At 71.3% G+C, this 115,343-nt stretch carries 87 protein-coding genes and 1 pseudogene (2 of these 88 running past the window's edge); 48 read left to right on the plus strand and 40 right to left on the minus strand.

What is annotated here, in order from left to right; translation table 11 throughout:
- Positions 1-94 carry the end of a TerB family tellurite resistance protein gene (locus tag IPJ59_RS11220; RefSeq protein ID WP_293271441.1) on the plus strand. It extends 641 nt beyond the left edge of the window, so 94 of the gene's 735 nt are visible here — the last part of the coding sequence; its start codon lies beyond the left edge, outside the window; it ends in the stop codon at positions 92-94.
- 157 nt (positions 95-251) lie between these two features.
- Entirely contained in the window at positions 252-581 is a 330-nt protein-coding gene (locus IPJ59_RS11225; RefSeq protein WP_293271443.1) for a hypothetical protein, read from the plus strand.
- A gap of 58 nt (positions 582-639) precedes the next feature.
- Here the strand turns inward: IPJ59_RS11225 and IPJ59_RS11230 are convergent, their stop codons facing one another.
- On the minus strand, positions 640-1,650 hold the full coding sequence (locus tag IPJ59_RS11230) for an NAD-dependent epimerase/dehydratase family protein (protein ID WP_293271445.1): 1,011 nt from the start codon (positions 1,648-1,650) through the stop codon (positions 640-642).
- Positions 1,651-2,338: 688 nt separating this feature from the next.
- On the opposite strand from IPJ59_RS11230, the gene IPJ59_RS11235 reads away from it, so the two are divergent.
- Both IPJ59_RS11235 and IPJ59_RS11240 read left to right on the plus strand, forming a co-directional pair.
- Positions 2,339-2,710, plus strand: a complete 372-nt coding sequence (locus IPJ59_RS11235) for an energy transducer TonB (RefSeq protein ID WP_293271447.1) — start codon at positions 2,339-2,341, stop codon at positions 2,708-2,710.
- Between the two features lie 83 nt (positions 2,711-2,793).
- Positions 2,794-3,273, plus strand: coding sequence for an AgmX/PglI C-terminal domain-containing protein (locus IPJ59_RS11240; RefSeq protein ID WP_293271449.1), 480 nt, complete (start codon positions 2,794-2,796; stop codon positions 3,271-3,273).
- 57 nt (positions 3,274-3,330) lie between these two features.
- On the opposite strand, the gene IPJ59_RS11245 is transcribed toward IPJ59_RS11240, so the two are convergent.
- The 8 genes from IPJ59_RS11245 to IPJ59_RS11280 form a co-directional block, all read right to left on the minus strand.
- Entirely contained in the window at positions 3,331-4,749 is a 1,419-nt protein-coding gene (locus tag IPJ59_RS11245) for a hypothetical protein (RefSeq protein ID WP_293271451.1), read from the minus strand.
- A gap of 4 nt (positions 4,750-4,753) precedes the next feature.
- Complete coding sequence (locus IPJ59_RS11250; RefSeq protein ID WP_293271452.1) at positions 4,754-5,746, minus strand: AAA family ATPase; 993 nt, start codon at positions 5,744-5,746, stop codon at positions 4,754-4,756.
- A complete protein-coding gene (locus IPJ59_RS11255; RefSeq protein WP_293271454.1) occupies positions 5,734-9,048 on the minus strand; it encodes a hypothetical protein in 3,315 nt (1,104 codons plus the stop codon). The genes IPJ59_RS11250 and IPJ59_RS11255 overlap by 13 nt, the downstream gene beginning before the upstream one ends.
- A 14-nt stretch (positions 9,049-9,062) precedes the next feature.
- Positions 9,063-9,332, minus strand: coding sequence for a hypothetical protein (locus IPJ59_RS11260; RefSeq protein ID WP_293260717.1), 270 nt, complete (start codon positions 9,330-9,332; stop codon positions 9,063-9,065).
- Entirely contained in the window at positions 9,325-11,448 is a 2,124-nt protein-coding gene (locus IPJ59_RS11265; protein WP_293271944.1) for an AAA family ATPase, read from the minus strand. Before IPJ59_RS11265 ends, IPJ59_RS11260 begins: the two co-directional genes overlap by 8 nt.
- 115 nt (positions 11,449-11,563) lie before the next feature.
- Positions 11,564-12,103 carry a hypothetical protein gene (locus tag IPJ59_RS11270; RefSeq protein ID WP_293271456.1) on the minus strand — a complete coding sequence of 180 codons (540 nt, stop codon included), beginning with the start codon at positions 12,101-12,103 and terminating at the stop codon, positions 11,564-11,566.
- A 21-nt stretch (positions 12,104-12,124) separates the two neighbouring features.
- The gene (locus tag IPJ59_RS11275; RefSeq protein WP_293271458.1) at positions 12,125-13,222 is read right to left on the minus strand and encodes a hypothetical protein; all 1,098 of its coding nucleotides are present in this window, start codon (positions 13,220-13,222) and stop codon (positions 12,125-12,127) included.
- Positions 13,223-13,225: 3 nt separating this feature from the next.
- Positions 13,226-13,813, minus strand: coding sequence for a 4Fe-4S single cluster domain-containing protein (locus tag IPJ59_RS11280; RefSeq protein ID WP_293271460.1), 588 nt, complete (start codon positions 13,811-13,813; stop codon positions 13,226-13,228).
- 156 nt (positions 13,814-13,969) lie between these two features.
- Between IPJ59_RS11280 and IPJ59_RS11285 the strand changes: the two genes are divergently transcribed.
- Entirely contained in the window at positions 13,970-16,189 is a 2,220-nt protein-coding gene (locus IPJ59_RS11285) for an SDR family NAD(P)-dependent oxidoreductase (protein WP_293271462.1), read from the plus strand.
- Here the strand turns inward: IPJ59_RS11285 and IPJ59_RS11290 are convergent.
- Positions 16,179-17,492, minus strand: coding sequence for a GTP-binding protein (locus IPJ59_RS11290; protein ID WP_293271463.1), 1,314 nt, complete (start codon positions 17,490-17,492; stop codon positions 16,179-16,181). The two genes, IPJ59_RS11285 and IPJ59_RS11290, sit on opposite strands and share 11 nt — an antisense overlap.
- A gap of 76 nt (positions 17,493-17,568) precedes the next feature.
- Between IPJ59_RS11290 and IPJ59_RS11295 the strand changes: the two genes are divergently transcribed.
- Both IPJ59_RS11295 and IPJ59_RS11300 read left to right on the plus strand, forming a co-directional pair.
- A complete protein-coding gene (locus IPJ59_RS11295) occupies positions 17,569-19,731 on the plus strand; it encodes a WD40/YVTN/BNR-like repeat-containing protein (protein ID WP_293271465.1) in 2,163 nt (720 codons plus the stop codon).
- Positions 19,732-19,900: 169 nt separating this feature from the next.
- Complete coding sequence (locus IPJ59_RS11300) at positions 19,901-20,347, plus strand: spore germination YkwD domain-containing protein (RefSeq protein WP_293260737.1); 447 nt, start codon at positions 19,901-19,903, stop codon at positions 20,345-20,347.
- 9 nt (positions 20,348-20,356) lie between these two features.
- Here the strand turns inward: IPJ59_RS11300 and IPJ59_RS11305 are convergent, their stop codons facing one another.
- Complete coding sequence (locus tag IPJ59_RS11305) at positions 20,357-20,893, minus strand: hypothetical protein (protein ID WP_293260740.1); 537 nt, start codon at positions 20,891-20,893, stop codon at positions 20,357-20,359.
- Positions 20,894-21,009: 116 nt separating this feature from the next.
- On the opposite strand from IPJ59_RS11305, the gene IPJ59_RS11310 reads away from it, so the two are divergent.
- On the plus strand, positions 21,010-21,456 hold the full coding sequence (locus IPJ59_RS11310; protein ID WP_293260743.1) for a universal stress protein: 447 nt from the start codon (positions 21,010-21,012) through the stop codon (positions 21,454-21,456).
- Between the two features lie 66 nt (positions 21,457-21,522).
- Here IPJ59_RS11310 and IPJ59_RS11315 read toward each other — a convergent pair whose 3' ends face one another.
- The 7 genes from IPJ59_RS11315 to IPJ59_RS11345 form a co-directional block, all read right to left on the minus strand.
- Positions 21,523-22,524, minus strand: coding sequence for an ADYC domain-containing protein (locus IPJ59_RS11315; RefSeq protein WP_293260827.1), 1,002 nt, complete (start codon positions 22,522-22,524; stop codon positions 21,523-21,525).
- Positions 22,525-22,679: 155 nt separating this feature from the next.
- Positions 22,680-26,630 (minus strand): nSTAND1 domain-containing NTPase, encoded by a 3,951-nt coding sequence (locus IPJ59_RS11320; RefSeq protein ID WP_293271467.1) that lies wholly within the window; start codon positions 26,628-26,630, stop codon positions 22,680-22,682.
- Between the two features lie 166 nt (positions 26,631-26,796).
- Positions 26,797-28,143 carry an MlaD family protein gene (locus IPJ59_RS11325; protein ID WP_293260749.1) on the minus strand — a complete coding sequence of 449 codons (1,347 nt, stop codon included), beginning with the start codon at positions 28,141-28,143 and terminating at the stop codon, positions 26,797-26,799.
- Between the two features lie 15 nt (positions 28,144-28,158).
- Complete coding sequence (locus IPJ59_RS11330) at positions 28,159-28,920, minus strand: ABC transporter ATP-binding protein (RefSeq protein WP_293260752.1); 762 nt, start codon at positions 28,918-28,920, stop codon at positions 28,159-28,161.
- Positions 28,921-28,924: 4 nt separating this feature from the next.
- Complete coding sequence (locus IPJ59_RS11335) at positions 28,925-29,704, minus strand: MlaE family ABC transporter permease (RefSeq protein ID WP_293260755.1); 780 nt, start codon at positions 29,702-29,704, stop codon at positions 28,925-28,927.
- 6 nt (positions 29,705-29,710) lie between these two features.
- The gene (locus tag IPJ59_RS11340) at positions 29,711-30,250 is read right to left on the minus strand and encodes a hypothetical protein (protein ID WP_293260758.1); all 540 of its coding nucleotides are present in this window, start codon (positions 30,248-30,250) and stop codon (positions 29,711-29,713) included.
- Between the two features lie 91 nt (positions 30,251-30,341).
- Positions 30,342-31,205, minus strand: coding sequence for a ComEC/Rec2 family competence protein (locus IPJ59_RS11345; RefSeq protein WP_293260761.1), 864 nt, complete (start codon positions 31,203-31,205; stop codon positions 30,342-30,344).
- A gap of 96 nt (positions 31,206-31,301) precedes the next feature.
- Between IPJ59_RS11345 and IPJ59_RS11350 the strand changes: the two genes are divergently transcribed.
- From IPJ59_RS11350 to dapF, 8 genes and pseudogenes are all read left to right on the plus strand, one after another.
- Positions 31,302-32,210: a hypothetical protein gene (locus IPJ59_RS11350; protein WP_293271469.1), complete on the plus strand. Its 909-nt coding sequence runs from the start codon at positions 31,302-31,304 to the stop codon at positions 32,208-32,210.
- On the plus strand, positions 32,207-32,821 hold the full coding sequence (locus tag IPJ59_RS11355; RefSeq protein WP_293271471.1) for a hypothetical protein: 615 nt from the start codon (positions 32,207-32,209) through the stop codon (positions 32,819-32,821). Before IPJ59_RS11350 ends, IPJ59_RS11355 begins: the two co-directional genes overlap by 4 nt.
- 62 nt (positions 32,822-32,883) lie before the next feature.
- Positions 32,884-33,243: a PilZ domain-containing protein gene (locus IPJ59_RS11360; RefSeq protein ID WP_293260768.1), complete on the plus strand. Its 360-nt coding sequence runs from the start codon at positions 32,884-32,886 to the stop codon at positions 33,241-33,243.
- A 227-nt stretch (positions 33,244-33,470) separates the two neighbouring features.
- Positions 33,471-33,665, plus strand: coding sequence for a hypothetical protein (locus IPJ59_RS11365; RefSeq protein WP_293260771.1), 195 nt, complete (start codon positions 33,471-33,473; stop codon positions 33,663-33,665).
- A gap of 62 nt (positions 33,666-33,727) precedes the next feature.
- Positions 33,728-34,998, plus strand: a pseudogene (locus IPJ59_RS38680) (phosphoglycerate kinase).
- A gap of 2 nt (positions 34,999-35,000) precedes the next feature.
- A complete protein-coding gene (gene tpiA / locus IPJ59_RS11380) occupies positions 35,001-35,786 on the plus strand; it encodes a triose-phosphate isomerase (protein WP_293271477.1) in 786 nt (261 codons plus the stop codon).
- 3 nt (positions 35,787-35,789) lie between these two features.
- On the plus strand, positions 35,790-36,521 hold the full coding sequence (secG, locus tag IPJ59_RS11385) for a preprotein translocase subunit SecG (RefSeq protein ID WP_293271479.1): 732 nt from the start codon (positions 35,790-35,792) through the stop codon (positions 36,519-36,521).
- A complete protein-coding gene (gene dapF, locus IPJ59_RS11390) occupies positions 36,518-37,411 on the plus strand; it encodes a diaminopimelate epimerase (RefSeq protein WP_293271481.1) in 894 nt (297 codons plus the stop codon). Before secG ends, dapF begins: the two co-directional genes overlap by 4 nt.
- An 11-nt stretch (positions 37,412-37,422) precedes the next feature.
- On the opposite strand, the gene IPJ59_RS11395 is transcribed toward dapF, so the two are convergent.
- The gene (locus tag IPJ59_RS11395; protein ID WP_293271482.1) at positions 37,423-38,214 is read right to left on the minus strand and encodes an SDR family oxidoreductase; all 792 of its coding nucleotides are present in this window, start codon (positions 38,212-38,214) and stop codon (positions 37,423-37,425) included.
- A 102-nt stretch (positions 38,215-38,316) separates the two neighbouring features.
- On the opposite strand from IPJ59_RS11395, the gene IPJ59_RS11400 reads away from it, so the two are divergent.
- Positions 38,317-38,511 carry a hypothetical protein gene (locus IPJ59_RS11400; RefSeq protein ID WP_293271484.1) on the plus strand — a complete coding sequence of 65 codons (195 nt, stop codon included), beginning with the start codon at positions 38,317-38,319 and terminating at the stop codon, positions 38,509-38,511.
- Here the strand turns inward: IPJ59_RS11400 and IPJ59_RS11405 are convergent.
- Both IPJ59_RS11405 and IPJ59_RS11410 read right to left on the minus strand, forming a co-directional pair.
- The gene (locus IPJ59_RS11405; protein WP_293271486.1) at positions 38,501-40,546 is read right to left on the minus strand and encodes an alpha-amylase family glycosyl hydrolase; all 2,046 of its coding nucleotides are present in this window, start codon (positions 40,544-40,546) and stop codon (positions 38,501-38,503) included. The two genes, IPJ59_RS11400 and IPJ59_RS11405, sit on opposite strands and share 11 nt — an antisense overlap.
- A 32-nt stretch (positions 40,547-40,578) precedes the next feature.
- Entirely contained in the window at positions 40,579-42,717 is a 2,139-nt protein-coding gene (locus IPJ59_RS11410; RefSeq protein WP_293271489.1) for an alpha-amylase family glycosyl hydrolase, read from the minus strand.
- A gap of 71 nt (positions 42,718-42,788) precedes the next feature.
- Between IPJ59_RS11410 and IPJ59_RS11415 the strand changes: the two genes are divergently transcribed.
- The 8 genes from IPJ59_RS11415 (at position 42,789) to IPJ59_RS11450 (ending at position 53,975) form a co-directional block, all read left to right on the plus strand.
- Positions 42,789-44,534, plus strand: coding sequence for a carbohydrate porin (locus IPJ59_RS11415; RefSeq protein ID WP_293271491.1), 1,746 nt, complete (start codon positions 42,789-42,791; stop codon positions 44,532-44,534).
- Positions 44,535-44,547: 13 nt separating this feature from the next.
- Positions 44,548-46,476, plus strand: coding sequence for an alpha-amylase family glycosyl hydrolase (locus IPJ59_RS11420; protein ID WP_293271493.1), 1,929 nt, complete (start codon positions 44,548-44,550; stop codon positions 46,474-46,476).
- A 5-nt stretch (positions 46,477-46,481) separates the two neighbouring features.
- Positions 46,482-47,552, plus strand: a complete 1,071-nt coding sequence (locus IPJ59_RS11425; RefSeq protein ID WP_293271495.1) for an ABC transporter ATP-binding protein — start codon at positions 46,482-46,484, stop codon at positions 47,550-47,552.
- A gap of 62 nt (positions 47,553-47,614) precedes the next feature.
- The gene (locus IPJ59_RS11430; protein ID WP_293271497.1) at positions 47,615-49,195 is read left to right on the plus strand and encodes an aryl-sulfate sulfotransferase; all 1,581 of its coding nucleotides are present in this window, start codon (positions 47,615-47,617) and stop codon (positions 49,193-49,195) included.
- A gap of 49 nt (positions 49,196-49,244) precedes the next feature.
- Positions 49,245-49,889 (plus strand): glutathione S-transferase family protein, encoded by a 645-nt coding sequence (locus IPJ59_RS11435; RefSeq protein ID WP_293260805.1) that lies wholly within the window; start codon positions 49,245-49,247, stop codon positions 49,887-49,889.
- A 126-nt stretch (positions 49,890-50,015) separates the two neighbouring features.
- Positions 50,016-52,247 carry an extracellular solute-binding protein gene (locus tag IPJ59_RS11440; RefSeq protein WP_293271499.1) on the plus strand — a complete coding sequence of 744 codons (2,232 nt, stop codon included), beginning with the start codon at positions 50,016-50,018 and terminating at the stop codon, positions 52,245-52,247.
- A gap of 52 nt (positions 52,248-52,299) precedes the next feature.
- On the plus strand, positions 52,300-53,199 hold the full coding sequence (locus IPJ59_RS11445) for a sugar ABC transporter permease (RefSeq protein ID WP_293271501.1): 900 nt from the start codon (positions 52,300-52,302) through the stop codon (positions 53,197-53,199).
- A 41-nt stretch (positions 53,200-53,240) separates the two neighbouring features.
- Entirely contained in the window at positions 53,241-53,975 is a 735-nt protein-coding gene (locus tag IPJ59_RS11450; protein WP_293271503.1) for a hypothetical protein, read from the plus strand.
- A 6-nt stretch (positions 53,976-53,981) separates the two neighbouring features.
- Here the strand turns inward: IPJ59_RS11450 and IPJ59_RS11455 are convergent, their stop codons facing one another.
- Positions 53,982-54,785 carry a hypothetical protein gene (locus IPJ59_RS11455; protein ID WP_293271506.1) on the minus strand — a complete coding sequence of 268 codons (804 nt, stop codon included), beginning with the start codon at positions 54,783-54,785 and terminating at the stop codon, positions 53,982-53,984.
- Positions 54,786-54,899: 114 nt separating this feature from the next.
- Between IPJ59_RS11455 and IPJ59_RS11460 the strand changes: the two genes are divergently transcribed.
- The 3 genes from IPJ59_RS11460 (at position 54,900) to IPJ59_RS11470 (ending at position 61,821) form a co-directional block, all read left to right on the plus strand.
- A complete protein-coding gene (locus IPJ59_RS11460; protein WP_293271508.1) occupies positions 54,900-56,660 on the plus strand; it encodes an FG-GAP repeat domain-containing protein in 1,761 nt (586 codons plus the stop codon).
- Between the two features lie 150 nt (positions 56,661-56,810).
- Positions 56,811-60,605: a serine/threonine-protein kinase gene (locus tag IPJ59_RS11465; protein WP_293271511.1), complete on the plus strand. Its 3,795-nt coding sequence runs from the start codon at positions 56,811-56,813 to the stop codon at positions 60,603-60,605.
- A gap of 58 nt (positions 60,606-60,663) precedes the next feature.
- Positions 60,664-61,821: a hypothetical protein gene (locus tag IPJ59_RS11470; RefSeq protein WP_293271513.1), complete on the plus strand. Its 1,158-nt coding sequence runs from the start codon at positions 60,664-60,666 to the stop codon at positions 61,819-61,821.
- Positions 61,822-61,872: 51 nt separating this feature from the next.
- Here the strand turns inward: IPJ59_RS11470 and IPJ59_RS11475 are convergent, their stop codons facing one another.
- Positions 61,873-63,696, minus strand: coding sequence for a hypothetical protein (locus IPJ59_RS11475; RefSeq protein WP_293271515.1), 1,824 nt, complete (start codon positions 63,694-63,696; stop codon positions 61,873-61,875).
- Between the two features lie 263 nt (positions 63,697-63,959).
- Between IPJ59_RS11475 and IPJ59_RS11480 the strand changes: the two genes are divergently transcribed.
- The 5 genes from IPJ59_RS11480 to IPJ59_RS11500 all read left to right on the plus strand — a co-directional run bounded on the left by IPJ59_RS11480 (position 63,960) and on the right by IPJ59_RS11500 (position 70,851).
- Positions 63,960-64,706: a serine/threonine-protein kinase gene (locus IPJ59_RS11480; protein ID WP_293271517.1), complete on the plus strand. Its 747-nt coding sequence runs from the start codon at positions 63,960-63,962 to the stop codon at positions 64,704-64,706.
- Positions 64,655-67,618: an AAA family ATPase gene (locus tag IPJ59_RS11485; protein WP_293271519.1), complete on the plus strand. Its 2,964-nt coding sequence runs from the start codon at positions 64,655-64,657 to the stop codon at positions 67,616-67,618. The genes IPJ59_RS11480 and IPJ59_RS11485 overlap by 52 nt, the downstream gene beginning before the upstream one ends.
- Before the next feature lie 138 nt (positions 67,619-67,756).
- Positions 67,757-68,413, plus strand: a complete 657-nt coding sequence (locus tag IPJ59_RS11490) for an RNA polymerase sigma factor (protein ID WP_293256103.1) — start codon at positions 67,757-67,759, stop codon at positions 68,411-68,413.
- Positions 68,410-70,248, plus strand: a complete 1,839-nt coding sequence (gene sppA / locus IPJ59_RS11495; protein WP_293271521.1) for a signal peptide peptidase SppA — start codon at positions 68,410-68,412, stop codon at positions 70,246-70,248. The genes IPJ59_RS11490 and sppA overlap by 4 nt, the downstream gene beginning before the upstream one ends.
- A gap of 12 nt (positions 70,249-70,260) precedes the next feature.
- Positions 70,261-70,851 carry a Uma2 family endonuclease gene (locus IPJ59_RS11500; RefSeq protein ID WP_293256097.1) on the plus strand — a complete coding sequence of 197 codons (591 nt, stop codon included), beginning with the start codon at positions 70,261-70,263 and terminating at the stop codon, positions 70,849-70,851.
- 69 nt (positions 70,852-70,920) lie between these two features.
- Here IPJ59_RS11500 and IPJ59_RS11505 read toward each other — a convergent pair whose 3' ends face one another.
- From IPJ59_RS11505 to IPJ59_RS11515, 3 genes are all read right to left on the minus strand, one after another.
- Complete coding sequence (locus IPJ59_RS11505; RefSeq protein WP_293271523.1) at positions 70,921-71,481, minus strand: hypothetical protein; 561 nt, start codon at positions 71,479-71,481, stop codon at positions 70,921-70,923.
- A 430-nt stretch (positions 71,482-71,911) separates the two neighbouring features.
- Positions 71,912-72,175, minus strand: coding sequence for a hypothetical protein (locus IPJ59_RS11510; protein WP_293256085.1), 264 nt, complete (start codon positions 72,173-72,175; stop codon positions 71,912-71,914).
- A 68-nt stretch (positions 72,176-72,243) separates the two neighbouring features.
- Positions 72,244-75,009, minus strand: a complete 2,766-nt coding sequence (locus IPJ59_RS11515; protein WP_293271525.1) for an aminotransferase class V-fold PLP-dependent enzyme — start codon at positions 75,007-75,009, stop codon at positions 72,244-72,246.
- Positions 75,010-75,189: 180 nt separating this feature from the next.
- Here IPJ59_RS11515 and IPJ59_RS11520 point away from each other — a divergent pair, with 180 nt between their 5' ends.
- Positions 75,190-76,644, plus strand: a complete 1,455-nt coding sequence (locus IPJ59_RS11520; RefSeq protein ID WP_293271527.1) for a hypothetical protein — start codon at positions 75,190-75,192, stop codon at positions 76,642-76,644.
- Positions 76,641-77,777 (plus strand): ARPP-2 domain-containing protein, encoded by a 1,137-nt coding sequence (locus IPJ59_RS11525; protein ID WP_293271528.1) that lies wholly within the window; start codon positions 76,641-76,643, stop codon positions 77,775-77,777. The genes IPJ59_RS11520 and IPJ59_RS11525 overlap by 4 nt, the downstream gene beginning before the upstream one ends.
- 83 nt (positions 77,778-77,860) lie before the next feature.
- Here IPJ59_RS11525 and IPJ59_RS11530 read toward each other — a convergent pair whose 3' ends face one another.
- Positions 77,861-79,363 carry a lyase gene (locus tag IPJ59_RS11530; RefSeq protein ID WP_293256073.1) on the minus strand — a complete coding sequence of 501 codons (1,503 nt, stop codon included), beginning with the start codon at positions 79,361-79,363 and terminating at the stop codon, positions 77,861-77,863.
- A 189-nt stretch (positions 79,364-79,552) separates the two neighbouring features.
- A complete protein-coding gene (locus tag IPJ59_RS11535) occupies positions 79,553-81,097 on the minus strand; it encodes a lyase (RefSeq protein WP_293256070.1) in 1,545 nt (514 codons plus the stop codon).
- 251 nt (positions 81,098-81,348) lie between these two features.
- On the opposite strand from IPJ59_RS11535, the gene IPJ59_RS11540 reads away from it, so the two are divergent.
- The 4 genes from IPJ59_RS11540 to IPJ59_RS11555 are packed head-to-tail and all read left to right on the plus strand — an operon-like array spanning position 81,349 to position 85,334.
- Positions 81,349-82,248 carry an alpha/beta fold hydrolase gene (locus IPJ59_RS11540; RefSeq protein WP_293256067.1) on the plus strand — a complete coding sequence of 300 codons (900 nt, stop codon included), beginning with the start codon at positions 81,349-81,351 and terminating at the stop codon, positions 82,246-82,248.
- Complete coding sequence (locus IPJ59_RS11545; protein WP_293271530.1) at positions 82,245-83,633, plus strand: alpha/beta hydrolase family protein; 1,389 nt, start codon at positions 82,245-82,247, stop codon at positions 83,631-83,633. The genes IPJ59_RS11540 and IPJ59_RS11545 overlap by 4 nt, the downstream gene beginning before the upstream one ends.
- 13 nt (positions 83,634-83,646) lie before the next feature.
- Positions 83,647-84,477: an alpha/beta hydrolase gene (locus IPJ59_RS11550; RefSeq protein ID WP_293271532.1), complete on the plus strand. Its 831-nt coding sequence runs from the start codon at positions 83,647-83,649 to the stop codon at positions 84,475-84,477.
- Positions 84,474-85,334, plus strand: a complete 861-nt coding sequence (locus IPJ59_RS11555) for a M48 family metallopeptidase (protein ID WP_293271534.1) — start codon at positions 84,474-84,476, stop codon at positions 85,332-85,334. The genes IPJ59_RS11550 and IPJ59_RS11555 overlap by 4 nt, the downstream gene beginning before the upstream one ends.
- A 4-nt stretch (positions 85,335-85,338) precedes the next feature.
- On the opposite strand, the gene IPJ59_RS11560 is transcribed toward IPJ59_RS11555, so the two are convergent.
- From IPJ59_RS11560 to IPJ59_RS11585, 6 genes are all read right to left on the minus strand, one after another.
- The gene (locus IPJ59_RS11560; RefSeq protein ID WP_293271536.1) at positions 85,339-85,932 is read right to left on the minus strand and encodes a Uma2 family endonuclease; all 594 of its coding nucleotides are present in this window, start codon (positions 85,930-85,932) and stop codon (positions 85,339-85,341) included.
- A 42-nt stretch (positions 85,933-85,974) separates the two neighbouring features.
- Entirely contained in the window at positions 85,975-86,655 is a 681-nt protein-coding gene (locus IPJ59_RS11565; protein WP_293271539.1) for a hypothetical protein, read from the minus strand.
- Positions 86,656-86,687: 32 nt separating this feature from the next.
- Positions 86,688-89,849 carry an efflux RND transporter permease subunit gene (locus IPJ59_RS11570; RefSeq protein ID WP_293271541.1) on the minus strand — a complete coding sequence of 1,054 codons (3,162 nt, stop codon included), beginning with the start codon at positions 89,847-89,849 and terminating at the stop codon, positions 86,688-86,690.
- Between the two features lie 14 nt (positions 89,850-89,863).
- Positions 89,864-93,553, minus strand: coding sequence for an efflux RND transporter permease subunit (locus IPJ59_RS11575; RefSeq protein WP_293271543.1), 3,690 nt, complete (start codon positions 93,551-93,553; stop codon positions 89,864-89,866).
- A complete protein-coding gene (locus IPJ59_RS11580) occupies positions 93,553-94,773 on the minus strand; it encodes an efflux RND transporter periplasmic adaptor subunit (RefSeq protein ID WP_293271544.1) in 1,221 nt (406 codons plus the stop codon). Before IPJ59_RS11580 ends, IPJ59_RS11575 begins: the two co-directional genes overlap by 1 nt.
- 150 nt (positions 94,774-94,923) lie before the next feature.
- Positions 94,924-95,706: an HAD family hydrolase gene (locus IPJ59_RS11585; protein ID WP_293271546.1), complete on the minus strand. Its 783-nt coding sequence runs from the start codon at positions 95,704-95,706 to the stop codon at positions 94,924-94,926.
- A gap of 81 nt (positions 95,707-95,787) precedes the next feature.
- On the opposite strand from IPJ59_RS11585, the gene IPJ59_RS11590 reads away from it, so the two are divergent.
- From IPJ59_RS11590 to IPJ59_RS11610, 5 genes are all read left to right on the plus strand, one after another.
- A complete protein-coding gene (locus tag IPJ59_RS11590) occupies positions 95,788-96,996 on the plus strand; it encodes an FHA domain-containing serine/threonine-protein kinase (RefSeq protein WP_293271548.1) in 1,209 nt (402 codons plus the stop codon).
- A gap of 85 nt (positions 96,997-97,081) precedes the next feature.
- Positions 97,082-97,978: an ABC transporter ATP-binding protein gene (locus IPJ59_RS11595; RefSeq protein WP_293271550.1), complete on the plus strand. Its 897-nt coding sequence runs from the start codon at positions 97,082-97,084 to the stop codon at positions 97,976-97,978.
- A complete protein-coding gene (locus IPJ59_RS11600) occupies positions 97,975-101,541 on the plus strand; it encodes a M1 family aminopeptidase (protein ID WP_293271552.1) in 3,567 nt (1,188 codons plus the stop codon). Before IPJ59_RS11595 ends, IPJ59_RS11600 begins: the two co-directional genes overlap by 4 nt.
- 131 nt (positions 101,542-101,672) lie before the next feature.
- On the plus strand, positions 101,673-102,500 hold the full coding sequence (locus IPJ59_RS11605; protein ID WP_293271950.1) for a hypothetical protein: 828 nt from the start codon (positions 101,673-101,675) through the stop codon (positions 102,498-102,500).
- Positions 102,501-103,282: 782 nt separating this feature from the next.
- A complete protein-coding gene (locus IPJ59_RS11610; protein ID WP_293256035.1) occupies positions 103,283-104,083 on the plus strand; it encodes a hypothetical protein in 801 nt (266 codons plus the stop codon).
- 64 nt (positions 104,084-104,147) lie between these two features.
- Here IPJ59_RS11610 and IPJ59_RS11615 read toward each other — a convergent pair whose 3' ends face one another.
- The 6 genes from IPJ59_RS11615 to IPJ59_RS11640 all read right to left on the minus strand — a co-directional run bounded on the left by IPJ59_RS11615 (position 104,148) and on the right by IPJ59_RS11640 (position 109,825).
- Positions 104,148-104,963: a DUF4198 domain-containing protein gene (locus tag IPJ59_RS11615; protein WP_293271554.1), complete on the minus strand. Its 816-nt coding sequence runs from the start codon at positions 104,961-104,963 to the stop codon at positions 104,148-104,150.
- A gap of 191 nt (positions 104,964-105,154) precedes the next feature.
- Positions 105,155-106,246, minus strand: a complete 1,092-nt coding sequence (locus IPJ59_RS11620; protein WP_293271556.1) for a hypothetical protein — start codon at positions 106,244-106,246, stop codon at positions 105,155-105,157.
- A 14-nt stretch (positions 106,247-106,260) separates the two neighbouring features.
- Positions 106,261-106,896 (minus strand): bifunctional nicotinamidase/pyrazinamidase, encoded by a 636-nt coding sequence (gene pncA / locus IPJ59_RS11625; protein ID WP_293256027.1) that lies wholly within the window; start codon positions 106,894-106,896, stop codon positions 106,261-106,263.
- An 11-nt stretch (positions 106,897-106,907) separates the two neighbouring features.
- A complete protein-coding gene (locus tag IPJ59_RS11630) occupies positions 106,908-107,597 on the minus strand; it encodes an NUDIX hydrolase (protein ID WP_293256025.1) in 690 nt (229 codons plus the stop codon).
- The gene (locus IPJ59_RS11635; RefSeq protein ID WP_293256023.1) at positions 107,594-109,039 is read right to left on the minus strand and encodes a nicotinate phosphoribosyltransferase; all 1,446 of its coding nucleotides are present in this window, start codon (positions 109,037-109,039) and stop codon (positions 107,594-107,596) included. Before IPJ59_RS11635 ends, IPJ59_RS11630 begins: the two co-directional genes overlap by 4 nt.
- Positions 109,040-109,096: 57 nt before the next feature.
- Positions 109,097-109,825 (minus strand): matrixin family metalloprotease, encoded by a 729-nt coding sequence (locus tag IPJ59_RS11640; protein ID WP_293271558.1) that lies wholly within the window; start codon positions 109,823-109,825, stop codon positions 109,097-109,099.
- Positions 109,826-109,924: 99 nt separating this feature from the next.
- Between IPJ59_RS11640 and IPJ59_RS11645 the strand changes: the two genes are divergently transcribed.
- The 4 genes from IPJ59_RS11645 to IPJ59_RS11660 form a co-directional block, all read left to right on the plus strand.
- Positions 109,925-111,139, plus strand: a complete 1,215-nt coding sequence (locus tag IPJ59_RS11645; RefSeq protein ID WP_293271560.1) for a hypothetical protein — start codon at positions 109,925-109,927, stop codon at positions 111,137-111,139.
- 100 nt (positions 111,140-111,239) lie between these two features.
- On the plus strand, positions 111,240-112,070 hold the full coding sequence (locus IPJ59_RS11650; protein ID WP_293271562.1) for a DUF434 domain-containing protein: 831 nt from the start codon (positions 111,240-111,242) through the stop codon (positions 112,068-112,070).
- The gene (locus IPJ59_RS11655) at positions 112,070-113,284 is read left to right on the plus strand and encodes a calcium-binding EGF-like domain-containing protein (protein ID WP_293256014.1); all 1,215 of its coding nucleotides are present in this window, start codon (positions 112,070-112,072) and stop codon (positions 113,282-113,284) included. Before IPJ59_RS11650 ends, IPJ59_RS11655 begins: the two co-directional genes overlap by 1 nt.
- A gap of 380 nt (positions 113,285-113,664) precedes the next feature.
- On the plus strand, positions 113,665-115,343 hold the 5' portion of the coding sequence (locus IPJ59_RS11660; RefSeq protein ID WP_293256011.1) for a hypothetical protein. Its footprint extends 622 nt past the window's final position; only the first 1,679 of its 2,301 coding nucleotides appear in the window; the start codon lies at positions 113,665-113,667; its stop codon lies off the right edge, out of view.

Consider the following 115,343-nt stretch of genomic DNA (forward strand, 5'->3'; position numbering starts at 1 on the left):
CGGCCGCGCCTTCTTCCTCGACCTCGCCCGCACCGCCGCGATCCCCGTCGAGCAGGCGGTGGCGATCCTCGCCAGCCCGCTCGCCACCGCCTGATCTCGCGCCACCGCGTCGCGCTTGCGCCGCTGCGCCTGAGCTTTCACCGCTGCGCCGCGCTTGCGCGCTGCGCCTGAGCTTGCGCCGCTGCGCCTGAGCCTGCGCCGCTGCGCCTGAGCTTGCGCCGCTGCGCCGCGCTTGCGACACTGGCAGCCGCATGCCCGCGCCGCACCGCAACGCAGCTGTGGCCCTCGTCCTCGCCACCGTCCCCGCCCTGATCATCACCGGCGTCATGGCCGTGGTCCTGCTCGCCGCGAAGACCGCCTCCCCGTGGCCGCTCTACGCCCTCGCCCTGCTCGCCAACCTCGGCCTGTGGTTCGGCTTCGCCCCGGCCTACCTGGTCGGCTGGGTCGACTTCTGGGACCCGGGCGCCCGCGCCCGCGTCGGTCGCCTCGGCGTCATCGCCCTCGCCGGGGTCCTGTGGTTCTACAACCTCTTCCTCTACGCGCTCTCCGGCACCGCCCTCGGCGCCCTCCTGCGCGGCTGATCACGACGGCCAGGCCGCGTCCGCCAACACGCTCCTGGGCGCCCTCCTGCGCAGTTGATCACGCCGCCGACCCGCGCGCGCGCCAGGCCGCCAGCGCCCGCGCCTCGAGCTCCGGCGTGATCGAGAAGCCCGGCTTCTCGCGCCGCTCCGTCGGCACCGACTGCCACCATTGCAGCGTGTCGCGCACCGTCATCTCCAGCGGCCGAAACCCGAGCCCCGCCGCCACGGCCCGCCCGTTGCGCGCCGACATGTGCCCCATATCATTCCCCTTGAGCATCACCCAGGGCACCGAATCGGTGATCTCCTGCGCGCTCAAGAACTCATAATCCTCGATCCACGTGAAGCTCCCCGTCCCCCCGACCGCCGCCTGCGCCCCGGCGAGGAAGCCCGCCATCGTCAGCGGCCGCGCCGGCCCGACCACATTGAAGATCCCCGGCCGATCGTCCTCCACCAGCTTCACCATGAACTCCGCCAGATCGCGGACATCGATCAGCTGCACAGCATCGTCACGCCGCCCCGGCGCCAGCACCTCGCCGCCCCGCGCCAGCCGCTGCGGCCAGTACGGGAACCGGTCCGTCGTGTCGCCCGGCCCCACGATATACGTCGGTCGCACCACCGTGCCGCGCGCCCCGAAGGTCTGCATCACCTCGCGCTCGCACTGCGCCTTGGCCACCCCGTACGCCTCCGACCCGTCCTCGGGGTCCGTCGCCTCCACCCGCACCGGCGTCGATTCGTCGACCCCGTTCGTCAAATATGGGTAGTATACCCCGGTCGACGAAGTAAACAGATAACGCCCCACGCTGCCCTTCAACAATTGCGTGGACATTTGCACCCACGCCGGCCGCGTCGCCGAATCGTCGATCACCGCGTCGAAGCGCCGACCCTCCAGCGCCCCCAGCTTGCCGTCGCGATCTCCGATCAGCCGCGTCACTCCCGCGGGCAGCTCCGCCTCGCGCCGCCCCCGCGTGAAGATCGTGACCCGGTGCCCGCGCGCCACCGCGTGCCGCACCAGATGCGGCCCGATGAAGCCCGTCCCGCCGAGCACCAGCAGCTCGCGCGGGGCCGGCACCGATCGCGGCGTCGTCGTCGACCGCCCGCGCCCGCAGCCGAGCGAAAACCCGAGCGCAACGCTACCCTGGAGGAATCTTCGTCGGTTCGGCATTCGTACGCGCTCGCACAGCGTACAGCGTACACTGCCCCATCCCGATCCAGGTTTCGCCGCGCCCCCGGATCTTCGTGCCCCTCCGCCGCGTTGCCAGCCTGTCCGGTCCGCATGCCCCACAACCCACGCCCCACGCACGCCCTGCTCGCTCCGCTCACCGCGATCGGCCGCGAGCTCGCCACGCTCCTGCACAACCGCAGCGCCGTCGCGGGCGGCCTGCTCGGCTCGGCCCTGTCCTGCGCCCTCGCGGCCGGCCTGGTCCTGCTCAGCGCGGGTCCCAGCCACGGCCGCTCGCCCGACGAGTCCGACGATCTCGACATGCAGTTCCTGCCCGGCGAGCTGGTGCGCCGCGGCGAGCGGCCAGACCCGCAGGCCATCCCCGTGAAGACCGTCGTGCGCGAGACCCAGGCCGCCGAGCTCCCCGTCAGCCCCACCGTCACCCTCGACGACCACACCCGCACCCGCCCCCGATCCCGCGCCCGCCGACCCCACACCACACATCACGCCCCACGAAAAGCCCGACCCACACCGCACGGGCGCCCCGAAGTCCGATCACAACCAGGCCAGCAATACCCCTTACGACGATCCCCCGACCGTGGACCGCCCGCCCGGCGACCCATTCGCCTCCCCCGACGGCTGGTCCGATCTCGCCAAGGACGGCGACCCCTGGGCCACCGCCGTGCTCGCCGCGCTCAATGGCATGACCGTCGGCTCCTACGCCGGCCTCGGTCAGGAGGCCTCCTTCAAGTTCCAGCTCATCGTCTGCGCCGACGGATCGATCGCCGAGGTCCGCACCCGCCTGTCCACCGGCAGGCCCGACTTCGACGGCCAGATCCGCAACGCCCTCACCGCCCTCAAGCTGCCGAAAGCTCCGCCCGCGATCGCCGCCCAGCTCGGCAGCAAATGCAAGAAGATCCCCTACGAGTTCACCTGGCGCGGCGCCAGCCAGCGCGGCTCCGTGCATTAGCAGCCCTGGTGGAAGTCGGCGCGCCGCGTCGACTTGTGAGCCGCCCTGGTGCCCCCACGGTCACTCATGATAGTGCTCGTGCCATGATACTTCGCCCGGGCCGTGGTCTCGCGTGCACATTCGCATTGTCGGCGCTGCTCGCCTGCAACAAGAAGCCCGACACCGACGCCCCCGAGCCCGCCACCACCGTCGCCGACAAGCCCCCCGCCGACGGTGAGGGCGAGCTCGAGGACCCCGAGGAGTCGCCCTACCTCGACTCCTCCAACTTCAACGACGCCGTCGAGACCCACCTCCCCGAGATCGTCGCCTGCTACAAGGACACCGTCGGCAAGGCCGCGGACGCCCCCACCGGCCGCGTCCGCGTCACCGTCGTCGTCGAGTCGCAGGGCACCGTCAAGGACGTCAGCTTCGACGCCCAGCGCAGCACCCTCAAGGACGACAAGCTCCAGGCCTGCATCACCGAGCGCGTCAAGACCTGGCGCTTCAACATCAGCCTCACCGGCGCCGACACGCCGATGCCCTACACCTTCGACCTCAGCGCCAGCGGCCTGCTCAAGGGCTGACACGCCCGCACGCCCTCACGCGCGAGCGACCCAGCCCGCCCCAGAGCTGACACGCCGTCACGCGAACAGCCGCGCCAGGATCGCGTCGAGCAGCGCCCGCAGCCCGCCCGCCTCGCCGACCGCGAAGCCCTCGTCCCCGAGCCACCAGCGCGGCTGCCCGACCCGCACCCACGCCCGCGCCCCGAGCCGCGGGTCCTCGTGCTGCGCCGCGAACACCACCAGCCCGCGCTCGCCCGCCGGCCACTCCTCGATCGTCGCCAGCGTCACCCGCCGGTGCGCCAGGTCGTCGGCCAGCGTCAGCGCCATCAGCCGCGCCTCCTCCTCCGCCGCCTCGCGGTCGCCCGCGCCGACCACCCGCCAGCAAAGCTGCAGCTCCGCCCCATTCGGCCCGAACACCTGCAACATGTCGGCCTGCAGCCGCAGCGCCGCCGCGTCGACAAGCACGAGCGTCTGCGCCGCCAGCTCCGGGTGCTTGTGGCGCAGCTCGAGCGGCCGATCGATCACCACCGTCACGCGCCGCCGCTGATCAAACAGCGGGCTCTCGTCGCGGGTGTAGAACAGCAGCTCGCCCTGCGCGAAGCGGACGTCGAACAGGTCGATCGTCCCCAGCAGATCGCGGCCCTCATCCACGTACGCGACCTCGCTGCGCACCAGATTCTCGAAGCGACCGCGGGTGCTGAGCGCGTCGAAGCCCCCCGCCGGATAGTGGCTCGCGTCCGGCTCGTCGACCGCGACCTCCTGCGCCCGCCGCCGCACCAGCATCGCCACCCCCGGACCCACCCCGCCGATCGCCCCCGCCGCGGCGTGCAGCTCGCGCAAGGCCAGCCGCGTCGACTCGCTCGGCAGCTCGGACAAATGCGCCAGCTCCCACAGATCCTCCGGCGAGAACAGCCGCCCCTCGCCCAGCTGGGCGAGCAAGGCGCCCCGCTGCGCCAGCGCCCAGTCGCGCCAGCCGGGCTCCTGCGACTCGCCCCCCTCACCCTCGCGCCGCCGCCACCCGCCGAGCAGCCCCTGCGCCTCGCGCCAGCACGAGCGCAAGATCGCCGGGTTGCCCGCGTCCAGCCCGGCCCGCCGCGAAGCTGTCCCAAGGGCCAGGCCGACCGCATGCGCCACCGCCCGCGCCCGCAGCTCGCCGGCCAGCCCCGAGATCGCCACGTGCGCGTCGCCGACGCTCGCGTCCATCACCCAGCGCCCGAGCACCCGATCCTCGTACGCCAGCCGCGACGCTCGCTCCTCCTCCGACCACGCCGCCAGATCCTGACCCGACGCGAAGCGAAACCCCCGACCCTCGAGCAGCAGCGTCCCCAGGTCGTGCACGAGGTCCAGCGGCAGCGCGTCGTCCCCCGCCTCCCACAGCGCCCGCAACCACCCGAGCGCCGTCGGCAGCGTCTCCGCCAGCGCCCCGCCGTGGCCGCACAGGTCGGCCCAGGCCCGCAGCGCCGGCAGCAGCTCCTCGCGCTGGAGGCGACGTCCCATCGTCCTAGCCGCCTGCGCCCAGCCCGAGCAGCGCCTTCACCTTGCTCGCCACCACCGGCAGCTCGTCGCGGCGATTGCCCACATACGCCAACAACCCCAGGTCCGCGTGCTGCACCGCCCCCCCGTGATTGAGGAACGCCTGCGTGCGGATCACCTTGTACAGCTTGACCAGCTTGCGGTCGCTGACCATCACCTTGTCCTCCGTCTCGAGCGCGCGGACGATGCGGCGCATCTCCGCGAACACCGGCCGCGGAAACCACATCTCGCGGTCCCGGCCCGGCTCGCGCGAGGCCCCGAAGCTCAGGTCCATGAAGCGCTTGAACTTGAGGAAATCACTCAGGGTCGCCGCCCCGCGGGCCCACGGCTTCTGCCCGGCCGCCCGGTACGCCTCGTTCATCACCCCCGCGTCGATGAGCTCCGCGAAGTGGCGGTCCTTCACCGGCCGCGTCTCGATCTTGAGGATGAAGCGGTCCGCCATCGCCTCCAGCTCGGTCTGGTCCGGGATGTCGTTGGTCGCCGCGAACAGCATCACCAGCCCCACCGGCGTCGGCTGCCCGTCCTGATAGAACTTGCGCTCATTCAAGATCGTCAGCAGCGTGTTCAGGATCGCCGAGTTCGACTTGAAGATCTCGTCGAGGAACGCCACCTTGCAGTCCGGCAGCATCCCGCGGGTGCGCCGCACATAGCGGCCCTCCTTGAGCAGCTGGATGTCGATCGGCCCGAGGATCTCGCTCGGCTCCGTGAACTTGGTCAGCATGTATTCGAAGTAGTCGCTGGTCTCCAGCCCCAGGCTCTCGGTCAGCTTGACCACCAGGTCGCTCTTCGCCGTCCCCGGCGGCCCGACCAGCAGCAGCGGCTCCTGGGCGCACGCGCACAGGATCGCCAGGTCGATCTCCTCGTCGCGGGCCACGAAGTACTCCTTGAGGCCGCGCCGGTGCTGCACGATGCGCGCGCGGATATCATCGATCTCGGGCTCCAGCTGCTCTAACGTCCACATAGTTCTCCCCAGTCGCGGACGATCCGCCGGCGCAGCGCGTGCTCCTCGTGATCGAGGAAGCCCTGCACCCGGTCGCTGTGCCGGGTCTTGCTGTCCGCCAGGCTGTCGACGACAGCCTCGAGGATCAAGATCCGGTGCGTCTCGTAATAGCGACCCGCCGTGAACGTATCGCGGAACACGTCGAGCCCCGCGAGGAAGCGACGGAAGCGCTCGATGCGGGCCACGTTCGGCCAGTGCCGCAGCGCCCCCGCCACCGCCATCCCCGCCTGCGCCCGCGTCACGTAGTCGAAGCCCCCCGCCAGCACCTCGTCGCACAGCTGATCGAGCAGCGCGTCCGCGCTGCGATCCTCCCCGAGCTGCACGAAGCCGCTGGCCACCGTCGCCAGCAGACGAACGCGGTCGCTCGCCGTCTGCGCGTGCACCCCCGCCAGCGCCTCCAGCAGGCCCCGCGCTGGCTCGATCCCGCCGAAGCGCCGCAGCGCCACCAGCCCCCGCTCCACCGCCCGCGTCAGCTCCTGCGCCGAGGCCAGCTGCGGGCTGCGGACGATCGCCACCAGCCCGTCCAGCAGTCGACCGAGCAGCGCGTCGTCGCCGAGGCACGCCGCCCCGTGGATGCACGCCGCGATCGCCTCGGCCCGGTGACTCAAGATCTGGATCCCCTCGAGCCCCGGCTCCGCGCTCGCCAGCACCTCCGCCACCACCGCCTCGCTGCCGCTGGCCAGCGCCCGCCGCAGACACAGGTCGACCGCCTCCGCGAGGATGAAGTCGAAGTTGCCGCTGCCCGGCGCCAGCTCGCGCGCCAGCTGCTCCGCCAGCCCGCCGACGTCGAGCCCCTGCGGCAGCTCGTAGCGGGTGGGCCGACCCACCAGCGCCTCGTCGGCCTCGACCCGCAGCCACAGCGAGCGCCGCTGCAACCACTGCACCGCCGCGCGATGCTTCGCCTCCCGCTGCCCCGCCAGCGCCCGCGCCACCTCCTCGGCCCACACCTCCGACGTCCCGCCCGACCCCTCGTGGGCCAGCCGCGCCATGTACAGCCGGAACAGCGCCCGGTTCGGAACCTCGTGCACATCGAGCTCGAGCTCGATCGGCGCCACCAGCTCCTGCGCCAGCGACCGCGCCCCCAGGCGAGCAAATCCCACCGCGAAGATCAGGCGCAGATAGTTGGCCCGCGCGTCGAGGTCCGGCAGCCCGGCCGCGTACACGTCGTGCCACAGCGCCTCGAGCGCGAGCAGCTGCCCCTGCTGCAACCGATCGCCGCGCGCCTCGGCGGCCTCCGTCTCCGCCTCCTCGCCCTCCCGCGTCAGCGCATAACGGACAAAGCGCGGCAGGTCGTGCAGCTCGCTGAGCCCGCGCACATTGATCCCCCCGAGCAGCGCCTCCTTCGCCCGCGTCACCCCGAGTCGGTCGCGCGCGTGATGATGCCAGCCCGCCAGCACCGTCCACGCCAGCCGCCGCGGCACCGGCAACCGCGGGTCGAGGAACACCGGCAGCGCCAGCTGCATCACCTCATCTGGCGGCGGACGACCGGCGGCCAGCCGCGCCACCAGCATCGCCGCCAGCCGCCCCGAGTCCGCCGGTGTCCGCCGGTCCGCGACCACCAGCTCGATCAATGCATCATCACTGATCCCCGCCCCTGCCCCCGCCCCGCGCATTGCCAGCACCAGCCGCTCCGCGTCGACCAGCGCGTAGGGCGGCCCGCCGTGCAGCAGCGCGAGCTGCCAGCAATCCGCCGCCTCGTCCTCCTCCCCGAGCGCCAGCTTCACCTCGCCGAGCTCGCGCCACACCGCGATATCCTCACACCCGCCCGCGATCACCACCCGCTCGAGCTCTCTCGCCCGCTCCCGCAGCGCCCGCAGCTGCGCCGCCTGCTCCGCGTCCACGCTCAGCTCCGCCGTCACCACCTCGATCCGCGCCGGCGGCTTGGTCAGCACCTTCGCCGCCCTCGCCTCCCGCGGCGCCCGCTCGGGCGCCGCCCGCTGCAGCTCCGGCCACGCGATCGACACCTCCGGGAACTCGAACACGCTGCGCTCGAGCAGCCGGTCCAGCTCGAGCCGCCGGTCGGTCGCCACATAGTCGATCCAGCGCTGCAGCGGCGCCTCGTCCACCTCCGCGATCGTCACCACCTTCGGCCCGTCGCGGTCCTCCGTGATCACCACCGTGTGCGCCCGCTCGAGCCCCAGCAGCGCCCGCAGGTCATCGCGCCGCAATAGCGGCACCAGCCGCCGCCCGCTCGGAATGTATAGATTGTCGGCCCCCGCCACCTGCGCATATCCTGGGACCCCGAGCGTATCGCTGACCCGCACCGCCATCCGCGCCGCACCCGGCCGGACCCGCTCGCGCAGCAAATACACCGTCCCACAGTCCCCCGTCAGCCGCCCCACCGTCAGCCGTCCCAGCTCGTCCGCGGTGCACGCGTCGATCAGCGGCTCCAGCTCGAGCAATTGCCCCGGGCTCAATAACCACAGCTCGGCGTCGCAGATCGGCCCTGGCGCCAGCCGCAGGCGCACGCGAAAGCGCAGATCGGGCTCCACCGAGCGCAGCGCCACCGCGCCCGCGACCAGCTCCGGCGCCACCGCGTCGTGGATCCCCCGCACCCGCCACTGCGCGTCCGTCCGCAGCCACGCCCCCTCGCCGTCGCACAGCGCCACCTGCCCCACCCGCCCCAGCGCCGCCGCGGCCGCCCCCGCCAGCGGATGCTCGTACGACCACGCCACCCACAACGGCGACCCACCCGCCCGCGCATACACGGCGATATCATCCTCCCCGTCGCGCGCCGCCATCAGCAGATACATCGGCGGCGCCTTCACCCGCACCGCGAAGCACCCGTGCTCCGCCGCGTCGACCCCCACGAAACTACACACCTGCGCGTCCCCTCGCTCGAGCAGCAACAATCGCTCGAGCAATCGCCGCGGCCCCGGCGAATCGGGCCGCATGACGAACAACGCCTCCTCCGCCAGCGGCTCGCCCGCGATCCGCCGCGGACGCAGCGCCTCGAGCAGCCGCGGCGCCGCCCGCCAGCGCCAGCGCCCCCAACGCAGCCCCGCGTGCCCGTCACGCAGCGGCGCCCCCACCAGCGCCCCGTCGACCTCCGTCAAGGTCACCACATCGAGCCCGCGCAGCGCCAGCGGCTCGGCCCACGCCGCTGGCATCTCCGGCGACACCAGCACGCTGCCCGCCCCATCGATCTCGATCGCCAGCGACCACGGCGACTCCGCCAGCGCCGACCCGATCGACGACTCCATCAGCACGGCCAGCGCCGCGCCGTCGGCCGCCGTCCCCGCGAGCTGCACGCCGAACACCACGCCGTCGACGCCTCTTATCCCTTCACCTTCTCCGCCGCCGGCGCCGTCCCGGCCTCCTCGGCCGCGCGCTCGCCCGCCCGTGGCCCCCGCTCGACCACCACCCGATCGACCGCGATCCCCCCGAGCAGCTCCGCGAGCGGCTGCCCCAGCAGCGCCTCCGCCAGCGCCCGGTGGTCGCGCTCGTGCTCGTGCGGCAGCGCGTCGCTCTCGGACTCGTAATGAATCACCACCTCGCGCTCCCCCGTGCGTGGATTGTGGCGCAGACGGATCGTGACTTCAGCCATGAGCTCCTCCTCCATCGGTCAAGGCCCGCAGCTCGGCGCGGTCGAGCACCTTGCGGACCAGCAGCAACTCCACCAGCGCCTCGACCAGCCCGCGATTCGTCGCCAGCAGCTCGCTCGCCCGCGCCAGCTCCTTCTCGAGGATCCCCGCCACCTCGGCGTCCACCCGCGCCCGCAGCCCCTCCGAGCGCCCGTGATCGTGCCGCTGCTCCTCCTCGAGCCGCACCAGCACCCCCGTGCTCACCCCCATCCCGTAGCTCTCCACCATCGCCCGGGCGATGCGATTGACCTGCTGCAGATCCGTGTGCGCCCCGATCGAGACCTCGCCGAGCAGCATCCGCTCCGCGCACAGCCCCCCGAGCCCCACGCAGATATCGGCCCGCATGTCCGCCGCCGTGATCGCGTAGGGCCGGGCCCGCGCCGCCCGCAGCACATAGCCCAGCGCCCCCTCCATGTCCGCCGCGATCGAGATCCGCTCCGGCGGCGTCGCGTGCTCGATCACCATCGCCAGCAACGCGTGCCCGGCCTCGTGGATCGCCACCACCCGCTCCTCCTGCGGGCTCAGCACCACCGTCGCCCGCGTCTTTCGTTGCAGCGCCCGGTCGATGTCCTCCGGCGTGAACTCGGCCTTCCCCGTGCGGATCACCTGTCGCTTCAGCGCCCGGCAAACTGCGTAGATATGGTCCCCCGTGAACGGCAGCCCGCGCTCGCGCTCCGCCAACCCCTCCGTGCGCCGCACCAGGTGCTCCTGCAGCGCCGTCGACAGCCCGAGCCCCAGCTTGCGATCATAGATCGCCACGATCTCCCGCCGGTCCTGCACCCCCGGCGCCGGGATCTCGATCAAGAATTCGAAGCGCCCCGGCCGCAGCAGCGCCCCGTCCAGGCTCTCGAGGAAATTCGTCGTACCGACCACGAACACGCTCTCGCTGCCGCGAAACCCGTCCATCTCGGTTAACAGCTGATTGACCATCGAGTGCTCCACCCCCGAGCCCTGGTAGGTCCCACGCGCGTGCGCGAATGCATCGATCTCATCAAACACCACCACCGCCGGGGCCGCCCGCCGCGCCTGGCGAAACACCCGCCGCAGGTTCTCCTCGCTCTCCCCGACCCACTTCGACTTCAGCTCCGGCCCCGACACGATGATCACCGTCGCGTCCATCGCCGTCGCCATCGCCTTCGCAAAATAGGTCTTCCCGGTCCCCGGCGGCCCGTGAAAGATGATCCCCCGCGGCAGCAATCCCTCCAGCGCCTGGATCTCCCCCTCGCTGCCCAGGCTGTCCTTGCGCGCCAGCAGGTCCAGCAGCTCCTCGCGCAGCCGCAGCTTCACCTCCGGATAGCCGCCGATGTCCTGCTCGAGGTCGACGTTCGGCAGCTCGATGTCCTCGCTGACCGTCTGGCGCCGCAGCTCGCGATACACCGCCGTCGCCTGCGAGCGCCCCGGCAGCGCCTGCCGCCGCAGCCCGATCGCCGCCATCAATCGCCGCAGCCGCACCGGGTTCTGCCCCGACACATACTTATATAAAGCAAAGGGATCGAAGCTCTCGGCGTCGAGCGCCTGCGCCTCCCGCTGCGTCACGATCTTTCCTAACGACTCGCGCGGCACCCCCACGATCTCCCGCCGCACCGCGAACACGCCCTCGATCACCCGCGGCAGCGAAAAGCTCGGATCACGAAATCCCAGCAGCACCGCCTCCGGATTCTCATACAGCAGCGGGATCGCCTCGCGCGCCTCCATCGTCAAGCTCGTGTGCGTCGTCGTCAGCACGTCGAGGTGCAAGATCACGATGATCGTCCGCTCCACGCTCCCGCGGATCGCCGTCGTCAGCTGCGTCAGCATTCTCGCCAGCGTCCCCCGCCCCTCCTCCTCGCCCTCGCGCGGCCGCCCGTCCACGATCACGATCTGCGGCGCCCGCTCCTTGCTCCCCGCCGAACGCCGCAGCCGCCCGCGCACCGCCAGATACACGTGCAGCGCCAGCTCCTTGTCGCACTCCACCAGCACGCTCATCCCCCGCCGCAGCCGCTCCTCGATGAACGTGACGTCCTCCGCGCACGCCATCTCGACCGCGTCCTCGACCCGCACCTCCACCGGCAACGCCGCGATCGGCAAGCTCCGCTTCATCGCCACGCCGCCCCCGCCTCCGCCGTCGAAAACTGCTTCGCCGCCCCGCTCACGACCCCCGCACCTCGATTGACAGCTCGAGCTCGCCGCCCGCGTGCACGCTCTCGACCGCGGCTCATGGCACCCGAACCTTGATCGTCAGCTCGATCTCGCCGTCCGCGCCGCGGCCCTCGTGCACGCTCTCGACCTGCCCCATCGCCGCCGCCTTGCGCTGCAGCGCCTCGACATACACCTTCTGCAGCGCCGCCTGCAGCGTCGCCCGGATCTCGCCCTCCGCCGCGCCGAGCCGCTCCGCCGCCGCCCGCGACAGCTCGCTCTCCGCCGACTTCGCCGCCCGCGCCAGCTTCGCGTTCGCCTCCGCCTCGCTGGTCCCCCGCACCTTCACCTCTTTGCCCGCGGTCGCCCGCGCCGTCACCGTGCGCCCGTCCGGCGCCAGCTCGACGCTCACCTCGCCGAAGCTCCGCGTCATCGACCCGTCCGCCTCGCGCGACCACCCGTCCTCCGCCAGCCGATCGCGCAGCAGCGCCGCCATCTCGGCCTCCGACAGGATCGCCAGCAGCCCCACGTCCAGCGCCAGCGCGTCGCTCCGCTCGACCCGCGTCGTGGTGTTTCGCCAGGTCGGCACCGGCAGTCGTACGCGGTATCCTCGGCTCATCGGAACGCTCCCCCGGGCCGGTCATCCTATCCGACCCGTCAGACGATTGACCAGCGCGGCCAGCGGGCGCAGCTGCGGCCGCAACAACTCCTCGTGCAGCTCGAGGACCAGCTGCGCCTCCTCGTAGCGCGGGTCGCCGAAGCCCTCGCGCGCCAGCTGCTCGCGCGCCGCCGCCATCCGCTCACCCACCCGCAGCACCCGCGCCAGCGCCCGCAGCAGCGCGTCCCGCTGCGCCCGCTGGATCAGGCTCGCGCCCGCCAGCACCCGCTGCGCCACCTCCTCCGGCTCACCCGCCCACGCCCCCGCGAACAGGCGCGCGAACGCGAGGGCGAGCGAGCGGCACAGATCGAGGCGCCCGTGCGCGTCGAGGCGATCGACCCACACCTCGAACACCCGCCCGATCGCCTCGAGTCGATCGATCCGCCGCTCCCCCGGCGTCACCCGCATCGCCGCCGTCACCTGCTCCGCCCACTGCGCCGCCAGCAGATCGTCGAGGCACTCGACCAGCACCACCGCCGACGGATCGATCAGGCGATCGAGCTGCTCCGCCAGCGTCAGCTCGCTCTCCACCACCCGATCCTCGAGCGCGAACAGCGTCGCCAGCGGCGAGCCCAGGCTCAGCCGCCGACCGAGCTCCTCGCGGATCTCCGGCGGCATGTCGACCCGCCCGAGGTGCCGCACCGCCAGCGCGTACAGCAGCCAGTCGCCCGTGTCCGTCTCCGCGATCTTGATGATGCGACGGATCTGCCGCCGCACCCGCTTCGAGCCGCCCTCGCCGGCCACCACCTCCGACTCGCGCGTCACCTCGGCCAGCCGCTGCGTCGTCTGCACCCACAGCTCGAAGCTCGCCGCCGTGAAGCGCAGGCGAAACCCCGCGCTGCGGGCCGCGTCCCAGATCCTCCCGCGCACCCGTCGACCCGCGCGCAGCACCACCCGCTCGCGCCGCCCCGACAGCGCCAGCGCCCGCATGCAGCTCGCCGCGATCCGCCGCCCCGCCAGCTCGACGAGCTCCGTCCGCGGCTCCGCCACCGGCTGCCCCGGCACGATGCGCACCGCCCGACCGCGGCACAGCATGTCGAGCACCTCGAGCGCGTGCCCCTCGTCGACGCTGACCCGCACGCCTCACCCCACCCGCGTGCGCGGCCCCAGCAGCGGCCAGCCGTTGATCGTGATCTCGCCGCCGCGCAGGCGCAGCTCGAGGTGGTTGCTCCCGTGCAGCCGCGGATCGTCCGCCGCGTAGCGATCACTGAGGAAGTGCAGCCCCTGGTTGTCCGAGCCGATGAAGCGCCGCCTCTGGCTGCGCAGCCGCGCCTCGAAGCGCCCGTCGACCAGCAGGTCCGTCGCCGCCAGCAGCCGCGCCGCCGCCTCTCCTTGCGCGTGCAACTCCGCCAGCGTGTAGCCCGAATACACCATCACCGACAGACCCCGCGCCCGCACCCCCTCGGCCAGCAGCGCCAGCGGCCCCGCCTGCGCGAACGGCTCGCCGCCCAGCAACGACACCCCCTCGACCCCCGCCGCGCAGGCCTCCGCCACCAGCGAATCCACCGCCCGACGATCGGCGGCCCGGATCTCGAGCATCTCCGGGTTGCAGCAGCCCGCGCAGCGCAGCGGACAGCCCTGCACCCACACCGCGAAGCGCAGCCCCGGACCCTCGGCCTCGGTCCGCGCCACGATCATCGCCACCTCGATCGCCGCCACAGCCGCCGCCATCGCCCCGCAGTGTATCATCGCCGCCGCGCGTGATGCCGCGCCGCCACCACCTCGAGCACGCCCGACCGGCGCCGCTCCACAAGCACCGAGCACGCCCTCGCTCCGCGAGCACCCGAGCTCCCCGAGCACCCGAGCACCACAGCCCCGCCCCCGATCATGCCGCCCGCCGATCGCCCCGATCACGCCGAGATCCTCGCCGCCCTGCGCGACCCCGGCGACCTCCGACCCCGCCAGCTCGGCCCCGGCGACGCCGCGATCCTCCCCCACGCGCACCTCGACCTCTCCAGCCTCGCCGACCCCACGCTGCTCGCCGCGATCCCCCGCGAATGGCCCCTGCGCGGCCTCTGGCTGGGCAACAGCGCCCTCGGCCCCGACGCCATCCCGGCCCTCATCGAGCTCCTCGCCCGACACCCGAGCCTCGAGCACCTCGAGCTCTCCGGCAACAGCCTCGGCCCCCGCGGCCTCGCGCTCCTGACCCCCGCCCTCGCCGCCCACCCCGGCCTGCGCTCCCTCGGCCTCGCCGACAACGACCTCGACGGCCCCACCCTCGATCGCCTCGGTCAGCGGCTCGCCGACCACCCGCTCCAACACCTCCGCCTCGCCCAACCTGTCCCTTCGACCACCCAACCTGTCCCTTCGACCACCCGCCCCAACCTCGCCCAACCTGTCCCTTCGACCACCCAACCTGTCCCTTCGACCACCCGCCCCAACCGCCCCGGCGACCCCGCCGTGTGGGCCGCCCTGCTGCGCCGCAACCACTCGTGGCGCAGCCTCAGCCTCCCCGCCTGCCCCGATCCCACCCCGCTGCTCGCCGCCCTCAGCCACACCACTGTCCTGCGTCGCCTCGAGCTCGGCGACCCGCTCCCGCCCGCCGCCCTCGCGCAGCTGTGCAGCAACGCCAACCGCGACCGCGAGCACCACCCCGCCCCCGAGCTCGCCCGCCTGCGCCGCTCGCTCCCCGCCATCACCGCCGCGATCCCCGAGCTCCCGCCCGCGACCCTCGACCCCGCCGACCTCGCCGCCACCCTGCGCCTGCTCGCTACCCTCAACGAGCGCCCCGAGCTCCTCCACCTCGATCACCCAACGGTGCACGACCTCCGTCGCGCCCTGCTCGCGACCCAGCGCCGCGATCGCAGCGACGAGCGCCGCCTCGCCCGCACCCGTCGCGCCGCCAGCCGTCGCGCCGAACGCGAGGCCGCCGCCCGCACCCGCATCGACGAGGCCCAGATCCGCCGCCGCAACGCCGGCGTCGCCGCGACCACCACCACCGCGCAGCTCCCCCCCGAGCACACGATCCACCGCCTCGATCCCCCGCGCCCCTGCTACGTCTGCAAGCGACCCTACGACCGCCTGCACTTCTTCTACGACCGCCTGTGCCCGATCTGCGCCGGCGAGAGCTACACCCGCCGCGGCGACCAGCTCGACCTGCGCGGCCGCTTCGCCCTCGTCACCGGCGGTCGCGTCAAGATCGGCCACCACGTCGCCCTCCGCCTGCTCGCCTGGGGCGCCCACGTGATCGTCACCTCCCGCTTCGCCCGCGACACCGTCCGCCGCTTCGCCGCCCACCCCGACTTCGCCAGCTTCCGCGATCGCCTCCACGTCTTCCCCCTCGACCTCCGCGCCATCCCCCACGTCGAGGCCTTCACCGCCCACCTCATCCGCAGCTACCCGCGCCTCGACATCCTCATCAACAACGCCGCCCAGACCATCCACCGCCCGCCCGCCTACTACGCCGCCCTGCTCGCCGACGAGGCCGCCCCGCTCGCCCTCCCCGCCGGCCTGGACCAGCTCCTCCCGGCCCTCCCCCTCGCCTCGACCACACCCCTGCCCGCCGAGTCCCCGCTGTTCCCCCAGACCAGCGACGACGGCTTCGGCCGCCCCCTCGACCTCCGCGAGCGCAACAGCTGGCGCCTGCGCCTCGACGAGGTCGGCACCGTCGAGATGCTCGAGGTCTCGCTCATCAACACCGTCGCCCCCTTCGTCCTCAACGCCCGGCTCCGTCAGCACATGTCCCGAAGGACAGGCGCCGCCTTCATCGTCAACGTCTCCGCCCCCGAGGGCCGCTTCGACCGCGACTACAAGGCCCCCTTCCACCCGCACACCAACATGGCCAAGGCCGCGCTCAACATGATGACGCGCACCAGCGCCGACGACTACGCCGACGACGCCATCTACATGACCAGCGTCGACACCGGCTGGGCCTCGAACGAGAACCCGGCCCCGATCGCCGCGGCGATGGACGCCCGCGGCTTCATGCCACCCCTCGACCTCGTCGACGCCGCGACCCGCGTCTGCGACCCGATCGTCCGCGGCCTCCGCGACGGCGAGCTGCTGCGCGGCGTCTTCCTCAAGGACTTCCGCCCGATCACCTGGTGATCGGCGTGACCCCGACGAGCTCGCCGCGCCCCGCCGTCCCGCCCCACAGCGCCGGAGCCCCGCGCGGCCCCACCGGCCCCTGATTGCCGTCGCGCACCAGGAAGCGCATCCCCGCCTCGACGTACACCGGCGCGACCAGATCGATCCCCAGCTCCGCCGCGCCGCCCGGCCAGAGCTGCGCCTGCGCCCCCAGCCGCAGCCGACCACTCACCACCGTCGCGCCGAACAACAATGACACCAGATGCCCGTCGCGCACCGCCGTGCGCCGCCCGCCCTCCGTCGTCGGCAACAGCTCGACCCGCGCCCGCAGCAGCTCGGTCGCCCGCGTCGTCGGCTCGACCAGCGCCTGACCCGAGCGCAGATCCCTCGGCCGCAGCGGCGCGCCCGAGCGGGTCAGCAGCACCCCCGCGAACTCCCCCGCGCCGACCTGCGTCACCTTGCGCCGCTGCGTCTCGAGGTCCGCCACCACCACCCGCGAGCTCTCACCGAAGCCGACGATCCACAGCGCGTCGCCGCGGCGCAGCTGCCCGCGCCGGACCCGGCCGTCGACGATCACCCCCTCGAGCCCAGGCCTGCGGCTGAACGCCCGCTCGATGTACAGCAGCGGCGCCCCCTCGCCGCGCAGCTGCGGCACCGTCAGCTCCGTCTCGAGCGCCTCGATCAGATCGGCGATGCTCGCCTCCCACGGCGACGGGCCCGCGCACACCGGCAGCGCCGCCCCGCGGATGATGCGAGTCGCGTCGCCGTCGAAGCCGCAGCGCGACAGCAGCTCGCGCACGTCGTGCTCGACCAGGTCGAGCCACTCGCCGTCCTGCACGAGGTCACACTTGCCGAGGAACACCACCAGCTGACGCAGCCCCAGCGCCTGCGCGAGCAGCAGGTGCTCGTGCGTCTGCGCCTGCACCCCGTCCGGCGCCGACACCACCAGGATCAGCGCGTCGACGAGGCCCTGGGCCCGCGCCGCGTTCTTCAGCCACGGCCGCCGCCCCGGGCTGTCGATGTGCACATAGGACCGCTGCGCCGTCGCGTAGCGCAGCTCGCTCGGCGCCGTCGTCAGGCTCTCCGTGCCCGGCTCCGGCAGCTCATCCGGGAGTCCCGCCCGCACCACACGCCCCGACGGCAGCGCCACCGCCTGCCGACCGCTGCGCGCGTCGAGCTGCGCCACCGTCACCGCCCGCACCTCGTCCGGTCGACGCCGCGCCAGCACCCGCGAGATGGCGGAGCAGAGCGTGGTCTTGCCGTGACGGTGGTGGCCGATCGTGGCCACCGCGAGCGTCGGACGATGCTGACGTATCTCGGACATGCAGCCCGCGAGCCTATCACGCGACCCCGCGGCCGCGCGCGACCCACCGATCCCGCGTGATACCCTCGCGGTGCCCGTGCTCGCATTCGCCTCCCGCCCGCGCCTGCTGCTCGGCGCGCTGCTCGTCGCCTGTACAACGAGCGGCGAGCTCCCAGCCATCGGCCCCGACGCAGCGACACCCGCCGAGTCGCCGACCCCCGAGCCGCCGCCCACCCCCCTCGGCGCAGCGACACCCAGCGCAGCTTCACCGCCCAACCTCGACGCGGCGACACCCAGCGCAGCGACGCCGCCAACCACACCGGCGCTCGCCGCCGTCGCCCCGCAGCGCCTGCATCCGGCCACCAGCACGGCCGAGCTGTTCGGCATCACCGGCGACGACGCCGGCCTCGTCCTCGCCGTCGGCGTCCACGGCACGATCCTCCGCTCCGACGATCACGGCCAGAGCTGGCGCGAGGTCGCAAGCCCCAGCGCGAGCCACCTCGCCGCCGCCTGGCGCAGCCCGCAAGGCAGCCTGTTCGCGGCCGGCAGCGACGGAACGATCCTCCGCTCCCGCGACCGCGGTCTCACCTGGCACGCGCGCACGAGCGGCACCCCGCACTGGCTCCGTCACCTCGCCGGCAACCCGCACGAGATCCTCGCCGCCGGCGACCACGGCACGATCCTCCGCTCCCGCGACGACGGCGACACCTGGACCAGCGTCGCCATGCCCACCCTCGCCGAGCCCTCGCGCAAGCCCTCGCGCGACCGCCTCCCACCCGGCGCACGACCACCGCCGCCCGGCCCTGACGACATCGTGCGCAGCATGTACCGACCCGACGAGGACGTGCGAGGCCTCGCCGCCCCGCGCCCCGGCGAGCTGTGGATCGCCCTGCGCCAGCTCGTGTGGCAGCGCCCCGACGATGCCGGCGCCTGGCGAGTCCTCGCCCGCACCGCGCCCCCGCGCGACAGCTTCGCCAACCTCTGGGTCGGCGACACCCACTGGGTCGTCAGTGGTCGCAACCGCGGCAGCGAGCGCCCCTCCTACTTCGTCGGCACCGGCACCGCCGGCACCGCCCCGATCCTCTCCGGCTGGTCCCAGATCGACAGCCGCCTCATCTCCCCCCCGATCGTCACCGGCGCCCCGACCGGCGCCCCGCCGATCCTCTACCTCGCGGGCGACGGCTACGCCGTGCACTGGTCCGAGGACGGCGGCCTGCGCTGGGCCGACTCGGAGCAGAGCGCCGTCATGCAGTCGCCCTACCCGCTGGCCAAGCGCGCCATGTGGGTCGCCCCCGACGGCATCGTCCACGCCGCTGGCACGGCCGGCGCCGTGATGCGCTCGACCGATCACGCTCGCACCTGGACCGTGCAAAACGGCGGCGCACGTGAGCCTCTCTTCGGCGGCGCGCTCGCCCGCGACGGCAGCATCTACACCGCCGTGGCCTTCGCCGTGCTGCGCGGCCGCGCCGATCACTGGCAACTCCTCTCACCGACCTCGACGCTCCCGGTCGGCGGCCACACCGAGGCCCCGACCTCCCGCGGCCTGGTCCGCTGCTGCACTGATGTCTGGGTCGCCCCCGACGGCACGATCCTCGCCGCCGGCAACGGCCTCGTCTGGCGCTCGCGCGACGACGGCCGCAGCTGGAAGAAGACCCACGACAGCGACCCGCGCTGGGACTGCTGCTGGTCCCTGTGGGGCGACGATCGCGGCGTCCACGGAATCGACCGCGACGTCATCCTCAGCTCGATCGATCACGGCAAGACCTGGACCCGCAGCTCGATCGCCCACCTGCTCACCCGCGACGACGGCAACCGCCTCGACATCAGCGGCAGCGACGACCACCTGCTCGTCGTCGGCGGCCCCGGACTCATCCTCCACAGCAGCGACCGCGGCCGCACCTGGGCCCGTCGCACCAGCCCCACCCGCGAGCCGCTCCACGCCGGCTTCGTCGCGACCACCGCCACCGGCCTCATCGCCCTCGCGGCCGGCGAACACGGCACCCTCCTGCGCTCCACCGACGCCATCCACTGGCAGCAGATCGCCCTGCCCACGACCATGCGCCTGCTCGGCATCCACGGCGACGAAGCGCGCGGCGAGCTCTACCTCGCCGGCGAGTCCGGCCTGCTGCGCTCACGCGACGACGGCCTCACATGGGCCCTCGACCCCACCGTCCGCGAGCCCCTGCGAAGCGTCTTCGGCGACGACCGCGGCCAGGTCCTCGTCGCCGGCGAACGCGGCCTGGTCCTGCGCCTCCCCTGAGTCGTCGACCCGCAACGACATCGTGCCATCCGCTCCACCCGGTCACGAGCGTCCGCGTCTTGCCATCCGCGCCGCCGATGCCGAGCGTCCGCGCGCCCCCAGACCGCTTGCCCCGCGCGCACGAAGCCGCCACGATCGCCGCCGGGCCGCGCCGCGCCCGGAGGTCACCATGTCCCTGCGCCCCACGCTCGCCGCCCTGCTCCTCGCCCTCGCCGCCTGCCACGACGAGTCCGGGTCCGAGTACGACGCCGCCGCCAGCCAGTGCGTCGACACCATCAACATGTACCGCGCCACCCTCGGCCTCCCCGCCTACGAGCGCTGGACCGACGCCGAGGGCTGCAGCGACGATGAGGCCGCCAGCGACGGCAAGACCAACACGGCCCACGGCGCCTTCACGCAGTGCGGCGAGATGGCCCAGAACGAGTGCCCCGGCTGGCCCGCCCCCGCCGAGTCGATGATCGATGGCTGCCTCGAGCTCATGTGGAACGAGGGCCCGGGCGCCGACTTCTCGGCCCACGGCCACTACATCAACATGAGCAGCACCCAGTACACAAAGGTCGCCTGCGGCTTCGCCGAGGTGAACGGATCGATCTGGGCCGTGCAGAATTTCCAGTGACGACCCGCCTCAAAATGGCCGCCGCTTGAGCTTCTGCTCCGCCGAGCGCGACAGCTGCCCGACTGGTTGCAACGGCGGCGCGGTCACGCTGAGCGGCGCAGTCACCCGCGTACCCGGCATCGGCGCCACATCACCGAGGTGCCGCGTACTCGTCAGGCGGATGATCGAGCTCGCGTCCGCCTCGCCGACCTCCGTCGTCAGCGCGCCAGACCCGTTCGCCGCGACCCGCAGCGCCCGCCCCCCCGGCGCCTGGACCCCGAAGGCAAAGCTCGGCTGATCGCTGCGCGTGATCAGGGAATTGGTGAAGCCAGTCGCCCCCGACTCCGCCACGTCGGCCAGCAGCAGCCCGCTCGGCCCGACCCGCACCCACGCCTGCACGTCCTCGGCGCACAGCCGCAGCTCACCGCTGTCGCTGACCACCGCGTAGAAGCTCCCGGCGCCCGCCGCATCCGCAAGCGACGGCCACAGCGTGCGCGCCGTGACGTCAACCCGCAGCCAGCGCCCGTCGAAGCTCTGGATCCCGTACCGCCCGCGAACCTCGCTCATGCCACGACGAGACCATGTCCGCCGGCCGCCACGCAACCCGGCAGCGCCGGGCGTGATCGCGGCACGGCCATTTTTGCGCCCACCTCGGCCCGCCACCCAACTACCATGACGGACGCATGTACAAGCAGATCCTCGTTGCCCTCGACGACTCCCCCCGCGCCCCGGAGGTCCTCCGCCACGCCGCCGGTCTCGCCGCGCACACCGGCGCTCGCCTGCACCTGTGCCACGCGGTCAACGTCCCCCTCGGCCTGCCCACCGACGCCTGGATGCTCACCTTCGACGAGCTCCAGGCGCGCCTGCTCGATCACGCCAAGCAGAGCCTCGCCCAGCTCGTCGTGCACTTGCACCCGCACGCCACGCCGATCCAGTGGGGCGAGCACCTGACCCGCCTCGGCCGCCCCGCCCAGGTCATCGTCGAGCTCGCCACCGAGCTCGCCGTCGACCTCATCGTGATCGGCAGCCACGGCTATGGGCCGATCGATCGCCTGCTCGGCACCACCGCCGCGAAGGTGGTCAACGGCGCCGAGATCAGCGTCCTCGTCGTCCGGCCACCGCGAGGTTAAACAGCAGAGCCCGCGCCGCGTGGACTCGCGGGCGCGGGCGCTCGGGCAGCGCGGCAAGGATCACTTCTAGTGGCAGTTGTCGCCGTCTTCGTGGCCAAACCCGCTCATGAGCAGCGAATCATCATCGACCTTCTTCTTGCAGGGATCGGTCGCCTTGCCCTTGTTGTTGAAGAAGCACGACGGCAGGCCGAGCTCGGGGTGGCGCACGAAGCTGACACAGCTCGCGCCCTCGGGCGTCCACTCCGCCTCGACCGGCCAGTCCGTGAACCGGGTCTGGATATCGAGGCTGTCCCAGACATCGATCTGGGTGCCGTCCACGGTGTGGGGCGTACCGTCGCCGCAGAAGTCAGCGCGGGCCATCCGCGTGCAGGCCTGGTGGTGGTCCGTCAGCGAGACTTCCGTACACTTCTTCTTCTTGCCCTTGCCCTCGCACTGGGTCTCGGTCGCCCACGGCCGGTAGCCCCACAGCGCACACTTGGCGACCACCGCGTTGGTGCAGGCGAAGGTGACGGCCTTGTCATTGTCGATCCGGTCGCCGGTCAGGACATCCCAGGAGTTCTTCATCGGGATGGCCTTGACCCCGTCGCTCCCGCAGTACGGCAGCCACTGGTTCTTGTCCTTCTCGCGATAGCTCAGGGAGTAGAGGAGGATGTCGTCCTGCTCGACGGACTGCTCGATATTGTTGATGCGCAGAACCACGTCCTGCGTCTTCACAACGTCGCCATCTTGCCAGCGCAGCCGCAGATCCATCTCCGCGCCGATGAAGTCAAGGCCCGACACCTGATACGTGATGCCGTCCTTCTCCAGGGTCGCCGAGAACGACGTGCCCTGCAGCAGCAGACCCGGGCCCTGGAGCAGCAAACCCGGTCCCTGGAGCAGCAGCCCGGGTCCGTTGAAGTCGATGCCCTGGAGGAGAAGCCCGGGTCCTTGGAGAAGTAGACCCGGCCCCTGGAGAAGCAGCCCCGGCCCTTGAAGCAGCAAGCCGGGCCCCTGAAGCAGCAAGCCGGGCCCCTGAAGCAGCAAGCCGGGCCCCTGAAGTTGGGTGTCATTGCCCTGGAGGTCTCGCATCGACACCTGCTCAAGATCCTCAGAGTGCTCGGCACACGCAGAGCTCAGCACCAACATTGAACTGACGACCAAAAGATTGCGCATCGACCCGTCCCCCACAACTACGATAGTGACCGCAGCCACTCGATCGGATCAAGAAAAAATACAACGATTGTCTATTTTGTGGCGACAGGAGGAGGCCATGTCGCACACACACGCAAACCGAGGGTCGTGTCGCGTAGGCTCGCAGGGACTTCAAAGCGCGCGGTGGTGCGCGCCTGAATCGCCGAATAGAAATATGCCCCGCCACGAACCATCAGCACATCCTCACGGTGCGACGACACTGCGGGTTCATATACGTTCCCGTCCGTGTCGAACAGCCCAAACGGACTGACTACGTGTGGGTAGGAGCCTACCGGGTCCGGGCCAAAGGCGTTGGCGACCTTTCCATACGTATCATCGATATTCGCGTCTGTCGGATACAACACGTCCCCACTGGCGAAGAGGCGTTCGTCAGCGCCACGTGCGGCACGCTCCCACTCGTGCTCATTGCAATACCGCGCCCCAGGAACCCGCCCCGAGCGATCGAGCCAGGCCAAGTACGCCCGCGCCTCCGCACCGTCGATCCCCGAAACTGGTAGGCGCTCCCATGCGACGCGGGCCCGTTGCTTGCGGCCCTCGTAGCTGAGCGGGGAGCCGCTGTCGAGCGTGTACACCTGGGCGCCAACTGTAAGTATCAGCCGCCACCCACCTTCAGGTCGCTCCTGCAACTGCGCCGGGCTGGCGGCGGCTGCCTTGAGGAGCGCCGCTCGCTGCTCGGGCGACTGCGCAGCCAAGTACTCGATGTACTGGGCGTAGGTCACCTCGTGGCGGGCAATGAGATACGGACCCGTCGTTACCGTGTGAGCCGGTTCCGCGCGGAGGAAGCCACGAATCGATTCGATCTCGCGAGACCCGTACACAAACCGCCCCACCGGGACGTAGATAAATCCATCAGGCACCGAATCAGTAGGCGGCAATGCGACAGTGACCGCCAACGATTCGCCGCGGCCGATTGTGACTGGATATCCTACCGTCACCTTCCCTGGCATCTCGAGGCGCAACCGGTACGACCCACGAGCCAGTGTCTGTATCGGCAGCGGAGTGCTCCCGAGCGTCCCGACCGAATCAGCCCGCCAGTGGCCGCCATCGGCGACGTAGCGCTCGAGCGTGACACGGGCGCCGGGCGGCTCGCTGGTCACGCTGAGCGCCCCAGGCGTCTCCCACTGCGCCATGCGTTCGCCGCTTTGATCGTAGAGCTTGATGCGCTCGAGATGGTCCTCCATGGCGAGCTCGTCCCTGCCCGCCTCCTCGGCCCGGATGGCTCGTTTCCACAGCACGTCGAGCAACTGGGCCCGGACGTCGTCGCGCCGAATATCGAGGCTCAGGGCAATCTCCAACTGCTGCGCCGCCCGAGCCAGACCGCGCTCGATCCCCGGGACGGCGGCGACGTAGCGACCCCACACAGCCTCGCCCTTCGCGCTCTCTCCCGCGTCGAAGGCCGCGATCGCCTGCGATCGCAGCACCTCGGCCTCGACCGAGATCGCCTCAGCAGTCGCATTCTCCTCGCTCGCCACGGCGGCGTGAGCGTCGATCCGGGCGCGCAGATCGAGCTGTCCCTTGAACCAGATCCCACCGTAGGTCAGCAGCGCCACGAGCGGCACCGCGACCGCAGCGACGCGACGAAGCAGGCGCGACCGCGCGGCCGCGCCGCGGCACGCGGCGATGAACTCGTGCTCGCGCGGCCGCAGGGTAGCGACCTCGAGGGCGAGGACCTCCTGCAACGGCGCGCCCGACAGCAGGCCATCCCGCCCGCGGCCGAGGCGCTCCCAGTCGAGCACGGCGAGCTCGAGGCGATGACGGACCGCCCGGCTCTCGCGCTCCTCCTCGAGCCAGCTCGAGAGGGTGGCCCAGCCCCCGAGCAGCGCCTCGTGGGCGATCTCGTAGACGGCCTGATCGGCGACCTCGCGGGCGACCACCAGGCGCGACCGGACCAGCGCCTTGAGTGCGGCCCCGGCTGCGGCCGAGCCTGCCACCAGCTCCTCCTCCGTGCGTACGGCGCGGGTGTCGTCGACGGAGACGAGGCGCATCAGCACCCGGCGAGCGGCGACCCGCTGCTCCGGGATCAGCTCCGCGAGCGCAGCGTCGCCGTGGCGCGCGAGGGCCCCGCTCACTCCGCCGATCTTCTTCAGCTCCGCGGCGGAGATCATGTTGGTGGCCGGATCGCGGATCTCCCACAACTCGGCGAGGGCGAACTGCAGCAGCGGGAGGCTGCCATGCGAGCCGGCCTGGATCAGCTCCTGGACGAGCTCCTCAGATTCGAAGCTGACGCCCTTCACCCGCGCCGGGCCGACGATCGCCTCCCGGGCACCCTCCGGCGTCAGCGGCCGAAGGATGTAGATCGCCCGGGTGAGCTCGTCGCCCACGCCGGGGAGCTGAGCGACCCGGGTGAGAAAGTCGCCGCGCACCGTCGCCAGCACGCGCAAACCCGGCAGCCCCGACGCGAGGTGGGCGAGGAGCGGACCGACGACGGCGACCTCCGCGGGGTCGGCGAGGGTCGTCAGCTCCTCGAACTGGTCGATCATCAGGAGGCGCCCGCGTGCCTCGCCCAGCTGCTTGCGAAACGCGCGGACCAGCTCGTCCGCGCCGGCCTTCACGAGCTCATGCACGGTGTCCTCGGCGAGGTCGAGCAGCCGCGCCAGGGCGTCGACCAGCGTCGGCAGCGGGTAACGCCCCGGCGTGATGCTGATGCTGGTCCACTGGCGATTCAGGTCGAGCTGGCCCTCCTCGACCAGCGGGGCGACGCCCGCCTTGCACAGCGAGGACTTGCCGACGCCAGAGTCACCCGCGACGACCACGAGGGCGTCGGCACGCAGGCGCTCGAGCACCGCGCGGATCTCGAAGGAGCGGCCGAAGAACAGCGCCCGGTGCTGCGACTCGAAGGCTCGCAGACCGCGGTAGGGGTTGCCATCGGGGATCGCCTGATCGCGGCTGGTCGGCGACAACGACTCGAGCGCGGCGAGCAGCTCCTCGCCCGACGCGTAGCGCTCGAACGGATCGCGCCGGATACAGCGATCGATGATCGCAGCCAACCGGGCATCGCAGCGCGCCGCCTTCTCGAGCAGCGGCCGCGGCTCTCGCTCCTGGATCTTCGTGGCCAGCTCGACCGTGCTGGTCGCCTCGGTCGGCGGTCCGCCGCACGCGAGGATGTAGAGAAGGACCCCGAGCGCGTAGACATCGGAGCGGCGCGTCGCCCCCTCGGCGCGCCACAACTCCGGCGCCATGTAGTTCGGCGTACCGAGCAGCGTGCCGACCTGCGTCAGCTCTGAGGGCCGTTCGCCCCCGGGCGCGATGGTCCCCGTGGGCGGGGCGGACAGGGTGTCCGACGACGCGCCCCAAGACCCGGAGATCGTCGCTCCCTGCATCCGCTGCGAGCTGGTCAGCGCGCTCATCACGTCGCTGTCGCTGGCCGCAGGGTGGCTGCCGCTGCGGCGCGCCTGCTCGGCCGTGTAGCGCTCGACCGCCGAGATCGCAGCATCCACCGCCGCCGCGGGCGCGGGCTGTGGCCGCGGCTGCGACGAGTCGGCGTGGGTCACGTCGAGCAGCTTGGCGAGGCTAAAGTCCAGCAGCTTGACCTCGCCGGTCTCGGTGAGCAGCGCATTCGCCAGCTTGATGTCGCGATGCAGGACGCCGTGGCGGTGCGCCGCTGCCAGCCCGCGAGCGAGTCCGACGCCGAGCTCTTGCACCCTCCGCCACGACACCGGCAGCACCAGCTCGCTCAGGCTCTTGCCGCGGATGTACTCCGTGATCAGGTACGGGTAGCCAGCGAGCTCGCCGACGCGGTGGAGCGTGACGACGTTGGGGTGCTGCAGCCGGGCGACGGCGCGGGCCTCGACGATGAAGCGCTCGCGATCCTCGGCGTCGGCGACCCGATTGATGAACTTGACCGCCACGGCCCGGTCGAGCACCGTGTCGTGGGCGAGGTAGACGCGGCCCATCGTCCCCTGCCCGAGCAGGCGGACGATGCGGTATTCGTCGAATTCCTGCGGTGGCGCCCAGGTGTCACTGGGCGCGGGCTCCGGCGTCATCTCGCCCAGGGTGACACGAGCCGCGCCGCGCCGACAAGGCCAGCCCCCACCTTGCCCGACGATGTAGGCACACCCATTTCACCGCGCCCCTGCGCCTCTGCGGCCGCTTCGCCCTGACACCGAGCGGACACCGAGCGGACACCGAGCGACCGGCGCAACCGCCCGCTCACGGCGTTCTGGCGGTCGGCGCGGCCGAGCTGGCGGCCTCGTCCTTTTCGACCACGAAGCGAACCAGCCGCTTGATCGTGTTGTTGCGCTCGATGTTGCCGAGGATCTTCACCAGATCGTCGTAGGCCTTGGGGTCCTTCAGCAGCTTGCCGAGGGTGCCGTCGCCCTTCTCGATCGTGGCGATCACCTTCTCGACGTTGGCCAGGGTCTCCTCGAGGTCCTTCACCATCGTGCCCTTGTCGTCGTAGAGCAGCTTCGACACCAGGCTCTTGTTGTTCGGATCCTTGACGTCCTTGAGCACCGTCGAGATGTCGCTCATCACCTTGCGGCCGTCGTCGACCAGCGGCTGCAGGTTGTCGTCGATCTTCGTCATGCTGCTGCGCGCCTTGGTCACGAAGCCGTTGAGCCCCGAGGCCGTGTCACGGACGCTGCGCAGCGTCGATCCGAAGTCCTTGACGTAGCTCTCGTCGTTGAGCAGCGCGCCGACCAGTCCCTTGCCCTCGGCGATCTGGCGCGAGACCTCGTTGACGTTGGCGAGCAGGCCTTGCACGTTGCGCACGGTCTTCTCGTCGCCCATCGCGGTCGCCAGCTCGGCGATGCCGCCGATGGTTTCCTCGACCTTGGCGAACACGCCGTCGAGGCGCTCCTTCACGTTGTCGAGCTCCTCGAGCAGCGCCGGCGTGGTCTGGATGCGGCCGCCCGGCTCGATCTGCGCCCCGCGCCCGACCGAGATCTGGACCAACTGGTCGCCCAAAAGGCCGTTCTGCGAGACCGTCGCGCGGCTGTCGTCGCGGATGTGCACGAGGCTGTCCATGAACACCGACAGCGTCACGCGGATGCGCTTGTGGTTGGTGGTGTAGCCGTCGCACACGCCGGTGTTGCCCGTCCAGCTGACGCGCCGATACCGGCGCCGGAAGTCTGCAGTGACACAAACCTCGTCCTCGCGGCACTGCGCGTCCTCCTCACACGGTGGGTGGAGGTCCTTGTTGAAGGAGTAGGCCTCGAGCTCGGCGCACTTGCCCTCGGGCGCGCAGAACATGGTGCGGTCGCAGTCGTCGCTGCGCCCCTGACCGAAGCGCCCGCGGTCCTCGGTGAGCGCGTTGCAGGGGTACTCGATCTCGACGAACTCACGGTCCTGCACCACGCCGATCTCGATGCCCTCGAGCTGAACGGGGCTGCCCTTCTTGAGGCCGGAGACCTGGCGGAAGTCGGCCGCGATCGTGGCCTTCTCCTTCCACGTGCCCTTGCCCTGGCCGATCACGAAGATCGATACCACCAGCAGCGCGCCCATGCCGAGCACGAACGACCCGACGATCAGATTGAGGCGGGCTTCATTCTTGCGCATGGTGGTCTCCTCGGATCAATCGTCCTTGTCCTCGCGGAAGATGCCCTGGACGAACTCGCGGACCTCGGGCACCTCGCTGTGTTCGATCTCTTCGGCGCTGCCGATGAACGGGAACTTCTTGTCCCACAGCATGGCGACGCGGTCGGAGCAGCCGAAGGCGATCGGCATGTCGTGGGTCACGACGATGCTGGTCACGTGGAGCTCTCGCTGTAACTTCTTGATCATCTCGCCGATGCGCTTGCTGTTCGCGGGGTCGAGGCCGGTGGTCGGCTCGTCGTACAGGATAACCTCGGGCTTGATGGCGATCGATCGAGCCAGCGCCGCGCGCTTGCGCATGCCCCCGCTCAGGCCGGCCGGGAAGCGATACATGATGTCCGGGTCGTAGCCGAGGCCGACCATGTCGAGGCACTCCTTGGCGCGCTCGAGCATCTCCTGGTCTGACATCTTGGTGTGCTCGCGCAGCGCGTAGGTCACGTTCTCGAACACGTTCATGGAGTCAAACAACGCGCCGCCCTGAAACACCATCGACACGTGCCGCCGAAGCTCCCGCAGCTGCTCGCGGTTCATGTCGCCGACCTCCTGGCCCTTGAACAGGATGTGCCCCTTCTCGTAGGGCAGCAGCCCGATCATCAGCTTGAGACACACGCTCTTGCCCATGCCGCTGCCGCCGATGATCGTGAACGTCTCGCCCTGCTCCACCTCGAGGTTCATGTCCTCGTAGATGACGTTGGCCCCGAAGGCCTTGAACAGGTTCCTGAGCTCGAACACTGCGGTCATGCGACTAGCCCACCGGGAGAAAGATCATGGTGAGGACAAAGTCCATGATGATGATCGTGACCGAGGTCGCGACCACCGTGTTGGTCGTCGAGATGCCTACCGCCTCGGTGCCGAACTTGGTCTGGAAGCCCTGGTAGCAGCCGATGATGCCCGTCAGCATGCCGAAGGTCGTCGCCTTCACCAGGCCCGAGATGTAGTCCATCGGGTACAGCTCGTCGACGTAGGTCTCGTAGAAGTACCCGGCCGGGACATCAAAGACGGTGTCCGCGATCAAGGCGCCGCCGCCGAGCGCCAGCACGTTGCCGTACACGCACAGCAGCGGCAGGGCGACCGTCGCCGCGGCCAGACGCGGCCAGATCAGCTTCTTGACCGGATCGGCGCCTAGCGACGCGATCGCGTCGATCTGCTCCGACACCTTCATCGAGCCGAGCTCGGCGGTCATGCCGGTCGCGATCTTGGCGCCCACCGTGAGCGCCATGATCGTCGGCACCAACTCGCGCACCAGGGCCAGCGCGGCCGCCGACCCGACCGCGTTCTTGGCCCCGAAGCCCATCAGCGCCTCGCCGAACTGCCATGTCAGCGCCATGCCGACGAAGATCCCCATCAAGGTCGCCAGCGGGATGCTGCGGATGCCGAGCGCGACGATCTGATAGAAGATGTCGTAGATGCCCAGCGGGCGGCGCATGCCCGACAGCACCGCCTGAACGAACATCACCGTCATGCCGCCGGCCCAGGCGAGCCCGTCGTTCACCGCCTTGCCGATGGACTCGAGGATGGCTCGCACGGCGGCCTAGCCTCGCACCGGGAACTCGAAGCCGGCGACGACCCGGGCGAAGGCCGCCCGACCGCGCTCGAAGCTGGCCGGTGGCGCGATGTACTCGAGGTCGAAGAGACAGCCGTTCTTCTTGGTCAGGTAGAGCTCGAGCTGCGTCTGCGCGCCGCCGTCGATCGACGCGAGCACGATCGTGTGCAGCCCGTCGCGCCCGACCATCGGCACCCGCTCCTGCGACTTGACCTCCCAGTCACGGAAGTCGATGCGCAGGTGATCCGCGAACTGCTCGAGCGCGCTGTCACCGTGCGACTCGCACTGACTGTCCAGCAAGATCACCGCGTCGAGCTCCGAGTTCCACCACGCGACCTGCGTGCCCTTCTGCGCCAGCGGGCTCCAGCCGTCACCAGGCATCCCGAAGCGATAGGTCGCCTGATGCTTGATCGGGCCCCGCTCCCAGCGCTGGTAGTAGGTGTTCCCGTGGCCCTTCCACCCGCCGCAGGCGGACAACCCGACGAGGAGCGCGAGGCCGAGGAGAGCGCGTGAGCAGAGGGGCCGCACTGGCGCCGCAGTGTAACAGTGTCCGCGGATCCGGCCACCCTGGGGGCAAGGCGACCCCAACGAAAACTCGTCCCCGCCGCAGCACACCCCCTCAGGGCGTCGCGGGGAGCCACAGATCGCCCGCCAGCAGGCGATGCTCCGGCCCAAACGACGTTGCCAGACCGGGGCACGCGCCCAAGGGGCCACCGCCAGCGAGGCCCGAGATCCACACGGCCCGCCCGTGCAGCCGCGCCAGCGTGACCGCAGCGGGGTGACAGTAGGGGTTGTCGCGCCCCGCCGAGATCACGACGAGCGCGGGATCGGCCGCGGAGAGCACCGCCTCGGAGGTCGCCCCGGCGCTGCCATGGTGCGCCGCCCACAGGACATCGACCGGCCCGCACGCAGCCGCCGCCACTGCCACCTGGTCCGCCGGCAGATCGCCCGGCGCGAGCAGGCGCAGCCCGCCGATCTCCACGCACAGCGCCAGCCCGCGGGCGTTCTCCGCCGCGAGGCCCAGCGGCGCCCCGGTCTCAACCGCGTACACCGACAGCCCCGGCGCCGTGAAGCGATCGCCCGCCACCGCAGTGCGTCGGCGATCGCCCGCCACCGCGAGGTACGCCGCGACCGCCTCGGTCTCCGGCGCCCCGTCGAGACCCCGGTCCCACAGCGCCGCGACCTCGACGTCATCCTCGCTGCCCGCGATCCCGTCCGCCCCCGCGATCGCCCGCGCCACCCCGCCGACATGGTCCGCGTCGAAATGGCTGTGGATCCACAGATCGACGCGCAGCAGCGCATGCTCGTCGAGCGCGTGGATCACCACCTCCGCGGCCGCCGGCGGTCCCGAGTCGATCACCACGACCTGACCCTCGGGACCGACCAGCAACAACGCGTTGCCCTGACCGACATCCAAGAAGTGAAGCCCGGGCCCGGCCGGGCCGAGCACGACCCCCGCGAGCAGTACGAAAGAGAGATCCATGCCCGCTGCTCGACCCCTCCCTCGAGCTCGTTGCACACGCAGCGAAAAAACCTCGCCCCCTGCAACGCCGGACCCGATGCGAGCGAACACGCCGCCATGGCCCCCGCCCTCGCCTCGTTGCTCGTCGCCCTCACAGCGGCCCGTGATCTGCCCACCACGCCCGCTGCCAGCTCCTCCCTCACCAAATCACCAAATCACTCCAACGACCCGACGTCCCTGCCCACCGAGTCGCCGGTCCCCGGCAGCAGCGAGGAGCTCATGGCCCTCGCCTCCGGGCCCGACGAACTCATGCCGAGCGCCGCCGAGCGCGAGCTCCCGCTCGTTCACGGCGGCTTCGCGGCGCCCACGGCATGGCTCGCCCTGTGGCGCGGCGACGCCTGGATCTGCTGGGACGCCGAGCTTCCCACCTGCTGGCAGCGGCTCGAGCTCACCGGCATCGTCGATCTCTCCTCGCTGCGCGCCGAGTTCGTCGACCGCAGCACGCTTGTCCTCGGGGACAGGTCCGAAGCGACATGGCAGGTCGTGCGCGGCGACCCCGGGCCGCGCCCCGTGGCCTGGTCCACGACGCCCCGCCAGAGCCCGCGCGCCCTCGCCTGCGGCCCCGCCGGCGCCCTGCCGATCGCCGATGACGGTGGCCTTCGCTTCATCGCCCGGCCCTGCCCCGAGGCCCGCGACGGCGGCGACACCTGCGTGCACCCCGGTCGCTCGCTGCGTCTGCATCGCCCTCAACCACTGCGCCTGCGCCTCGGCCTCGAGCTGCGCGGCCTCGCCGACTGGCGCCTGCACCCCGGCCTCGGCACCACCACCACTGGTGTCCAGCTGCTCGCCCTCCTCGCCATCGGACTCGACCCCGCCGCCTGGATCCAGCAGCGCCGTGAGCGAGCCGATCTCCATGCGCAGGCGCGACCCGGCCTGCGCGCCCTGCCCCCGCCGCGAAGCCGCGGCCCGCTCGTCGCCGCGGAACGCGAGGCCCTGCGCACTGCAGTCTGCGGAGTTGCCCGATGATCGCCCAAGTCACCCTCGCTCTCCTCTACTCCCTGCTCGCCCCGCCGCCGCCCGCCCCGGTACCTGACCCGGCCGTGCTGGCGCGCGCGCTCGCCGAGCTACCGACCCGGCCGAGTGTCACCGAGGTGCAGGAGGCCGCCCTGCGCCGCGCGACCCTGTCCCCAAAGACAACTCGCAACTGGCTCCGCCGCGCCCGCGCTGCGGCCATCTTGCCGGGCATCACCGGCGAGTATGGCCTGCGCAGCGACCAGGGCTGGCAGCTCGACCAGGCCGTCGGCGACGGTGACGAGCTGTCCCAGGACCTCGGGGCCGGCCGCGTCATCCAGCTGCGGGCCAGCTGGGATCTCGACCGACTCATCTTCAACGCCGACGAGTTGCGGGCTGCCCGGGCCTCGCTCGACCTCGCCGAGCTCCGCGAGCGCCTGCTGGTCCGCGTCACTCAGCTCTACTTCGAGCGCCAGCAGCTCCTGCTCGAGATCGCCAGCCTGCCTGCGCGTGACGGTCACGAGGCGATCAGCCGCCACGTGCGGCTCGCCGAGGTGGAGGCCGTCCTCACCGGGCTCACCGGACTGCGCCTGCCGCGAGCCGCACCAGCGCGCCCGCCCCCGTGATCGGCGAAACTGCGCGCTGCATCCCTCGGTGGCGCCGCCGCGGAGTTTGGTACCCTCGCCGCGTGACAGCCCGACGCGCTCCGCAAGACCGCTTCGTGTGTGACCTCGACGTCGAGCTCGACTCGGGTCGACTCCACGTCACCGGTCGTGCCCGCGATCTCAGCGAGAGCGCCGTCTGTCTCACGGCCCGCGATCCCATCGAGCCTGGCACCGCGGTCAACGTGCAGCTGCGCCTCGTCCTCGAGTGGGGCGCCAGCGAGGCGCTCGCGCTGCCGGGGCAGGTCGCCTGGCTGACCGCCAGCGAGGGCGCCCAGCAGATCGGCGTCGTGTTCACGGCGATGGGCCCCGAGGTCCGTCAGCGGTTGCAAGTGCTGCTGAAGGTGCTGCTCGGCCAGATCTCCCTCTCGACCCCGACCGCCTGACCGGCCCGTCGATTGTTCGGGTCAAGGCCGTCGCATGTGCATCGATCTGCGCGCCATGTGGGTGATCGTGCGCGCATTGCTGTGCACATACTGGTGCAAAAGGGGCCTTCCGCCCCCGGCCAGTTCCGCACTAAACCATCAAGATTGTTGATCTTACTTCCAACGCGTGGGATATGGAGCCCCGCGCCTGTGGCTTGCATAGTCGCGGGCCGCAAGAGGGACCGACCATGACGCCCACCGCCGAAACCCGGGACACCAGCCGACGCGCACTCAGCATCCTTGCTCGCTCGCTGTTCCGCCAGATGCGTGAGCAGGGCTACTCGCCGGAGCAGGTCATCGCTCTCTCGTCCGAGCTCATCGAGCTCGTCAGCCATGACCTGCGGCAGGAGCGGGCGATGGACGCTCGCTGGGCCGCTGAATAGCCGTCGAAAGCTCACGACCCCCGGCGTGGACTTGCCTGACGCCGGTCGGTATTGCTTGCGCCATGCCGTCGGCCGCCGACAGCCCCTTGTCCCTGCCCGCGCTGGATGACCTCGACGTCGAGAACCGTCGGGTCTTCGTCCGGGTCGACTTCAACGTTCCGCTCAAGGACGGCGAGGTCCGCGACGACACCCGGATCCAGGCCTCGCTGCCCACGATCCGGCGCCTGCGAGAGCGCGGCGCCCGGGTGATCCTCGCGTCCCACCTCGGCCGCCCCGACGGCGCCCCCGATCCCAAGTACTCGATGGAGCCGGTCGGCTCCCGCCTGGCGGAGCTGCTCGGCTGCGAGGTCCGCCTGCCCGACGAGGTCGTCGGCGACGGCGTCACCAAGCTGGTCCTCGACACCCGCGCCCAGCACGTCGTCTTGCTCGAGAACCTCCGCTTCCACCCCGGCGAGACCAAGAACGACCCGGCCTTCGCGGCCAGGCCCTCGCCAAGCTGTGCGAGGCCTACGTGAACGACGCCTTCGGCGCCTCGCACCGCGCCCACGCCTCGGTGGTCGGCGTGCCCCGACTGGTCCGCGCTCGCGCGGCCGGCCTCCTGCTGGCCGCCGAGACCACCGCCCTCGGTCGCCTGGTCCACCACCCCGAGCACCCCTTCGTCACCCTCATCGGCGGCGCCAAGGTCTCCGACAAGCTCCCGGTGCTCATCGCCACCCTCGAGCGCCTCAAGGCCGGCGACTCGATCCTCATCGGCGGGGCGATGGCCAACACCTTCCTGGCGGCCCGCGGCGCCCAGCTCGGCGCCTCACTGCAGGAGTCCGAGCGCCTGGCCGACTGCCGCAACCTCCTCACCCGCGCGTCCGCCCGCAACATCCGCGTGCTGCTCCCGACCGACCTGCGCATCGGCGACGGTCTCAAGGCCACCAGCGCGAGGATCGTCCGCGTCGACACGCTCGCCGCCACACTCGCTGGTGGGGGCCTCGGCGCCAGCGAGATGGCCCTCGACATCGGCCCCGACACCGAGCTCCGCTTCGCCGCCGCGGTCCAGTCGGCCAAGATGCTGTTCTGGAACGGCCCGATGGGCCTGTTCGAGAGCCCGGCCTTCGCCAGCGGCACCCTCGCCATGGCCAAGGCCGTCGCTGCCTGCCCCGGCTTCACCCTGGTCGGCGGCGGAGACAGCGTCGCCGCGCTCCAGGAGTCCGGCCTCGCCGACCGCATCGACCACATCTCCACCGGCGGCGGCGCCTCCCTCGAGATGCTCGAGGGCAAGGTCCTGCCGGGCGTCGAGGCCCTGCTCGGGTCTTCGTCCGGGTCGGGCAAGGAGAGCGCCTGACCGTGCTGCGTACCCGCTGGACGATCGGCAACTGGAAGCAGAACCTCCTGCGCGGCGCCGCGGAAGACCTGGCCACCGCCGTGGTCGGCGACTTGCCGGAACCGGTCGCCGAAGGCGGCAAGCAGGTGCGCGTCGGCATCGCCCCGAGCTACGTCGCCCTCGACGCCGTGCGCCCGTGGGTCCGCCCGCAGGGCCCGCTCTTCCTGTTCGCCCAGGACGTCGCGGCCCAGGACGAGGGCGCCTTCACTGGTGAAGTCGGACCCGCGATGCTCAGCGACGTCGGCGCCCATGGGGCGATCGTCGGGCACTCCGAGCGACGCATCCACTTCGGCGAGACCGACGCGACCGTCGCCCGCAAGGTCCACGTCGCCCTCGAGGCCGGCCTCCGGGTCGTCCTGTGCGTCGGCGAGGGACTCGAGATCCGCGAAGCCGGCCAGCACGAAAGTCATGTCATTTCGCAGCTTTCGGCCGCGCTCTCTCAACTACCGGCCGAGCTCGTCAGCGAGCGCCTGATCGTCGCCTACGAGCCGGTCTGGGCGATCGGCACCGGCAAGACCGCGACCCCTCGCGACGCCGCAGCCATGCACCACCGCCTGCGCGCCTGGCTGGAGCAGCACTTCGGCCCCGCCGGCGCCGACAGATCGATCCTCTACGGTGGTAGTGTCAAGCCCAACAACGCTGCGGCCCTCATGGCCGCCGGCGACGTCGACGGCTTCCTCGTCGGCGGCGCCTCGCTCGAAGCTGAAGCCTTCCTGCAGATCGTCCGCCTCGTCGTCAGTGCGGCCTAAGCCATGTTCGATATCCTCGTCACCCTCGTCACCGTCTTCTACGTGATCATCTGCATCCTGATGATCCTCATCATCTTGCTGCAAGCCGGTCGCGGTGGCATGGGCACGGCGCTGGGTGGCGGAGCCAGCCAGAGCGTCTTCGGTGGGGGTGGAAGCTCCGATCTTCTCGCAAAGATCACGCAGAGTTGCGCTGCAGGCTTCATGATCTTCGCCATGTTCCTGGCCTACGCCAGCGCCCACAGCGGCTCGGCCAACTTGAAGGCCAAGAGCGACGAGAACACTGTCGAGGAGCGCGCGGCCGGCGAGGACGACGTCGTCGACTACGAGAAGATCGGCCCGAACCCACTCCGCCTCCCCCCGCGTCGCGACCCCAACGCCGCCACCCCGACGCCGACAGACCTCAACGCTCCGCCGGCCGACGCTCCCGCCGACGCTCCCGCCGACGCTCCCGCCGACGTCCCGGCCGACGTCCCGGCCGCTCCGGCCGATGTGCCGGCCGTTCCCCCGACCGACGCTGCCGATGCTCCCGCGGCCGACGCCGCTGCAACCGGCGCCCCGGTCCCCGCCCCCGCCGAGATCCCCGCGGTCACGGAGACCAAGCCCGTCAAGAAGGCCGAGCCCAAGAAGCCACTGCGCAAGAAGCCGGCCCCGGCCGATGCCCCGCCCCCCGACGCCGCCGAGATGGCCCCCGAGATGGCCCCCGAGATGGCCCCCGCCGAGGCCCCCGCGCCGTGACCAGCCAGCCTGTCCCTCCGGCCAGGCTCCCTGCTCCGCACAGCCCGACCGCCCGCGATCTCCCCTTCGTCAAGGTCGAGGGTCTCGGCAACGACTTCCTCCTGATCGACCTCCTGCGCCCAGCCGCGGGCCCACGCTCGCCAGGTCGCCCCCTGCCGATCCCCAAGCCGGACCAGGAAGCCCTCGATCACTGGCTCGTCGAGCTGCAGCGCCGGGCCCCTTCACTCTGTGATCGCCGCACCGGCGTCGGCGGCGACGGCCTCCTCCTCGTCGCTCCGCCCCGCCTCCCGGACTCCGGCGCGACGATGCTGGTCATCAACCACGACGGCTCCCGCCCCGAGATGTGCGGCAACGGCCTGCGCTGCGTGGCCCGCTACCTCGCCGACGACCCCACGACCCTGCAGATCGACACCGACGCCGGCCCCCGCCGCTGCAGCGTCCACGGCGACCAGGTCGAGGTCGACATGGGCCCCGCCGAGTCCCTCGGGCTCCGCGAGGTCGCCGGCCGCCGCTTCGTCACCTACTCGCTCGGCAACCCCCACGCGGTCGCCTTCGTCGCGCCCGGCGAGGACCCCGAACAACTCGCCCGCAGCCTCGGCCCCATCGTCGAACAGGACCCCCAGTTCCCCGGCCGCACCAACGTCGAGTTCGCCCGCCGCGAGCCCGACGGCAGCCTCACCCTGTGGGTGTGGGAACGCGGCTGCGGCATCACGGCCGCCTGCGGCACCGGTGCCTGCGCCACCCTCGCGGCCGCCGTCGCCGCCGGCCTCGCGCCCACCGGCCTCCCGGTCCAGGTCCGCCTCCCCGGCGGCCCCCTCACCGTCCGCCTCGCCGAAACCCGCGTGTGGATGACCGGCCCCGCCCGCCTGGTCTTCCACGGCCAGGTCTGAGCCGCGCCAGCCTACCCGAACAGCCCGACGAAGTTGGTCCCCGTCAGCCACTGCCCGCCGTCGACCACCACCACGGCGCCCGTCATGTACGCGCTCGCCGGGCTGACCATGAACAGCACCGCCTCGGCGATCTCCGCGATCGTGCCGAAGCGCCGCAGAGGGATCTGCGCCGTCATGCGCTCGCGGACCGCCCCGGGCGCCAGCCGCTCCATCCCCTCCGTCCCGGCGATCGGCCCCGGCGCGATCGCGTTGACCCGGATCTGCAGCGGCCCCCACTCGACCGCCAGCGTCCGCGTCAGCGCGTCGATCCCGGCCTTCGCGCTGGCCGCGTGCACCTGCAAGGGCGTGCCCGCGTAGTGCAGCGTCGCCGAGATATTGATGACCACCCCGCCGCGTCGCTCGAGCAGCGGCAGCGCCGCCTTGCAGGCGTTGAAGGTCCCTTTGAGGTCGATGTCGACGACCGTGCCGAAGCCGTTGGCCGACAGCGCCGCCGCCGGCGCGAGGAAGTTCCCGGCCGCCCCGTTCACCAGCACGTCGAGCTGACCCCAGCGCGCCTCGATCGCCGCCGTCACCGCCGCGAGCGCCTCGGGCCTGCGCACGTCGGCCGCCAGCGCGAGGCACTCGCCCCCCGCCGCCACGATGCCGTCCGCGACCGCGTCGAGCTTCGCCTGCGTGCGACCGCAGATCGCCACCCGCGCCCCGTGGCCCGCCAGCGCCGCTGCGATCCCCGCACCGATGCCCGAACCTCCGCCCGTCACCAGCGCCACCTGTCCCCGCAGGAGATCCTCGCGAAAGCTGCTCATCCCCGACGACTACCACGGAGCCGCAACGCCTGCGCCCCTCTCCATCCCACCACCCGCGAAGCACCCTTGCACCCTCATCCACCCGACGCCATAAGCCAGCGCATGCCCACCCCCCCATCGCCCGAGATCCAGCCCCCGAGCACACGCCCCGAGATCCAGCAGCCGGACACCTCGACCCCCGACATCCCCACCCCGTCCGACCCCAACACCCAGCCCCGCACGCCCGAGCTCCCGGGCCCCGACCGCAGCCCCGAGATCCCTCCGGGGAGCATCGAGACCAGCGCCCTCACGGCTTGACCAGGATCCGCGCCGAGCGGGCCGGCACGCTGACGTCGCCGCCGCCGTCGATCATCCCGCCGCCGAGCTCAAGCTCATCCTTATAGCTGCCCGCCGGCACCCCGGACACGCCCGCCTGCGCGTCGCCGCGGTTGATCACCACGTACACCGTCTCCATCGCGTCCTTCATCTCGTACGCGAAGGTGTCCGCGCCGGCGCTCAGCGTCTTGCGGGCCCCGCGACGCAGCGCCGAGTGGGCCGCCCGGATCGCCCCCAGGTCTTTGAGGTGCTGCAGCAAGAACTCCTGCCCCGCCGAGTAGCCGCTCCACTGCATCGGCCTGCGATTGTCCGGATCGCCCGCGCCCGGCATCCCGACCTCATCCCCGTAATACACCAGCGGCGCCCCCTTCGTGGTGAACAGGATCGTGAAGGCCAGCCCCATCCGCTCGAACGCCGAGGTCCCGGCCGGCAGCCCCGGCTTGCCGTTCCACGCCTTGTCCTTGCCGTCGCTCCACTGATCGCCCCACACCGGCGAATCCTCCGCGAGGTGGATCGCCCGCGGGATGTCGTGATTACCGATGAAGGTGCTCATGATCCCGCTGCCGTAATAACTGTCGTTCTGGTCCATGAAGCCGGCCAGCGCCTGCATCGTGTCCTTGCGGATCAGCACGCTCGCCGCCATCTGCATGCGCAGCGGGAAGTCGAACTGCCCGTCGAGCATGTCCGGGCGCACATAATATTTGATGGTCGCCTGCTGCCCCGTGAAGGTCTCGCCGACCATGTAGAAGTGCTCCATCGTCGTCGGCTCGATCTCCGCCTTCACCCGCGCGCGGATGTCGAACAGCCAGCTGTCGGCGATGTGCTTCACCGCGTCGAGGCGGAAGCCGTCGACCCCGGTGTCCTTGATCCACTGCACCGCGTTGTCGATCGAGAACTTGCGCGCCGCCGCGTTATCGAAGTTGAAGTCGGGCAGATAGTCCGTGAACCAGCAGCGCTTGTTCAGCACGTTATCGTCCCACGAGCAGCCCATCCCACACACGCAGTCGCCGCCCTTGCCGTTGTCGTTCGGCCAGAACCAATCCTTGTGGTCCGCGTACACTGGCGAGCTGTCGTGCACATGGTTCATCGCATAATCGAGGATCACCTTCAGGTCGTGGTCGTGCGCCGCCGTCACCAGATCCTTCAAATCCTGCAGCGTCCCGAAGTGCTCCTCCGGCTGGTCGAGGTTCTGCGGCCAGTAACCATGGTACGCGCTGTAAAAGTGCCCGTCGGTGCCGATCCCCTTGGCGCTCGTATTGTCCATCGGCACCGTCAACCACAGCGTATTGACCCCGAGCTCATTAAAATACCCCGCCTCGATCTTGCTGGTCACGCCGGCCCAGTCGCCGCCCGACCAGTCCGCCGGTCCCTCAACCCCGATCATCTTATCATTGCCCTTATTACCGTTCTCGAAGCGATCGACGAACACGAAGTAGATCACCGCGTCGCGCCAGTCGAAGCTGCCGATCAGCGCCGAATCGCAGGTGAACTCCTCGCAGGTCATCGCCGCCAGCAGCGAGTTCTTGCCCCCGAAGCCGTCGTCCACCGTGTCCGGATTCGCCGGATCGACCACCCATGCATCCGAACCATCGACGCGAAACTTGTACTGCACCGCCGTGTCCCACGGCACCGGCACCGTCGCCGTCCACTTGCTCCCGTCGCTCATCATCGGCGCGCCCACGGTCCACCCGTCCGCCGCGAAGTTGCCCATCACGTCGACCGACTTCTCGCCCCCGTCGGGGTAGCTGAACACGTGATCGCAGCGCTTCTCCGCGTCGTCGCACATCGGCGGCGGCTCGCCCGTCGTGCCATCGTCCGTCGTCGTCGGCGTCTCCCCGGTCTCGCCGGCCGTCCCCGTGGTCGAGTAGGTCCCGACGCTCCCGCCCTGCGACGGATCGTAGGGCGTCGTGTCCGGCGGCGTCGTCATCGACCCCTGCGACTCGGATTGCAGCGGCGCATCGCCGCAGGCGGCGAGCAAGAGGAACATCGGCGGCACGAGCAAGCGCGAGCGGAGCATCCCCTCCACGCTCGCCGCAGCCCCGCCCGCGGTCAAGCCCCGGCGCAACCCGAGCCCGCGCGCACCAGCACCCGCGGCTGCCGCGGCCCCAGCGACACCGCGGTGCCCACCGCCTCCACCGCGATCGCCTCCCCGCTGATCACGTCCACGTACGCCCCGGCCCGCCGCAGCACCACCGACTCCGAGGTCGGCGAACGCGACAGCAGCACCACCGCCTCGCCCTCGCCGCGCTCGAAGGCATAGACCTCCTCCTCGACCACCAAGGCCCGCCGCGAGCCCGTGCCCAGCGCCGGCAGACACCCGCGCAGCGGCCCCAGACGCCGCACCAGCGCCAGCGTCACCTGCTGCTCCGGGCCCAGCGTCGCCGGCCCCGGCATCACCCGCCGGTTGTCCGGATCGTTGCCGCCGGCCAGCCCGATCTCGTCCCCGTAGTACAGCACCGGCAGACCCGGCAGCGTCAGCAGCAGGGTCAACGCGCTGCGCTGCCGCGCGAACGCCACTGCATCGTCCGCCTGTGCCGCCGGCTCGGCCCACGGATCTCCGCCGGCGTCGCCGTGCGCCTCCGAGAAGAAGCGCGGCACGTCATGGTTGCCGAGGATCTGCCCGAGCACCGCCCCCGAGCCCGCCGTCGCCACCTCGATCTCCACCAGCATGTCCTCGATCGCGGCGAAGCCGGCCGACTCATGCGCCAGCACGTCGCGGATCGCCCACATCAGCGGAAAGTCGAACACGCTGTCGAGCCCGTCCGGCCCGAGGTAGTAGCGGATCACGTCGACCCCCCAGGTCCCCGCTCCCGTATAGACCTCGCCGATGAGAAACGGTGCCTCGCCCGCGACCGCCGCCCGCAGCTCGTGCGCCATCCGCCGAGTCGCCGCCCGCGGCATCATCGGCACCGCGTCGACCCGCACCCCGTCGACATCGAAGCGATCCTGCCACCACAGCAGATCCTCATACGCCGCCCGCAGCGCCGCCGCCTCCTGCATGCGCAGGTCCGGCAAATACTCGGTGAACCAGCAGCTCTGAATGTGCGTGCCCCAGTCGCAGCTCCCGAGCCCGCACACACAGGTCGGATCGCTGCGGCTAAACCACTCCGGGTGCGCCGCGTAGCGCGGGTTGTCCTCGTAGACATGGTTCGGCACCGCGTCGAGCAGCACGCGCAACCCCGCCGCGTGGGCCGTCGCCACCAGGCGATCGAGCGCCGCCTCGCCGCCGATCCTCGGATCCACCGCCCGCGACGCCAGCGGCCAGTACCCGTGGTAGCCCTCGTACATGTGCCCGTCCCCGCGACCCTCGCGGGCCTCCGTCGGGTTCGTGTACACCGGCGAGATCCACAGCCCCGTCACCCCCATCGCCGCGAAGCTGCCCGCCTCGATCTCCGCCGTGATCCCGTCCAGCGTCCCGCCTGCGCGCCCGCCCGGGCTCACGGGCGCCGCCAGGCTCGCCCCGCCGTCGCCGCGGAAGCGGTCCGTCACCACCTGATACAGCAGACCGTCCGCCCAGCTGGCCGAGGCCGGCTGGACAAACCCCGACGCCCGCGCCTGGGCCGTGCGCCCCGCCTCGTCGGTCACCGTCAGCGTCAGCGAGTGCTTGCCCCGCGCCAGCCCCGTGATCGTCGCCTCGACCGTCCCACGCTCCGGATCCAGCGCCCCCACGGCGGTCGGCGCCGTCGGCGTCGTCGTCAGCGTCGCCGCGGCGGCCCCGTCCGCCGCCGCCGCGAAGCTGGCCGTCACCCGCATCGCCTGCCCCTCCACCTTCAGCTCCGTCACCGTCAACTCGGGCAGCGAGCAGTCCGGCACCTGCAGCAGCGACACCTCGAGGTCCCCCTGCTCGGCCCAGAAGGTCGTCAACGGGTTGTGCTCGTCGAGGCGGTGCTCGCCGTCCTCGAGGATCAGGTACCCATACTCCCCTGGCGCCACCTCGCCGTCGACGCGGGCCGCCAGCCAGCCCGGCGTCTCGGCCTCGGTCAGCACGATCCCCGGCACCAGCCACCCGTCCCAGCTCCCGATCACCTCCACCCGCGACCCCGCGTGCAGCGGCTGGGCCCACACCCGCGTCGCACAGTCGCGGCGCGGCGGCCCCTCGCCGCAGCCCGTCGCCGCCGCGAGCACGACCGTCATGGCCGCCACCCACGACCACAGCAAGCGACCACCGCAGGCCCGAACCACGCGCACGGTCGCAGACCATAACAAAGATCGCTGTCGACAAGCGCGCGCCGATCTGGTCAAACCTTGCCTGTACACCCGTGCGACGCGACCCCCGAAGAGTCCCGGCGGCCAGCAACGTCCTCGTCGTCGGCGCCCTCGCCAGCGGCCTCGGCCTCGCCGCTCCCGCCCTCGCCGCCTCCTCCTCTCCGACCACGGTCCCGCGGGCCGCCCTCGCCGGACCCGCGGTCCCAGCCGCCGCGCCCGCTCCCTCGCCGCTGCCACCCCCGCCGAGCTCGCAGCCCACCGCCTCGCAGCCGCCGATCACGGACCCCTCCGCCGACCCTGGCGACTCTGGCGACGCCTCGGCCCCCGCGCCCAGCGAAACCCCTGCGCCGACCTCCGCGATCCCCAGCACCGCCGCCGTCGCCGTCCCGCGCGCGACCGACGAGTCCGCGAAGCCAGCGGGCGCCACCGCCGATCCCCCGCCGCCGCCCAGCGACCCGCACGACCCCAACCAGCCGCCCGGCTACGCCAACGGCTTTCACTTCGGCTCCTACGGCCGCGTCATCGCGGCCGGCGACGCCGCCGGTCGCCCCGGGCGCGACGCCGACATCGTCAGCCGCGGCTCACGCCTCGACGAGTCCAACTACGCCGAGCTCGAGCTGCGCCGCGAGGACTACTGGAAGAAGACCGGCGCCTATACCCGCATCGTCGCGACCACCGCCTTCGCCAACCCCGTCTTCCACTATAACGGCCAGTTCGCGGCCAGCATCGCCCTGCGCAACCTCTACCTCGAGGAGACCGGCCTCGGCGCCAAGGGCCTCAGCGTGTGGGCCGGCTCCCGCATGTACCGCGGCGACGACATCTACCTGCTCAACTTCTGGCCGCTCGACAACCTCAACACCATCGGCGGCGGCCTCGGCTACGCGTTCGGCGAGGCCCGCCGCACCAGCCTCAAATTCCACGCTGGCCTGAACCAGCCGACCGACCCCTATTATCGCCAGACCGTCCTGCGCGCCCCGCCCCAGAACCAATTCGGCGAGACCGAGGTCGCCATCCTCGATCGCCAGAAGCTCATCAGCAGCCTCAAGCTCACCCACACCTGGCCGCTCGGCGAGGCCGGCGGCGTCAAGGGCATCCTCTACGGCGAGTTCCACTACGTCCCCGACGGCCAGCGCGAGGTCGAATCCAAGGTCTACGAGGCGCTGCCCAAGGACTTCGGCTTCGTCGCCGGCGGCCAGGTCACCGCCTTCACCGGCAAGCGCAGCACTTACCTCACCGTGACCGGCCGCTTCGCCCAGGGCCTCGCCGCCTACGGCGAGCTCAACGCGCCGACCCAGCTCCGGCCCAACCGCCGCACCACCGGCGCCCACGAGCTCATCGTCACCCTCAGCGGCAACTGGGAGAAGGGCCCAGTCGGCGTGATGTTCGGCGGCTACTACCGCCAGTTTCGCAACGCCAGCAAGCAGCTCGACTTCGACGACGTGAATGAGGGCATCGTCATCGCCCGCCCCACCGTATGGTTCGGCCAGCTCGCCGGCCTCTCGCTCGAGGGCTCGTATCAGATGCAGCAGCGCGGCGTGCTGCAGGAGATCGACACCAACACGTTCAAGCCCGTCATCGCCGGCCTCGGCCGCGTCGGTATCATCCCCTTCATCACCCCCGGCGGCGCCGGCGGCTTCCAGCGCCCGCACATCCGCTTCATCTACGCCCTCACCGTCCGCGACGCCGGCGCCCGCTCGTTCTACGCCGCCGACGACGTGTTCTCCCGCCGCAGCGTCGACCACTTCATCGGCATGGGCGCCGAATGGTGGTTCGGCTCGACCAGCTACTTCCGCGACTAAGAGGAGGACCGCCATGCTCCGCACCACGCTCTTCTCCCTGTTCGCGCTCGGCCTCACGGCCTGCATGCACTTCGACACCCTCGAGGACACGCTGGTGATGCAGACCCACGCCCGCGACTGGCGCGACGAGGTCATCTATCAGGTCCTGATCGACCGCTTCAGCGACGGCGACGACGGCAACAATTACCTGCTAGACCGCGAGAACATGGCCCGCTACCACGGCGGCGACTGGGTCGGCCTCGAGCAGCGCCTCGATTACATCGAGGATCTCGGCGTCACCACCCTGTGGATCTCGCCCGTCATCAAGAACATCGAGACCGACGCCAATGTCGACGGTTATCACGGCTACTGGGCCGTCGACCTCACCAAACCAAACCTCCACTTCGGCGACCTCAACGCCCTGCGCTCTTTGGTCGCCGCGGCCCACGACCGCGACATGCTGGTGGTGATCGACATCGTCACCAACCACATGGGCCAGCTGTTCTTCTACGACATGAATTTGAACGGCGTCCCCGACATCCAGCTCTCGGGCACCGGCATGCGCCCGCAGGGCTCGCCCGTGCCCGACGGCTTCGACCAGTCGGGCTTCACCCACCTCACCGAATACGACCCCGACTTCAACCCCGACGGCATCCAGGCCTTCACCTCGCTGGGCCCCGCCGGCATCGCCCCGATCATCTTCCCCTACAACCCAAAGACCGGCCACGTCACGCCGATGCCGGAGATCTTCGCCAGGCCGGATACCTACAACCGCAAGGGTCGCACCTTCAATTACGACGACCCCCAGCAGCTGCTCACCGGCGACTTCCCCGGCGGCCTCAAGGACGTCAACACCACCCGCTACGACGTCAAGGTCGCGATGGTCGACGCCTACGCCCGCTGGATCGAGCTCAGCGACGCCGACGGCTTTCGCATCGACACCGTCAAGCACGTCGAGCGCGAGTTCTGGCGCTACTTCACCCAGCGCGTCCGCCAGCGCCTCGCCAAGCAGGGCAAGACCAAGTTCTTCATGTTCGGCGAGGCCTTCGACGGCGACGACGTCCTGGTCGGCCAGTTCACCAAGAACGACCCGCCGTCCGCCGAAGAGCTCAAACAATACGCGGACAACAAGGACCCGGGCCCCACCATCACCGGCGACCAGCTCGACTCCGCCTTCTACTTCCCGCAGCACTACCGGGGCTTTCGCAACGTCATGCTCGACGCTGGATCGACCCAGGAGCTCGCCGACCTGTGGGCCCAGAAGACCACCAACTATGGCACCACCCCGCCCGCCCAGTCGGCCGGCATCGCGCCCTACAAGGTCCTCGTCAACTTCATCGACAACCACGACGTCGCCCGCTTCCTCTACTGGGCCAGCCAGAACAAAGTCGACAAGTCCCCCGCCCGCCAGCGCGCCCTCCTGCACAACGCCCTGCTCCTCCTGTTCACCGCCGAGGGCATCCCCTGCCTCTACTACGGCACCGAGCAAGAGTTCCGCGGCGGCAACGACCCCAGCAACCGCGAAGATATGTGGCGCCCCCTGCCCTACCTCGGCCAGACCAGCGCACCCCGCCCCTACGACACCGGCGGCCCCACCTTCCAGTGGGTCCAGCGCCTCACCGGCCTGCGCGCGGCCTACCCCGCGCTCCGCCGCGGCGACGCGAAGGTCGTGTACAGCACGGCCCACACCGCCGACGAGCCCGACGCCGGCATCTTCGCCTTCGAGCGCACCGGCGGCGACACCCCGACCTACGCGCTCGTCGTCCTCAACACCAACCAAACCCACGCCTCGAGCACCAAGTTCGAGGATATGACGATGAAGGTCAGCGCCCCCAAGGGCGCCGTCCTGGTCGACGTCCTCGGCGACAAGCAGAAGTTCACCGTCGCCGGCGACGGCACGCTCGAGCTCAGCCTCGCGCCGGTCACCGGCATGGTGCTGGTGCCCCAGCAGGACGTGAAGTAGCGCCGATGGTCGCGGTCACCTGCCGCCAGGTCGTCAAGAGCTTCGGCGCCACCCAGGTGCTGCGCGGCGTCGACATCGCGATCCCCGACGGCAGCTTCGCCGTGCTCGTCGGCCCCAGCGGCTGCGGCAAGAGCACCCTCCTGCGCCTGCTCGCCGGCCTCGAGGAGATCACCAGCGGAACGATCGAGTTCGGCGACCGCGACGTCACCCGCAGCGAGCCGCGCGACCGCGACATCGCCATGGTGTTCCAGTCCTACGCGCTCTACCCCCACCTCAGCGTCCGCGACAACCTCGCCTTCGGCCTCAAGCTGCGCAAGACCGACCCCGCCCTGATCGCCACCCGCGTCACCGAGGTCGCCGCCATGCTGGGCCTCGAACCACTGCTCGACCGCCTGCCCCGCGCCCTCTCCGGCGGCCAGCGCCAGCGCGTCGCCATGGGCCGCGCGATCGTCCGCCGCCCGCAGCTGTTCCTGTTCGACGAGCCGCTCTCCAACCTCGACGCCGCCCTGCGCTCCCAGGTCCGCGTCGACATCCGCAAGCAGCACGACCAGCTCGGCGCCACCAGCATCTACGTCACCCACGACCAGGTCGAGGCCATGACCCTCGCCGACCTCATGTTCGTGCTCAACAAGGGTCAGGTCGAGCAGTCCGGCACCCCCCGCGAGGTCTACGACCACCCCCGCAGCCGCTTCGTCGCCGGCTTCCTCGGCAGCCCCGCCATGAACTTCCTGCCCGCCACCGCCGACAACAGCGGGGCCCGTTTGGCGGATGGCAGCCGCGTCGAGCTCGATCCGCGCGCCTTCCCCGATCTGCGCGACGGCCAGGCGCTCACCCTCGGCGTGCGCCCCCACGACCTGTCCCTCGCGCCAGGTGATGACAAATCGGCCCTCGCCCTGCGCGCCGACCTGGTCGAGCTCCTCGGCCCGGAGCTGCAGATCCACGGCGCCCTCGCCGGCACCCCGGTCACCCTCTGTTTGGAGACCGCGACCGGCGTGAAGAAGGGCGACACCCTGCGCCTGCGCCCGCGCAGCGTCCACGTGTTCGCCGCCGACACCGGCGCGTCGCTGCGCGTCTGAGTACCGCCGCAGCGGCGCCAGACGTCCTCGACGAGGCCGTCAAAGTGTGCGACGCCAGGATCATGACCCGCGTCGGTACCCGGCGAAATCTCCTCGCGCCTTGCCTCCTCGCGTGCCTCGTCGCCTGCGGCAACAGTGGCGAGCCCGCCAGCGACGCGAGCAGCACCACCAACGATGACACGACAACCGCTGTTACCACCGACCTGCCGACCACCACCGACGCCACAACAACCACCACAACAACCACCACCGACACCACCACCGGCAGCGTCGAGCTCATCGTCACCACCGAGGTCCTCCGCTACGAGGCCCAGCCGATGGTCGTCGACGTCATCCTCACGACCAGCGCCCCCGCGACCTCCGTCGTCCTCAGCCACACCAGCGACCCCGGCGTCGTCATCACGTCCTTCGCCGTCGACGGCCTCGCCACCACCTACCGCGTCCGTGGCCTCGCCCCCGCCACCGACCACGAGCTCGCCTACGACGTCGACGGCACCCAGAGCGCAGTCCAGTTCACCACCCACGCCCCGCTCCCGGGCTTTCTCCCGAGCTTTCCGAGCACCGGCGGCCCCGTCGATCCCGCGGTCCCGTATCGCATGTTCGACCTGATCGCCGTCCCCGCCTTCGACATCGCCAGCGTGTTCATGGTCGACGCCGACGGCACCACCCGCTGGCAGTTCAGCAGCCCGAGCACCGGCGTCGCCGGCCCCGAGGGCGTCTATTCCGCCGTCCGCCTGCGCGCCGACGGCTCGCTCATGTATCTCCACAATCACACGATGTGGATCCGCGACGAGCTCGGCGAGACTGTGCTCGAGCTCCACGACGAGGCCGTCGGCGTGCTCGGCCTCCACCACGAGGTCATCGAGCTCCCGTCCGGTAACTTCGTCGCCCTCTCCTTCGCCTTCCAGGAGGTCGACTACGGCAAGAACGGCGTGCGCCTGACGGCCGGCGACCGCATCGTCGAGTTCACCCCCGCGGGCGAGCTGGTGTGGAGCTGGAACAGCTTCGATCACCTCGATCCCCAGCGGGTGCTCGCGCCCTTCGACGCGGCCGTCATCCACCCCGAGACCCTCGCCAACACCTACGACTGGACCCACGGCAACGCCATCGTCCACGACCCGAAGACGGACACCTTCCTGCTGTCCCTGCGCCACCAGGACTGGATCCTCTTGATCGACCACAAGACCGGCGAGCTCCTGTGGAAGCTCGGCAACGACGGCGACTTCACCCTCACCGGCGCCCCGTCCTTCTTCCACCACCAGCACGCCCCCGAGTGGCAGAGCGACGGCTCCCTGCTGCTCTACGACAACGGCATCGGCGACCCCGACATCCCCCCCGGCACCGACCACGCCCGCGCCCGCCGCTACGCGCTCGACCAGGGCAAGCTCGCCGCCAAGCTGGTGTGGACCGACGACGGCGAGCCGATCCAGGTCCCGATCGCCGGCAACGCCGACACCCTGCCCAGCGGACGGATCCTCGTCACCGACTCGTCCATCTTCACCGTCACCAACGTCATGGCCCAACTCCGCGAGCTCGACCCCCTCGCCTCACCGATGCTCCAATGGTCGCTGCAGACCCCCGACGGAACCTTCGCCTACCGCGGCAGCGCCCACGACCGCCTTATCGGTCAGACGGCACCGTAGGGGCACTGCCCCCTGTCAGCCCGCCTCCACCCGGGTGTATCCCTCCCCCATGTCGCTCACCCTCTACTACGGCTCCGGCTCCCCCTACGCGTGGAAGGTCTGGCTCGCGCTCGAGCACAAGCAGCTCCCCTACGAGCTGAAGCTCCTCAGCTTTGATCGCAACGAGCACCGCACGCCCGAGTTCCTCGCCATCAATCCGCGAGGCAAGGTCCCCGCGTTGATCGACGGCGACCTCGCCCTGTGGGAATCCACCGTCATCCTCGAGTACCTCGAGGAGCGTTACCCCGAGCGCCCGCTGCTCCCGCGGGACCCGCAGGCCCGCGCCCGCGTCCGCCGCATCGCCGCCGAGGCCGACACCTACCTGTCCCCGCTGGTCCGCCCGGTCCTCGCCGCGATCCTCTACAAGCCCCCCGCCGAGCGCGACCCCACCGCCATCGCCGCCGCCCACGACGCCCTGCTCGCGGAGATCGGCCGCTTCGCCGGCTACCTCCGCGGCGACTGGTTCGGCGACGATCACCTCTCCCTCGCCGACCTCACGCTCTACCCGCACCTGCGTCTGGTCCAGCGCGCCGAGGAGCGGGTCCCCGAATATCCACTGGTCCACCGCTTCCCCCCGGGCATCACCGCGTTCATGCGCCGCTTCGCCGCCCTCCCGTACCACGACCACACGCTCCCGCCGCACTGGAAGGCCTGAAGCCGACGACCCCGCCGCAGCGCCGGCCCGCCCGCCGCACCGGAAGGCCCGCGACGACGACCCGATCGCTACCCGGCCTCGTGATCACCGCCCCGGCGGCGCGCGACTTCGTTATCCTCCAGGCCCGTGCCGCCGCGCCCTCTGCTCGCCGAGCCCGAGCCACGCCGCCTGGTGGCTCGCCTCGCGTGCGCGCTGTTCCTGCTGCTCGCCGCGCTCACGCCCGGCCTCGCCCGCGCCGACGACCCGCTGCGCCTGTGGCACGCCTACCGCGACGCCGAGCTCACCACTCTGGTCACGATCGTCGAGCAATACAGCGAGGCCGGCGGCGGCAAGGTCGAGCTCCTGCAGGTCGCGCACGAGAGCTTCGGCAGCAAGCTCGCCGCCGCGATCCCGCTGGGTGACGGCCCCGACCTGTTCATCGACTCGCACGAGCGCATCGGCGACTACCGCCAGCGCGACCTGCTCGGCCCCGCCGACGCCGCGATCGAGTCCGACGCCGTGTTCGCCAGCAACGCCCTCGCAGCGGTGCGCCAGGACGGCGTCACCTGGGCCGTCCCGCTGTCCCTCAAGTCGGTCGCCCTCTACGTCAACACCGACCTCATCCCCGTCGATCGCGTCCCCGCCGACCTCGAGGCGATCGCCGCTCTCGGCCCGGGCCTCCCCGCCGGCGTCTACCCGCTCGCCTACGAGGCCCAGAACGCCTACGGCCACCTCCCGATCCTGCTCGCCCTCGGCGGCACGCTGCTCAGCGACGATCAACAGTTCGGCCTCGTCGGCCCCGCCGCCGAGCGCTCCCTCGCGATCGCAAAGGACCTCGTCGACCGCGGCGTCGTCCCCGGCGACGCCGACGGCGCCCTCGTGCAGAACCTCTTTCGCAGCGGTCGCGCCGCGTTTGTCATCTCCGGCCCCTGGCTCGCCAGCAACCTCACCGGCGACGACGTCCACTACACCGTCGTCCCCCTGCCCCGCGTCGACGGCCAGCTCATGCGCCCGCCGCTCGCCGTCGAGAGCGTCATGCTCTCACCCGCCGGCGCCAACAAACCCGCCGCCATCGCCCTCGCCCGCCACCTCGCCGGACCCGCCGCCGCCGACCTGCGCCAGCAGGGCACCGGCTCCCTGTCTGCCCGTTCGGACATGTCCCTTCCGCCAGGCAACACCCTGCTCCCCGGCTTCGCCGCGCAGGCCCGCGTCGCCGTGCCCATGCCCGCCACCTCGGCCATGCGCAGCGCCTGGGTCCCCGCCAACCAGGCGCTCCGCAAGGTCCTGCGCGGCCAGGCCAGCCCGGCCGACGCCTGCGCCGAGGCCAAGTTCCGCTTCGACGACGTCCGCCGCCCCCCGCCCGCGCCCGCCAGCACCACCCCGGCCCTGCTCCTGCTCGGCCTGCTGCTCCTGCTCGGCGCCCTGCGCCTGGTCCAGCGCGCCCGCGACCCCCAGCTGCGCCAGGCCGTGCGCCGCTCGCTGCCCGCCTACCGCTACGTCGCCCACAGCGTCGTCGCCGTCGGCCTGCTCGTGATCCTCCCGCTCGTCATCGGCGCCCTCACCTCGCTCTACGCCGGCAGCCCCGGCGCCGGCTACTACGTCGGCCTCACCAACTTCATCGAGATCCTGAGCGCCCGCGGCGGCCCCCTGCTCATCAGCGGATCGTTCTACTTCGTCCTCCTCGTCACGATCGCCTGGACCCTCCTCAACGTCGGCTTCCACCTGCTCATCGGCCTGAGCCTCGGCCTGGTCCTCTCGCGCCCGACCCTGCGCCTGCGCGGCCTCTACCGCGTGCTCCTCATCATCCCCTGGGCGGTCCCCAGCTACGTCACCGCCCTGGCGTGGAAGGGCATGTTCAACAAACAATTCGGCGCCGTCACCGGCCTCATCCACGGCATCAACGACCTCTTCGGCACCGACCTCAAGCCGATCGCCTGGTTCGCCGACTTCAGCACCGCCTTCGCCGCCAACGTGGCCACCAACGTCTGGCTCGGCTTCCCCTTCATGATGGTCGTCACCCTCGGCGCCCTCACGGCCGTACCGCAGGACGTGCTCGAGGCCGCCGAGGTCGACGGCGCCTCCCGCTGGCAACGCCTGCGACTCGTCACCCTCCCGCTCATCCGCCCCGCCCTCGCGCCCGCCGTCACCCTCGGCGCGATCTGGACCTTCAACATGTTCAACGTCGTCTTCCTCGTCTCGGGCGGCGACCCCGACGGCACCACCGATATCCTCGTCTCCGAGGCCTACCGCTGGGCCTTCACCCGCGAGGCCCAGTACGGCTACGCCGCCGCCTACGCGGTCCTCATCTTCCTGCTCCTGTTCTTCGGCACCCGCATCCCCGCCGCCCTCGCCAGCCTGCGCCGCCGGAGCAACTCATGACAAATTCCCAGCGCCCGCAATCGTCGCACTCGCCCGGCCTGCGGAGCGACCCATGACAAAGTCCAGCCGCCCCGAATCATTGCACTCCGCCGGCCGCAAGGTCCGCCTCCACGAGTCCATCGCCGCCCACCTGCTGCTCGTCGTCGCCGTCGCCTTCGCGCTCTACCCGATCCTCTGGGTCATCGCCCTCGCGTTCTCCGGCGCCGCCGACCTCGAGCCGCGCGTCCTCCCGCTGCCGATCGAGCCCACCCTCGAGCACCTGCGCGGCGTCGTCGGCAGCACCCTCAAGGCCCCCGGCGAGCCCGAGCGCTGGCTGTTCGGCATCCAGCTGCTCAACTCGATCGTCGTCTCCCTCGCCACCGCCGCGGTCGGCATCCTCATCGCCGTGCCCACCGCCTACGCCCTCGCCCGCTTCGAATTCGTCGGCAAGGACGCCGGCCTGCGCACCCTCCTCGCGACCCAGATGTTCCCCGCGGTCGCCAGCGCGATCCCCCTCTACCTCATCCTCGACGCCCTCGGCCTGCTCGGCAGCCGCTCCGGCCTGGTCCTCTGCTACGCGACCACCTCCGTCCCCTTCGCCATCTTCCAGCTGCGCGGCGCCTTCGAGACCATCCCCCGCGACCTCGAGGAGGCCGCCATGGTCGACGGCGCCACCCGCTTCGCCGCCTTCATCAAGGTCGTCCTCCCCGCCGCCCGCCCCGCGATCGCCGTCACCGCACTGTTCGCGTTCATGAGCGCCTACAACGAGTTCGTCCTCGCCCACACCATGCTCGGCCACGAGGAGCTCTACACCCTCCCTGTCGTGCTCCAGCGCTACATCTCCGAGTTCAGCGCCGACTGGCCCAAATTCGCCGCCGGCTCCCTGCTCGTGTCGCTTCCCGTCATGCTGCTCTTCTACATCGCCCAGCGCCACCTCGTCGCCGGTCTCACCGCCGGCGGCGTCAAGGGCTAATCGCTCGGCTGGACACCTCGAACCCTCCCCACGATCGTCCCATGCATTATCTACACACCTTCCTCCTCTGCACCGCCGGCGTGTGTCTCGCGTGTCCTGCCACCAAGGACGGCACCACCGAGGACCCGACCGACACCAGCACCGCGACCACCACCGCAACCAGCGGGGCAACCAGCGGGGCAACCACCGGAGCGACCACCGGACCCGCGCCCACCACCGACGCGCCCACCACCGACGCGCCCACCACCGGCAACACCACCGGCCCAGGCGGCGAGCTGTGCCCCGAGCACCCGACGACCGACGCCTGCTGCTGCTTCGAGACGGACAGCGGCTACACCGCGAACGTGTGCCCGGCGACCGCCCTGTGCGGCCACATCGTCGTCACCTGCAGCGACGAGCCTCTCCCCAGCTGCCCGGTCGAGCTCCTCACCACCACGAGCGACACGGCGATCGACTGCGCATTGCAGGCGCTCATCGACGGCAAGGTCGGCAGGATCGAGTGGACCGTCGAGGACGGCCTCTTGCCGGGTTTCACCGGCCACGAGGTCGTCCTGATGCCCGTGGGCGACGGCACCGCGTTCCGCACAGGTTATTACTATCAGGACCTGGGCGCCGACGTCGAGGCCGTCCAGCACTCGCCGCTGCAGACCAAGGCCTACTTCATGGATTGCCTCGCCAAGCCCAGCGCGGCCGAGCGCTTCGTCTGCCTGCGCACGCCCCAGACCGCCGAGTCGCTCGAAGTCTGCATCGAGGCCCACTACGCCGATTACTTCTGACGCCGATCAATCCGGCGGAAACTGGAAGAACGCCGCGAGGTCGAAGTAATCGCCGCTCGTATCCTCGCTGTTGCACATCTTCAGGTCGTCGAGGCGAAGCGCGTAGATCACCTTCACCAGATACGATCCGAACGAGGCCGCGACGGTCGCGGACATGCCCGATGCGATCGTCGCCCCCGCCCCCCCGTCGGCCTGGGCGTCGACGAGCTTCGGCGTGGTCCCGTAGCAGCCCTCCGCGTCGATCGTCTGCGGGCACGAATCCGCCTCGGCGAGGACGATCGGGGCGAAGAACCCGGCCACCGGCGCCTGCAAGCTGGTGGCGTGCAGGGCCAGGAAGTGGAGATCGATCGCGCCCGACTGCCCGCGGATCGCCAGCCAGCTCTGCGTCTCCGCCATGACCTCCTCGAGCTCGAGAAAGTCGATCACCACAGAATCCCCGGCCACCAGCTGAAGGTGCGGGTTCGGCTGGACCGCGACGTCCTGCTGCACGCCGCCGCCGTCCTCGCACAGCAGCTGGAGATCCGCGTCCGCCAGCGGGTCGCCAGCCACCATGCAGGGCCCCGAGACCTTGCGCGTGAAGCTGCCCAGGTCCCCGGTCCACGTCGCCGCCAGCACCGTGTACGAGGTGGCCCCGGACCACACGAGCTCTCCGTCGCACAGCGCGTTGCCCCCATCGGTCACGCTGCCGGTCTCGCTGGCGCTGTCACCGGTGGCGCTGCCGCCCGTGTCGCTGCCGCTGTCGCTGTCGCCCTTCGTCGGCGAGCAGCCCCAGAGGAGAGCACAGAGGAGGCAAGCTATGTGTCGCGTCATGGCACAAGGATGCCGTCGACCAGCCCGGCGTCACCACATCTATTTTCGCCAGGCCGCCGGCCCCCCGCACATCCTCGCTTGCCAGGACGCCCGCACCTCGGCTGTAGTGCCCGCATGCTCCTGGCTTACCCTCGCTCCGCCACCGCCCTCACCGCCACCTTCCTGCTCGCCGCCTGCGGTGACAACAGCGGCGGCAGCAACAGCGACGCCTCCACTGGCGCCGCCTCGCTGACGATGACCACCGTCCCGACCAGCGACCCGAGCGACGCCACCAGCAACGTCACGGGTACCGCCTCCGTGGCCACGACCGTCACGGACAGCGGCGCGACCGACAGCGCCAGCTCGCAGGTCGACCCGACCGCCGGCGACACCGGCATCAAGTTCGACCTCGCCGGCGACAACACCGGCACCGGCGACACCAGCACCGACACTGGCCCGCCGGTGAACCAGTGCAAGGTCCAGGACAACATGGACGCGGTCGGCGACTGCGACGAGAAGGCCCCACCCGACAGCTTCTCGCCGGTGCTGCAGTGGAGCTTCGGCGCCGACGAGCAGAGCATGGTCACCCCGCTCGCCGGCAACTTCACCGACGACAACGCCGACGGCGCGATCGATCTCTGCGACATCCCCGACGTGCTGCTCGTCTCCGGCCCCTCGATCGGCTACGGCATGATCTGCCCGATCCACGTGCTCGACGGCGCCACCGGCACGGAGCACTTCCAGATCCCCCCGAGCGAGTCCATCTCCTGCTTCGCCACCCCGGCCTTCGGCGACATCGACAACGACGGCCTGCCGGAGATCGTCGCCGTCTACAACGCCGGCGGCGTCTACCGCATCAAGGCCTTCGAGCACGACGGCACGCTCAAGTGGGCCAACGCCACCGACGGCGGCAACGCCCAGCAGTTCTCGCGCGAGAGCGGCTCGATCGCCCTCCACGACCTCGACGCCGACGGCGACGTCGAGATCGTCTTCAACCACGAGGTCTACGACCACAACGGCGTGCTGCTGTGGGAGAAGGTCAACCCCACCCCCGGCGAGCTCGAGGCCACGACCGCCGCCGACCTCGACGGCGACGGCAAGCTCGAGGTCATCACCGGCCACTCCGCCTACCGCTGGGACGGCACCGTCTACTTCGAGAACTACCCGACGATCACCAGCCAGTCGATCCCCCAGGTCGCCAACCTCGACGACGACCCCGAGCCCGAGATCTTCGTCACCTCCGGCCAGGGCCTGTGGATGGTCGAGCACACCGGCGCGATCAAGTGGGGCCCCGCCACGCCCACCGGCATCCCAGCCAACGCCTACCTCGTGTGGCAGCGCCCCGGCACCGTCCACGACTTCGACGGCGACGGCAAGCCCGAGTGGGCCAGCAGCTCGCAGCAGTTCTACGCCGTCTACGAGGGCCCCAACATGGCGGATGTACTCTGGCAGGTCGTCGTCCAGGACTCCTCGGGCGCCGCCGGCGGCACCGCCTTCGACTTCCTCGGCGACGGCGTCGCCGAGGCCATGTACGCCGACGAGACCGCCTTCCGCATCTACGACGGCAAGACCGGCGCCGTCGTGCTCGACCAGCCGCGCGTCAGCTACACGCTCAGCGAGTACCCCACCGTCGTCGACGTCGACAACGACGGCTCCGCCGAGATCCTCATCGTCTCGCTCAGCGGTCAGCCCGCGCTGCAGGTCCTCCGCGACGCCGACGACCGCTGGATCCAGGCCCGCCGCATCTGGAATCAGCACGCCTATTACGTGACCAACGTCCGCGAGGACAGCACCATCCCGCAGACCCCCGTCAACAACTGGGACGTCTTCAATACCTTCCGCACCAACGCCCAGATCGAGGGCGGCGCGCTGTGCATGCCGCCGATCCCGCAGTGATCCACATCCCGGGCGGCGCCCTCTGCATGCCCCCGATCTCGCAGTGATCCGTCCGCGGTCGCATCCGCCCCGACGGCGCGAGCCCACTGTCGCAGCCCCGCCCGAGCCGCCCCGCACCAGCCCGCCGGACCGCGGTACACTCGCGCCCCGATGATCGCCTCCGCACCCGGCCCGGAGTTCGGCGGCAACGCCCGCTTCGAGCTGCGCCGCCGCCTCGGCGCCGGCGGCTACGGCGTCGTGTTCGAGGCCCTCGACCGCGAACGCAGCGTCATCGTCGCCCTCAAGACCCTCCGCGAGCTCCAGCCCGAGGCCCTCTACCGCTTCAAGCGGGAGTTTCGCGCCCTCGCCGATGTCCGCCACGAGAACCTCGTCCGCCTCCACGAGCTCGTCTCCGAGGGCGACCAGTGGTTCTTCACCATGGAGCTCGTCGAGGGTCGCGACTTCCTCGCCGCCCTCGGCAGCGAGCCCACGACCACCGCCCCGCGCAGCAGCATCGACGGCCTCAGTCACACCGTCCGCCTCGCCCCCGCCGAGCTCGCCAGGCTCAGCAACCCGAGCACCGGCGCCGCCCCGCCCCGCAGCTCGGCCCGCGCCCCGGTCGACCCCGACCGCCTGCGCCCGCTGCTGCGCCAGCTCGCGGCCGGCGTCGCCGCGCTGCACCGCCGCGGCATGCAGCACCGCGACCTCAAACCATCGAACGTGCTCATCACCCCCGCCGGCCGCGTCGTCATCCTCGACTTCGGCCTCGTCGCCGAGCGCCACGGTCGCCGCAGCGACGCCGCGCAGATCGTCGGCACCGTCGAGTACATGGCCCCCGAGCAGGCCGCCGGCCTGCCCACCTCCCCCGCCTCCGACTGGTACAGCGTCGGCGTCATGCTGTTCGAGGCCCTCACCGGCGAGCTCCCGTTCTCCGGCACCCTCCTCGAGATGCTCACCCACCGCATCGAACAGGACGCCCCCTCGGTCCGCGCCCGCAACCCCGAGGTCCCCTCCGACCTCGCGGCGCTGTGCATGGCCCTCCTCGCCCGCGACCCCGAGCACCGCCCGAGCGACGCCGAGGTGCTCGCCCTCCTCGGCAGCGACCCCGCCGCCAGCAGCACCACCCTGAGCCTCGACGCCGCCCGCTCCGGCGCCCACGTCTCCGCCACCCTGCTCGGCCGCGGCGACGAGCTCGCCCGCCTCGCCGAGGCGCTCACCGACGCCAGGGCCGGCCGCACCAGCCTCGTCCGCCTGCGCGGCGCCCCCGGCCTCGGCCGCAGCGCCCTGCTCGAGCACTTCGTCGCCGCGCTCGAGCACGACAGCAGCACCACCGTCGTCCTCAGCGCCCGCTGCAGCGAACGCGAGAGCGTGCCCTACAAGGGCGTCGACGGCCTGATCGACGCCCTCGCCCGCGAGCTCTACAGCCGCGAGGATGCCGTCGTGGCCCGCCTGCTCCCGCCGCACCTGGCCACCCTCGCCCGCCTGTTCCCGGTGCTCCGCCGCGTCCCCGCGATCGCCCGCGCCACCGCCCAGCTTGCCGCCCAGCAGGATGACGACTCGCTCGCCCCCCACGAGCTGCGCCAGCGCGCCTTCGCGGCCCTGCGCGCCCTCCTCGGCAACCTCGTCACCGGTCTACTCGCCAGCACCGCCACCCTCGTGCTCGCCATCGACGACCTCCACTGGGGCGACCGCGACAGCGCCGCCCTGCTGCGCGAGCTGCTCGCCGCGCCGGACCCACCGCCGCTGCTCCTCATCGCCAGCCACCGCAGCGACGCCGGCCCCGGCCCCTGCGTGCAGGCCCTCCTCGACCTGCCGCCGCAGCCCCGCCTGGTCCGCCGCGAGCTCGAGCTCGGCCCGCTCCCGCTCGCCGCCGCCAGCGAGCTCGCGCGGGCCCTGCTGATCGGCTCACCGCGCCGCAGCGACGCCGAGGCCCTCGCCCTCGAGGCCGGCGGCAACCCGCTGTTCCTCGCCGAGCTGTGCCGCTTCGTCGGCGACCGCGGCGACGCGCAGGGAGACCCCGAGCTCGCCGACTTCGATGACCTCCTGCGCCGCCGCGTCGCCGGCCTCGACCTCGCCAGCCGCGCCCTCCTCGAGGTCGTCGCCATCGCCGCGGACCCGATCGACCCCGCCATCGTCGCCGCCGTCGCCCGCCACCAGAGCGACCCGCAGCCGATCTTCGCCGCCCTGCGGCGCGAGCACCTCCTGCGCAGCCACCGTGCCGACGGCCAGACCACCATCGAACCCTTCCACGACCGCGTCTCCGCGGCCGTCCTCGCCGACCTCGACCCCGCCCGCACCCGCCAGATCCACCGCGACCTCGCCGACGCCCTCGAGCGCGCCGCCAACCCGGACATCGAGCGCCTGCGCGTCCACCTCGCGGCCGCCGGCGAGACCCAGCGCGCCACCGCCTACACCCTGCAGGCCGCGGCCCGGGCCAGCGCCGCCCTCGCGTTCGAGCGCGCCGCGGCCCTCTACCGCGCCGCCATCGCCCACGCGCCCGCCAGCGAACGCCCGCGCCTCGAGGTCCTGCTCGGCGAGGCCCTCGCCAGCGACGGCCGCGGCATCGAGGCCGCCGAGGCCTTCCTCCGCGCCGCCGCGGCCAACGCCGGTGAGCCCGCCCTCGATCTCCTGCGCCGCGCCGGCTTCGAGCGCCTGCGCGGCGGCCAGATCGACGAGGGCATCACGGTGCTGCGCCAGGTCCTCGCCAGCGTCGGCATGCAGCTCGCGGCCAGCCGCACCGGCGCCCTGCTCGCGCTGATCGGCCACCGCATCGCCCTCGCGCTCCGCGGCCTGCGCTTCCGCGAGCGCCCGGAGTCCGCGATCCCCCGCGCCCTGCTCCGCCGCGCCGACGTCGCCTGGTCGGTCGGCGCCTCCGGCCTCGGCATGGTCGACGACATCGCCGCCGGCCAGTTCCAGAGCCTCGCGCTGCGCCTGGCCCTTCGGGCAGGTGAGCCCCTGCGGATCTGCCGGACCCTCGCCGGCGAGGTCGCCTTCTCCGCCGTCGGTGGCACCCGCAGCCTGCGTCGCACCGCCCGCCTGTTGCACACCGCCCGCACCCTGGCCGAGCGCCTCGACCAGCCGCATCTCCGCGGCACCGTGGCGATGACCGCGGGCATCGCCGCCTACCTCGGCGGCCGCTTCCGCGAGGCCCACGAGGCCAGCAGCGCCGCCGAGGCGATCCTCCGCCGCTGCCCCGAGGGCGCGTGGGACCTCGTCAACGCCCAGATCTTCGGCCTCGCCGCCCTCGTCTACCGCGGCGAACTCGCGGCCGTCGGCCAGCGCGTCGCCCCGCTGCTCCGCGAGGCCGACAGCCGCGGCAACCTCTACTTGCTCGCCAGCCTGCGCGGCGGCCCGACCCACCTCCACACCCTCGCCCGCGGCGCCGTCGACGAGGCCGCCACCAGCGTCGACGAGGCCGAGCGCCGCTGGTCCGCCCGCGGCGTCCAGCTCTACTGGCAGCTGCACACCCGCTGCAACATCGACCTCTACCGCGGCGACCCGGTCCGGGCCCTCGCCCGCCTCGAGCGCGCCTGGGGCTCTCTCGGCACCCTCCTGCGGATCCAGCTGGTCCGCGTCGAGGCCCTCCACCTGCGCGGCCGCTGCCTGCTCGCCAGCCTCGGCCCCGAGCGCCGCATCCTCGCCGACGCCCGTGCCATCGAGGCGGAGCAGACCGCGTGGGGCGACGCCCTCGCCCAGCTGCTGCGCGCCGGCGCGGCCGCCCGGGCCGGCCAGATCGAAGGCGCCATCCACCACCTCGCCGACGCCGCCGCCGGCTGCGAGGCCGCCGACATGGCCCTCCTCGCCGCCGCCGCCCGCCGCCGCCGCGGCGAGCTCCAGCCCGGCCCCGACGGCCAGCGCTGGCGCAGCAGCGCCGACGCCTGGCTGCAAGCCCAGGAGGTCGCCGACATCCCGCGCCTGCTCGCCACCCTGGTCCCCGGCTTCCCCACCCGCGCCCTCCCGCCGTGAGCCCGCCGCGCGTCCCTGCGCCGGAATCCCGGCCCCACGCACCCGCGTTGCTGCGCCGATGCCCCGCAGCAAGCTCGACACCCTGATCTACGCGACGATCCTCCTGACCCCGATGGCGGTCGCGACCGGTTACCTCGCCTTCGCACCGACGCCCGCGCCGATCGTCATCGTCGAGCCCGCGCCCGCGTCGGTCTGTCCCGCGCCCGCGCCCGTCGCCCCGACCACCGAACCCAGCGAGCCCGCCGAGCCCAGCGAGCCCGTCGCGGTCGAACCAGTCGCCACCGACCCGCCGTCCCCGATCGACCCGTCCATCGCGCTCGCCGGCGCCGGCATGCTCATGTACGACGGCCAGCTGGTCATCAGCACCGCCCCCGATCTCAGCTGGTCCAAGGGACAGCTTCGCAACCACCCGCGCGCCTGGGCCGTCGAGGTCAGCAAGCGGGTCGACGCGGCCCGCCTCCCCGACCCGCTGCGCGCCCTCGCCGACGCCCGCATCATCGTCCACGCCGCCGACGGCAGCACCTGCACCGCGACCACTCGCCCGGACAGCCTCACGATCTTCGGCCGCCAGGACGGCGAGCTCGCCTACCCCGAGGATGACAACGACGAGCTCACCCCCGCCCAGCGCCTCGCCGTCCGCGAGCAGGTGTTCGCCGAGGCCCAGCTGCTGCGCGCTCGCCTCCACCGCGACGAGGGCCGCTGCGAGGGCGTGTGGGCCCGCGCCGCCGCGCTCCCGGCCCCCGCCGTGTTCGCCGCCCGCGAACAGGACGAGCAAGACCCGGCCCTGCGCGCCAAGCTGCTCGCCCAGCTCGCCGGCATGCCGCAGATCGAGGCCCTCGCCCGCGCCTACCGCCAGCACAACGCCGAGTCCGGCGAGGACCAGCCGGCCTGGTCCGTGTACCTCAAGGACACCCTGCAGGTGACCCGCTGGGACGAGCTCAGCGGCACCCGCAGCTACCTCAACGTCGTCATCGGCGACGGCGGCGAGGCCTGCAGCGGCCTGTTCTCCGACCAGGTCGCCGTGCTGTTTCGCCTCGACAGCGGCGAGCCCGTCGCGCAGGACGACCCCGGCTTCCTGCACCCGCTCGCCGTCATGGACCTCGAGCGCGACGGCCACCTCGAGGCCGTCACCGAGGGCGGCCTCCAGCTCGAGAGCCGCGGCCCCACGAGCACGCTCCAGCGCTTCAACATCCCGTACCACGGCTGCCCCTGCTGAGCGCAGTCGCCGTGCATCGGGCCCACCCAGCGCGCACGCACGCCCGCGCGATCAGCCGCCCGGATCGTCCTTCTCGAGCGCCCAGAACCCGCGCATGTTGAGCGTGGTGACATCCTGCCCCGGCATCCAGAACGGCGGGTGCGACGGGTCGACCCCCGGCATCGGGTTCTCGTCGATCGCCATCATCCACAGCTGCTTGACCTCGTCCTTGGTCCCGACGCTGCGGTTGCCGAAGGTCCGGCGCGAGGTGAACACCACCCACGCGTAGCCGCCCGAGTTGCGCGGCGCGAAGGTCGGCTCGTAGTTCCAGCCGCGGTCGCGGTCGCCGGCGACGAACGGGTACACGTCGCCGTTCGCGTTGGCCAGCCGGATCTCCGCGCCTGGCATCGAGCTGCTGGCGAGGTACAGGAAGCCCTGACTCAGCCGCGTGTCGAGCGAGTTGGGGTACGCGCCGCGGTGGTAGGTGATCCACGAGCCGTCGGGCATCACGCTCGGGAAGGTGATTCCGTTGAGCGCCGGGTCGTTGCCCGGCGTCACCAGCTCGAGCGGGTTGGTCACCTGCTTCAGCGCCTCGTCGAAGTCGTAGACCGACAGCGCGTGGCTGTTGTGATCGACGAAGGCCAGCTTCTTGTTGTTGGCCGAGAACGCCGGCATGTTGAGCAGGACCCCGTCCAGCCCCGTGTTGGCCAGCTTGGTCCCCGTCAGCGCGTCCCACATGCCGTCGTGACCGCCCGGCGGCCCGGGCAGCGAGGTCTCGCCGTTCTCGACCACCACCGCGCCGTCGGCCGAGACCCCCGCCATCGCCCAGTCGCGGATCGGCTTGCCCACCCCGGTGATGTCGAGCTTGCTCGCGTTACTCGCCAGGTCCCAGTTCGACACCGAGATGTCGCCGCCCAGGATCAGCGTGCGCCCGTTGGCCGACACCGAGTGGCAGGTGCTGCAGCCGTTCTGGCCGCCCGCCGCCAGGAAGTCCTCGGGCGCGTTGGCCCCCGGGTTGATGCGCAGCACCCGGCCGAGGCTGTTGGCCCAGTAGTACACCGAGCCGATCAGCGGCTCCGCCGAGATCGTCCACGCGTCATCGCTGATCACCGTGGCGCTCGGCTGACCGAGCACGAGGCGATGGATCCTCAGCTTGAGCTCGCCGCCCGCGACCGTCTTCGCCATCGCGTCCCAGATCGCCTGGTCGATGAGATAGCGCGAGGGCGGCTCGGCCGTGGTGTAGATCTTCACGTCGAGCAGCTCGTGCGTGTAATGCACGAGGTACTTGTCGCCCGCCGTGGTCCCGTTCCACATCAGCTCCGGCGCCGGCAGCCCGGTCGGGAACACCATCCCGTCGTACGGGTAGGCCAGCTGCGCCGTCGGGTCCTGATCGACCGCGCCGTCCAGCAGCTGCTTGTCGGCGTCGGTGATGTCGCCGATCACCAGCTCGTGCTTGAGGAACACCTCGACGTCCGCGTCGGCCTTGAGACTGTCGTAGCTGGCCTCGACCCCGAAGTGCCCGCCGAAGCCGCCCGACGCCGTGACCACCCCGTTGTCGTCGACCTTGCCGAGGAAGGTCGCCTCGCTGCTCCACGTCGCCTTCACCGGCGCCCCGTCGAGCTTCGCCGTCAGCTGCACCGCCGGCGCCGCGCCGTTGTCGATCACGATCATCACCGCCGCCGGATCGATCACCAGCACGCCCTCGGGACCGCCGCCGCCAGAGCTCGGGTCGACCGTCGTCGGCGTGCTCGTCGGCGCGCCGGTCGTCGGCGGCGACTCGCCCGTGCTCGCCTCGCTCGCGCCGCCGGTCTGCGTCAGCGAGCCGCCGCTCATGGTCACGCTGGCCGACGCCGCGGTGCCGTCACCGCGGCTGCCATCATCGCTACAGCCGAACATCAGCGCAGCGAAGGCCGGCCACGCGAGCGCCGTAATACCCCGAGAGAGACCGGATCGAGATCGCATGAACACCTCGCAGCCCCTCGCCTACCACGCCTCGTCGCCCGCGTGCAGCCGCAGATCCACCCGCACCGCGACCTCCCGCGAACGCGGCCCCCAGGCGTGGTCCGTCGGGCCCCGCCGTGACACACCGTCGTGACACCGTGGCCTCGACGTGAGGACCGTCCGAACACAGGCCCGGGCGTGTTACGCTGCCGGCCGCCGTGCAGGACCTCGAAGCGGACAGACTGCGCGCGCTGATGCGGGCGACGGTGTTCGGCCAGCCGCGCCAGCCCGTCACCATCGACCGCTATGAGATCGTCCGCCTGCTCGGGTCGGGGGCGATGGGCCTCGTCTACGAGGTCTTCGACCCCAAGCGCGGCGAGCAGGTCGCCCTCAAGACCCTCCGCGGCCACAGCCCCCGCGCCCTCACCCTGTTCAAGCGCGAGTTCCGGGCCCTCTCCCGCATCACCCACCCGAACCTCGTCGGCCTCTACGAGCTCGGCCGCGACCAGCACCAGTACTTCTTCACCATGGAGCTGGTCCGCGGCGTCCCGCTCCTGCGCTACCTGTGGGGCGCCGAACCCGAGAGCCCCGACGAGGCCGAACTCCCGCTCACGCCGGTGGCCGACTTCCCGCGCCTGCGCGCCGTGTTCGCCCAGCTCGCCGAGGGCGTCCAGGCCCTCCACCACGCCCACAAGCTCCACCGCGACATCAAGCCCACCAACGTCATGGTCACCCACCAGGGCCGCGTCGTCCTCATGGACTTCGGCTTCGTCGGCGACGAGTCCGTCGGCACCCTCGAGTCGACCGCCGGCAGCATGGTCGTCGGCACCCCCGCGTACATGGCCCCCGAGCAGGCCCTGGGCGGCCCGCGCACCCCCCGAGCGACTGGTACGCCTTCGGCGCGACCCTCTACATGGCGCTCACCGGCCAGGTCCCGTTCCACGGCGAGAACATCGCCACCTTGATGGAGCGCAAGCAGAGCGACCACCCCACGCCCCCGCGCTCGCTCGCCGCCGGCATCCCCGAGGACCTCGAGCAGCTCTGCATGCAGCTGCTCCAGCCCCTCCCCGAACACCGCCCCACCGGCGCCGACCTGCTCGAGCGGCTGCACCAGGGCTCCGAGGTCAGCCACACCCGCGGCTTCGCCTACCTCTCGCCCGCCGCCACCCACGTCGGCGCCCGCCGCTTCATCGGCCGCGGCCCCGAGGCCCTGCGCCTGCGCGGCGCCTACGCCTCCGTCTGCACCGACGGCCGCCCCGCCGTGGTGCTCCTGTGCAGCCGCGCCGGCCTCGGCAAGTCGGCCCTCATCCGCCACGTCACCGACGAGCTGCGCCGCTCCGCCGTGGTCCTGCGCGCCCGCTGCTACGAACGCGACGGCGTCCCCTTCAAGGCCCTCGACAGCCTCGTCGACGCCCTCGCCCGCCACCTGCGCCAGCAGCCGCGCCCCGAGCTCGCGCCCGCCGTCGCCGCCCTCGCCCCGCTGTTCCCGGTCCTGCAGACCGCCGCCGCCGGAGCCGAGCCGCCGAGCCGCCCCGCCGACCACCTGCTCGGCCCCGACGCCTTCGCCGCCCTGCGCCACCTCCTCGCCCGCCTCACCGCCCCGCGCCCGCTCACGCTGTGGATCGACGACCTGCAGTGGGGCGACGAGGGCAGCGTGCGCGCCCTCCAGGCCCTGCTCGCCCCGCCCGACCCGCCGCCCGTGCTCCTGATCGCCAGCTACCGCAGCGAGGACCGCGACACCAGCCCCGCCCTGCGTGTCCTTCAGGACATGTCCCTCGCGCCAGGCCTCTCGGTGCAGGCGATCGAGCTCGGCCCGCTCGACCCCGAGGAGACCCTCGCCCTCGCCTCCGCCGTGCTCGGCGCCGACACGGCCCCCGCCCGCCTCGCCAAGCTCGCCGCCGAGGCCCAGGGCAGCCCGCAGTTCGTCCACGACCTCGCCCGCTTCGTCGCCCACGGCCGCGGCGCCGCCCCCGAGGTCACCCTCGACGAGCTGCTCGAGATCCGCATCGCCCGCCTCAGCGAGCCCCAGCGCCGCCTCCTCGATCTCATCGCCGTCGCCGGCGGCCCGGTCCACGCCGCCACCGCCCTGCGCGCCGCCGAGGTCGCCAAGGACGCCCGCGTCGTCGTCCACGAGCTGCTCGGCCTCGGCCTCCTGCGCAGCCTCTCCGCCGCCGACGGCGAGCGCCTCGACGCCTACCACGAGCGCACCCGCGAGGTCGTGCTCGCCCACCTCGACGGCACCGCCCTGCGCGCCCTGCATGCCACCCTCGCCGCTGCCCTCGCCGCCGCCCTCGCCGCCCAACCCGACGACCACGCCGACCACGAACTCCTGAGCCGCCTGTACCGCGGCGCCGGCGACGTGCCCCGCGCCCGCCACCACGCCGGCCTGGCCGCCCGCGCCGCCGCCACCGCCCGCGACTTCGATCGCGCCGCCGCGATCCTCCTGCGCACCAGCGAGTGGAGCCCCGCCGAAGCCCCGGCCCTCCACATCCAGCGCGCCGAGGCCCTCGCCCGCGCCGGCCGCAGCCGCGCCGCCGCCGACGCCTACCTGGCCGCAAGGACAGGCGTCGACCGCGAGACCCAGATCGAGTGCAGCGCCCACGCGGCCCTCCATCTCCTCAGCGCCGGCCACCTCGAGGACGGCCGCAAGGCCCTCGCCGACGGCTTCACCACCGCCGGACTCGCCCTCCCCGCCGCCAGCGTCCGCGGCCGCCTCGCCGCGCTCTGGCGCCGCGGTCGCATGGCCGTCCGCGGCCTGCAGTGGAGCGAGCGCCCCGCCAGCGAGGTCCCGCGCGCCGCCCTGGCCCGCGTCGACCTCCTGCGCGCCGCGACGGTCGGCGCCCTCGTCGTCGACCCCGGCAGCGCCGCCGACATCCAGGCCCAGCATCTCTTGCTGTCCCTCGAGACAGGTGAACCATCCCACATCGGCCGCGCGATCGCCCTCGAGGCCACCCTGGCCGCCCAGCTCGGCCCCGCCGGCCGGCCCCGCTGCCTCGCCATGCTCGCCGAGGCCCGCGCCCTCGCCCAGCGCCTGAACGACCGCGAGACCACCTACCTCGTCGAGATGGTCCTGCTCCTCGACGCCGCCCAGACCGGCGACTTCGCGGCCGTCCTCGCCCGCGCCGAGGCCCTCACCGCCAACGCCGACCTCGCCCTGCCCCACGCCCGCAACCTCGTCGACGGCCACGGCCTGCTCGCCCTGCTTCAACTCGGCCGCCTACCCCTGCTCGCCGAACGCCTGCCCCCCCGCCTCCACGCCGCCGCGGAGCACGACGACCGCTGCGCCCAGGTCACCCTCCACGGCCTCGACCTCTGGCTCCGCCTCGCCCGCGACGACCTCCCCGCCGCCCACGCGGCCCTCGCCGCCGCCGAGCGAGCCTGGCCCCACCCGCCCGCGCTGGGCTACCACAACCAGCACCTCCAGCTCACCCACGCCCGCGTCGTCCTCCACCTCTACACCGGCCACCCCGCGCGCGCCGTCGCCGTCCTGCAGGACGACGCCCCCGCTCTGGCCCGCGCCGGCGTCGCCCAGACCCACGCCGCCAGCGTCCTCATGGCCGAGCTGGGCGCCCGCGTGCACGTCGCCGCGTGGCGCCAACAACCCGCCGACACGACCCTGCGCCGCGCGGCCGCCCGCGCCGTCGACGACCTCCACGCCCACGGCGCCCACGCCTCCGCGGCCCTCCTGCGCGCCAGCCTCCACCCCGAGTCCGCCGCCTCGCTGCTGCGCGCCGCCGCCGACGAGTTCGCCGCCAGCGGCCGCGCGATCCACCACGCCACCGCCCTCCTGCGCCTGCACGACCCGGCCGGCGCCGCGGCCCTCGGCGCCCTCGGCGTCGTCGACCCCGACCGCCTCGCCGGCGTGCTCGCCCCCTGACGCCCTCGCTGTCGTCGACCCCAACGCATCGGTCCCCGGTGACCCGCCGCGCGGCCCGTGGCCCAACGTCGACTCACGGCCAGCCAGGGTCCAGAGCCCCCGCCACGGCTCCCGGCGCCCGTGTTAGCCTGCCAGACAATGGTCGACGATTTCGCCCTCCTCGACGCCTGGCGTGCCGGCGACTTGCAAGCCGGCAGCCAGCTCTTCGATCGCCACTTCGAGAGCATCCATCGCTTCTTGCGCAACAAGGTCGGCGACGACACCGACGAGGTCATGCAGCGCACCCTGCTGGCCTGCGTCGAGACCCGCGACCGCTTCCGCGGCGCCTCGAGCTTCCGCACCTACCTGTTCGGCGTGGCCCGCCTCGAGCTGCTCGCCCACTACCGCCGCAAGCGCAAGATGGACAGCCATATCGAGCTCGAGTCGCGGTCCTTCTTCGACCTCGACCCCTCGCCCAGCACCATCGTCGCCCGCCACATGGAGCAGCAGATCCTCCACGAGGCCCTGCGCCGGCTCCCGATCGACCTCCAGATCGCCCTCGAGCTGCACTACTGGGAGGCGATGTCCGCCACCGAAGTCGCCACCGTCCTCGAGATCCCCGCCGGCACCGTCAAGAGCCGCCTGCGCCGCGCCAAGGAGATGCTGCGCGACACCATGGCCGGCCTGGCCCTGTCCAAGCCCGCCCTCGAGAGCACCCTCGGCGACCTCGCGGGCTGGGCCAAGTCGCTCGGCGAAACCCTGCGCGAGGGCGCCGCGGTCTCACGCAAGCCGGTGGTGGAGCCGGGCACCCCATGACCACTCCCGCAGCGACCCACCAGACCCCCGCGACTCCCGCGACCCCCGCACCCCGGCGCCGACGCCTCGTCAGCTTCCTCGCCGTCATCGGCGGCATCACCACCACGCTGTTCCTCCTGGTCGTCGGCTTCGCCGCCCTGCGCTGCAGCTTCGGCGGCGGCCCCGGGGTGCCGCGCCGCACCGTGCTGGAGATCGACTTCGAACGCGGCTTCGTCGAGCAGAAGGGCAGCGACCCGCTCTCCCGCATCCTCGGCGGCGGCGATGCCAGCGTCGCCGACACCGTCGCCGCCCTCGAGCGCGCCAGCAAGGACGACCGCGTCGTCGGCCTCGTCGGCCACCTCGGGGCCGGCGGCTACGGCATGGGCGTCACCCAGGAGCTGCGCGACGCGGTCCAGGCCTTCCGCGCCTCCGGCAAGTTCGCCCTCGCCTTCTCCGAGTCCTTCGGCGAGTTCGGCCCCGGCAACCAGGGCTACTACCTCGCCACCGCCTTCGAGGAGGTCTGGCTGCAACCCTCCGGCGACGTCGGCCTCAACGGCCTGTCCGCCGCGACCATGTTCCTCCGCGGCGTGTTCGACAAGTTAGAGCTCGGCGTCCGCATGGACCAGCGCCACGAGTACAAGAACGCGATGAACATGTACACGGAGCGGGACTACACCCCCGCCCACCGTGAGGCCCTCGGCGCCGTCCTCGGCAGCATGCACGGCCAGCTGGTCGCCGGCGTCGCCGCCGGCCGCGGCCTCGACGCCAACGCCGTCACCGCCCTCATCGAGCGCGGCCCCTTCCTCGGCCCCGAGGCCCTCGAGGCCAGGCTCGTCGACCACCTCGGCTACCGCGACGAGTTCATGGCCCGCGTGCAGGAAAAGGCGGGCGACAAGGCCGAGCTGCTGTTCCACGACAAGTACCTCGCCCGCGCCGGCAAGCCGCACCAGAAGGGCGCCCGCATCGCCGTCGTGTACGGCGTCGGCCCGGTCATGCGCGGCAGCAACAGCTTCGACCCGCTGTTCGGCGGCGGCCCGACCATGGGCTCCAAGACCGTCGCCGGGGCCCTGCGCCAGGCGATCGACGACCCCGAGGTCAAGGCGATCGTGTTCCGCGTCGACAGCCCCGGCGGCTCCTACGTCGCCAGCGACACCATCTGGCGCGAGACGGTCCGCGCCAAGCAAGCCGGCAAGCCCGTCATCGTCAGCATGGGCAACGTCGCCGGCTCCGGCGGCTACTTCGTCGCCATGGACGCCGCCAAGATCGTCGCCCAGCCCGGCACCATCACCGGCTCGATCGGCGTCCTCGGCGGCAAGATCCTCACCCGCAAGCTCTTCGAGCGCCTGGGCGTCACCTACGGCGGCCTCAAGACCGCCGCCAACGCCGACATGTTCAGCGAGCTCGACGACTACAGCGCCCACGGCTGGCAGCGCTTCCAGGCCTGGCTCGACCGCGTCTACGCCGACTTCACCGCCAAGGTCGCCGCCGGCCGCGGCCTCCCGCTGGCGAAGGTCCAGGAGATCGCGAAGGGCCGCATCTGGTCCGGCCAGGACGCCAAGGCCATCGGCCTGGTCGACGAGCTCGGCGGCTGGCCCGTCGCCCTCCGCCTCGCCCGCGAAGCCGCCGGCCTGGCCGCCGACGCAGATATCGAACTGCGCACATATCCCGCCGAGAAGTCGCTATTCGAGCAGCTGCTCGCCGACGGCCCCGAGAACAGCGACGCCCCCGTCTCGATCCAGGCCCAGATCGCCCTGATCGAGCAGCTACGCCCCGTCTCCGCCGAGCTCCGCGCCCTCGGCCTCGGCCCCGGCAACCCCGGCGCCCTCGCCATGCCAGGCCTCGAGCTGGCGCCCTGAAAGCACGGTCCCATGGCGCCCAACGGGTACAAGCTGATCCCCGAGGCGCCGCCGGATCCGATCACCGACGACCAGATCGCGGACGACTGCGAGCTGGTCGACGGCGTGCTCGTCGAGAAGGAGACCTCCGGCGAGCACGGCCTGGCCCAGAGCCTCCTCGTCGCCAAGCTCGTGAATCCCTTCTCTCGCCGCCCCGGCGGGCGCCACCCCGGCGGCTGGTGGTTCGCCACCGAGGTGCTGATCGACTTCGGCCCGCGCCAACGCCTGCGCCCCGACATCGCCGGCTGGCGCCGGGAGAAGTCACCCGCGCCGCCCAGCGGCGCGCTCGTCCACGCGATCCCCGACTGGATCTGCGAGGTCCTCTCGGCCTCGAATGTCAACAATGACACGGTCAAGAAGCGCCGTATCTACCACCAACACAATGTCAGCCATTACTGGATCGTGGACCCCCTCGCCGGCCGCCTCGAGGTCTATCGCTGGCACGCGGACGGATACCTCCAGGTGTTGACGGCCGAGCGCGGCGAACGCGTGCGCGCCGAGCCCTTCGCCGCCATCGAGCTCAGCGTGGGCGTGCTGTTCGGCGACGACGACGACAGCGATTGAGCGCTTGCCGTACCACGGCCCTGCAACCCGGACGAGATCACGGCGATAGTCCGAGTCGTAAGCAACCCATCACGCCCAGCTGGGGACGCGCATTCGCCGGGCGCTGACGTCGTGCCAGCGGAAGGTGGTCGCGCACGGCACGAACCCGATCGCCGGGTGCGCCGCGAGGTTGTGGACCAGCCACCAGAAGCGCCGCTCGATCCGCGGCGCGGGCGAGGGCCCTTGCGATTCGTCGCGGTTGAGGCGGCGGCTGGTCCAGTCGTGCAGCGCGATGGTCCAGCGGATCGCCGCGAGCGCGAGCAGCGGGTGCGCGACCAGGTTGTGGAACAACCACCAGCTGCGGTGCGCGAGCCGTCCCGACAGGCGGGCGACGCTCCCGTCGCGGTCGATCCACCGCGCGAGGCGCTGATGATACCGGCTCTCGGCAGTCGACGATTCGCCGGTCCGCACGGGCTTTGTGGGCAGCCCGGACGAATGTATGGCGTATGCCGCGGCGAGGCTCTCCGAGGTCACCGATCCGTCGTTTGGCAGACCGAGCGCCTCGGCGGCCCACAGCGGCCAGGCTCGCTTCGGGTCCTGACGCACCCAGCGGCACGGGTTGATGCCCGGCGCGAAGGGCAGCATCCGCACGGTGTCACGCGTGAGATCGTGGGAATGCCACCAGCCGCCGACCATGAGGTCCCTGGCTCGCGGCTGGAGCACGACGACGCCGTTGAAGCGCCCGGAGTTCCAGCGGAACTGCGCGAAGAACTGTCCGCGGTGAAATTCCCAGTGCGAGTACCGACCGGTGAACTCGTCGTCGCCGCCGGCGGCAGTACACGGTCGACGCGCCGTCCCGGCCGGCGTGGATGCAGATCGTCGACCCTCTGACCTCGTCGCACCACAGCCCGTGCAGGAACGCCAGCGGGCCGTTCCGGCACCAGCGCCGGGTCGTCGTCATCGTCGTCGAAGATCTGCACGGGTCGATCCTACGACGCCATGGGCGCGTCCTGGAAGCCCGAATCGCCGCGGACGCGGGCGACCTACGCCGGCACCGCGCCGCCTTTCCCGGGCGTGGACCTCAGCGCGCCGCGAACTTCGCGATCTCGCTGCGAAACCACACGTCCGCCTCATCCGTGAACTTGTAGTTCGCGCGGATGTACTCCATCGTGTCCTTCTCCGTATCGGTGTACTTGCCGCCGTCGGTCACCGCCGCGATCAGCTGCTTCGCGTCTGCCATGGAGATCCGGCCGTCGCCCTTGCCGGCCGTCGTCGCCTCGGCGATCTCCAGCATCTGCTTGTCGTAGCGCTTGCCATCAATGACTTTGTAGTAGGTCTCGGACATGGCGCGCACCATACCGCGGCCCCAGCGCCGTCTGCACCTGTAATTATCGAGGCGCAAATGCGCGCACCTCAGGACCTGAGCCTGCGCTGGGCCTCGCCGGGCAGCGGGAACCAGCGCAGCGACGCCGCGGCCTCCGGCAGGCTCGGGTCGACGATCGGCTCGGGGCACAGGGCTGCGGCCCGCGCCAGGATCTCCTCCGCCTGGCGCAGATACCCCGCCAGCGTCGCCTCCGGCTCGCTCTGCCGCAGCGACGAGAACTCGAGCTCACCGCCCGCGTACCGCAATTCATGCAACGACAGCGGCGGACGCGGACGCCCCCGCACGTGCGTCCACACGGCCGTCGCCGGGTCGAAGCGATACATCGGCAGCAGCTTCCAGCCCTCGCGCGCGACCAGGTCGATCGCCGCGACCATGTACTGAAACACCGACTCGCTGATGAAATAGTTAAAGTTGATGCGAAACCATCCTGGCCGCATCCCCCCGCAGCCGGCGCCGATGAGCTGGTCATAGGCCATCGATTGCGCCTCGTCGATCTGAAACAGACTGTGGAGATACGGCCCCGCGCACGAGCACCCGCCGCGGGCCTGGATCCCGAACAGGTCGTTGAGCAGGGCCACCACGTAGTTCCAGTGCAGGTGCCCCGATCCGTGGCGGATCACCAGCGATACGATCGACAGGCGGTCGAGCCCGAGGTTGCCGAGCACCCACAGCGCCTCGTTGCGGCGCCACACCGCGATCGCCTGGCGCACGAACTCGGACTCGCGCGCCCGGATCGCCGCCGCCCCCACCGCCTCCTTCAGCTGAAACACCAGGCCCGCCCGGATCGACTCGATGATCGCCGGCGTGCCCGCCTCCTCGCGTCGCACCGCGTCGCGCTGGAACGTCACCTCGGTCGGGCTCACCCACGACACCGTCCCGCCGCCCGGCACCGTCGGCACGCTGTTCTTCAGCAGCGCCCGCTTGACCACCAGCACCCCCGGCGTCCCCGGCCCGCCGATGAACTTGTGCGGCGAGATGAACACCGCGTCCTTCGCCGCGCCCGCCGGGTTCATGTCGATCGGCAGGTACGGGCCCGCCGCGGCGTAGTCCCACAGCGACAGCGCCCCGTGCTGGTGCAGCAGCCGCGTGATCGCGACATCGTCGGAGATGATGCCCGTCACGTTCGACGCCGCCGAGAAGCTCCCGATCTTCAGCGGCCTGGCCGCGTAGCGCAGCAGCTCCCGCTCGAGCTGGACCAGGTCGATGCGGCCATCGTCGTCCTCGTCGATCATCACGCAGTCCGCGATCGACAGCCGCCACTGCAGATCGTTCGAGTGGTGCTCGTAAGGCCCGATGAAGACCACCGGCCGCTGCCCCTCCGGGATCTGGGCCGCGAACCCGTACTGCGCGTCGAGGTCGCCCGGGATGTGCAGACCCAGCACGTCGATCAGCTTGGCGATCGCCGCGGTCGCCCCCGAGCCGCAGAACAGCACGACGTCGTCCGCACCGCCGTTCACCGCCGCGTGGATGATCGCCCGCGCGTCGCTGCGCAGCCGCGAGGTCTGGGCCCCCGTCCCCGAGGATTCGGTGTGCGTGTTGGCGTAGAGCGGCATCACCTCGTTGCGGATGAAGTCCTCGATGAAGCTCAGCGAGCGGCCCGACGCCGTGTAGTCGGCGTAGACCAGGCGACGCGGCCCGAAGGGCCCGTCGATCACCACGTCGTCGCCGATCACCGAGCGCCGGATCTTCGCGATCAACGCCTCGCGCTCGAACAGCTCGCGGGCCGCCACCGCCTCGGCCGCGTCCGTCTCCGGCTCGCTGGCATCGAACTCCCGCGGCGCCCCCCCCACATAGTGCGCCGCCTGGGTCTGCGCCGCGTGCCGGGCCGCGTCGTGCCCCGGCGCGTCCACCTGCGACAGCCGCACGACCTCGCGATTCGCGTGCCGCTGCGACGCGATCAAGTTGCGGTTGATCCGGTCGATCAGACGAAACGCCAGCGGCCCACCAGCGGCCATGATCGCCGCGAAGTCCGGCGCCCGCAGCTCGAGCAGCACCGCGTCCTCGCGCACCGTGCAGGTCGTGCGCCGCGGCCCGCCGTCGACCAGCGCGACCATCCCGAACAGCTTGCCCGGTCCGACCACCGCGAGCTGCTGCCGCCGGTCCCCGCGTTTCACCTCGATCTCGATCGCCCCGCTGGCGATCACACACGCCGAGCTGCCCGCGCTGCCCGCCGTCGTCACCCGCCGCCCGCGTGGGATCTGCCAGCGCCGCAAGACCCCGCGCAGCAGCGCCAGCTCGGCATCCGCAAAGTCGCGGAAGAACTCGAGCACCCGCAGCTCCGCCAGCGCGACCGGCTCCACCGGCCCCGGACCGTCGAACAGCTCCGGACCGACGTCGACCGGCGCCTCGGCCACCCCCGTGATCCCCTGCGTGCGCTGCCGCAGGCGCGCGCACAGCAGCCGAGCCAGCCGCAGCAGCACCTTGAGCGCCCCCGGGGCCTGCGCCGCCCGCAGCACCGCGAAGTCGTCCGCCAGCAGCACCCACCCGCCAGTCGCCTCGCGCGCAGTGATGGTCGCCAGGCGCAGCATCGCGTGGTTGAGCGCCATCTCCCCGAGGTGCTCCCCCGGCCCCACCGAAGACAGCAGCTCGCGCGCCCCGTCGACCTCCGCCACGTGCGCGTCGAGCCGCCCCGTCTCGACCAAGAACAGCCGATCCGCGGGTCCGCCCTGAGCCGCCACGAGCTCCCCCGCAGCCGCCGTGAACGGCTGCAACCGCTCCGCCAGCTGCTGCGCCTCCGCCTCGTCGAGGTCCGCGAGCAACTCCCACTTCGCCAGCAACGCACGCGCGCCAGTCATCGCCACCCCGGGATGGTATCAGCGCCCGCTCACGCCGCACACGCGGGCCAACGCACGCGCGTGATACCTTTGGCCGCCGTCCGCGGGACTTCAGCGCGACTTCCGAACCCAGCCTTTGCAGCTTGTCCAAGCCGTCGCGCCCATTCTCCCCGGGCGGCACCCTGTGGAGAGCCGACGCCCGTGTCCTCGCCCACCCCCATCCAGCAGGCCGCCGCGCGGGTCGCCCACGAGGATCTGGTCGTCTTCCTCAACGCCTGCTTCGCCTGCTCCGGCCAGCGCGAGTTCTACAGCGACGGCCACCAGCAGACCGTCTCGATCGCCTTCCTGCACGACTACATCCGCGGCAACTACCGCCGCCTCTACGCCCGCTCGCTCGCCGCCGGCGTCAACCACTTCAACCAGGGCCGCATCGTCCTCGAGCTCCTGAGCCACAGCCGCGACCTCGATCCCGAGACCCGCCGCGAGGAGGGCCAGCTGTGCCGCGCCGTCCTGCGCGAGCTCCCGCCGCAGCGGGCCTACCGCGTGCTGCTCGGCCTGCGTGAGCGCGGCGTCAACAACCGCCGCACCCGCGCGATCGTCCGCGAGTTCCTGGCCCAACGCCGTGACCTCGCCTTCGACGCCCTCAAGTACCGCAGCAAACTGCACGGCCTGGTCCGCCACGCCCACCCGCCGCTGCCCGGCGAGCTCGGCCCCTTCCTCGCCCGCAGCTGGCAGGCCCGCCGCTACAGCACGCCGCTGCTCGAACAGTTCCGCAAGGCCCACTACGCCGCCGAGGCCGTCTACGAGCTGCCCTTCACCGTCGCCGAGGGCCTCGCCGTCAAGCACAAGATCCCCCGCGCCCTGTTCCTCCAGCGCATCGCCCCGCGCCTCACCGCCCACGAGCGCCTGCGCCTGCAAACCGCGGCCGCCCGCGCCGACGTCGACCTCGACTTCGACCTCGAGCGCGCCCCGCTGACCCGCCTCGCCCTCCACATCCTCGCCCTCCCGCCCGACGATCGCCGGGCCCGCAGCGAGGCCCTGCACGCCGCCCTCGCCGCCAGCGCCCGCCGCACCCTGCAGGCCGCCCCGCTCCCGCTCGGCAAGGTCGCCGCCGTGCTCGACCGCTCTTACTCCACCGCCGGCTCGCGCGACAAGCCGCGTCGCCCCCTGGCGATCGCCCTCGCGGTCGACCAGCTGCTCGCCGCGGCCGCCCGCGAGTACATGTCCTTCTGGACAGGTCCGCCGCCCGCCGACCCGCTGCTGCTGGAGCCCCGCGGCCAGACCGACCTCGCGACCCCGCTGCTCGACGCCCTGGCCTGGCAGCCCGACCTCGTCGTCATCGTCTCCGACGGCTTCGACAACGACCCGCCACGCGGTGCCGGCGAGGTGTGCCGGGTGTTCCGCAGCCGCCTCGACCCCGCCCGCCGCACCACCATCGTCCACGTCAACCCCGTGTTCGACGCCCCCCACCTCGGCCCCAAACCACTCGACCGCTCGGTCCCCACCGTCGGCCTGCGCGACGCCGAGGACCTCGCCACCGTCCTCGCCTTCGCCCGCTTCGCCGACGGCGGCACCAGCCTCGCCGAGCTCGAGGACTACCTCGCCGCCCGCGCCAACGCCCTCCTGTCCCGCCACGCCCCCGGAGCCGCGCCGTGACCCGGGCCCGCGACACCACCACCCCCGGCATCGCCCTCGCCGGCCTGCGCCCCGCGCCCGCGCAGCAGTGGGGCGGCGTGCGCATGATCCCCCTGATCCGCGAGCACGTCCGCCACGACCTCCGCATCACCCGGCGCAAGCTCGACGCCCACGTCGTCACGGTCGGCGACGGCACCGCCTACTGCTCCTTCATGCCGCACGCCTTCGTGCTCGACTGGAGCGACGACGGCCACCCGCTCGCCGCCACAGGCGGCCAGCTCCACGGCCCCGGGAGCCAAACCGCCAAGCCCCGCCAGACCGCCCTCGTCCACCGCATGGCCAAACGCGAGGACCGCAACGCGCTGCGCTTCGTCCCCCTGCACCTCGCCATGGAGGGCTTCCTCGCCCTGCACTTCGGCGGCCCCGACGTCGCCTGGACCGAGTACTCGCGCGAGGCCATGAGCCGCGGCCTCAGCCCCCGCCGCGAGCGCAGCGTCGCCGGCATGTGGATCGACGGCCTCGCCGAGGCCCTGCGTGTGTTCGAGATCCACGACACCCAGGTCGGCGTCCTCATCCTCGTCGCCGACGCCCTCGCCAGCGCCTTCGTGCTCCCGCGCCCCGAGGACTACCGCGAGCTCCACCGCAGCCTGCTCTCCGACTTCTACGGCGAGCTGCTCTACCAGTACGGCCTGCTCCACCCCGAGCTCGCCCGCATCGACCTCGAGCTCGACGCGACCCAGATCCGCGACCTCGCCGAACTGCGCGCCGCGGTCGCCACCGGCCGCCGCGAATGGCACGAGCACACCCTCCTCTTCAGCCACGGCCTGCTCGCCCGCACGACCCACTGGCAGTCCGTCTACCGCGCCGGCCCCTTCCACCTGCGCCGCTTCATCGGCGAGCTGAACCCCGAGCACGAGGGCCACATCGGCGAGGCCATCCACCGCGACGACGGCTCCCTCGAGTACCTCAAGACCTACCGCCTCTCGGCCGCGCAGGTCCGCCGCGCCTACCTGCTGCAACAGCTGGCCAACCACGACTGGCACCTGGGAGCCTGCGCCGAGGCCCTCGGCGACACCGTCAAAGGCCTGATGCTCCGCCTCAAGAACGCCGGCTTCGCCTACCTGCTGAAGCCGCACCTGCTGCGCGGGCTGTGACTCGCATCGCCGGGACCGAAAGCAGCGAGCGCCCCGACCCGCCAATTCCGGGGCGCGGGGCGCGAGCTCTCACCGCTCCGCGATCACTGCGGTAGCACGCTGTTGAGCTGCCCGCCGGTCATGTCCGAGTAGACATAGTGCTGCCCGAGCACATCGACCTTCATCATCCCGCCGACGTTCTCCGGGTCGAACTTCCAGGCCCAGCCGCCCTGGTCGACCAGCCACACGAACTTCTCGGCGTCGATGCTGAAGCCGATCGCCGTGCTGCACGGGTTGGTGTTCCAGTTCTTGATCAGCGTGCGCGTCGCACGGTCGATCTGAGCGAAGCCGCAGGGGCTGTTGTTGGCGACCCAGACGTACTTCTCGTCGGCCGCGACCCCGCGCCAGCATCCGTTGAGGCCCGGCACATTGACGTACTGCTGGGTCTTGGTGTCGAACACCGTCACCGGCCCGCAGTTGCCGCCGAACCACGGGTTGCCGTCCTTGTCGACGGTGAAGCCGTACGACTGCACGTTGCCTGGCGGGGTGTAGCGGGTGATCGTGATCGGGTTCTGGTCGGTGTTGACGCGCACGAACTCGCCGCGCAGCGACGAGAACCACGGCCGGAACGCGGGGTCGAGCGCCGCGCCGTAGGGCGCGAAGCCGGAGCCGTTCCAGCCCGGCACCGGGATCGTCTGCTCGATCACGCCGGTCTCGCCGTCGACGCGGATCAGGTGCACCGTCTCGCCGCCCGCGTTCGACATGTAGCCGATCCACACCTTCGGCTCGACGTACTTGCACTGGTCGTAGTCCCAGTGACCGGCGGTCCAGGTCACGCCGCGCGGGCCGTCGTCCCACGCGCCGAGGAAGGGCAGCGTGATCGACCAGCGCACACACTCGTCGGCGCCGAAGGCCAGCAGGTTGTTCTTGTTCTGCGAGCTGTCGAGCATCCCGTTCCCGTTCTTGTCCGGGCAGTCCTCCGCGTTGGCCGCGATCATCGTCGAGCGCCCGGTCTGGCGGTTGTTGACCACCACGAAGCGACCGTCGGCGCTGACCGCCGTGCGCGACGGGCTCTCGTTGCCGCTTGGGCCGGTCCGGTAGCGGGCCAGCTCCGTCATCGTCTTGGTGTCCACCTTCGACACGTCGCTGGTGTTCTGGCTGGCGATCCAGATGTAGCTCTTCTCGACCATGCCCATGCCCATGCCATCACCCGGCTCGCAGGGCGGCGCCTCGCCCGTCGACGACGACGACGACGACGCGCCCGAGCTGCTATCGGGCCCGACGCTGGTGCTCGTGGTATCCGGCAGCACCCCCGAGGTCGTCCCGGCGCTCGTCCCCGTCGCCGTCGGGTCGCTCGTCCCCGTCGCCGACGGATCGACCGTCGTGCTCGTCGGCCCCGCCGTCGTCGGGCCGTCGGTCGTCGTCATCCCGTTCGACTCGGAGTTCCCGCTGGTCGGCGTCGTCGTCGGCCCGTCGCTGCTCCCCGTCGCCGGCGAGTCCGTCGCGCTCCCGACGCTCGCGCCGGTCGACCCCTGGGTCGCGCCCGCACTGGCGTCGGTCGTGCCCGTCGAGTCGCCGCAGCCCGCGAGCCCCAGCGTCCAAGCCACAGCACCACACCCCATCCATACCCGGCTATTCATGCCGCCCATCTTGACCGAGGCCCGGGGGCCGCACAACGGTTTTCACGGGGATGTACCTGCCGCGACGGGCTCCACCCGCCGCTCACTCATCATATGCGCGCAAGCAAGCGCTCACGCGCGCCCGAGCTCCGCATCCCTGCGGAGCTCCCCCGGGCCTCACTGCGGCAGCACGCTCAGCAGCTGCCCGCCCGTCATGTCGGAGTAGACGTAGTGGCTGCCCGCCACGACGACCTTCTGCATCGCGGGCACATTCTCGGGGTCGAACTTCCAGGCGAAGCCGCCCTGGTCGACCAGCCACACGTTCTTCTCCACGTCGATGCTGAGCCCGATCGCCGTGCTGCACGGGTTGGTGTTGTGGAACTTGATCAGCGTGCGATTCTCCCGGTCGATCTGGACCAGCCCGCAGGGGCCGTTGGACGCCACCCACACGTACTTCGCGTCGGCCGTGACGCCGCGGTGGCACGCCTGCGTCCCGACGATGGTCGTGAAGTTCTGGTTCTTCTGGTCGTACACCGTGACCGGCCCGCTGCAGCCGCCGAACCACGGGTTGCCATCCTCATCGATCGTAAAGCCGTACGACTGCACGTTGTTCGGCGGGGTGATGCGGGTCAACGTGGCCGGGTTCTCATCGGTGTTCACGCGCACGAACTCGCCGCGCAGCGACGAGAACCACGGACGAAACTGCGGGTCGAGGGCCGCGCCGTAGGGCGCGTAGCTGCTGCCCTTCCAGCCGGCCGCGATCAGCGTCTGCTCGACCATACCGGTGATCCCGTCGACGCGCACGAAGTGGGCGTTGTTGCCGGCCGCCAGGTAGCCGATCCACACCTTCGGGTTGACGTACTTGCACTCGTCGTAGCTCCACTCGCCCGGCGTCCAGGTCACGCCGCGCGGCCCGCTCGCCGTCCCGCCGGCCACCGGGTGGACGATCGACCAGCGCACGCACTCGTCGGCGTCCCAATTCAGCAGATTGTTCTTGTTCTGCGAGGTGTCGATCATCCCGTTGTTGTTCTTGTCGATGCAATCGGCCTCGTTCGCCGCGATCATCGTCGAACGCCCGGTGTTGCGGTTGTTGACCACGACGAAGCGGCCGTCAGCGCTGACCGCCGTGCGCGACGGGTTCTCGCCGGCCGGACCGGTGCGGTAGCGGGCCAGCTCCGTCATCGTCAGCGTGTCGACCTTGGAGATGTCGTTGGTGTTGTAGCTGGCGATCCAGATGAAGCTCTTCTCGACCATGCCCATGCCCATGCCGTCGCCCGGCTCGCACGGCGGCGCCTCCCCGGTCGAGCCCCCCGTGCTGCCCGCGCTCGGATCGACCGCCCCCGTCGAGCCCGTGCTGGTATCTGGCACCACCCCGGAGCTCGTCTGCGGGTCGCCGGTGTCGGTCATGCCGGGCCCCGTCGTCGCCGTCGTCCCCGGCCCCGTCGTCAGCGTCGTCGCCGTCGTCCCGTCCGACACGTCCGTCGTCGGCACCGTCGTCGCCATCGTCGCGCTGTTCGAGTCGGAGCCCACGGTCGCCTCGACGGTCCCGCCGCTCGGGTCGCTGGTGCTCGTCGGGTTCGTGCCCGCCGACGTCTCAGCGCCCGTGCTCTGCCCGCCCGACGCGCTGGCGGTCTCCGTCGCCGTGCCCGAGTCTCCACACGCCAGCACCAGCAAAGCCGGCGCCGCCAACCATCCACCCTTCATCCAAGTCCAGGTACCCATGCCCACCACGATGGGCAGATCCACGGCAAACTTTCAATAGCACTGCGGTTCTCCCCCCATCACTCGACCACCGCGCAGCCGCGCAGCGCGAAGCAGCGCACCCCCTTCGCATGTGCCAGCGCGACCGCCTCCGGCTCGGCCTCCGCGCCCACGAGCCACACCTGCTCCGGAGCCCAGTTGCTGTCGACTCGTGCGCGTGACGCCTCGACCCCCGCCAGCGTCTTGGCCGCCGCCCGCGATCTGCGGTATCGATGAGGGCCTTGCTCGCCAACGATCGCAGCCTCGTCGGCCCCGACGGCGGCCTCCTCGCTTACCGCGTCGAGGGCCGCGGCCCCGCCCTGCTGCTGACCAACGGGATCACGACCTCCAACTTCTTCTGGTCCTACCTCCACCGCCGCTGGGCCCCGCGTCACACCGTGATCAACTGGGACCTCAAGGGCCACGGCCGCTCCGCCCCCGCGCGCAGCCCCGAGGCCGCCTCGATCGACGCCCTCGCCGACGACCTCCTGCGTGTCCTCGACGCCGCCGGCCAGCGCCGCGCCACCCTCGTCGGCTTCTCGATGGGCTGTCAGGTCAGCCTCGAGGCCTACCGCCGCGCCCCCGAGCGCGTCGCGGCGCTGGTGCTCCTGCTCGGCCCCGCCGGCCGCGTCTTCGACAACGCCCTCGGCCCGCTCGGCAAGCTGCTCCACCTCGGCATCGAGCACATGTCTCCGCGGGTCTTCAACCTCGGCCTGCGCGGCGTGCAGCGGGTGGTCGGCTCGCCGATCGCCTACCGCCTCGGCCGCAGCCTCCGCCTCGTCGGGCCCGCGGCCACCCGCGCCGACGTCCAGCGCTTCGTCGATCACTTCGTGCGAGACATCGACCCCGCGACCCTCGGCGCGATGGCCCTCGCTGCCCAGGCCCACTCCGCACACGACCTCCTGCCCCAGATCCGCGTGCCCACCCTGATCGTCGCCGGCGACAGCGACGTGTTCGCCCCCGGCGCCCGCGTCGGCGCCTTGATGCAGCGCCAGATCCCCGGCGCCGAGCTGCTGCGCCTGCCCTACGGCACCCACACCAGCCTGTTCGAGCACCACGCCGAGATCGGCGCCGCGATCGACGACTTCCTGGCCCGGCGCGTGCCCGAAGATCCCCAGCGTCGCAAGCCGTGACGCCGCTCCGGTACCTGACCTTCGGGACAGGTACCCCGGACCCGCGGGCCCTTCCCAGCCGCGCGCCGATCTGCCTATATGGCGGCATGCTCCGCCGCGCCCGCGCCCTCGCCCTCCGGCTCGCCGCCTGCAGCGGCGACACCAACACCAGCGACTCCGCGAGCAGCGGCGCCGGTACCGGCGGCAGCAGCGGCGGCGCTCCGACCACCGACAACCCGGGCACCACCACCGCCGGCCCGGGCACCACCGCCGAGCTCCCCACGACCGACCCCGGCACCACCGCCGCGACCGCGACCACCGGCGACGCCAGCACCGGCGAGCCCGCGATCGACTACACCCAACCCGGCCCGCACCCGGTCGGCAACGCCCGCTTCGTCGTCCCCAACGGCGATCGCGATCTGCTGGTCGAGCTGTGGTACCCCGCCGACGCCACCGCGGCCGACGCCGCCGCCGCGGGCCACCCGATCGCCGACTTCGTGCCCGCCGGCCCCGACCGCGACGCCTTCGACGGGCTGCTCGCCGCGCTCTCACCCGCAGGCAAGATCGGCACCCGCCTGCAGACCCGCTCCGCCCTCGACGCCAAGCCCGCGGCCGGCGGCCCGTGGCCGACCCTCGCCTTCTCGCACTGCTTCAACTGCGTCCGCTTCTCCACCTTCAGCGTCGCCGAGCGCCTCGCCTCGCACGGCTTCCTCATCGCCGCCCCCGACCACACCGGCGGCACCCTCTTCGACGACCTCAAGGGCGAGGGCGCCCCGATCGGCGAGGACTTCCTGAAGGTCCGCACCAGCGACATCTCCACCGTCCTCGACGCCGTCCTCGATCCCAACAGCACCCTCGTCCCGGCCCCGCTGCGCGGCCTCGCCGACCCCGCACACGTCGGCGTCTACGGCCACAGCTACGGCGCCGCCACCAGCGGCCGCGTCGCCCAGGACGACCCCCGCGTGCGCGCGGCCCTGCCGATCGCCGCCCCCGTCGAGAACCCGCTGTTCCCGGGCACCCACGTCGCCGACATCCACGTCCCGATGCTCGTGATCCTCGCCGAGGAGGACAACAGCATCGGCAAGCTCGGCAACAACCTCATCGAGCTCAACTTCGCCAACCAAAATCCACCCGCCCGCCTGGTCCGTGTCACCGACGCCGGCCACTGGGGCTTCACTGACATCTGCGGCCTGACCATGGGCTTCTCCGCCGGCTGCGGTGAGGGCCTGCGCCAGTCCGTCCCCGGCGAGCCCTTCACCTACCTCGACATCGAGATCGGTCGCGGCATCGCCAGCGCCTACACCCTCGCCTTCTTCGACCTCTACCTCCGCGACAACCAGGACGCCGCCGCCTACGTCGACGCCGCCGACCCGCCCGCCTTCGTCGCCGTCGAGACCCGCCTGTAGAGGGGGACCGCCGATGCTCCGCCCCTCCGCATCCACGCGCCGCTCGCTGGTCACGCTGCTGCTCCTCGGCAGCCTCGCCTGCGAGCCCCGAATCGAGCCCCAGGCCGCCGCCAGCGCCCCGCGCCAGGAGCCCGCGCCCGCGCCCGCACCCGCGCCCGCGCCCGCGCCCACCACCGATCTCGAGTACCTCGAGTTCATCCACACCCCACGCGGCACCCCGGCCACGAGCGTACCTGGCCCCGAGGCCAGGTTGCCGATGCTGGTCCTGATCCACGGCCTCGGCGATCGCCCGGAGAACTTCAAGCACCTCATCGACGACCTCCCCGTCACCGCCCGGATCATCGTCCCCCGCGGCCTCGATCCGGTCGACGACGACGGCTACTCATGGTTCCCGATCCGCGCCCGCAGCAGCGACGTCGCCGGCCTCTCGCGCGGCATCGCCGGCGCCGCCGACCGCGTCGCCGGCCTGCTCCGCGAGCTGCAGCGCACCCGCCCGACCACCCGCCGCGTCGTCACCGGCTTCTCGCAAGGCGGCATGCTGAGCTTCGCCCTCGCGGTCTACCACCCGAAGCTGCTCGACCTCGCCGTCCCGGTCGGCGGCTGGCTGCCGCCGCCGCTGTGGCCCTCGGCCCTGCCCGCAGACCCGCCGAAGATCGTCGCCCTGCACGGCGAGATCGACAACGCCGTCAAGCTCGCCCCGACCCGCGAGGCCATCGAGCACCTCGAGAAGCTCGGCTGGCCGGCCACCCTCAAGCCCTACCCCGAGGTCGGTCACGCCATCCCGCCCGTCGTCCGCCGCGAGCTGTACCTGCAGCTGCAACGCGGCCTGGAGCCCGCCCCATGAGCGACACCGTCAAGAAGCAGCGCAAGCTGCGGACCTACCCCGACCTCGAGCGCGCCGCCTTCATGCACCCGTGGGACATCAAGGCCACCGCGGCCCTGCACAAGGTCCCCGGCTTCGACCGCCTCATCGCCAAGGTGATGGAGTACGGCCTCGAGCGCGTGCTCTTCCTGCAGAACATCGCCGACAACGTCCGCGTGACCGACAAGATGTTCCCCCGCCTCCACCGCTACCTGCAGTGGAGCTGCAAGGTGCTCGCCGTCCCCGAGCCCGAGTTCTACATCTCCATGGACCCGGTCCCCAACGCCTACACCTACGGCCACACCCGCCCCTTCATCGTCATGACCTCCGGCCTCATCGAGCTGCTCGGCGAGGAGGAGCAGTTCTACGCCGTCGCCCACGAGGTCGGCCACATCAAGTGCGAGCACGTCCTCTACACCGCCGTGGCCATGAACATCGCGACCCTCGTCGAGATCCTCGGCCAGGCCACTCTCGGCCTCGGCTCGCTGCTCGGCAAGGGCCTCGAGCTGCCGCTCTACGACTGGTGGCGCAAGTCAGAGCTCTCGGCCGACCGCGCCGCCCTGCTCTGCGTGCAGGACCGCCAGGTCGCCATGCGCAGCTTCATGAAGCTCGCCGGCGGCGCCAACAAGCTGTTCCACGAGATGGACGAGGGCGAGTTCATGCGCCAGATCCGGGCCTACGAGGAGGCCGACGAGTCCAACCTCAACAAGATCTACAAGTTCTTCATCACCGCCTTCCGCACCCACCCCTTCCCGATCATGCGGGCCAAGCACCTCGACGAGTGGATCACCAGCGGCGAGTTCTACCGCATCTCCGGCCTCGACCCGAACGACGCGTGAAGGCTCAGGGAGCTGGCCCCGGCTCCGGCTCGGGCTCGGGCGCGGGCCACCACTCCGCCAGGTCGATCTCCACCGCCTCGAAGGGCTCGGCCCGCACGCGGTCACTGTCGCTATATACACCGAGCTCGAGCCAGTGCCCCTCGTGCAAGCGACTCACCGTCAGCGTGCGCGCGTCGGGATCGATGTACCAGAGGTGCTGCACGCCGACCTCCGCGTAGAACCGGCGCTTGATCGTCAGATCGTAGGTGCGGTTGCTCGGCGAGAGCACCTCGCAGATCCAGTCCGGCACGATGCGAATGCGACCCTTCGGACCGCCCGGCATCCGGGCCCGCCGCCAGCCCGCGACATCCGGCGAAAACTCCGCCGCACGCGGCAATTCGATGCCGGGTTCGACGACGATCCACCATCCGCCCGGGCCTCCGCGTCCACGCTGAAACGGCACGTGCAGGTCCGCGAAGGCCATCCCTTCGATCGACGAGTGTTCGCCGCGCGGGCGCGGCTGAGTGTGCAGGACACCATCGACGATCTCCCCCTTCACATGCTCGGGGAGCGCCGCCAGGTCGGCCTGCGTGGCTGGACGGAAGGTCGCGTGGTCCATCAGCGCGGACCCTAGCACGCATGCAACACGCCAGGTAGCGGCTCAGCCGCGGCGCTTGCGATACCTCGCCGGCAGCGCCGCGAACACGTGCGGCGCGCTCGACTCGATCAGCTGCATGCACACCCGATTCGCGTATGCCCGTGTCGAGTCCGCCGGCCCCGGGAAGGGCTCGAGGAAGGGCAGCACGCGGTCCGCGAATTGCTCCGCGCTCCAGCGGTGCCACTGTCCGAGCTTGGTCCCGCCGGCCTCGCCGTCCTCGCGTCGAGCCACGAACGCGAGCTGGTGCTCCGAGTTCAGCTGCAGCAGCCAGCTCTCGATGTCGCGCTCGAAGCTCGCGCTCTGGGCCTGCGACGGGGAGATGTCGCGCAGGTCACCAAAGCCCTCCTCGTCGAGGTCGTCGTCATCGTCGTCCCCCTCGCCTGGGTACGCCTGGGTGATGTGAAAGTTGATCCACTGATCACCATTGCCCGCGTACAGCAGCGGGCCCTCCCAGGTCACGCTGCCGCGAAACGGCGCCGGGATGGCCCGCTTGACCGCCGCCCGGGCGCGCACGGGCACCGGCTTCACGAAGCAGACGAGGATCTCGCCCCACTCGAAGTACGAAGCTTCCCCCTCGCCCAGAAACGGAAACAGAAAGCTCTGCCCGCGCTTCACGGCGGCCTTCTTCGCGGTCTTCTTCGCAGGCTTCTTCGCCGTCTTCCTCGCCGTCTTCTTCGCCGCCATCCACCGATGGCAGCAGACGCAACCGGGCCGCGTCAACCCCCGGGACGGCGGCGCCAGAAGATGCGCTGGGCCCACGCCGAGGCCGCGATCCGCAGGTCATCGAAGTACGTGTACGAGACCGGCACGACCACCAGCGTCAAGATCGTCGCCGTCGTCATCCCGCCGACCAGCGTCTTGCCGAAAGGCCCGTAGTTGAGCCCCTCGCCGGTCGGCGTCGAGAAGGCCAGCGGCAGCATCCCGCCGACAGTCGTCAGCGCCGTCATCATGATCGGCCGGAAGCGCTGCATCCCCGCCTGCACGATCGCCTCGTCGCGCGACAGCCCGGCCCGCCGCGCCCCGTTGATGAAGTCGACCAGCACGATGCCGTTGTTCACGACCACCCCGAGCAGCAGCAAGATCCCGATCACCGCCAGCGAGTCGATCGGCGAGCCCGTGAACATCAGGAACCACCACACCCCGATGAACGACAGCGGTATCGACGGCAGCACGCTGAGCGGCAGCACGAAGGACTCGAAAAGGAAGCCCATCAGCAGGAAGATGAAGATCGTCGACAGCGCCGCCGCGCCGATAAGGTCCGTCATCAGGTCGTTGGCCTCGCGGGCGTTGCGGTCGGCGTCGAAGCTCAGCCCGCTCGGCAGCTCGTAGCGCTTCAGGAACGCCCGCAGCGCCTCCTCCGTGGCCAGCCGGTCCTCCTTGGCCAGCTCCAAGCGGATCAGCGCCGCGACCCGCTTGTCGTTGCGGACCAGCGCCGACTCGCCGCGCCGCAGGCCCGTCTCGGTCAGCACGTTGATCGGCACCACCTTGCCCTTGTCGCTCAGCACCTTGAACTCGAGCAGCTGCGACAGCTGCTCGCGGTCGTCCTTGCGGTACCGGATCCGCACGTTGATCTCGCGGTCCTCGCCCGGGCTCTGGAAGCGCGGCAGCAACTGCCCGCGGATCGCATACGCCACCGTGTTGGCGACCGTCCCGGCCGACACCGCGAAGCGCTCGCTCATCGTCCGGTCGACCGCCAGCGTCAGCTCCTCGCGGCGCAGCGAGTCGGCCCCCCGGCTCGAGATCCCGAGCACCCCCGGCTGGGCCAGCAGCGCCTGCTCGAGCGCCTCCTTCGCGTCCTGCACCGACTGGTGGTCGTCGCCGTAGAGCGTGATCGCGAAGGCCTCGTCCTCGGTCCCGTCCGAGCCGCCGAAGCGCGCCTCCTTCACCCAGCCTGGTCGGCTCGGCATCAGGTCGTAGACCGCCTGGCGCACCTCCGGGAACGGCCGCTCGCCCGCCGCCTGCTTCTCGAAGAACACCTGCACCTGCGCCAGCGAGCCGTCGAAGCCGATGTACTGCCCGGCGATGCGATACTCATCCTTGTGCTCGGCGAGCGTCGCCTCGACCTCGCGGAAGAACTTGCCCGCCTCCTCCTTGCTGATATCGCCAGGCATTGAGTAATAGGCGAAGAAGTTGCGGGTGCCCATGTTCTCGCCGCCCGAGAACGGCACCCGCATCATCGGCCCCGCGATCGTCAGCACGAACATCAGCAGCGAGGGCACCACCACGTCCATGCGCCGACGCAGGCTGACCCGCAGCACGCGCCCGTACAGGCGGTTGATCCGGCCCATCGTCGCCTCGTACACCAGCGTCGTCCAGCGCTTCCACGCCTGGTCGACCGCCAGCACCGGCGCGAGCCAGCGGCGCGAGCGCAGCAGCGGCGTCGCGTCGCGGAAGGCCACCGCGCTGGCGATCGGCACCAGCGCCAGCGCCACGAACAGGCTCGCCAGCAGCGACACGCACACCGGCGTGACCATCCGGATCATGAAGAACTGCGTCACCCCCGACGACAGCAGCGCCGCCGGGGCGAACACGATCATCGTCGTCAGCGTCGCCAGCGTGATCGGCAGGGCCACCTCGCTGGCCCCGTGCAGCGCCGCCGCGTAGGGCCCCATCCCGCGCCCGCGGTAGTGCTCGATGTTCTCCGCGACCACCACCGAGTTGTCGACCACCAGCCCGACGCAGATCATCAGGCCGAGCAGCGAGATCAGGTTGATCGACTGCCCGAGGAAGTACATCGCCGGCAGCGCGAGGAAGATCGACAGCGGGATCGAGGCCGCGATCAGCACCGTCAGCCGCACCCGGCGCAGGAAGAACAGCAGCACGAAGATCGCCAGCACCCCGCCCTGCAGGCCCGAGCTGGTCACCTGGTCGAGGCTGAAGCGGATCGCGTCGCCCTGCATGAAGATATCTTCGATCAGGAAGCCCGCCATCGCCGGGGCCTTGCGCGCCTCGTCGACCGCCGCACGGATGCGATCGCAAACCTCCACCGTGTTGGCCTGCGACTCCTTGAGCACGAACAGCACCATCGACGGGCGCCCGTTGTAGCGGTCGACACGCTCGGTCTCCGGATAGTCGTAGACCACCTGGGCGATGTCCTTGAGCCGCAGGTTCTTGGTCCCGACGATCGTGTCCTCGAGCTGCGCGACCGTCTGGTAGGTCGCCAGCGAGCGGATCACGTACTTGCCCTCGGGGTCGCGAATATCGCCGCTGGCGAGGTTGAAGTTGGCCTTCGTCAGCGTCTGCGCCAGCTGGAAGATGTTGACCCCCGCGGCCTCGGCCAGCGGCCGGTTGAGCTCGATGCGGATCTCGCGGTCCTCCTGGCCCCACACGTTGACCACGCCGACGCCGTCGATCCGCTCGATGGCGCGGACCAGGTGCTTCTGCAAACGATCACGCGGCAGCTCGACCCGGTCGTCCCAGCTGATGCCATAGAACGCCACCGGCAGGCTCGCCCCGCTCTGCTTGTTGATCCGCACCCGCTCCACGTCGCTCGGCAGGTCGGCCCGCGCCCGCGCGACCCGATCACGGACCTCGCGGTAGGCGATGTTCATGTCGGTGTCGCCCTCGAACACCAGCGACAGGCTCGCCCGGTCCGCCCGCGAGGTCGCGCTCAGCTCGGCGAGCTTGGGCGTCGTCGAGAGCGCCTGCTCGAGCGGCCGGGTGATCCGGTCCTCGATGTCCTGCGCCGTCGCGTTCGCGTAGGGCACCTCGACCTGCATGAACGGCGGCGAGAACCCGGCCGGGATCAGCTCGATCGGGATGTTCACCAGCGCGACGATCCCGATCACCACGAAGCTCAGCAGCACCATCAACATCGTCACCGGTCGCACCAGCGAGAGGTGAACCAGGCTGGTGTCGCGGAGCTTGTCGGTCGACATGCGGGCCTCCAGGGTCAGGACTTCGGCTCAGGATCGAGGCTCGGCGCTGGCTCGCCCGCAATCTCGGGCGCCGTCTCCGGCTTCACCAGTGACGCCTCGGGCGCGAGCTGCTCGGGCGTCACCGCGGCCGCCTCGCGCGCCAGCGCCAGATCGCGCGGCTCGGCCACCGCGCCGCCGAACAACCGATCGACACCCGCGTACAGCGTCGGGATCACGACCAGCGTCAGCAGCGTCGAGAAGCCGAGGCCCGCGATCACCGTGATCGCCATCGGCGTGCGCAGCTCGGCCCCGTCGCCGAGCCCCAGCGCCATCGGGATGAGCCCCAGCACCGTCGTCAGCGTCGTCATCAAGATCGGCCGCAGACGCACCTGCCCGGCCAGCGCCAGCGCCTCATCCGTGCTGTGCCCGCGCTCCTTGAGCTGGCCCGCGTAGTCGACCAGCACGATCGCGTTGTTGACCACGATCCCCGCCAGCAAGATCGCCCCGAGGAACACCAGCACGCTGACCGGCAGCCCGAGCAGCAGCAGCGCCCACACCACCCCGATCGCCGCCAGCGGGATCGTCACCAGGATGATCAGCGGGTAGAGCAGGCTCTCGAACTGCGAGGCCATGATCACGTACACCAAAAAAATCGACAGCCCGAGCGCCAGGTACAGCGAGCGCGACGAGGTCTCCCACTCCGCGCTCTGCCCCGTCACCGCCAGGGTCACCCCCGCCGGCAGCTCCAGGCGCCCGAGGCTCAGGTCGATCTTCTCGACCACGCTGCCGAGGCCCGCGCCCTCGAGGTTCGCGGTCACGAGGCCGACGCGCTGTTGGCCGATGCGCCGGATCTCGTTCGGCCCGCGCCCGAGCGTCAGCTCGGCCACCGCCGACAGCGGCACCGGCCGCGTCTGCCCCGGATTCACCACCAGCCCGCGCAGCGCCTCGATGTCCGCCGTCTCGATGTCCTTGAGCCGCACCCGCACCGGGATCTTGCGGTCCTTGCGGTTGTACTTGGTCGCCTCGAAGCCCTGCACCTTGTTGCGCACCAGCTCGGCCACCGTGCGGATGTCGAGGTTGTAGCGGGCCAGCGCGTCGCGGTTGTAGACGATCTGCACCTCCGGGCTGCCCGGCAGGATCGACGCCTTCACGTCGCGCAGCCCCGAGATCGTCGTCAGCGCCTCACGCACCGCCTCGGTCGCCGCCCCCAGCTCGGCCAGCTCGTAGCCGCGGATCTCGACCTCGATCGGCCGCGTGAACGAGAACAGCGCCGGCCGGGTCACGTTGACCACCGCGTCCGGGATCCGCTCCACAAGTGGACGCACCGCCGCCAGCGCCTCGCGTTCGGCCGTCGCCGGGTCGGTCGGGAGCGCCGGCTTGCCGATCGCCGGCCTGTCCTTCGGGACAGCCCCATCCGCGCCCGCAGCCGCGAGCGCCGGGTCGCCCGCGGGCGCGAGCGCCGGGTCATCGGTCCGGCTGCGCTGCGAGGTCAGGGCCACGCGCAGCCGCGTCGTGTGCTCGCCGCGCTCGCCCGACTCGCTGCTGTCGCGCTCGCTGCCGATGGTCGTGATGAGCCCGCGCAGCCGCGGGATCGCGGCCAGCAGCGACTGCTCGACCGGCAGCATCGTCTCCGCCGTCGCCACCAGCGGCGTCCCGACAGGCAGGCTCAGCTCGACCGTGAACTCGCCCTGATGCAGCTCCGGGATCAGCTCGCTGTCGAGCTGCGGCGCCGCCCACACCGTGGCCGCCCCGCCCGCGAGCACCAGCCCGTACACCACCACCCGGTTGCGCAAGCTCCACCGGATCAGCCGCGGATACCCGGCCTCGAGCACCCGCATGAGCGCGTCGAACAGCCACAGCACCGGCTTGATCACCCAGCCGAGCACCCACCCCGCCGCGCCGACGATCGTCACCCCCAGCGCCGCCACCACGATGAAGATCGCCGCCAGCAGCTTGCCCACCAGCTCGAAGACCAGGTGCAGCGCGAAGCGCAGCAGCAGGTACACGATCGGCAGCAGCGTGACCCACCACCAGCGCGGGCGCCGGATCGCCGCCCACAGCTCGCGCAGCGACTCCCAGCGCACCATCATCCCACCGAGCGCGCGCAGCAGCCGGACCTGCGGCGCCGGCCCGCTGCCGAGCCCCGGCCCGCCGATGAAGCCGCGCGAGGCCAGCATCGGGATCAGGAACAGCGCCACCGCCAGCGAGGCCAGCAGGCTAAACACCACCGTCAGGCCGAGGTCGCCGAACATCTGCCCGGCGATGCCCTCGACGAACACCATCGGGAAGAACACCGCCACCGTCGTCAGCGTCGACGAGATCACCGCGCTGCCGACCTCCGAGGTCCCGCGCACGGTCGCCGTGATGTAGTCGTCGCCCTCCTCCTTGCAGCGGTGGATCGACTCCAGCACCACGATCGAGTTGTCGACCAGCATGCCGATGCCGAGCGCCAGCCCGCCCAAGCTCATGATGTTGAGCGAGACCCCCGCCATGTTCAGCGGCGCGAAGGTCACGAGAACCGAGATCGGGATCGAGATCGCCACGATCAGCGTCGACTTGATGTCGCGCAGGAACAGAAACAGGATGACGATCGCCAGCATGCCGCCCGAGATCGCGGTGTCGCGGACCTCGTCGATGCTCGACTCGATGAACAGCGAGCGGTCGGTCAGGACCGCGATGTCGGCCCCGTACTCGCCCTGCAGCCGCGGCCGCACCGCGCTCACCGTCGCCGCCGTGACCCGCCGCGCCATGTCGACGATGTTCGCGTCGGCCTCCTTGTAGACCTCGACCTCGACCGCCTCGCGCCCGTCCACCCGGGTGATCACGTCGCGGTCCTTGAAGCCCGCGTCGACCTCCGCGATGTCCTTGAGCTTCACGTCGCGGCCCTCGCGCGACACGATCACCAGCTCGCGGATGTCCGCCAAATCGCGAAATTCATTGACCGTGCGCACCAGGTAGCGGGTCCGTCCGTCGCGCATGCTGCCGCCGGCCAGGTTGATGTTCTCGGCCTGCAGCCGCTTGATCACCGTGTCGACGCCGATGTTCGTGCGCCGCAGCTGCTCCTCGAGCAGGCGCACCTGGATCTCCTCCTCGAGCCCGCCCTTGACCTTGACCGCCGCCACGCCCTCGATCGGCTCGAGCAGGCGCCGCACGTCGCGGTCGGCGATCCTTCGCAGGTACTTGAGCCCGCCGATGCCCGCGAACGCGTCGCCCGTGCCGCTCAGGCTCAGCGTCAGCACCGGGTCGAGGGTCGGGTCGTAGCGCAGGATCAGCGGCTGCTTCACCTCGGTAGGCAGCACCGGCTTGATCGCGTCGAGCTTCTCCAGGACATCCTGGTTGGCCTCGTCCATGTCCGTGTCCCACGCGAACTCGAGGATCACGTCGCTGTAGCCCCCGCGCGACGCGCTCGAGATCTTGGTGAGGCCCGTGACCACCCCGAGGATCTCCTCCATCGGCCGGGACACGTTGTTCTCGACCTCCGCCGGGGCCGCCCCAGGGTACTCGGTGCGGACCGTCAAGCGCGGGTAGCTGATGTCCGGCATCAGGTTCAGCGGCAACAGTCGGATGCTGAACGCCCCGAACACGATCACCGCGAAGAACACCATCAGCACCGCGACCGGGCGCGTCACCGTGAAGCGGAAGCGCTCCATCGACCGCGTGCGCGCGGCCCAGGCCAGGCGCTCCGACTCGTTCTCCGCCGGACGCAGCGCGGTCGGGTTCGTCATCACTCCGCCTTCTTGGCCGGCACGTCTGCAGCGATGGCCGGCACCGCGTCGATCGGCTTGCCCTGCGCGTCGACGCGGACCACCTTCGCCCCGTCCTTCAAGCCGGTCTGGCCGGCCAGGATCACCGGCTCACCCGCGCCCAGACCCTTGACGATCTCGATGCGCTCCGGGTCGTTGAGGCCGGTCTCGACCCGCACCCGCTTCGCCGTGAAGCCCGCGCTCGCGTCGCCCACCAGCGTGAACAGGTAGGTCTGCTCCTCGTCGCGGACCACCGCCGCCTTCGGCACCAGCAGCACGTCGCTGCGGCTGTCGGTCGTCAACGTGACCTCCGCGTACATCCCCGGCAAGAACGCCGAGGCCCCGGCCGCGGCCCCGGCTGACGCTGGCATCGACACCGTCACCTTCACCGTGCCCGTGCTCGCGTCGATCGTCGGCGCGATGCGCAGGACCTTGCCCTCGCCGCGGCGCCCGCGGGCCGCCTTGCCGACAACCTCGGCCGCCTGCCCGACCTGGATGCGGTCGAGCTGCTTCTCCGGCACGAACACCCGCGCCACCAGCGTGTCGAAGTCGACGATCGTCAGCAGCTCCGCCCCGTTGTTCACGAAGGCCCCCTCGGTCACCTTGCGCTGCGTGATCGTCCCGTCGAACGGCGCCGTCACCTTGGTGTTGCGCATCTCGCGAGAGCGGTCGCTGAGGTCCAGCTGGGCCACCTCGAGCGCGTTGCGGGCCTTGAGGTACTCCTCCTGGCCGATCACCTTCTCGTTGTACAGCCGCTCCGCCCGGTCGAAGTCGACGCGGGCCTTCTCCAGCGAGGTGTTGGCCCGGACCAGCGAGTTGGCCTGCGCGTCGTAGCGGATCCGGGCCAGGAGCTGCCCCTTCTTGACCTGATCGCCCTCCTCCACCGTGAGGTCGACCAGGCGGCCCGTCGACTCGGCGTGGACCGTCACCTGCCGCTCGGCCTCGATCGTGCTCGCCGTCGAGATCGTCGACACGATCGACCCGCGCTCCACCACCCCGACCACCACCGGCGTCGGCTGCTCCTTCGCCGCCTCCCCGTCCTTGTCCGCCTTCCCGTCACGCGCCGCCCGGGCGTCGCAGCCGGCCCCCGCGAGTGCCAGCAACAGGGCACCCGCACGCGGCAGCCCCGGACGAACACACCGAACAACACGCACGCACAGCAGCGCGGCGCACACGACAACAATCACGAGGAGGACGGGCATGGGCAAGGGGCGCGGCCGACCAGCGCCGGGGGTGCATAGCACGGAATGTCGAACCCGGATCGGGCCTGGTGCCCTCAACTCACGCCGCGAACCCCGGCCGTGACACACACGCGGCGAGGGGTCTTGGACACCCGCTCGCGGCCACCGGTTTCACCCGCCGCGCGCCGCCAGCAACAGCTCCGCCAGCTCGATGAACCCATCGGCCTCACCGCCTGTGGTCACGGCCCGCGGCGGGCTCGGAAAATAGGCCAGCTGCGCCAGCACGTCGGCCGTGCCGACCGTCAGCCCGAAGCGCCCGGCGGTGAACAGCCCCGCGTCGTTCGGCGCGTCGCCGATCGTCACCACCTGCTCCGGATCGACCCCCCGCTTGTGCAGCAGCTGCAACAACGCGAGCCCCTTGTCGGGCACCGCCTCGGCCAGGTGCACGTGAACGTTCGACCAGACCAGGTGCACCCCGAGCGCCTCCGCGTGCCCGCGAAGGCGCAACAACTCCGCCTCGTCGCGACCCTCGCGCTCGAACGCGACATCACCGAGCCGGCAATAGTCGTCGCCCGTGACGCGCAGCCCGGCCGCGAATTCCAGGTTCATCCGCTCGCCCGCCGCGCGCAGCCGGGCCCGGTCCGTCGCACGCCCGAGCCAGCGCGGCGCGTGGTCCGGCACGATCTCCAACAATCCGTTCTCCGCGAGTCCGCGGGTGACGCCCGGCACGTAGCGCACCAGCCCCTGCACCTCACCCGCCGGCCGACCCGACACTGGCAACACCACCACCCCCGCCGCCGTCAGCCGCCGGATCGCCGCCAACACCGCCGGGTCGAGCTTGCCGCCCCGCGTCAGCGTGCCGTCGACGTCGGTCGCCACGAGGCTCACGCGTCCGAGGTCCTCGCTGGCAGCGACGCGCGAAATTGGGGCAGGGACGCGAGAATCAGTGCTCATGGGGCGCATTCGCAGAATTGTGACGGGCGCGCTTGCTCGACCGGCGCGGCCTCGTGATAGTGTCCGAGGTACCCCCTCGACATGGCCGTTGTACTTCAGCCCGGCGACGTTTACGCGGGCAACATCAAGATCCTCAGCGTGCTGGGGGCCGGCGCGTTCGCCAGCGTATACAAGGTCGACGTCCGCGGTTACGACCACCCGCTGGCGCTCAAGCTCACGCGCGAGCCCGTCACCACCAGCGACGCCGCCCAGCGGGCCCTGCGAGAGATCACGATCCTCCGCTCGCTGACCAACCCCCACGTGGTCCGCACCTTCGACTGCGGCCTGCGCCCCGACGGCCACGTGTACATGTTGATGGACTACCTCGAGGGCACCACCCTCAACACCTGGCACTCCTTCGACGAGCCGCTCCACCCCGCCCAGGCCGTCACCATCGTCCACCAGGCCTGCCTCGGCCTCGCCGAGCCGCACGCCCAGGGCATCGTCCACCGCGACGTCAAGCCCGAGAACATCTTCGTCCAGGACAACGGCCAGATCAAAGTCCTCGACTTCGGCCTCGCCCGCTCGTGGGACGGCTCGCCCGTCATCGGCGCCAACGCGACCCAGATCCACATGGTCGTCGGCACGCCCCACTACAGCCAGCCCGAGCAGCTCAAGACCCGCGTCCTCACCCCCGCCAGCGACGTCTACTCGCTTGCGACCATCCTTTATGAACTCCTCTCCGCCCACTCGCCCTTCCACCCGGATCGCCCGCTCAACGCCGTCCGCGAGGAGTACCGCGAGAAGCCCGTCCGCTGGCTGCACGCGCACGCCAACATGCCGGTCATCCCGATCGACTCCATCCCTGGCTGCGAGCACCTGCCCACCGCCCTCGTCGACGGCATGATGAGCGCCCTCGACAAGGAGCCCGAGGTCCGCCCGCAGGACGCCAGCGCCTTCGCCAACATCCTCGGCGAGGTCCTGCACCGCGACCTCGGCATCCCGGTCGCCGCCACCCTCAAGCTGCGCTGGCCCGAGGGCGGCGTCGAGGAGCGCCTGTTCCTGCCCGGCAGCTACCGCATCGGCAGCGGCGAGCGCTGCGAGATCATGCTCCCCGATCACCACACCACCCAGATCCGCCGCGTCCACGCCGTGCTCGAGTGGAGCGGGATCCCAAACCAGCCCTACCTGCGCCCGATCATCGGCGACGGCTCCGTCAAGATCGGGGACACCCCGATCCGCAAGCCCGCCGAGCTGGCCCACGGCGAGAGCTTCTGGGTCGGCCCTTACGAGCTCTCGCTCGTCATGTGAACGCGGCGCTGTGAATCAGGCGCCCCGCGTCTGACACCACGGCCCCGGCGAATGGGTCTATCGTGACGGTCCGCGGACCGTCGCCATGGAACTGTCGATCAAGAAGCTCACGAAGACCTACCCCAACGGCGTGCGCGCGCTGCAGGGCGTCGACCTCACGATCCCCCCCGGCATGTTCGGCCTGCTCGGCCCCAACGGCGCCGGTAAGTCGTCGCTCATGCGCACGATCGCCACCCTGCAGGACCCCGACGCCGGCAGCATCCGCTTCGGCGACATCGACGTGCTCACGCAGAAGGCCGAGCTGCGCAAGCTGCTCGGCTACCTCCCGCAGGAGTTCGGCCTCTACCCGAACCTCTCCGCCGAGGCCGTCCTCGAGCACTTCGCCGTGCTCAAGGGCATCACCGTCCGCCGTGAACGTCACGCCCAGGTCGCCGCGCTGCTCGAGCAGACCAACCTCGCCGCCGTCCGCAAGAAGGCCGTCGGCGGCTTCTCGGGCGGCATGAAGCAGCGCCTCGGCATCGCCATCGCCCTGCTCGGCCGCCCCCGCCTCGTCATCGTCGACGAGCCCACCGCCGGCCTCGACCCCACCGAGCGCCACCGCTTCCTCAACCTCCTCGGCGAGATCGGCGACGACGTCGTGGTCATCCTCAGCACCCACATCGTCGAGGACGTCGCCGAGCTGTGCCCGAACTTTGCGATCATCGCCGGCGGCCGCGTGCTCTACACCGGCGCCCCCGAGGCCGTCACCGCCACCCTGCGCGGCAAGCTGTGGCGCCGCGTCAGCACCCGCGCCGAGCTCCCCGATCTCCAGCGCCGCCTCAAGGTCATCTCCACCCGCCTCATCACCGGCCGCCCCGTCGTCCACGTCCACCACGAGGGCAGCCCGGGCCCCGACTTCGAACCCGTCGAGCCCAGCCTCGAGGACGTGTACTTCCACCACGTCGCCCAGGCCCAGGCCGAGCCAGCAGCGAGGCCCGCATGAGCCAGCTCCTCAGCTTCGCCGGCTTCGAGCTGCGCTACCACCTGCGCCGCCCGATCACCTACGTCTTCATGGCGACGATGTTCGCCTTCGCCTTCCTGTTCGGCACCACCGACGCGATCAGCATCGGCGGCGTCGGCGGCAAGATCGCCCTCAACTCCCCGTGGGCGCTCAACACCGTGATCATGGTCCTGACCCTCGTCGGCATGATCATCACCTCCGCGATCAGCGGCACCGCGATCCTGCGAGACTTCGAGCTCAAGACCCACGAGCTGCTGTTCACCACCCGCCTCAGCAAGCCCAGCTTCGTGCTCGGCCGCTTCCTCGGCGCCTACGCCGTCACCGTCCTCGTGTTCTCCTGCGCCGCCCTCGGCATCGGCGCAGCCATGTTCTGGCCCTGGACCGACGCCGACAAGCTCGGCCCCGGCGGCCTCGTCAACTACCTCTGGCCGCTCGTCGTCTACGTCCTCCCCAACGCCCTCGTCGCGTGCGCCCTGTTCTTCGCGGTCGGCATCCTCACCCGCAGCTTCATCGCCGTCTACGTCCAGGGCATCGTCCTGTTCGTCGGTTACTCGCTCGCCCTCTCCCTCATCGCCGACCTCGAGAACAAGACCCGCGCCGCCCTCCTCGACCCCTTCGGCATCCAGGCCACCCGCAGCGTCCAGGAGAGCTGGACCGTCGTCGAGAAGAACAACCTCCTGGTCCCGCTGCGCGACCTCCTGCTCTACAACCGCCTGCTCTGGGTCGGCCTCGCCCTGCTGGTGCTCGCGCTCGCCTACCGCATGTTCCGCATGGAGGCCTTCCTCGGCGCCCGCCGCCGCGGCAAACCCGAACCCGAGCCAGACCAGACCCCGCGCGTCGCCACCAGCATCCCGCCAGTGACCCTGCGCCCCCGCCCGCTCGCCGAGCTGCGCACCCTCATCGGCCTCTACTACCGCGGCATCACCGGCGACCGCCCGTTCCGCGCCCTGGTCGCCAGCGGCATGCTGCTGACCGTCATCAACGCCTTCAACGCCGACCTCATCTACGGCACGACCACCTACCCGGTCACGTACGCGATGATCGAGATCGTCGCCAGCTTCGGCCTGTTCTTCCTCATCATCACCGCCCTCTACAGCGGCGAGCTCGTGTGGCGCGAGCGCAGCCTGCACTGCGACCAGATCCAGGACGCCACCCCCGTCTCCACCCCGCGGGTCTTCGCCGCCAAGATCATCGGCCTCGTGCTCGCCCAGGCCGTCCTCATCCTCGCCCTGATCGCCATCGGCGTCGCCGTGCAGGCGATCAAGGGCTACACGAACTTCGAGCTGGGCGTCTACTTCGGCTACCTCTACGGCTTCGTGTTCCCCGGCGTGGTCCTCACCACCCTGCTCGCCTTCTTCATCCACGTCGTCGCCAACAACAAGTTCCTCGGCAACGCCCTCGTCGTCGTCTTCTACATCCTCACCATCGCCCTCTCCGCCTGGGGCCTCGAGCACCGCCTCTACAACTTCGGCAACGCCCCCACGCCGACCTACTCGGACATGAACGGCTACGGCCCCGACGTCGCCGCCAACCTGTGGTTCACCGCCTACTACTTCGCCTGGGCCATGGTCCTCCTGGCGATCGCCCGCCTCCTGCTGGTCCGCGGCACCGTCGCCGGCTGGCGCGCCCGCCTGCACGCCGCCCGCGGCCGCCTCACCCCGCGCTGGTTCGCCTTCGCCGGCCTCGCCCTCGCCGCCTGGGTCGGCATCGGCGCCTTCATCCTCCACAACACCAACACGCTCCACGTGTTCCGCAGCCGCGACGCGAGCGACGCCCTCCAGGCCGAGTACGAGCGCAGCTACAAGCAATACGAGTCGCTGCCGCAGCCCCGCATCACCGCCGTCGATGTCCACGTCGACATCTTCCCCGAGCGCGGCCACATGCAGGCCAGGGGCAGCTACCAGCTCGTCAACCGCAACGAGCTCGACGTCAGCGAGCTCCACCTGCGCCTCGACGAGGCGGTCACGATCCGCGAGCTCGCCCTCGACCGCCCCACCACCCTCGTCTCCGACGACCCCCGTCTGCGCTACCAGATCCTCCGCCTCGCCACCCCCATGCGCCCCGGCGAGCGCGCCACCCTGAACTTCGACCTCGCCTACGAGCGCGAGGGCTTCGGCAACGACGGCCGCCGCAGCTCGATCGTCGACAACGGCACCTTCTTCAACAACGTCGAGTTCTTCCCCGGCATCGGCTACTCCCGCAGCTACGAGCTCGCCGACGACGACCGCCGCAAGGAGCAGGGCCTCCCGCTGCGCGAGCGCATGCACAAGGTCGACGACCAGGACGCCCGCAAGAACACCTACATCGCCAGCGACGCCGACTGGATCGACTTCGCCGCCAGCGTCTGCACCTCCCCGGACCAGATCGCCATCGCCCCCGGCTATCTCCAGCGCGAGTGGGAGGCGGACGGCCGCCGCTGCTTCGCCTACCAGATGGACAGCAAGATCCTCCCCTTCTTCGCGTTCCTGTCGGCCCGCTACGCCGTCCTGCGCGACAAGTGGAAGGATGTCGACATCGAGATCTACTACCAGCCCGGCCACGAGTACAACCTGACCCGCATGGTCGACGCCGTGAAGAAGTCGCTCGACTACTTCACCGCCAACTTCAGCCCCTATCAGCACCGCCAGGTCCGCATCCTCGAGTTCCCGCGCTACGCCAGCTTCGCCCAGTCCTTCCCCAACACCATCCCCTACTCCGAGAGCATCGGCTTCATCGCCCGCGTCCGCCCCGATGACCCCGACGACCTCGACTATCCCTTCTACGTCACCGCCCACGAGGTCGCCCACCAGTGGTGGGCCCACCAGGTCATCGGCGCCGACGTCCAGGGCTCCACCATGCTCTCCGAGTCGCTCTCGCAGTACTCCGCCCTCATGGTCATGGAACGCGAGTACGGCCGCGACAAGATGAAGAAGTTCCTGGCCTACGAGCTGCGCAGCTACCTCCGCGGCCGCAGCAGCGAGCGCAAGAAGGAGCTGCCGATCATGCTCGGCGAGGACCAGCCCTACATCCACTACAACAAGGGCTCCCTGGTCTTCTACGCCCTCCGCGACTACCTCGGCGAGGACGTCCTGAACGCGACCCTGGCCCGCTACATCCGCAAGGTCGCGTTCCAGCCGCCCCCCTTCACCACCTCAAAGGAGCTGGTCGCCATGCTCCGCGAGGTCACCCCGCCCGCGCAGGCCCACCTCATCGAGGACCTGTTCGAGACCATCACCCTGTTCGACAACAAGGTCCGCGAGGCCAGCGTCGAGGAGAAGGACGGCAAGTTCACCGTCAAGCTCACCCTCGCCGCCCGCAAGCTGCGCGCCGACGAGCTCGGCGTCGAGACCGAGGTCCCGCTCGCCGACGACATCGAGGTCGGCGTGTTCGCGGCCCCCGGCCCCGGCGAGACCCTCGGCCGCCCGCTCTACCTCCAGCGCCACCACATCACCCAGGCCGAGACCACCCTCGAGCTCAGCGTCGACGAGCGACCCGACCGCGCCGGCATCGATCCGAACAACAAGCTCATCGACCGCAACCCCGACGACAACACCGCGTCCCTGTGAGCCGCGCTCCGTGCTCGCCGGAGCGCCCGCGCCGAGCTCCCGGCCCGGGCCCTGCGATCGCCGACGCAGCGCCAACATTACGCCGCTGCCTCGCGCGACGAGATCGCCTCGCCAGTGATAAACCTGCGCTCATGCGCAGCCCTTACCCTTGCCTCTTCATCCTCGCCTCGCTCCTCGCCTGCGGCCCCGGCGGCAACAACACGGACACAAGCACCGGCGGCAGCACCAGCACCAGCGCCTCGACCAGCAGCCCCGCGACCACCGAGCCCACCGGCGAGCCGACCACCAACCCCAGCGAGCCCGGCACCACCAGCACCGCCTCCGCGACCGGCACCGCGACTGGCACCGCGACTGGCACCGCCACCACCACCGGCGAACCCGGCAGCACCAGCACCAGCACCAGCGAGCCAGGCAGCACCAGCGCCAGCAGCACCGGCGGCACCGTCCTCGGCCAGTGCGAGAGCGACAAGGACTGCAAGCTGCAGGACGACTGCTGCACCTGCACCGGCGTCCCGAGCGACGAGAACCCGGTCCCCTGCGGCCTCGACTGCAAGCAATCGAAGTGCTCCGAGCTCGGCATCGACGCCGCCGTCTGTCGCCTCGGCGTGTGCGAGACGGAGCGCCTCCAGTGCGATCAGACCAAGGTCGCCTGCGACGCCCTCCCGCCGATCTGTCCCGAAGGCCAGCTCCCAACCATCACCCCCGCGTGCTGGACCGGCAAGTGCGTCCCGGCCGAGTACTGCGACGTCGTCCCCGACTGCGGCTTCTGCCCGCAAGGTCACCTGTGCGTGCAGAACATCGATCTCGGGCCCACCCAGCCCACCTGCGAGCCGATCCCGCCCGGCTGCAGCGACGACCCCGACTGCGCCTGCGCCGGCGACCTCGTGTGCAAGGACCCCTACAATTTCTGCAGCGAGCAGAAGGGCCCCGTGATCCACTGCGAGTGCCCGAACTGCTGACATACCGCGCGCCCCCGCGCGTGGCCCGGCGAGAATGTCAGCGTGCAGCTCGCGGCCAGCCGCGAGCTTCGCCACTCCCGCAGCAGCGCGCGCCCGCACGCGTCGTCCCGCGTCGCCGCGTCGTGTTACAGATCGGCGATGCGCACCACGCTTGCCCTTACCTTGACCCTCTGCCTCGCCGCCTGCGGCACCGAAGACAAGACCAGCGACGCGAGTGACTCCGCGAGTGGCTCCGCCAGCGAAGCCACCGGCGAGACCACCGCCCCCACCTCGGGCCCCACGTCGGGCCCGAGCTCCGGCGAGTCCGCCTCCGGCGAGTCCGGCGCTGCGACCACCGGGGGCCAGTCCAGCGTCGTCGCCGAGGACTCGCGCTCCATGTGCGTCGGCCAGCCGCCGCTGCTCCCCGAAGAGCTCGGCTCCCCGCCGATCGCCGCCCCCGGCCTCAGCGCCATGGCCCTCGGCGGAGGCAAGGTCGCCGTCACCGAGACCGAGTACGTCGAGAACTGCGGCTACAGCTTCACCGCCGTCCCCGAGGAGACCGCCCCCAACACCATCAGCATCACCTACGAGCACACCGGCAGCGAAGCCGACTGCGAGTGCAACTTCACGATCGACTTCACCCTGAGCGGCCTGTCCCCGGGGACTTGGACCATCGAAGGCCGGCGCCCTCTCGGCCATGGTCGACGTCACCTGAACGCCCGCGGGCCCTTCCGCCCGCGCTCGACCATGGGTCCGATCGCAGACCGGTCGCGGCCGCCCGCGATCCACGCTAGCCTGCCCCCATGGACTGCCGCACCCTCGCCCGCGCCGCGTTCGCCTGCCTGCTCGTGCCCGCCTGCCAGCGCGTCCCGATCGACGACCTCGGCGGCGAGAGCTCCGGCAGCGCCACCGACGTCGAGAGCGCCGACGACGGCGTCCCCGGCGACGCCGACGGCGGCTTCGGCCCCGAGTTCAACTGCGAGCCCGCCGACGAGAATGCCTGCCCCACCGGCCAGAAGTGCACCGCGATCAGCGAGGGCGGCCCGCAGAACCACTTCAACTGCGTCCCCGACGACGGCATGCTCATCCCCGGCGACGACTGCGAGCCCGCCGAGGGCACCGGCCAGGACGGCTGCACCTCCGGCCACGTCTGCCTGCGCACCAACCCCGAGGACCAACTCGGCCGCTGCCTCCCCGCCTGCCGCAACGACGCGGACTGCGAGCCCGGCGGCTGCCAGGCGAGCCCCTACACCCTCACGACCTTCTGCGCCGACGCCTGCGACCCGATCGTCCCCGACTGCGACAACGGCTTCGCCTGCCACCAGACCGCCGACCGCTTCGTCTGCGACATGCTCCTGACCGACACGGACATCAGCCAGCCCGGCGAGCCCTGCAACGCCGTCGGCCTGCGCGGCTGCGCGGCCAACCTCGCCTGCATGCATGGGGCCCTGATCCCCGGCTGCATCGGCGACGCCTGCTGCACCAACGTCTGCGACCTCAACCAAGGCGACGAGCAGTGCGCCTCCCCGTCGCTCTGTCGCCCCCTCTTCGCCGCCCCCGCCCCCGGCTTCGAGACCGTCGGCGCCTGCTACGTGCCCTACTGATCGCCCGCTGGCCCCCCGCCGCCTACTGGCACCCGCGGACATCGTCTGCTGATCGATCGCCGGCCTACTGACCCAGCGCAAAGCTGTACGCCGCCCAGAAGCTCTCCCACTCCGCATCGTCGCAGCCGATGCATCGCTGCATGTGCACCGTCCGCACCAGCCACGCCCCCCGCTGACCCAGCGTGAACTCCACCCGCCCCTTCGCGTCGCTGAATCTCTGCTGACCCTGCGGCTTGCCCGCGGCGTCGCGCACGAAGGCCTCGACCATCACCCCCGCCAGCGGCTCGCCCTCGAAGCGCACCTGCAGCGCCAGCCGCTCGCCCGCCCGCGCCGTCGCCACGTCGCGCTCCGGCACCAGCTCGATGCGATGCCCGAGCACCCGCGTCGACACCCCGTCCGCCGCCGCACCGACCTGCACGAAGGCCTTGAGGTACCGCGTGTAGCGCTCGCGGGCCCGCTGGAACCGCTCGCCGGACCGCTTGCGCTCCGCGAACGCCGCCCGCAGCCCCTCGTGCTTGAGGTAGCGGTTGAACTTGCGGGCCCGCATCGAGATCCGCGCCGGCGTCCGCTCGAGCGCCAGCAAGTGCCCCCCCGACTCACGCAAAGCCAGCCTCACGATCGGCGCCGCCCCCTCGCGCGCCAGCGGCAGCAGGTCCTCGTCACCCGCGCCGCTCAGGTGCCGCAGCGACAGCGTGCGCTCGATCTCCATCGCCTTCTGCTCGTGCGCCGCGAAGTCCTCCCCGACCCACAGCGACAGCGACAGATCGTCCCCCTGCCGCGGCGCCCGCGGCGAGAACTCCAGCCAGTAGTCGTGCGCCCGCGCCGGCCCGGCGACCAGCAGCAACAGCCCCAGGAGGCTCACCCACACAGACCGTCGCATCGCCGCGAGCATGCCCGCCAGGTCCACCTCTGGCAAGCGCGGCGCCGACGAGCGAGGCCTCCCCAACCCGCGATCGACACCTCCGCGCAGCCGCAACTCGAGCCCCACCGACGCCTGCCCGCCGACCCGCGACACCTCCGCGCGGCCGCAACTCGAGCCCCACCAACGCCTGCCCGCCGACCCGCGAGACCTCAGCGCAGCCGCAGCTCGAGCCCCACCGACGCCTGCCCGCCGACCCGCGCCGCCGCGTGCACCGCCACACCGCCCGCCGTCTCGAAGCTCGGCCGCGTGATCGCCACGATCGCGTCGAGCCCGAGCCAAAGCCCGACCCGACCGTCGCGCGGCCGCCAGCGCAGCGCCCCGCCCAGCCGCGTCGCCAACCACAGCGAGCGAGCCGCCAACTTCTCCTTCAGCCCGCTGCCCTCGCCGCGCCCATACATCGCCCCGACCTGCAGGCCCGCGCACAGCGGGAACACGATCGGCGCCCGCAGCAACGCCGGCACCCCGCAGCCCCGCAGCTCGCCGAAGCCGAGGCGAAACACCCCGCCGATCGCCGGCTCCCCGCTCGCCGTGGCGCGCACCGGCGGCGCGAAGCCCCCGTTCAGCTCGACCCGCCAGCCCCGCCCCGCCAGCGACAGCCCCAGCTCGAGCGTCGCGTGCGGCCGCGGCAAGATCCGCGTGAAGCCGACCCCCGCGCCCGCCCGCAGCCCCAGCTGCAGGCCCCGCGGCGATACCTCGCGCCTGTCCTTCGGGACAGGCACATCCGCCCGCGGCAGCGCCTCCGCCGGCTCGACCTCAGGGACAGCCCCCAATAACCTGTCCTCCGGGACAGGGACCACGCCCCTGTCCCCCGGGACAGGCAGCTCCAGCCGCGGGTCTGGCGGCGGCGGCACCACCACCTCCACCGGATCCGCGGCTCTGTCCTGTGGGACAGGTCCAACCGGCGCCTCCGCGAGCGCCGCCAGCGGGTCGATCGCCACCGCGATCATCAGCGCCGCCGCGTCGGCCAGCGCCGCACAGTCGCGGTCCGTCAGCGTCCGCCGCTCGCTGCCCGCCGCCCGCGCCAGCTCGAGCTCGAGACGCCAACCCGCTGCCACCGCCCGCACGCTCGCCGTCGCCGTCAGGTCCGTCCGCTCGATCGCTCCCGGCCCGAGCATCGCCGCCACCCGCCCCCGCAGCGCCGCCTGATCCGGGCAGCTCGCGCCGGGCGCCGCGTCCCAGACGAGACGCAACCCCTCGGCCGGAGCGACGACGACGAGCACGAGGGCGAGGACGACGGACATCCCGGGCGCGCAGTCTATCGACCCGCGGACCCGCCCGCGAGCAGTTCGCCGCTCGTCACCAGCGTCACGCCCGCGGCCTGCATCTCGGCGATCGCCCGCGCACCGTCGCCGGCCTGCAGCTCGACCGCACGACAGCCGTCGACCACCAGACTCGTGCGAAAGCCGAGCCGCACCGCGTCGAGCGCCGTCGCCTTCACGCAGTAGTCCGTGGCCAGCCCGAGCACCCACAGCTCCGACTCGCCCAGCGCCCGCAGCCGATCCTCCAACCCGGTCGCGCGCCGGTGGTCGTTGTCGAAGAAGCCGCTGTACGAGTCGATCTCCGGATCCATCCCCTTGTGCACCACCGCGTCCACCCGCTCCGCCTGCAGCTCCGCGGCGAACGCCGCCCCCCGCGTCCCCTGCACGCAGTGCACCGGCCACAGCACCTGCGCCGCCCCAGCGAGCGTGATCAACTCCCCCGGCGAACGCCCCGGGTGACTCGCCGCGAAGCTCTTGTGCCCCGCCGGATGCCAGTCCTGCGTCGCCACCACCCGGCGAAACCGCGGCATCAGCGAGTTGGCCACCGCCACCACCTCGTCCCCGCGCGGCACCGCCAGCGCACCGCCCGGCAGGAAGTCGTTCTGGATGTCGACCACGATCAACGCGCCCATCGCCGCACCTCTCAGACCTCGAAGTGAAAGCCCTGCTTGACCCGCGCCCGGTACTCGCGCGCGTCGAACTGATACAGCCGGGCCGCCCGGTGGGCCACGCCCAGCTGCGTCTCCGCCAGCTCGCGCAGCACCCCGGTCGCCAGCAGCTTCCGGCGAAAATTCCGCTTGTCCAGCGGCCGCCCCAGCACCGCCTCGTAGACCCCCTGGATCTGCGACAGCGTGAACTTTCGCGGCAGCAGCTCGAAGCCCACCGGCTGCTCGCGCAGCCTGGCCTGCAGCCGGCGCCGCGCCAGCGCCACGATCTCACCGTGATCGAAGGCCAGCGGCGGACAGCGCGAGGCCGGGAACCACCCGACCGCCCGCGCGTCGCTCGCGGCCCGCGGCGCATGGTCCAACCGTCGCACCAACCCGTAGTAGGCCACCGTGATCACCCGATCCCGCGGGTCGCGGCCCGGGTCGCCGAAGCTCGCCAGCTGCTCGAGGTACACCTTCGCCACACCTGTCTCTTCGGTCAGCTCCCGCTGGGCCGCCTGCGCCAGCGTCTCCTCCGCCTCGACGAAGCCCCCCGGCAGCGCCCAGCGCCCGGCGAAGGGCTCGCGGTCGCGCTGGATCAGCAGCACCTTCAGCAGCTCGTCGTCGAGCCCGAACACCACGCAGTCCACGGTCACCGCCGGCCGCGCATGCCGGTAGGTGAAGCTCACGCGCCCCCCCGCGCCGCCGCGATCACCCGATCCTTCAGCCCCTGCAGCCGCTCGTCGAGCCCCACCGCATACGCCTCCGGCGCCTGCAGCTGCCGCACCCCCGCGCCGATGCGCTGCAGCTGATCGATCGTCCGCGCCCGCGACTCCACCAGCGGCGGCGGCGTGTAGACCTGCGAACCCCCGCGCAGCACCGGCACCAGCAGATCCTCCCCGTCGCCCTCCGGCACGAAGCTCTGGTCCGGCGCGTCGAGTCGGTGCACCGCACCGCCGCGACCGAGCGTCTCCTCGTAGATCACGTCGCCCGCGAAGCAACCATCGGCCCCCACGAAGCGCCGCACCTGCTGGATGCCCGGGTTGCTCACCTTGATCGGATCCTCCGACAGCTTGACCCGGTACTCCCACGCCGCGTCGGCGCCGCGACGGATCGCCGCCAGCTTGTACACCCCACCGAGCGCCGGCTGGTCGTAGGCCGTGACCAGCCGCGTGCCCACGCCCCACACCGAGATCTTGGCCCCGCCCCGCCGCAGCGCCGCGATCTCGTGCTCGTCGAGGTCGTTGCTCGCGACCACCGCGGCGTTGGGAAACCCGGCCGCGTCGAGCATCGCCCGCGCCGCCTGACTGAGCCGCGCCAGGTCGCCCGAGTCAAGCCGCACCCCCGCCAGCTCGTGCCCCCGCGCCCGCAGCTGCTCGCCCACCGCGATCGCCCGCCGCACCCCCTCGATCGTCTCGTAGGTGTCGACCAGGAACACGCAGTTGTTCGGCAGCGCCTCCGCGTACGCGGCGAAGGCCTCGCGCTCGTCGGCGAAGGACATCACCCAGCTGTGCGCGTGGGTCCCCCGCACCGGGATCCCGTAGCGCTTGCCCGCCAGCACGTTCGAGGTCGCCGCGCAGCCCCCGAGGTACGCCGCCCGCGCCGCCGACAGCGCCCCGTCGATGCCCTGCCCGCGCCGCAGACCGAACTCCAGCACCGGCTCGCCCTCCGCCGCCGTGCACACCCGCGCCGCCTTGGTCGCGATCAAGGTCGAGAAGTTGAGCAGGTTGAGCAGCGGCGTCTCGACCAGCTGACACTGCAAGATCGACCCCCGCACCCGCAGCAGCGGCTCGTGGGCGAACGTCGCCGTGCCCTCCGGCACCGCGTCGACGTCGCAGCGAAACCGCAGCCCGCCGAGGTACTCGAGGAACTCCGCCGAGAACAGCGGCGCGTCGTCGTTGCCCGTCAGCGTCGCCAGGTAGGCCAGGTCGTCGGCCGCGAAGCGCAGCTGCGTCAGGTAGTCGATCGCCGCCGCGAGCCCGCCCGCGATCGCGTAGCCGCCGCGAAACGGCGGCCGCCGGAAGAACAGGTGGAACACCGCCTCGTCGTCGGCCCGCCCGAGCCGCCAGTACCCGTAGGCCATCGTCAGCTGATACAGATCCGTGAGCAGCGCGAGCGACGTTCCAGACATCCTCACCCCTTCGTGTCCAAACAACACCAAGGCTTCTCGCAGCCCGGGCCGCCCGCGTCAAGCCCCGCCGAGCTCGCTCGCCGGCCGCAGCGGCGCCGCGCGATCGAGGACCGCCTGGCACTTCGGGCCCGGCACCCCGCTCGAGCCGTCGGTGTTGGCGATCCCGCCCTGCGCGTCCAGCATCACGCAGTTCGCCTCCTCACAGTGGTCGAGCCCAAGCACGTGCCCGAGCTCGTGCACCGCCGTGTTCGTCACCCGCCAGCTCACCTGCGCCGCGTCACGCGCCTTCTTGCGCAGGCGATGACTCGACACCACCCCCGCCGTCCCGCCCAGCGACCCGAGCCCGAACACCCCCCAGTCGCGGTGCGGCGGCTTGCTGGTCGAGATGTCCGCGCTCGTCAGCCCCAGCACCCGCGTCCCCGCCGGCAGCTCCGCGGGCACCAGCGTCGCCAGATGATCGAGCAGCAGATCGGCGCGGTAGCGCCGACGCGGCGCGTAGTAGGCCGAGCGCGGCAACGTGATCGCCGGCAAGCGCCGCACCTCCACCTGGTACACCCGCCGCAGCGCGGCCTCCACCTCGTCGACCAGCGCCGCCGCGACCCCCTCCGCGCCAGGCCGTGGATCGTCCAGCACCACCAGCAACACCAGCGCCCGGATCTCCCGCTCCGCCGGGCGCGTGATCGCGCCCCCCGACAGCCCCGGCCCGGTCGTCACGACCCCGGCCCACGCCGCCGACGCCAGCCAGGCGCCCGCCACCAGCGTCGCCGCCAACACACCCACGCCCACGATGGCCGCCCTACCTGCAAGCATCTGCACCTCCGACCGGCCCCAACGTCCGGACCCCGCGCCGTGTTCACCCCGCGAAACTTTCGTTACCCTGCGAGCATGACCTTGAACAGCCCCGGCTCGCAACGCCTCGCCCTCGCCGTCCTCAGCCTCCTCGTCGCCGCCTGCGGCGACTCCACGGAAGGCAGCGGCTCCATCTCCGCAGGCAGCAGCGGCGGCAGCAGCACGGGCAACCCCACCACGCCCACGACCACCGTCGACCCGACCGCCACCACCGACGTGGTCACCGGCGGCAGCGGCTCGCAGACCGGCAGCGCCACCGACTCGAGCACCGACCCCACCGCCGCCACCAGCACCAGCACCAGCACCAGCGCCAGCACCACCGACCCCACCGCCACCACCGGCAACGTCCAGACCGACACCAGCAGCGCCAACACCGGCAGCACCAGCGCGGCCGACACCGGCACCGCCGACACCGGCAGCACCGGTGGCACCACCGACACCACCACCAACGGCGTCGAGCCCTGCGCCTGTCCCGACATCGAGGTCCCCCTCGACGACGGCATCTTCGTCCTCTCCGACGACGCCGAGATGTGGAAGTTCTTCCCCGAGACCAAGCAGTTCGAGATGCTCGGCGCCTTCAACTGCGGCGGCATGAACGGCACCTTCTCGATGGCCGTCGACCGCCTCGGCTTCGCCTGGGTGATGTTCAACAACCCCCAGGGCGACATCTGGAAGGTCGACGTCACCAACGTCGCCAAGTGCATGGACCCCGGCTACAACCAGGGCCAGCTGGGCGTCAACTACTTCGGCATGGCCTTCGTGTCGAACAGCGAGTCCGACCAGTGCGACAAGCTCTACGGCAACACCTTTAACGGCATCGGCGGCTTCGGCGAGGGACCCAACCTCGGCGACTTCCTCACCGTCGACCCCGACACCCTGATCCTCTCCAAGATCGCCAAGACCAAGTTCAACGGCGCCGAGCTCACGGGCACCGGCGACGGCCGCACCTTCATGTTCGGCGGCGTCAACCCCTCCAAGCTCGTCGAGGTCGACAAGGCCAACGGCCAGTTCATCGACGAGATCCCGCTGCCCAACCTGCCGCTCACCAACGCCTTCGCCTTCTCCTTCTTCGCCGGCGACTTCTACATGTTCACCGAGAGCGCCAACCCCAGCGTCTCCAAGGTCACCCAGTTCGACTACGACGACAGCGACATGAACGGCAAGCAGGACCTCACGACCATCGTCGCCGCGGCACCGATCCGCATCGTCGGCGCCGGCGTCTCGACCTGCGCCCCGTTCGCGCCGCAATAGCGATCCGGTTGCACTTCATGCGGGCTCCTGCGCAGACCGACGACTCGCTCTGCCAGACCCGCGGTCCACCGCCACGCAGCATCGCCAGCGTCCCAGCGCGATGACCCACGAAGATCGCCACCGCGGCCGCCACCCCGGCGACGATCGCCTGTTCGCCGCGAAAGAATTGCCGGCCCTCCGCGCCGCCACGAGCGACCTCTCGTGGCTGCTGTCCCACGGCTACGCCGAGCTCTCCGCGCTGAAGCTCGTCGGTGACCGCCACGAGCTCACCGTCCGCCAGCGCCAGGCCGTCGCCCGCTGCAGCTGCAGCGACGCCGCCCGCACGGCCCGCGCGGCCGTCCGCGCCACCCGGGCCCAGCTCGCCGACCAGCGCCTCGCCATCGACGGCCTCAACTGCCTCATCATCCTCGAGTCCGCCCTGTCGCACGGCGTCGTCCTCCGCGGCCGCGACGGAGCCCTGCGCGACCTCGCCAGCGTCCACGGCACCTACCGCCAGGTCGCCGAGACATCCTTCGCCATCGAGATGATCGGCCGCCACCTCCACGCGGGCGGACACGCCCCGAGCAGCGTCGCCTGGTACCTCGATCGCCCCGTCGCCAACAGCGGCCGTTTGCGCGCTCTCCTGCTGGAGACCGCCGAGCGCCGCCACTGGCCCTGGACCTGCGAACTCGTGGCCAACCCCGACGCCATCCTGGTCCACCACGCCGGCATCGTCGCCACCAGCGACGCGTGGATCTTGGACCGCTGCGCCGCCGCGGGCAGCCGCGCGCGGTGGTTCGACCTCCTCGCCAGCATCCTCAATGGCGAGTCCGCACCAGCGCCCACATCGACGGGTCCCGTCCTCGCCGCGCGCCCCGGCCTGTGGCTTCTCGACCTCGGCTCGGACGACCCCCTGCGAGCCGAACCGAGTTCAGGTATAGGTGTTCTGTGATGGCTTTCTCGCTCCGCTCCTGCCTGCTCGCCTCAACCACGCTGGCCGCGCTGACCGGCTGCGGCGGCAGTAACACCGCCGACGCGCTCATCGGCCCCGAGGGCGGCGTGGTCGCCCACGACGACGGCGTCACGCTCACCGTCCCGGCCGGCGCCCTGCTCGTGACCCGCCAGATCATCATCCGTCCCAGCGACGAGAAGCTCTCGCGCGGCAACTTCGAACAGGTCGGCGACGCCTACCTCATCGAGCCCCGCGACCTCGAGTTCCGCGTGCCTGCCGAGCTCACCTTCGACACCGACGTCTCGGAGAAGCCCACGGTGCTGCTCAAGCCCGGCGAGACCCGCGTCATCGCCTACAACTCCTCCGACGACAAGCCCACCGCGTACATCGGCACGCTCGGCGTGGTCGCGGCCGCCAAGGGCTCCGAGCCCAGCGTCATCGTCGACAGCCCCAAGCTCTCGCGCACCCCCGAAGGCACCGATCTCAAGGCCGCCGCCATCGACGTGGCCGAGATCAAGGTCACCCCGAAAGGCATCAGCAGCGTCGACGTCGGCTTCACCGCCTTCGACATGAGCGGCGAGTCCAAGGCCCTGCTCAACGGCGACGGCACCTTCTATTGCGGCTTCCAACTCGGCGCCGTCCTGGGCGCCAGCAAGATCGGCGGCTGCTCGAGCAACCTCACCAGCGGCATCCTGCAGCTCAACAGCCCGCAGGCCACCATCGAGGTCCTGCCCTTCCTGATCGGCAAGCTCGAGCGCCCCGTCATCGTCGAGGTCCAGGTCGGCACCGGCGACCTCGTCATCAGCGCCGGCTACTTCCCCTTCAACACCTCGAGCTGCTTCCTCGAGAGCTGCTCCGGTCACGGCACCTGCGCCGACTCCGGCGGCACAGCCTCGTGCACCTGTGAGCCCGGCTACGCCCCCGGCGACCTGCCCCTCAGCTGCGACTGCGTCCCCCAGTGCGAGGGCAAGCAGTGTGGCAACGACGCGTGCGGCGGTCAGTGTGGCGGCTGCAACAACGACACCCACACCTGCAACTACGACAACGGCCAGTGCGAACCTCTCCCGCCGCCGGAGTCGACCGGCACGCCCGAGACGACCACCGGCGACGGCACCACCACCGGGATGCCAGGCACGACCACCGGTGACGGCAGCACCACCAACGACAGCACCACCAGCGGCAGCAGCGGTGGCACTGGCACTACCACCCTCTGATCACAGCGCGTAGCGGCCCGAACGCCGGTACACGCGATCCCTGTGAGCTAGAACGCGGTCGCAGGCCCGCATGCCGCGACCCCGCAAGCCGAGCCCCCAATCCGAGCCGCCCCGGCGGCGCTGCGGTGGCCGACTGCCCCCAGCGACGCCAAAATTCCTGTCCTAAAGGCCAGGTTCATGTGCACCAAGGCCGCACATGCGCGCCGCCGACCACCCCCGACTCCGCGCTCCACGGCCTCCCATGCGGCCCTGCGCGGCGGAGGCGACTTGCAGCGCCGGACAAAGCCTGCGTAAGATGCGTCGTGGCTCTCCACGCCCGCTAACGGCGTAGGGCCAGCACTAACCCAGTTCTTCGCCAGTTCTTCGATGGGAGCCGAATGATGTCACGTTCGCATCCGACACGAGCCAGAGGCCTGGTCACGAGCGCCGCGCTCGTCACCCTGTTCAGCACCGGAGCATCACTCGGGCTCTCGGGATGCGGTGAGGACAAGGACGGGACCTGCGTCCCGACCACCGAGTTCTTCCGCGCGGAGGTCTGGAAGCCGACGCTGGCCGCCAAGTGCCTCGCCTGTCACACCAGCGCCGGCGCCGCCAAGCACACCAAGTTCATCCTCCAGCCCGAAGAGGTCTCCGGTTATCTCGACGCCAACCTCAAGGTGATGCAGGACCTCGCCCGCTACGAGGTCGACGGCGCGAAGCTGCTGCTGATCAAGCCGACCCAGGGCGGCGGCGTCACCCACGGCGGCGGCGAGCAGCTCAAGACCGGCACCCCGGAGTACGACGCGCTGGTCGAGCTCCTCGACCGCTTCGACAACCCGGTCGACTGCGAGGACCAGATCAACGTCGGCAGCTACTTCGACGGCATCGAGCAGCTCAACGAGGTCGAGACCCTGCGCAAGGCCACCCTCTCGCTCGCCGGCCGCCTGCCGACCATCGAGGAGGTCGAGCAGGTCCGCGACTTCGGCATCGACTCCCTCGATCCAGTGCTCGACGCGGTCATGAAGGAGGACGCCTTCTACGACCGCCTCACCGAGATCTTCAACGACACCCTCCTGACCGACCGCTACATCAACAACACGGACGCCGTCGGCCTGCTCAACCCGGAGCGCTTCCCATCGTACTGGTTCGACACCATCGAGGACGACGACCAGCGCAACCAGGTCGCCTACTACACCAACGTCGGCATCGCCCGCGAGGCCCTGAACCTCATCAACTACGTCGTCCGCAACGACCGGCCCTACACCGAGATCCTCACCGCCGACTACCAGATGTTCACGCCCTTCTCGGCGAAGAGCTACGGCGTCAAGGTCGACTTCAAGGACAAGAATGACCCGTGGGAGGCCGCCCCCGGCAAGATCCCGGGCGTCCCGCACGCCGGCGTGCTGACGACCCAGATGTTCCTCAACCGCTTCCCGACCACGCCGACCAACCGCAACCGCGCCCGCGCCCGCGTCGTCTTCAAGTTCTTCCTCGACACCGACATCCTCAAGATCGGCGACCGCCCGCTCGACCCGAGCGCCATCATCACGGTCAACCCGACGATGAACAACCCGAGCTGCATCGTCTGCCACCAGCTGATCGACCCGCTCGCGGCCACCTTCCAGAACTACCAGGCCGACAACGCCTACACCCCGCTCAAGACCACCGACCAGATGACCTGGTTCCCGGACATGCGCCTGCCCGGCTTCGGCGACATCCAGCTCCCCGAGGGCCAGGAGTCGACCTCCGAGCAGTGGCTTGCCAAGCAGGTCATCGCCGACGACCGCTTCGCCCGCTCCGCGGTGCGCATCGTGTGGAAGGGCCTCACCGGCCAGGACTTCCTGTCCGAGCCCTTCGACGCCGCCCAGCCCGACTACGTCGAGGCCCTCAACGCCTTCCAGGTCCAGGACCGCGTCATCGCCTCGATCGCCAGCAAGCTGCGCGACAACAACTACAACCTCAAGATCGTCTTCAAGGAGATCATCAAGACGGATTACTTCCGGGCCAAGAACTTCAAGGGTGAGCTCGACGAGACCCGCAAGAACGAGCTCGCCGACCTGGCCACCGCCCAGTACCTCGG

Origin of the sequence: Nannocystis sp. (assembly GCF_016714285.1) — a bacterium.
GTDB lineage: Bacteria > Myxococcota_A > Polyangia > Nannocystales > Nannocystaceae > Nannocystis.

Coding starts and splice junctions, on each gene's coding strand:
- IPJ59_RS11515 (WP_293271525.1), bottom strand. CDS start 75,009: ATGACTGGCGCGCGTGCGTTGCTGGCGAAGTGGGAGTTGCTCGCGGAC.
- IPJ59_RS11345 (WP_293260761.1), bottom strand. CDS start 31,205: ATGGATCTCTCTTTCGTACTGCTCGCGGGGGTCGTGCTCGGCCCGGCC.
- IPJ59_RS11435 (WP_293260805.1), top strand. CDS start 49,245: ATGTCGCTCACCCTCTACTACGGCTCCGGCTCCCCCTACGCGTGGAAG.
- IPJ59_RS11310 (WP_293260743.1), top strand. CDS start 21,010: ATGTACAAGCAGATCCTCGTTGCCCTCGACGACTCCCCCCGCGCCCCG.
- IPJ59_RS11535 (WP_293256070.1), bottom strand. CDS start 81,097: ATGGGTACCTGGACTTGGATGAAGGGTGGATGGTTGGCGGCGCCGGCT.
- IPJ59_RS11300 (WP_293260737.1), top strand. CDS start 19,901: ATGTCCCTGCGCCCCACGCTCGCCGCCCTGCTCCTCGCCCTCGCCGCC.
- IPJ59_RS11470 (WP_293271513.1), top strand. CDS start 60,664: ATGCCCCGCAGCAAGCTCGACACCCTGATCTACGCGACGATCCTCCTG.
- IPJ59_RS11260 (WP_293260717.1), bottom strand. CDS start 9,332: ATGGCTGAAGTCACGATCCGTCTGCGCCACAATCCACGCACGGGGGAG.
- IPJ59_RS11560 (WP_293271536.1), bottom strand. CDS start 85,932: ATGGACCACGCGACCTTCCGTCCAGCCACGCAGGCCGACCTGGCGGCG.
- IPJ59_RS11610 (WP_293256035.1), top strand. CDS start 103,283: ATGGACTGCCGCACCCTCGCCCGCGCCGCGTTCGCCTGCCTGCTCGTG.
- IPJ59_RS11555 (WP_293271534.1), top strand. CDS start 84,474: ATGAGCGACACCGTCAAGAAGCAGCGCAAGCTGCGGACCTACCCCGAC.
- IPJ59_RS11590 (WP_293271548.1), top strand. CDS start 95,788: ATGGCCGTTGTACTTCAGCCCGGCGACGTTTACGCGGGCAACATCAAG.
- IPJ59_RS11460 (WP_293271508.1), top strand. CDS start 54,900: ATGCTCCTGGCTTACCCTCGCTCCGCCACCGCCCTCACCGCCACCTTC.
- IPJ59_RS11330 (WP_293260752.1), bottom strand. CDS start 28,920: ATGACCGCAGTGTTCGAGCTCAGGAACCTGTTCAAGGCCTTCGGGGCC.
- IPJ59_RS11455 (WP_293271506.1), bottom strand. CDS start 54,785: ATGACGCGACACATAGCTTGCCTCCTCTGTGCTCTCCTCTGGGGCTGC.
- IPJ59_RS11290 (WP_293271463.1), bottom strand. CDS start 17,492: ATGTCCGAGATACGTCAGCATCGTCCGACGCTCGCGGTGGCCACGATC.
- IPJ59_RS11420 (WP_293271493.1), top strand. CDS start 44,548: ATGCTCCGCACCACGCTCTTCTCCCTGTTCGCGCTCGGCCTCACGGCC.
- IPJ59_RS11645 (WP_293271560.1), top strand. CDS start 109,925: ATGACCTTGAACAGCCCCGGCTCGCAACGCCTCGCCCTCGCCGTCCTC.
- IPJ59_RS11605 (WP_293271950.1), top strand. CDS start 101,673: ATGCGCAGCCCTTACCCTTGCCTCTTCATCCTCGCCTCGCTCCTCGCC.
- IPJ59_RS11650 (WP_293271562.1), top strand. CDS start 111,240: ATGACCCACGAAGATCGCCACCGCGGCCGCCACCCCGGCGACGATCGC.
- IPJ59_RS11475 (WP_293271515.1), bottom strand. CDS start 63,696: ATGTTCGGCTGTAGCGATGATGGCAGCCGCGGTGACGGCACCGCGGCG.
- IPJ59_RS11620 (WP_293271556.1), bottom strand. CDS start 106,246: ATGTCCGTCGTCCTCGCCCTCGTGCTCGTCGTCGTCGCTCCGGCCGAG.
- IPJ59_RS11615 (WP_293271554.1), bottom strand. CDS start 104,963: ATGCGACGGTCTGTGTGGGTGAGCCTCCTGGGGCTGTTGCTGCTGGTC.
- IPJ59_RS11635 (WP_293256023.1), bottom strand. CDS start 109,039: ATGTCTGGAACGTCGCTCGCGCTGCTCACGGATCTGTATCAGCTGACG.
- IPJ59_RS11265 (WP_293271944.1), bottom strand. CDS start 11,448: ATGAAGCGGAGCTTGCCGATCGCGGCGTTGCCGGTGGAGGTGCGGGTC.
- IPJ59_RS11655 (WP_293256014.1), top strand. CDS start 112,070: ATGGCTTTCTCGCTCCGCTCCTGCCTGCTCGCCTCAACCACGCTGGCC.
- IPJ59_RS11550 (WP_293271532.1), top strand. CDS start 83,647: ATGCTCCGCCCCTCCGCATCCACGCGCCGCTCGCTGGTCACGCTGCTG.
- IPJ59_RS11585 (WP_293271546.1), bottom strand. CDS start 95,706: ATGAGCACTGATTCTCGCGTCCCTGCCCCAATTTCGCGCGTCGCTGCC.
- IPJ59_RS11400 (WP_293271484.1), top strand. CDS start 38,317: ATGCCCACCCCCCCATCGCCCGAGATCCAGCCCCCGAGCACACGCCCC.
- IPJ59_RS11240 (WP_293271449.1), top strand. CDS start 2,794: ATGATACTTCGCCCGGGCCGTGGTCTCGCGTGCACATTCGCATTGTCG.
- IPJ59_RS11465 (WP_293271511.1), top strand. CDS start 56,811: ATGATCGCCTCCGCACCCGGCCCGGAGTTCGGCGGCAACGCCCGCTTC.
- IPJ59_RS11490 (WP_293256103.1), top strand. CDS start 67,757: ATGGTCGACGATTTCGCCCTCCTCGACGCCTGGCGTGCCGGCGACTTG.
- IPJ59_RS11575 (WP_293271543.1), bottom strand. CDS start 93,553: ATGACGAACCCGACCGCGCTGCGTCCGGCGGAGAACGAGTCGGAGCGC.
- IPJ59_RS11425 (WP_293271495.1), top strand. CDS start 46,482: ATGGTCGCGGTCACCTGCCGCCAGGTCGTCAAGAGCTTCGGCGCCACC.
- IPJ59_RS11315 (WP_293260827.1), bottom strand. CDS start 22,524: ATGCGAGACCTCCAGGGCAATGACACCCAACTTCAGGGGCCCGGCTTG.
- IPJ59_RS11485 (WP_293271519.1), top strand. CDS start 64,655: ATGGCGCTCACCGGCCAGGTCCCGTTCCACGGCGAGAACATCGCCACC.
- IPJ59_RS11405 (WP_293271486.1), bottom strand. CDS start 40,546: ATGCTCCGCTCGCGCTTGCTCGTGCCGCCGATGTTCCTCTTGCTCGCC.
- IPJ59_RS11450 (WP_293271503.1), top strand. CDS start 53,241: ATGCATTATCTACACACCTTCCTCCTCTGCACCGCCGGCGTGTGTCTC.
- sppA (WP_293271521.1), top strand. CDS start 68,410: ATGACCACTCCCGCAGCGACCCACCAGACCCCCGCGACTCCCGCGACC.
- IPJ59_RS11250 (WP_293271452.1), bottom strand. CDS start 5,746: ATGTGGACGTTAGAGCAGCTGGAGCCCGAGATCGATGATATCCGCGCG.
- IPJ59_RS11350 (WP_293271469.1), top strand. CDS start 31,302: ATGGCCCCCGCCCTCGCCTCGTTGCTCGTCGCCCTCACAGCGGCCCGT.
- IPJ59_RS11395 (WP_293271482.1), bottom strand. CDS start 38,214: ATGAGCAGCTTTCGCGAGGATCTCCTGCGGGGACAGGTGGCGCTGGTG.
- IPJ59_RS11225 (WP_293271443.1), top strand. CDS start 252: ATGCCCGCGCCGCACCGCAACGCAGCTGTGGCCCTCGTCCTCGCCACC.
- IPJ59_RS11305 (WP_293260740.1), bottom strand. CDS start 20,893: ATGAGCGAGGTTCGCGGGCGGTACGGGATCCAGAGCTTCGACGGGCGC.
- IPJ59_RS11280 (WP_293271460.1), bottom strand. CDS start 13,813: ATGGCGGCGGCTGTGGCGGCGATCGAGGTGGCGATGATCGTGGCGCGG.
- IPJ59_RS11540 (WP_293256067.1), top strand. CDS start 81,349: ATGAGGGCCTTGCTCGCCAACGATCGCAGCCTCGTCGGCCCCGACGGC.
- IPJ59_RS11570 (WP_293271541.1), bottom strand. CDS start 89,849: ATGTCGACCGACAAGCTCCGCGACACCAGCCTGGTTCACCTCTCGCTG.
- pncA (WP_293256027.1), bottom strand. CDS start 106,896: ATGGGCGCGTTGATCGTGGTCGACATCCAGAACGACTTCCTGCCGGGC.
- IPJ59_RS11365 (WP_293260771.1), top strand. CDS start 33,471: ATGACGCCCACCGCCGAAACCCGGGACACCAGCCGACGCGCACTCAGC.
- IPJ59_RS11500 (WP_293256097.1), top strand. CDS start 70,261: ATGGCGCCCAACGGGTACAAGCTGATCCCCGAGGCGCCGCCGGATCCG.
- IPJ59_RS11320 (WP_293271467.1), bottom strand. CDS start 26,630: ATGACGCCGGAGCCCGCGCCCAGTGACACCTGGGCGCCACCGCAGGAA.
- IPJ59_RS11445 (WP_293271501.1), top strand. CDS start 52,300: ATGACAAAGTCCAGCCGCCCCGAATCATTGCACTCCGCCGGCCGCAAG.
- IPJ59_RS11270 (WP_293271456.1), bottom strand. CDS start 12,103: ATGAGCCGAGGATACCGCGTACGACTGCCGGTGCCGACCTGGCGAAAC.
- IPJ59_RS11325 (WP_293260749.1), bottom strand. CDS start 28,143: ATGCGCAAGAATGAAGCCCGCCTCAATCTGATCGTCGGGTCGTTCGTG.
- IPJ59_RS11595 (WP_293271550.1), top strand. CDS start 97,082: ATGGAACTGTCGATCAAGAAGCTCACGAAGACCTACCCCAACGGCGTG.
- IPJ59_RS11565 (WP_293271539.1), bottom strand. CDS start 86,655: ATGGCGGCGAAGAAGACGGCGAGGAAGACGGCGAAGAAGCCTGCGAAG.
- IPJ59_RS11245 (WP_293271451.1), bottom strand. CDS start 4,749: ATGGGACGTCGCCTCCAGCGCGAGGAGCTGCTGCCGGCGCTGCGGGCC.
- IPJ59_RS11510 (WP_293256085.1), bottom strand. CDS start 72,175: ATGTCCGAGACCTACTACAAAGTCATTGATGGCAAGCGCTACGACAAG.
- IPJ59_RS11600 (WP_293271552.1), top strand. CDS start 97,975: ATGAGCCAGCTCCTCAGCTTCGCCGGCTTCGAGCTGCGCTACCACCTG.
- IPJ59_RS11355 (WP_293271471.1), top strand. CDS start 32,207: ATGATCGCCCAAGTCACCCTCGCTCTCCTCTACTCCCTGCTCGCCCCG.
- secG (WP_293271479.1), top strand. CDS start 35,790: ATGTTCGATATCCTCGTCACCCTCGTCACCGTCTTCTACGTGATCATC.
- IPJ59_RS11580 (WP_293271544.1), bottom strand. CDS start 94,773: ATGCCCGTCCTCCTCGTGATTGTTGTCGTGTGCGCCGCGCTGCTGTGC.
- IPJ59_RS11430 (WP_293271497.1), top strand. CDS start 47,615: ATGACCCGCGTCGGTACCCGGCGAAATCTCCTCGCGCCTTGCCTCCTC.
- IPJ59_RS11285 (WP_293271462.1), top strand. CDS start 13,970: ATGCCGCCCGCCGATCGCCCCGATCACGCCGAGATCCTCGCCGCCCTG.